General features: G+C 59.5%; 110 protein-coding genes, 1 tRNA gene and 1 pseudogene (1 of these 112 cut by a window edge). 62 read left to right on the top strand and 50 right to left on the bottom strand.

The genetic code is table 11. The annotated features are described in order from the left end of the window. Together MHY08_RS04680 and MHY08_RS04675 are read right to left on the bottom strand one after the other, a co-directional pair. Positions 1–474: the start of a Na+/H+ antiporter family protein gene (locus tag MHY08_RS04680; RefSeq protein WP_239194202.1), read on the bottom strand. 873 nt of this gene lie to the left of the window's left edge; only the first 474 of its 1347 coding nucleotides appear in the window; the start codon lies at positions 472–474; the stop codon falls past the left edge of the window. Positions 475–521: 47 nt separating this feature from the next. Continuing rightward, on the bottom strand, positions 522–845 hold the full coding sequence (locus MHY08_RS04675) for a chorismate mutase (RefSeq protein ID WP_005323805.1): 324 nt from the start codon (positions 843–845) through the stop codon (positions 522–524). Positions 846–942: 97 nt separating this feature from the next. Between MHY08_RS04675 and pcrA the strand changes: the two genes are divergently transcribed. Then, positions 943–3468 (top strand): DNA helicase PcrA, encoded by a 2526-nt coding sequence (gene pcrA / locus MHY08_RS04670; RefSeq protein ID WP_239235570.1) that lies wholly within the window; start codon positions 943–945, stop codon positions 3466–3468. On the opposite strand, the gene MHY08_RS04665 is transcribed toward pcrA, so the two are convergent. Both MHY08_RS04665 and MHY08_RS04660 read right to left on the bottom strand, forming a co-directional pair. Further along, positions 3465–4223 (bottom strand): M23 family metallopeptidase, encoded by a 759-nt coding sequence (locus MHY08_RS04665; protein ID WP_204609805.1) that lies wholly within the window; start codon positions 4221–4223, stop codon positions 3465–3467. The two genes, pcrA and MHY08_RS04665, sit on opposite strands and share 4 nt — an antisense overlap. A gap of 652 nt (positions 4224–4875) precedes the next feature. Beyond that, complete coding sequence (locus tag MHY08_RS04660; RefSeq protein WP_204609803.1) at positions 4876–5625, bottom strand: M23 family metallopeptidase; 750 nt, start codon at positions 5623–5625, stop codon at positions 4876–4878. 412 nt (positions 5626–6037) lie between these two features. Between MHY08_RS04660 and MHY08_RS04655 the strand changes: the two genes are divergently transcribed. The 5 genes from MHY08_RS04655 to MHY08_RS04635 are packed head-to-tail and all read left to right on the top strand — an operon-like array spanning position 6038 to position 11519. Continuing rightward, a complete protein-coding gene (locus MHY08_RS04655; protein WP_239235567.1) occupies positions 6038–7708 on the top strand; it encodes a DUF6350 family protein in 1671 nt (556 codons plus the stop codon). A 22-nt stretch (positions 7709–7730) separates the two neighbouring features. Continuing rightward, positions 7731–8339 carry a phosphoribosylglycinamide formyltransferase gene (gene purN / locus MHY08_RS04650; RefSeq protein WP_239194430.1) on the top strand — a complete coding sequence of 203 codons (609 nt, stop codon included), beginning with the start codon at positions 7731–7733 and terminating at the stop codon, positions 8337–8339. Between the two features lie 27 nt (positions 8340–8366). Beyond that, positions 8367–9899: a bifunctional phosphoribosylaminoimidazolecarboxamide formyltransferase/IMP cyclohydrolase gene (gene purH, locus MHY08_RS04645; protein ID WP_239235564.1), complete on the top strand. Its 1533-nt coding sequence runs from the start codon at positions 8367–8369 to the stop codon at positions 9897–9899. Positions 9900–9914: 15 nt separating this feature from the next. Beyond that, complete coding sequence (locus tag MHY08_RS04640) at positions 9915–10862, top strand: hypothetical protein (RefSeq protein WP_239194381.1); 948 nt, start codon at positions 9915–9917, stop codon at positions 10860–10862. A 24-nt stretch (positions 10863–10886) separates the two neighbouring features. Next, positions 10887–11519 (top strand): hypothetical protein, encoded by a 633-nt coding sequence (locus MHY08_RS04635; protein ID WP_204609797.1) that lies wholly within the window; start codon positions 10887–10889, stop codon positions 11517–11519. A gap of 16 nt (positions 11520–11535) precedes the next feature. Here MHY08_RS04635 and MHY08_RS04630 read toward each other — a convergent pair whose 3' ends face one another. The 6 genes from MHY08_RS04630 to rpmB form a co-directional block, all read right to left on the bottom strand. Next, complete coding sequence (locus tag MHY08_RS04630; RefSeq protein ID WP_204609795.1) at positions 11536–12252, bottom strand: TetR/AcrR family transcriptional regulator; 717 nt, start codon at positions 12250–12252, stop codon at positions 11536–11538. A 102-nt stretch (positions 12253–12354) separates the two neighbouring features. Continuing rightward, positions 12355–13134 carry a putative nucleotidyltransferase substrate binding domain-containing protein gene (locus MHY08_RS04625; protein WP_239235562.1) on the bottom strand — a complete coding sequence of 260 codons (780 nt, stop codon included), beginning with the start codon at positions 13132–13134 and terminating at the stop codon, positions 12355–12357. A 241-nt stretch (positions 13135–13375) separates the two neighbouring features. Further along, positions 13376–13630 (bottom strand): 30S ribosomal protein S18, encoded by a 255-nt coding sequence (gene rpsR / locus MHY08_RS04620; protein WP_005279904.1) that lies wholly within the window; start codon positions 13628–13630, stop codon positions 13376–13378. A 15-nt stretch (positions 13631–13645) separates the two neighbouring features. Further along, positions 13646–13951, bottom strand: a complete 306-nt coding sequence (rpsN, locus tag MHY08_RS04615) for a 30S ribosomal protein S14 (protein ID WP_005279906.1) — start codon at positions 13949–13951, stop codon at positions 13646–13648. Between the two features lie 3 nt (positions 13952–13954). Then, complete coding sequence (gene rpmG / locus MHY08_RS04610; protein WP_005279910.1) at positions 13955–14119, bottom strand: 50S ribosomal protein L33; 165 nt, start codon at positions 14117–14119, stop codon at positions 13955–13957. Between the two features lie 2 nt (positions 14120–14121). Then, positions 14122–14358, bottom strand: coding sequence for a 50S ribosomal protein L28 (gene rpmB, locus MHY08_RS04605; protein ID WP_005279911.1), 237 nt, complete (start codon positions 14356–14358; stop codon positions 14122–14124). 473 nt (positions 14359–14831) lie between these two features. On the opposite strand from rpmB, the gene MHY08_RS04600 reads away from it, so the two are divergent. From MHY08_RS04600 to MHY08_RS04570, 7 genes are all read left to right on the top strand, one after another. Continuing rightward, on the top strand, positions 14832–15101 hold the full coding sequence (locus MHY08_RS04600; RefSeq protein WP_005323793.1) for a type B 50S ribosomal protein L31: 270 nt from the start codon (positions 14832–14834) through the stop codon (positions 15099–15101). 15 nt (positions 15102–15116) lie between these two features. Beyond that, a complete protein-coding gene (gene rpmF / locus MHY08_RS04595; protein WP_005279913.1) occupies positions 15117–15290 on the top strand; it encodes a 50S ribosomal protein L32 in 174 nt (57 codons plus the stop codon). Positions 15291–15455: 165 nt separating this feature from the next. Beyond that, positions 15456–16154 carry a response regulator transcription factor gene (locus MHY08_RS04590; protein WP_239194385.1) on the top strand — a complete coding sequence of 233 codons (699 nt, stop codon included), beginning with the start codon at positions 15456–15458 and terminating at the stop codon, positions 16152–16154. A 140-nt stretch (positions 16155–16294) separates the two neighbouring features. After that, positions 16295–17710 (top strand): HAMP domain-containing sensor histidine kinase, encoded by a 1416-nt coding sequence (locus tag MHY08_RS04585; protein ID WP_239194387.1) that lies wholly within the window; start codon positions 16295–16297, stop codon positions 17708–17710. 109 nt (positions 17711–17819) lie between these two features. Then, positions 17820–19286 (top strand): S1C family serine protease, encoded by a 1467-nt coding sequence (locus tag MHY08_RS04580; RefSeq protein WP_239235560.1) that lies wholly within the window; start codon positions 17820–17822, stop codon positions 19284–19286. 85 nt (positions 19287–19371) lie between these two features. After that, the gene (locus MHY08_RS04575; RefSeq protein WP_204609787.1) at positions 19372–19980 is read left to right on the top strand and encodes a molybdenum cofactor biosynthesis protein B; all 609 of its coding nucleotides are present in this window, start codon (positions 19372–19374) and stop codon (positions 19978–19980) included. Positions 19981–19996: 16 nt separating this feature from the next. After that, entirely contained in the window at positions 19997–20215 is a 219-nt protein-coding gene (locus MHY08_RS04570) for a hypothetical protein (RefSeq protein WP_204609786.1), read from the top strand. A 110-nt stretch (positions 20216–20325) separates the two neighbouring features. Here the strand turns inward: MHY08_RS04570 and mscL are convergent, their stop codons facing one another. The 3 genes from mscL to MHY08_RS04555 all read right to left on the bottom strand — a co-directional run bounded on the left by mscL (position 20326) and on the right by MHY08_RS04555 (position 22253). Continuing rightward, positions 20326–20817 (bottom strand): large conductance mechanosensitive channel protein MscL, encoded by a 492-nt coding sequence (gene mscL, locus MHY08_RS04565; protein WP_239235586.1) that lies wholly within the window; start codon positions 20815–20817, stop codon positions 20326–20328. Between the two features lie 111 nt (positions 20818–20928). Next, the gene (locus tag MHY08_RS04560) at positions 20929–21615 is read right to left on the bottom strand and encodes an SAF domain-containing protein (protein ID WP_204611455.1); all 687 of its coding nucleotides are present in this window, start codon (positions 21613–21615) and stop codon (positions 20929–20931) included. Between the two features lie 62 nt (positions 21616–21677). Beyond that, on the bottom strand, positions 21678–22253 hold the full coding sequence (locus MHY08_RS04555) for a 5-formyltetrahydrofolate cyclo-ligase (RefSeq protein ID WP_204609784.1): 576 nt from the start codon (positions 22251–22253) through the stop codon (positions 21678–21680). A gap of 67 nt (positions 22254–22320) precedes the next feature. Between MHY08_RS04555 and MHY08_RS04550 the strand changes: the two genes are divergently transcribed. The 4 genes from MHY08_RS04550 to glpR all read left to right on the top strand — a co-directional run bounded on the left by MHY08_RS04550 (position 22321) and on the right by glpR (position 26843). Further along, the gene (locus MHY08_RS04550) at positions 22321–23247 is read left to right on the top strand and encodes a UTP--glucose-1-phosphate uridylyltransferase (RefSeq protein WP_204609782.1); all 927 of its coding nucleotides are present in this window, start codon (positions 22321–22323) and stop codon (positions 23245–23247) included. Between the two features lie 55 nt (positions 23248–23302). Beyond that, a complete protein-coding gene (glp, locus tag MHY08_RS04545) occupies positions 23303–24613 on the top strand; it encodes a gephyrin-like molybdotransferase Glp (RefSeq protein ID WP_239235558.1) in 1311 nt (436 codons plus the stop codon). Then, positions 24613–25323, top strand: coding sequence for a GNAT family N-acetyltransferase (locus MHY08_RS04540; protein WP_005323781.1), 711 nt, complete (start codon positions 24613–24615; stop codon positions 25321–25323). Before glp ends, MHY08_RS04540 begins: the two co-directional genes overlap by 1 nt. 143 nt (positions 25324–25466) lie before the next feature. Next, positions 25467–26843 carry a gephyrin-like molybdotransferase receptor GlpR gene (glpR, locus tag MHY08_RS04535; RefSeq protein ID WP_239235556.1) on the top strand — a complete coding sequence of 459 codons (1377 nt, stop codon included), beginning with the start codon at positions 25467–25469 and terminating at the stop codon, positions 26841–26843. Positions 26844–26857: 14 nt separating this feature from the next. On the opposite strand, the gene MHY08_RS04530 is transcribed toward glpR, so the two are convergent. After that, positions 26858–27574: a DNA-3-methyladenine glycosylase I gene (locus MHY08_RS04530; RefSeq protein WP_239235555.1), complete on the bottom strand. Its 717-nt coding sequence runs from the start codon at positions 27572–27574 to the stop codon at positions 26858–26860. 158 nt (positions 27575–27732) lie between these two features. Between MHY08_RS04530 and MHY08_RS04525 the strand changes: the two genes are divergently transcribed. Together MHY08_RS04525 and MHY08_RS04520 are read left to right on the top strand one after the other, a co-directional pair. Continuing rightward, positions 27733–28146, top strand: coding sequence for a DoxX family protein (locus MHY08_RS04525; protein WP_239235554.1), 414 nt, complete (start codon positions 27733–27735; stop codon positions 28144–28146). Next, positions 28133–28834 carry a zf-HC2 domain-containing protein gene (locus MHY08_RS04520; protein ID WP_239235553.1) on the top strand — a complete coding sequence of 234 codons (702 nt, stop codon included), beginning with the start codon at positions 28133–28135 and terminating at the stop codon, positions 28832–28834. The genes MHY08_RS04525 and MHY08_RS04520 overlap by 14 nt, the downstream gene beginning before the upstream one ends. A 17-nt stretch (positions 28835–28851) precedes the next feature. On the opposite strand, the gene MHY08_RS04515 is transcribed toward MHY08_RS04520, so the two are convergent. After that, positions 28852–30471: a dolichyl-phosphate-mannose--protein mannosyltransferase gene (locus tag MHY08_RS04515; protein ID WP_239235552.1), complete on the bottom strand. Its 1620-nt coding sequence runs from the start codon at positions 30469–30471 to the stop codon at positions 28852–28854. 24 nt (positions 30472–30495) lie between these two features. Between MHY08_RS04515 and rsmI the strand changes: the two genes are divergently transcribed. The 3 genes from rsmI (at position 30496) to metG (ending at position 35439) form a co-directional block, all read left to right on the top strand. Beyond that, a complete protein-coding gene (gene rsmI / locus MHY08_RS04510; RefSeq protein ID WP_239235550.1) occupies positions 30496–31350 on the top strand; it encodes a 16S rRNA (cytidine(1402)-2'-O)-methyltransferase in 855 nt (284 codons plus the stop codon). Between the two features lie 247 nt (positions 31351–31597). Continuing rightward, positions 31598–33454 carry a BCCT family transporter gene (locus MHY08_RS04505; RefSeq protein WP_034668575.1) on the top strand — a complete coding sequence of 619 codons (1857 nt, stop codon included), beginning with the start codon at positions 31598–31600 and terminating at the stop codon, positions 33452–33454. A gap of 152 nt (positions 33455–33606) precedes the next feature. Further along, positions 33607–35439 carry a methionine--tRNA ligase gene (gene metG / locus MHY08_RS04500; RefSeq protein ID WP_179386238.1) on the top strand — a complete coding sequence of 611 codons (1833 nt, stop codon included), beginning with the start codon at positions 33607–33609 and terminating at the stop codon, positions 35437–35439. 126 nt (positions 35440–35565) lie between these two features. Here metG and MHY08_RS04495 read toward each other — a convergent pair whose 3' ends face one another. Both MHY08_RS04495 and MHY08_RS04490 read right to left on the bottom strand, forming a co-directional pair. Then, the gene (locus MHY08_RS04495; RefSeq protein ID WP_239235547.1) at positions 35566–36066 is read right to left on the bottom strand and encodes a GNAT family N-acetyltransferase; all 501 of its coding nucleotides are present in this window, start codon (positions 36064–36066) and stop codon (positions 35566–35568) included. Between the two features lie 10 nt (positions 36067–36076). Further along, complete coding sequence (locus MHY08_RS04490) at positions 36077–36571, bottom strand: GNAT family N-acetyltransferase (protein WP_239227974.1); 495 nt, start codon at positions 36569–36571, stop codon at positions 36077–36079. On the opposite strand from MHY08_RS04490, the gene MHY08_RS04485 reads away from it, so the two are divergent. The 4 genes from MHY08_RS04485 to MHY08_RS04470 all read left to right on the top strand — a co-directional run bounded on the left by MHY08_RS04485 (position 36570) and on the right by MHY08_RS04470 (position 40805). Then, positions 36570–37424 carry a TatD family hydrolase gene (locus tag MHY08_RS04485; protein WP_239235544.1) on the top strand — a complete coding sequence of 285 codons (855 nt, stop codon included), beginning with the start codon at positions 36570–36572 and terminating at the stop codon, positions 37422–37424. The two genes, MHY08_RS04490 and MHY08_RS04485, sit on opposite strands and share 2 nt — an antisense overlap. A 285-nt stretch (positions 37425–37709) precedes the next feature. Continuing rightward, positions 37710–38891, top strand: coding sequence for a resuscitation-promoting factor (locus MHY08_RS04480; RefSeq protein ID WP_239235541.1), 1182 nt, complete (start codon positions 37710–37712; stop codon positions 38889–38891). Between the two features lie 72 nt (positions 38892–38963). Next, the gene (rsmA, locus tag MHY08_RS04475; protein WP_239235539.1) at positions 38964–39824 is read left to right on the top strand and encodes a 16S rRNA (adenine(1518)-N(6)/adenine(1519)-N(6))-dimethyltransferase RsmA; all 861 of its coding nucleotides are present in this window, start codon (positions 38964–38966) and stop codon (positions 39822–39824) included. Beyond that, positions 39825–40805, top strand: coding sequence for a 4-(cytidine 5'-diphospho)-2-C-methyl-D-erythritol kinase (locus MHY08_RS04470; protein ID WP_239235537.1), 981 nt, complete (start codon positions 39825–39827; stop codon positions 40803–40805). On the opposite strand, the gene MHY08_RS04465 is transcribed toward MHY08_RS04470, so the two are convergent. Continuing rightward, the gene (locus MHY08_RS04465; protein WP_239235535.1) at positions 40806–42149 is read right to left on the bottom strand and encodes a hypothetical protein; all 1344 of its coding nucleotides are present in this window, start codon (positions 42147–42149) and stop codon (positions 40806–40808) included. It abuts the gene before it with no gap. A gap of 92 nt (positions 42150–42241) precedes the next feature. On the opposite strand from MHY08_RS04465, the gene MHY08_RS04460 reads away from it, so the two are divergent. Next, positions 42242–44050, top strand: a complete 1809-nt coding sequence (locus tag MHY08_RS04460; protein ID WP_239235534.1) for an ABC-F family ATP-binding cassette domain-containing protein — start codon at positions 42242–42244, stop codon at positions 44048–44050. After that, on the top strand, positions 44017–45750 hold the full coding sequence (locus MHY08_RS04455) for an alpha/beta-hydrolase family protein (RefSeq protein ID WP_239235533.1): 1734 nt from the start codon (positions 44017–44019) through the stop codon (positions 45748–45750). The genes MHY08_RS04460 and MHY08_RS04455 overlap by 34 nt, the downstream gene beginning before the upstream one ends. Before the next feature lie 4 nt (positions 45751–45754). Here MHY08_RS04455 and MHY08_RS04450 read toward each other — a convergent pair whose 3' ends face one another. Further along, positions 45755–46669 (bottom strand): AEC family transporter, encoded by a 915-nt coding sequence (locus MHY08_RS04450; protein WP_204609741.1) that lies wholly within the window; start codon positions 46667–46669, stop codon positions 45755–45757. Between the two features lie 165 nt (positions 46670–46834). Between MHY08_RS04450 and MHY08_RS04445 the strand changes: the two genes are divergently transcribed. Both MHY08_RS04445 and MHY08_RS04440 read left to right on the top strand, forming a co-directional pair. Further along, on the top strand, positions 46835–47425 hold the full coding sequence (locus MHY08_RS04445) for a hypothetical protein (protein ID WP_239235532.1): 591 nt from the start codon (positions 46835–46837) through the stop codon (positions 47423–47425). Between the two features lie 88 nt (positions 47426–47513). Next, positions 47514–47837 carry a putative quinol monooxygenase gene (locus MHY08_RS04440; RefSeq protein ID WP_005323747.1) on the top strand — a complete coding sequence of 108 codons (324 nt, stop codon included), beginning with the start codon at positions 47514–47516 and terminating at the stop codon, positions 47835–47837. Between the two features lie 191 nt (positions 47838–48028). Here MHY08_RS04440 and MHY08_RS04435 read toward each other — a convergent pair whose 3' ends face one another. Further along, positions 48029–51763 carry an acyltransferase family protein gene (locus MHY08_RS04435; protein WP_239235531.1) on the bottom strand — a complete coding sequence of 1245 codons (3735 nt, stop codon included), beginning with the start codon at positions 51761–51763 and terminating at the stop codon, positions 48029–48031. Positions 51764–51883: 120 nt separating this feature from the next. Further along, positions 51884–52726, bottom strand: coding sequence for an HAD family hydrolase (locus MHY08_RS04430; protein WP_239235530.1), 843 nt, complete (start codon positions 52724–52726; stop codon positions 51884–51886). 24 nt (positions 52727–52750) lie between these two features. On the opposite strand from MHY08_RS04430, the gene MHY08_RS04425 reads away from it, so the two are divergent. Further along, positions 52751–53794: a 3-hydroxyisobutyryl-CoA hydrolase gene (locus tag MHY08_RS04425; RefSeq protein ID WP_239235529.1), complete on the top strand. Its 1044-nt coding sequence runs from the start codon at positions 52751–52753 to the stop codon at positions 53792–53794. On the opposite strand, the gene MHY08_RS04420 is transcribed toward MHY08_RS04425, so the two are convergent. The 3 genes from MHY08_RS04420 to MHY08_RS04410 are packed head-to-tail and all read right to left on the bottom strand — an operon-like array spanning position 53771 to position 57962. After that, entirely contained in the window at positions 53771–54949 is a 1179-nt protein-coding gene (locus tag MHY08_RS04420; RefSeq protein WP_239235528.1) for a DUF6882 domain-containing protein, read from the bottom strand. The two genes, MHY08_RS04425 and MHY08_RS04420, sit on opposite strands and share 24 nt — an antisense overlap. A gap of 42 nt (positions 54950–54991) precedes the next feature. Beyond that, positions 54992–55591 (bottom strand): TetR/AcrR family transcriptional regulator, encoded by a 600-nt coding sequence (locus MHY08_RS04415; protein ID WP_239192743.1) that lies wholly within the window; start codon positions 55589–55591, stop codon positions 54992–54994. Next, positions 55584–57962, bottom strand: a complete 2379-nt coding sequence (locus tag MHY08_RS04410; protein ID WP_239235527.1) for an MMPL family transporter — start codon at positions 57960–57962, stop codon at positions 55584–55586. The genes MHY08_RS04415 and MHY08_RS04410 overlap by 8 nt, the downstream gene beginning before the upstream one ends. A 231-nt stretch (positions 57963–58193) precedes the next feature. Between MHY08_RS04410 and MHY08_RS04405 the strand changes: the two genes are divergently transcribed. Then, the gene (locus MHY08_RS04405) at positions 58194–58847 is read left to right on the top strand and encodes a hypothetical protein (RefSeq protein WP_204609722.1); all 654 of its coding nucleotides are present in this window, start codon (positions 58194–58196) and stop codon (positions 58845–58847) included. On the opposite strand, the gene MHY08_RS04400 is transcribed toward MHY08_RS04405, so the two are convergent. Together MHY08_RS04400 and MHY08_RS04395 are read right to left on the bottom strand one after the other, a co-directional pair. Further along, positions 58844–59383, bottom strand: coding sequence for a gamma carbonic anhydrase family protein (locus MHY08_RS04400; protein ID WP_239192737.1), 540 nt, complete (start codon positions 59381–59383; stop codon positions 58844–58846). The genes MHY08_RS04405 and MHY08_RS04400 overlap by 4 nt on opposite strands. Positions 59384–59402: 19 nt before the next feature. Beyond that, positions 59403–59780: a hypothetical protein gene (locus tag MHY08_RS04395; protein WP_239192734.1), complete on the bottom strand. Its 378-nt coding sequence runs from the start codon at positions 59778–59780 to the stop codon at positions 59403–59405. 300 nt (positions 59781–60080) lie between these two features. Between MHY08_RS04395 and MHY08_RS04390 the strand changes: the two genes are divergently transcribed. The 3 genes and pseudogenes from MHY08_RS04390 (at position 60081) to MHY08_RS04380 (ending at position 62062) form a co-directional block, all read left to right on the top strand. Next, complete coding sequence (locus MHY08_RS04390) at positions 60081–60695, top strand: hypothetical protein (RefSeq protein ID WP_239235525.1); 615 nt, start codon at positions 60081–60083, stop codon at positions 60693–60695. A 395-nt stretch (positions 60696–61090) separates the two neighbouring features. Continuing rightward, the gene (locus MHY08_RS04385) at positions 61091–61477 is read left to right on the top strand and encodes a hypothetical protein (protein ID WP_239192727.1); all 387 of its coding nucleotides are present in this window, start codon (positions 61091–61093) and stop codon (positions 61475–61477) included. Positions 61478–61585: 108 nt separating this feature from the next. Next, positions 61586–62062: pseudogene (locus MHY08_RS04380) on the top strand (gluconokinase). A 197-nt stretch (positions 62063–62259) separates the two neighbouring features. Here the strand turns inward: MHY08_RS04380 and MHY08_RS04375 are convergent. Continuing rightward, positions 62260–62601, bottom strand: coding sequence for a hypothetical protein (locus tag MHY08_RS04375; RefSeq protein WP_239192724.1), 342 nt, complete (start codon positions 62599–62601; stop codon positions 62260–62262). A 25-nt stretch (positions 62602–62626) separates the two neighbouring features. Here MHY08_RS04375 and MHY08_RS04370 point away from each other — a divergent pair, with 25 nt between their 5' ends. Then, positions 62627–63496, top strand: coding sequence for a patatin family protein (locus tag MHY08_RS04370; protein WP_239235523.1), 870 nt, complete (start codon positions 62627–62629; stop codon positions 63494–63496). Between the two features lie 151 nt (positions 63497–63647). Next, the gene (locus MHY08_RS04365) at positions 63648–65213 is read left to right on the top strand and encodes a TrkA C-terminal domain-containing protein (RefSeq protein ID WP_239235521.1); all 1566 of its coding nucleotides are present in this window, start codon (positions 63648–63650) and stop codon (positions 65211–65213) included. Between the two features lie 72 nt (positions 65214–65285). Here the strand turns inward: MHY08_RS04365 and MHY08_RS04360 are convergent, their stop codons facing one another. After that, positions 65286–66920, bottom strand: coding sequence for a peptide chain release factor 3 (locus tag MHY08_RS04360; protein ID WP_239227990.1), 1635 nt, complete (start codon positions 66918–66920; stop codon positions 65286–65288). Positions 66921–66944: 24 nt separating this feature from the next. Then, positions 66945–67781: an SDR family NAD(P)-dependent oxidoreductase gene (locus MHY08_RS04355; protein WP_239227991.1), complete on the bottom strand. Its 837-nt coding sequence runs from the start codon at positions 67779–67781 to the stop codon at positions 66945–66947. Between the two features lie 80 nt (positions 67782–67861). Here MHY08_RS04355 and MHY08_RS04350 point away from each other — a divergent pair, with 80 nt between their 5' ends. Continuing rightward, complete coding sequence (locus MHY08_RS04350) at positions 67862–69214, top strand: TrkH family potassium uptake protein (RefSeq protein WP_239235519.1); 1353 nt, start codon at positions 67862–67864, stop codon at positions 69212–69214. After that, the gene (locus MHY08_RS04345; protein ID WP_239235517.1) at positions 69207–69899 is read left to right on the top strand and encodes a TrkA family potassium uptake protein; all 693 of its coding nucleotides are present in this window, start codon (positions 69207–69209) and stop codon (positions 69897–69899) included. Before MHY08_RS04350 ends, MHY08_RS04345 begins: the two co-directional genes overlap by 8 nt. On the opposite strand, the gene pth (MHY08_RS04340) is transcribed toward MHY08_RS04345, so the two are convergent. Next, entirely contained in the window at positions 69896–70543 is a 648-nt protein-coding gene (gene pth, locus MHY08_RS04340) for an aminoacyl-tRNA hydrolase (protein WP_239235515.1), read from the bottom strand. The two genes, MHY08_RS04345 and pth (MHY08_RS04340), sit on opposite strands and share 4 nt — an antisense overlap. Positions 70544–70578: 35 nt before the next feature. Here pth (MHY08_RS04340) and MHY08_RS04335 point away from each other — a divergent pair, with 35 nt between their 5' ends. Then, positions 70579–71562, top strand: a complete 984-nt coding sequence (locus tag MHY08_RS04335) for a nitronate monooxygenase (RefSeq protein WP_204609700.1) — start codon at positions 70579–70581, stop codon at positions 71560–71562. A 64-nt stretch (positions 71563–71626) separates the two neighbouring features. Continuing rightward, positions 71627–73081, top strand: a complete 1455-nt coding sequence (locus MHY08_RS04330; protein ID WP_370658785.1) for a glyceraldehyde-3-phosphate dehydrogenase — start codon at positions 71627–71629, stop codon at positions 73079–73081. A 137-nt stretch (positions 73082–73218) separates the two neighbouring features. Here MHY08_RS04330 and MHY08_RS04325 read toward each other — a convergent pair whose 3' ends face one another. From MHY08_RS04325 to MHY08_RS04275, 11 genes are all read right to left on the bottom strand, one after another. Continuing rightward, positions 73219–74709, bottom strand: coding sequence for a hypothetical protein (locus MHY08_RS04325; RefSeq protein ID WP_239235510.1), 1491 nt, complete (start codon positions 74707–74709; stop codon positions 73219–73221). Then, the gene (locus tag MHY08_RS04320; RefSeq protein ID WP_239235507.1) at positions 74702–75415 is read right to left on the bottom strand and encodes an ATP-binding cassette domain-containing protein; all 714 of its coding nucleotides are present in this window, start codon (positions 75413–75415) and stop codon (positions 74702–74704) included. The genes MHY08_RS04325 and MHY08_RS04320 overlap by 8 nt, the downstream gene beginning before the upstream one ends. An 86-nt stretch (positions 75416–75501) precedes the next feature. Then, positions 75502–76161, bottom strand: a complete 660-nt coding sequence (locus MHY08_RS04315; protein ID WP_239235504.1) for a response regulator transcription factor — start codon at positions 76159–76161, stop codon at positions 75502–75504. Then, positions 76154–77332 (bottom strand): sensor histidine kinase, encoded by a 1179-nt coding sequence (locus tag MHY08_RS04310; protein ID WP_239235501.1) that lies wholly within the window; start codon positions 77330–77332, stop codon positions 76154–76156. The genes MHY08_RS04315 and MHY08_RS04310 overlap by 8 nt, the downstream gene beginning before the upstream one ends. A gap of 29 nt (positions 77333–77361) precedes the next feature. After that, complete coding sequence (gene ppk2, locus MHY08_RS04305; RefSeq protein WP_239235499.1) at positions 77362–78249, bottom strand: polyphosphate kinase 2; 888 nt, start codon at positions 78247–78249, stop codon at positions 77362–77364. 76 nt (positions 78250–78325) lie between these two features. Further along, on the bottom strand, positions 78326–79186 hold the full coding sequence (locus MHY08_RS04300; protein WP_239235497.1) for a fumarylacetoacetate hydrolase family protein: 861 nt from the start codon (positions 79184–79186) through the stop codon (positions 78326–78328). 5 nt (positions 79187–79191) lie between these two features. Further along, positions 79192–79722 (bottom strand): aminoacyl-tRNA hydrolase, encoded by a 531-nt coding sequence (gene pth / locus MHY08_RS04295; protein WP_239235496.1) that lies wholly within the window; start codon positions 79720–79722, stop codon positions 79192–79194. A gap of 92 nt (positions 79723–79814) precedes the next feature. Then, entirely contained in the window at positions 79815–80465 is a 651-nt protein-coding gene (locus tag MHY08_RS04290; protein ID WP_239235495.1) for a 50S ribosomal protein L25/general stress protein Ctc, read from the bottom strand. Between the two features lie 242 nt (positions 80466–80707). Further along, positions 80708–81682, bottom strand: coding sequence for a ribose-phosphate diphosphokinase (locus MHY08_RS04285; protein WP_204609681.1), 975 nt, complete (start codon positions 81680–81682; stop codon positions 80708–80710). A gap of 15 nt (positions 81683–81697) precedes the next feature. Further along, positions 81698–83143, bottom strand: coding sequence for a bifunctional UDP-N-acetylglucosamine diphosphorylase/glucosamine-1-phosphate N-acetyltransferase GlmU (gene glmU / locus MHY08_RS04280; RefSeq protein WP_005329020.1), 1446 nt, complete (start codon positions 83141–83143; stop codon positions 81698–81700). Between the two features lie 67 nt (positions 83144–83210). Then, positions 83211–84407: an MFS transporter gene (locus MHY08_RS04275; protein ID WP_239235494.1), complete on the bottom strand. Its 1197-nt coding sequence runs from the start codon at positions 84405–84407 to the stop codon at positions 83211–83213. Positions 84408–84529: 122 nt separating this feature from the next. On the opposite strand from MHY08_RS04275, the gene MHY08_RS04270 reads away from it, so the two are divergent. The 3 genes from MHY08_RS04270 (at position 84530) to mfd (ending at position 89650) form a co-directional block, all read left to right on the top strand. Further along, the gene (locus MHY08_RS04270) at positions 84530–85246 is read left to right on the top strand and encodes a trimeric intracellular cation channel family protein (RefSeq protein ID WP_239235493.1); all 717 of its coding nucleotides are present in this window, start codon (positions 84530–84532) and stop codon (positions 85244–85246) included. Between the two features lie 159 nt (positions 85247–85405). Beyond that, positions 85406–86011, top strand: a complete 606-nt coding sequence (locus MHY08_RS04265; RefSeq protein WP_005329018.1) for a TetR/AcrR family transcriptional regulator — start codon at positions 85406–85408, stop codon at positions 86009–86011. 12 nt (positions 86012–86023) lie between these two features. Next, positions 86024–89650: a transcription-repair coupling factor gene (mfd, locus tag MHY08_RS04260; protein ID WP_239235584.1), complete on the top strand. Its 3627-nt coding sequence runs from the start codon at positions 86024–86026 to the stop codon at positions 89648–89650. Here mfd and MHY08_RS04255 read toward each other — a convergent pair whose 3' ends face one another. Next, positions 89651–91126, bottom strand: a complete 1476-nt coding sequence (locus MHY08_RS04255; protein WP_239235492.1) for an amino acid permease — start codon at positions 91124–91126, stop codon at positions 89651–89653. A gap of 57 nt (positions 91127–91183) precedes the next feature. Here MHY08_RS04255 and MHY08_RS04250 point away from each other — a divergent pair, with 57 nt between their 5' ends. The 3 genes from MHY08_RS04250 to eno all read left to right on the top strand — a co-directional run bounded on the left by MHY08_RS04250 (position 91184) and on the right by eno (position 93912). Next, the gene (locus tag MHY08_RS04250) at positions 91184–91771 is read left to right on the top strand and encodes a MazG nucleotide pyrophosphohydrolase domain-containing protein (RefSeq protein WP_204609668.1); all 588 of its coding nucleotides are present in this window, start codon (positions 91184–91186) and stop codon (positions 91769–91771) included. Between the two features lie 11 nt (positions 91772–91782). Further along, positions 91783–92544 (top strand): lytic transglycosylase domain-containing protein, encoded by a 762-nt coding sequence (locus tag MHY08_RS04245; protein WP_049379128.1) that lies wholly within the window; start codon positions 91783–91785, stop codon positions 92542–92544. Positions 92545–92634: 90 nt separating this feature from the next. Then, entirely contained in the window at positions 92635–93912 is a 1278-nt protein-coding gene (eno, locus tag MHY08_RS04240; protein ID WP_239192666.1) for a phosphopyruvate hydratase, read from the top strand. On the opposite strand, the gene MHY08_RS04235 is transcribed toward eno, so the two are convergent. The 3 genes from MHY08_RS04235 to MHY08_RS04225 form a co-directional block, all read right to left on the bottom strand. Then, positions 93902–95077: an HNH endonuclease signature motif containing protein gene (locus MHY08_RS04235; RefSeq protein WP_239235489.1), complete on the bottom strand. Its 1176-nt coding sequence runs from the start codon at positions 95075–95077 to the stop codon at positions 93902–93904. The two genes, eno and MHY08_RS04235, sit on opposite strands and share 11 nt — an antisense overlap. 116 nt (positions 95078–95193) lie before the next feature. Beyond that, positions 95194–95778: a hypothetical protein gene (locus tag MHY08_RS04230; protein WP_239235487.1), complete on the bottom strand. Its 585-nt coding sequence runs from the start codon at positions 95776–95778 to the stop codon at positions 95194–95196. A gap of 35 nt (positions 95779–95813) precedes the next feature. Then, complete coding sequence (locus MHY08_RS04225) at positions 95814–96344, bottom strand: ribonuclease (RefSeq protein WP_204609660.1); 531 nt, start codon at positions 96342–96344, stop codon at positions 95814–95816. A 98-nt stretch (positions 96345–96442) separates the two neighbouring features. Here MHY08_RS04225 and MHY08_RS04220 point away from each other — a divergent pair, with 98 nt between their 5' ends. From MHY08_RS04220 to MHY08_RS04195, 7 genes are all read left to right on the top strand, one after another. Next, positions 96443–97003 (top strand): septum formation initiator family protein, encoded by a 561-nt coding sequence (locus MHY08_RS04220; RefSeq protein WP_239192657.1) that lies wholly within the window; start codon positions 96443–96445, stop codon positions 97001–97003. A gap of 8 nt (positions 97004–97011) precedes the next feature. Then, complete coding sequence (locus MHY08_RS04215) at positions 97012–97560, top strand: DUF501 domain-containing protein (RefSeq protein WP_239192654.1); 549 nt, start codon at positions 97012–97014, stop codon at positions 97558–97560. Between the two features lie 10 nt (positions 97561–97570). Next, positions 97571–98536, top strand: a complete 966-nt coding sequence (locus MHY08_RS04210; RefSeq protein WP_049379137.1) for a Ppx/GppA phosphatase family protein — start codon at positions 97571–97573, stop codon at positions 98534–98536. A gap of 40 nt (positions 98537–98576) precedes the next feature. Then, positions 98577–98653: transfer RNA gene (locus tag MHY08_RS04205), tRNA-Leu, on the top strand. Positions 98654–98863: 210 nt separating this feature from the next. Then, positions 98864–99613 (top strand): Bax inhibitor-1/YccA family protein, encoded by a 750-nt coding sequence (locus MHY08_RS04200; RefSeq protein ID WP_239228006.1) that lies wholly within the window; start codon positions 98864–98866, stop codon positions 99611–99613. Positions 99614–100082: 469 nt separating this feature from the next. Continuing rightward, on the top strand, positions 100083–100697 hold the full coding sequence (locus MHY08_RS11735; protein WP_301438139.1) for a DUF3558 family protein: 615 nt from the start codon (positions 100083–100085) through the stop codon (positions 100695–100697). A 54-nt stretch (positions 100698–100751) separates the two neighbouring features. Further along, a complete protein-coding gene (locus MHY08_RS04195; RefSeq protein WP_239235485.1) occupies positions 100752–102587 on the top strand; it encodes a hypothetical protein in 1836 nt (611 codons plus the stop codon). 43 nt (positions 102588–102630) lie between these two features. Here the strand turns inward: MHY08_RS04195 and MHY08_RS04190 are convergent, their stop codons facing one another. The 3 genes from MHY08_RS04190 to MHY08_RS04180 all read right to left on the bottom strand — a co-directional run bounded on the left by MHY08_RS04190 (position 102631) and on the right by MHY08_RS04180 (position 104063). Further along, positions 102631–102909, bottom strand: coding sequence for a thiamine biosynthesis protein X (locus MHY08_RS04190; RefSeq protein WP_204609648.1), 279 nt, complete (start codon positions 102907–102909; stop codon positions 102631–102633). Positions 102910–102950: 41 nt separating this feature from the next. Next, positions 102951–103472: a transcription elongation factor GreA gene (gene greA, locus MHY08_RS04185; protein WP_239228009.1), complete on the bottom strand. Its 522-nt coding sequence runs from the start codon at positions 103470–103472 to the stop codon at positions 102951–102953. A 120-nt stretch (positions 103473–103592) separates the two neighbouring features. Further along, positions 103593–104063 (bottom strand): DUF4307 domain-containing protein, encoded by a 471-nt coding sequence (locus tag MHY08_RS04180; RefSeq protein WP_239228010.1) that lies wholly within the window; start codon positions 104061–104063, stop codon positions 103593–103595. A gap of 95 nt (positions 104064–104158) precedes the next feature. Here MHY08_RS04180 and mca point away from each other — a divergent pair, with 95 nt between their 5' ends. The 3 genes from mca to MHY08_RS04165 are packed head-to-tail and all read left to right on the top strand — an operon-like array spanning position 104159 to position 106153. Then, entirely contained in the window at positions 104159–105049 is an 891-nt protein-coding gene (mca, locus tag MHY08_RS04175) for a mycothiol conjugate amidase Mca (RefSeq protein ID WP_239235482.1), read from the top strand. 3 nt (positions 105050–105052) lie between these two features. Continuing rightward, positions 105053–105364, top strand: a complete 312-nt coding sequence (locus tag MHY08_RS04170) for a hypothetical protein (protein WP_204609642.1) — start codon at positions 105053–105055, stop codon at positions 105362–105364. Between the two features lie 12 nt (positions 105365–105376). Beyond that, positions 105377–106153: an isoprenyl transferase gene (locus MHY08_RS04165; protein ID WP_150850761.1), complete on the top strand. Its 777-nt coding sequence runs from the start codon at positions 105377–105379 to the stop codon at positions 106151–106153. A 3-nt stretch (positions 106154–106156) separates the two neighbouring features. Here MHY08_RS04165 and coaA read toward each other — a convergent pair whose 3' ends face one another. Beyond that, entirely contained in the window at positions 106157–107083 is a 927-nt protein-coding gene (gene coaA / locus MHY08_RS04160; RefSeq protein WP_239235480.1) for a type I pantothenate kinase, read from the bottom strand. A gap of 118 nt (positions 107084–107201) precedes the next feature. On the opposite strand from coaA, the gene glyA reads away from it, so the two are divergent. Next, a complete protein-coding gene (glyA, locus tag MHY08_RS04155) occupies positions 107202–108485 on the top strand; it encodes a serine hydroxymethyltransferase (protein ID WP_239235478.1) in 1284 nt (427 codons plus the stop codon). Here the strand turns inward: glyA and MHY08_RS04150 are convergent. Next, a complete protein-coding gene (locus tag MHY08_RS04150; protein ID WP_239235582.1) occupies positions 108482–108811 on the bottom strand; it encodes a DUF5997 family protein in 330 nt (109 codons plus the stop codon). The genes glyA and MHY08_RS04150 overlap by 4 nt on opposite strands. A gap of 71 nt (positions 108812–108882) precedes the next feature. Here MHY08_RS04150 and MHY08_RS04145 point away from each other — a divergent pair, with 71 nt between their 5' ends. The 4 genes from MHY08_RS04145 (at position 108883) to MHY08_RS04130 (ending at position 112530) form a co-directional block, all read left to right on the top strand. Next, positions 108883–109557, top strand: coding sequence for a LysR family transcriptional regulator substrate-binding protein (locus tag MHY08_RS04145; RefSeq protein ID WP_204609636.1), 675 nt, complete (start codon positions 108883–108885; stop codon positions 109555–109557). A gap of 146 nt (positions 109558–109703) precedes the next feature. After that, positions 109704–110333, top strand: a complete 630-nt coding sequence (locus tag MHY08_RS04140) for an LGFP repeat-containing protein (protein ID WP_239235476.1) — start codon at positions 109704–109706, stop codon at positions 110331–110333. A gap of 184 nt (positions 110334–110517) precedes the next feature. Continuing rightward, the gene (locus MHY08_RS04135) at positions 110518–111882 is read left to right on the top strand and encodes a PhoH family protein (protein WP_239235475.1); all 1365 of its coding nucleotides are present in this window, start codon (positions 110518–110520) and stop codon (positions 111880–111882) included. A gap of 78 nt (positions 111883–111960) precedes the next feature. Further along, complete coding sequence (locus MHY08_RS04130; protein ID WP_049378460.1) at positions 111961–112530, top strand: GNAT family N-acetyltransferase; 570 nt, start codon at positions 111961–111963, stop codon at positions 112528–112530. The last annotated feature ends 65 nt before the right edge of the window (positions 112531–112595 follow it).

The raw sequence follows: 112595 nt of genomic DNA, 5'->3' as shown, positions 1-112595 counted from the left end.
GATAAGGCCGAAGGTCAGGCAGGTAGTAATCAGCCGGCGGTCCAGGCGCAGCTTATTCATCACCGTAAGTAGCGGCGGGATGATGAGCGGAATGAAGGCAATGTGGACTGGGATGAGGTTCTGGCTCATCACGGACATGGCGATGAGCCCGAGGATGAGCATCCATTTGGTGGCCAGGGCGGTCTTAGGGTCTGCTTCGCCGCTGCCGCCGAGCCTGCGGATGAGGAAGTTAGCCAGGACCTGTGGCAGCCCGGCCGAGGCCACGCCCATGGCAAAAGCGCCCAAGAGGGCATAGCTTAGGGCAATCTTGGCGCCGCCGCCCAAGCCGTCTTGGAAGGCGACCATGGTGGCATCAAGCCCCATGCCCGACAGGAGCCCGCCGACGATGGCGCCTAGGAAGAGCGCTACCACCACATGCACGCGCAGGAGGGCGAGCACGAGCATGACAATGACGGCGACGAGAACTGCATTCATGCTAATTCAGGGTACTGCATAGTATCGGCTGGCCAGTAATTATTCGGCTAACCCAGCCGGCCGCGGCCCATGCGCAGCAGCGCCGAGGCGATGGTGGGTCCTTCCTCACCGAGTTCATCGCGGAACTGATTCAAAATGGCGATCTCGCGGGTGTGGACCAGGCGGGTGCCGCCGGAGTTCATGCGGGTGCGGCCAATGGCCTGGGAGACTTCCGTGCGGCGTTTAGCGGCATCCAAGATGATGCGGTCCATGCGGTTGATTTCTTCGCGATACTGTTGGATCTCCGCATCAGATAGGGGATCATCCGTGCCCGAAGGCGTGCGGATGTCCAGGCCGTTATCGACGATGTCCTTGTTATCTTCTGCGGTCATAAGACCATATTGTGCCACCCGCCCGCGCAAAAGGAAATAGCAGCTCGCACGGCGGATACGGGGCGTGTCCGGTGGGGCTAGTAGGTTGGAAGGCATTATGAACGAAAACTCTCCTTTTAGCCCTTCCCCGTCCACCGACGGTGCCTCGAACCCTAGCCCCTTTGGCGGCTTCGGCGCACCGCGTGAAGCGAGCCCGCAATCCGAATCCCCCGATGCCTTGACCGAGGGCCTCAACCCACAGCAGCTGGAGGCCGTTACCCACTCGGGCAGCCCGCTGCTCATCGTGGCCGGCGCCGGTTCCGGCAAGACCGCCGTGCTTACCCGCCGCATTGCCTATCTCATGCGCCATCGCGGGGTAAATCCGTGGGAGATCCTCGCCATTACCTTTACTAATAAGGCCGCCGCGGAAATGAAGGAGCGCGTGGGTGGGCTGGTAGGCCCCGTGGCAGAGCGCATGTGGGTATCTACCTTCCACTCCATCTGCGTGCGCATCCTGCGCCAAAATGCGCAGCTGGTGCCGGGTCTTAATACCAATTTCACTATTTATGATGGCGATGATGCCCGCCGGCTATTGTCCATGATTGCTAAGGACATGCAGCTGGATCTGAAGAAGTACACCCCGCGCGTGCTGGCTAATCAGATTTCTAATCACAAAAATGAGCTCATCGGTCCCGAATCCGCACTGGAAAAGGCGCAGCAGACCAAGAACCCATTTGAAACCCCCGTGGCCCAGGTCTATGCCGAATACCAGCGCCGCCTGCGCGCGGCCAATGCCGTGGACTTTGATGATCTCATCGGTGAGGTGGTGCGGATTTTCACCCAGCACCAGCAGGTGGTGGATTTTTATCGCCGGCGCTTCAAGCACGTGCTTATCGACGAGTACCAGGACACCAACCACGCCCAGTACGCGCTGGTTGCTGCGCTCGTGGGCAGGGGAGAGCTCGGTCCGGATGCGCCGGAGCTATGCGTCGTGGGCGATTCCGATCAGTCCATTTATGCCTTCCGCGGGGCCACCATCCGCAATATTCAGGAATTCGAGCGCGACTACCCGCAGGCGCACACCATCTTGCTGGAGCAGAACTACCGCTCCACGCAGACCATTCTCAACGCGGCCAATGCTGTTATTGCCAAGAATGAGAACCGCCGCGAGAAGAACCTGTGGACCGCCCACGGTGAGGGCGAGCAGATCGTAGGCTACGTTGCCGATAATGAGCACGACGAGGCGCGCTTCATCGCCTCTGAAATCGACTCCTTGGCGGATAGGGGCCGCAGCTATTCCGATATCGCGGTCATGTACCGCACCAACAACGCCTCCCGTGCGCTGGAAGATATCTTCATTCGCTCCGGAATTCCGTACAAGGTGGTGGGTGGCACGCGCTTTTATGAGCGGCGCGAAATCCGCGACATGGTGGCCTACCTGCGCATCTTGGATAACCCGGACGATACGGTAAGTCTGCGCCGCATCATCAACGTGCCCAAGCGTGCCATTGGTGACAAGGCGCAGGGGCATATTGCCCTCCATGCGGAAAACCACGGCATTAGCTTTGGCAAGGCGCTTGCCGATGTCCCTCGGGGCGACGTCCCTGGCCTTGGCACCCGGGCCATTAACGCAGTAACCAAATTCAACGACATGATGGAGGGTATCCGCAATCAGATCCCGTCCATGCGCGATGAGGTTACCGGCCAACCGGATTTGGGCGAGCTGCTTTCCGCCATTTTGGATGCCACGGGATACAAGGCGGAATTGGAAAATTCGAATGACCCGCAGGACGGTGCCCGCCTAGATAACTTGAACGAGTTGGTATCGGTGGCTCGCGAATTCACCTCGGAGGCGGCCAACCAGCTTGCCGCCTCCGGTGCGGATGCAGTGGACCCCTCCGAGCTAGTAGAGGAGGGCGAAGCCGCGCCCGGTTCGCTGCAGGCATTCCTGGAAAAGGTATCGCTGGTGGCTGATGCTGACCAGATCCCTGATTCCGAGACTGGTGTGGTCACCATGATGACTTTGCACACCGCAAAGGGTCTTGAGTTCCCCGTGGTCTTTTTGACCGGCTGGGAGGATGGCCAATTCCCGCATATGCGCTCACTGGGTGACCCGAAGGAATTAAGCGAGGAACGCCGCCTCGCCTATGTAGGTATTACCCGCGCTCGCGAGCAGTTGTATCTTACCCGCGCCATTTTGCGCTCGGCGTGGGGCAATCCGGTGACTAATCCCGCCAGCCGCTTCCTCGGCGAGGTCCCAGAAGACCTCATCAACTGGCGGCGCGAAGACTCCGATAGCTCCCTGACCGGAGCGTGGGGCGAGGACGACTACCAATATGGTCGCTCCTACGGCCGCGATTGGTCCGGGTGGGGCAGTGGTGGTTCCAGGTCTGGGGCGCGCGGTGCAGGGCGCGCTGCGTCTTCCCCATCGCAGCGCACCAGCAAGCCGGCGGCGACCTCGATGCCTAAGAACAATAACCTCAACCTAGCCGTGGGTGACCGCGTCAATCACGCTAAGTACGGGCTCGGAACTGTCATTGAGACGTCCGGCTCCGGCAAGCGCGCCACGGTCACCGTGGACTTTGGTTCTTCCGGTAAGGTCCGGCTGATGCTCATCGGCGGAGTGCCGATGGAAAAGCTTTAGACCGAAATGCCGCGCTCGTTGAACCAGGAAACTGGGTCAACGGGGGCGCCTCCGCCTGGGTGAATCTCAAAGTGGAGGTGCGGGCCAGTGGAGTGGCCCTCGTTGCCAATGCCGGCGATTTCCTGCCCCGCGGTCACGCGCTCGCCCACATTTACCTTGAGCTGGTCTGCCGGCATGTGGCCGTAGACGGAGATGGTTCCGTCATCGTGCTGGATGCGGATCCAGTTGCCAAAGCCCTGCGCTGGGCCGGAGTTGATGACGGTGCCGTCCATAACCGCGTGAATCGGGGTGCCCACCGGGTTAGCTACGTCGATTCCGTTGTGCATCGTGCCCCAACGCTGGCCAAAGCCAGAAGTAAGTGTGCCGGAGGTAGGAAAGACCACGGTATTGCCCGCGGAGTCCTTGCCGCGCTTCGTGGTGAGTCCGGAGTGATTTCCCTGTGGAGCGAATGCTTCCTTCAATCCCGGTACAGAACCAGGATCCAAGACGATATTTACTCCGCCGGATTCGTTTCCATCTACCTGCGGGGTAGCCTCGCCGTTGAGCAGGCCAACCGAGGTGGTGGCTAGGCCAACAAGGGCGTCGACCACTCCGGCGTTATCTACATTGGTAGCGGTGGGCTCGGAGGAGCCGTCCGATACGTCCACGCTAGCCACTGGCTCTGCAGCAAAAGCGGTGGTGCCGGTAGCAAGTACGGTGCCGAGTGTAACGATGCTCAGCGCCACGTTCTTGCGTGCGCGGTTCATGCGCTTCATATCTTAAGTCCTTTTCATGGCTGTGCATGGTCTCGGGACGCTTGTGCCCTAGTGAGGGCGGCGTCTTGCAACTGCCAACCGCGACACGCCGAAAGCTGAAATGCTTGCGTCCGAAATCGCTTGTGGCAACGAGTTAAAAGTTAGCCCGCCCGAACGGCCCGCGCAATCTTAAAAAACGCTGGTAGAGGTGGAAATAATTCGAAATTATTCGAACATGCCAGCTTGTTGCGCGTGTTACCAATGTGATTGGAGTGGCGTCTGTAAAGTACTGGTTTAGGGTCTGGGGGTGGACCTTGGGGGTGGCGCCCAAGGCTTGGGGCTGCCGTCTCGTGCGGTATCGGCGGCTGCAAGCTAAAAATATCCACTCACCTGCGACAAGTCTGCGCACTGGACTTGCCTGAATGTGCTTCTGGCGCCTTTATGGGGTCGTGGTGAGGGTCTAGCTGGTGCTGTGTTCGCTAGTGGCAGCGGAGTACTCAGGCGGCGCCAAGCGCGGTGTAGTGCGCCCTTGGGGCGGTCTGGAGCGCAGTTGATGCAATCCTATCTTCCGGGCGAGTGCACTAGGTGACGGGAGAGTATCTGTGGGCATGACAAAGCGCTGCAGAGAAGTTCTCTGCAGCGCTCAACAAGAAGGTAGTCGGTGTGCGGCTCTTTAGATATCGATGCCGCGCTCAGCCAGCCAAGGTTGCGGATCGATTGCCTCGCCACCGTTCGGGTGAACTTCGAAGTGGAGGTGGGAGCCGGTGGAAAAGCCCATCGAGCCCATGCCAGCGATCTTCTGGCCGGCGTGGACGTGCTCGCCCACGGCAACGTCAAGGGTCTGCATGTGGCCGTAGACGGTCATGGTGCCGTCATCGTGCATGATGCGGATCCACTGGCCAAAGCCGGAAGCTGGGCCGGAGTCGATGACGGTGCCGTCCATGACGGCAAGGATTGGGGTGCCGGGAGAGTTGGCGATGTCGATGCCCTTGTGGAAGGTGCCCCAGCGCATAGCGAATGGGGATGTGAATGCGCCCTCGGCCGGGCGAGCTACGGACGGTGCGCGAGCAGCTTCGTCGGCAGCGGCGCGCTCTTCAGAAGCCTGGATGGCCTTATTGAGCTGATCGGTTAGATCGGCAACTGGCTTTGCCTCGGCAACGTTGAGGATCTGCGGGGTGGTATCAACAGGATTCGCAGCGGCATCCTCAACTTGGGTGGAGTCAGAGGCGAGCTCGAAGTCAACGGACTGCGTCTTGGTGGTGGCTGCGTCATCGGACTGGATGTTTGCGGCGGCTGCGCCACCAACGCCGGCGGTGGAAACTGCACCTGCCGCAACCGTCATTACGGCAATGCGGCCCTTCGCGGTCTGCGAGGTGACAATCTTGCGATGGCGGCCGGCGCCACGCTGAACTTTGCTTCGCATTAGGTCTTCTTTCGTCATTTTCACAATCTGCGCAGAACGGGTGTTACGTCCCCGCCGAGTTAGTTACGAGATTGTGACCTTCTTGTTACCAACGAGATGTAACAGTAGCGTCTCGAAAAGATAACAGCAACCCAAATTAAGAAACTTTCAGGCCCCTCTCGGGGAAATTGTCCACGAGCAGGCAACATGTGGCCCCAGAATAATGTTAGTGCGATAAAGATCCCACGCGATCTCCGCGTGCGTCATGCAAAACTAGCGGCCTTTGCCTTCAATAGTATTACAGCCAGAGTTAAGGGTGTGAAACCAGGGTAGATTTTAAACTCCTTATATATTTGTGTAGCCCAGGTACAGGGGTTGCCGCCGGTGATTTTGCGAGCGCCTCGTCGCGCCACCCCGATTTCACTTCCGGAAGGTGGCAAAGTGGACGCCGATGAACAAAAACACCAGCCCCCAATCTCGGTCAACGCCCCGCCCGCGTAGCCAGGCGCGGGGCCGTATGGTGCGCGCGCAGCGCACCCCACGCGCGCCTCATCCCAGTGGCTCACGCCAGTCCTCTGGATCGGCGCAGCGCGTCGCTCGCAAGGCCGGCTCCAAGGCCAAGGCGCGCCGTACCCCCGCGCCGTTGACCAAAGCCGGGGGCATTCGCCGCATGCTCATTACGGCGGCAGTGCCCAATGTGGTTATTGTCCTTATCATTATGGCCATCGCGCTTGGCGGTCTCATGCTCACCGGCTCTCCCATGGCGTGGTGGTACACCATCGTGGCGGAGACCTGGATGGTCTTTAACCTCGCCCCGGTCTCTGCGGCTGATGTGCATATTTCCTTCTTGCCGGCCTTGCCAGCGCTTATCCTTGCCGCGGTGGTGGCGGTTCGGGTGCGCAGCGCGGTAAAACACAAGGTTAGCGTCAAGGACTTGCTTACTCTTTTGGCCTGCGTGCTTGGCGTGCCGGTGGTATTTACCATCATCGCGTGGCTGATGCTGTGGGATGCGGGCAAGGTCTATGACGTTTCTCCGCCTAATCTGGCGGAGGCGTTGCTGCGCGTTATTGTTCTGCATCTGGCCGCCATGGCGGCCGGCATGGGGTGGCGCTTGTGGCGGGCGTTGGCCAAGCGTTACGGAGTGCCGCGCCCGCTTGTCGACGCCACCCAGATCGCCCTTCGCTATCTCGCATACCTGGCCATTGGCGCAGCCGCAGTCTTCGCGGTGGTATTCCTTGCCAATGTCTCCCGCCAGGGCGAGATGATGAATGACTATCCTACGATCTCCGGCTTAGGCATTGCCGGACTCGTGCTGCTGAGCGTGCTCTACATTCCCAATGCCATCGTGAGCACCGCGGCGGTATTGGTGGGCTCGGAGTTTTCCGTAGGCGAAGGCTCGGCGAGCCTCTTTAGCGCCCACCTCGTGCCGCTGCCGCCGCTGCCGATTACCGGCGGCATTCCAGCATCCTCGCCCAGCTGGGCGGTGGCGCTATTGATCGTCCCCCTCGGCGCCGCAATTTACTCGTTGTACAAGAAGCGCCCGAGCTTTCAGGACGTACTAGTAGCTACGGTGGCTTCCGCAGTAATCATGCTGGTTGCCTGCTACCTCGTCAGCGGTGACCTTGGCTACTACGGCGCGACCGGCCCGCAGCTGTGGACCGCCGCAGGCCTCACCGCCCTGTGGATGGCCGTCGTTGGCTGCGCCGTTGCTGCTGGCTTCGCCTTCGTGGCCTGGCGTGCGGCCCGCACGGCACCCGGTGCGGCCCCCGCCGATGAATACGCCGACGAACCCGCTGCCGATGCCGACGAGGCTCCCACCGAACCGGAGCGAGAGCCCATCACCGATCCGGAAATCGTTGACGCCGAGGTAGTCGAGGACGAGCCCGAAGATACTGCACCTGACGCGGCCGCGGAGGAACCGGAAGAAGAGCAGAAAGAAGAGGGCACTCCAGCCGACGAAGTAGCGGAGCGGCCGGAAGAGGCTAAGGAGGGCGATGAAAGGGGCGTCGCCAAGCCGCTGAGCCAACAGCTCAAGGACCAAATGGGGGAGAGCGAGCAGGACTCCTCAAGCGAAGATTCCCCCGAGGAGGGGGAGAGGGGCTAGGCTATAGCGCGTGACTTCACCGATGCCTCCGCGCTATACCGCTGACTCTGAACGCCTCCGAGTGGTGGTGCTCGTTTCTGGAACGGGTTCCCTGCTGCAAGCCATCGTGGATGCCCAAGCCGGGCACTACCAGGTAATGAAGGTGGTGGCGGATAAGGAATGCCACGGTATTTCGCGCGCACAGGACCACGGGATTGATACCGAGGTCGTGGCGCTGGGGGCGGATCGCGCCGAATGGAATCAACGTCTGGTTGACGCAGTAGATGCTGCGCAGCCAGACGTTGTTGTTTCTGCGGGCTTTATGAAGATCCTGGGCCAGGAATTCCTGGACCGCTTCGAAGGCCGCACCATCAATACCCACCCGGCGCTTCTGCCTGCCTTCAAGGGAGCGCACGCGGTGCGCGACGCCCTAGATTATGGCGTGAAGATCACTGGCTCTACCGTCCACTTTGTGGACGCGGGCGTGGATACCGGCTCCATCATCGCGCAGCGCCCCGTTGCCATCAATGCGGACGATGACGAGTCCACCCTCCACGAGCGTATTAAACAAGTAGAGCGCGACCTCATCGTGGAGGTGCTGCGTGCAGCTAACGTCCACGACGAGAAACTATCTATTCAACTCGCAGACTAAGACTTTTCGAAAGGCTTAATCCTCCTCATGAGCGAAGACCGCAAGCAGGTAAAGCGCGCCCTTATCAGCGTGTACGACAAGACCGGGCTGGAGGATCTAGCCCGCGCCCTTGATAAGGCAGGCGTGGAAATCGTCTCCACCGGCTCCACCGCGAAGAAGATCGCGGACCTAGGCATCGAGGTCACTCCGGTAGAAAAGCTCACCGGCTTCCCGGAGTGCTTGGAAGGCCGCGTTAAGACGCTGCACCCGCGCGTGCACGCCGGCATCCTGGCCGATACCCGCAAGGAAGATCACCTCAACCAGCTCTCCGAGCTCGAGGTAGAGCCTTTCCAGCTCGTCGTGGTCAACCTGTATCCCTTCCGCGAGACCGTGGCTTCGGGCGCGGACTTTGATGGCTGTGTGGAACAGATTGATATCGGCGGCCCATCCATGGTGCGCGCAGCCGCCAAGAACCACCCGTCTGTCGCCGTTGTGGTAGATCCTTCCCGCTACGGTGAAGCCGTGGAGGCCGTGAACAACCGTGGCTTCACCCTAGAGCAGCGCCGTGGCCTGGCCCGCGATGCCTTCCTGCACACCGCGGATTATGATGCGGCCGTCTCCGCCTGGTTCGTGGATCAGCTCAGCGAGGAGGGCCAAACCACCCCGCTGCGCTACGGCGAGAACTCTCACCAGGCGGCTACCGTCACCCGCATCGGCTCCAAGGGCCTTGCCAATGCCACCCAGTTCAATGGCAAGGAGATGAGCTACAACAACTACCAGGATGCGGATGCCGCGTGGCGCGCCGCGTGGGACCACGAGCGCCCCTGCGTTGCGATTATCAAGCACACCAACCCATGCGGCATTGCCGTGTCCGAGGAGTCCATCGCCGCCGCCCACCGCGCCGCCCACGCGTGCGACCCAATGTCCGCTTTTGGCGGCGTGATTGCCGTCAACCGCGAGGTCACCGTAGAGATGGCCGAGCAGGTAAAGGAGATCTTTACCGAGGTCATCGTCGCGCCTTCCTATGAGGATGGTGCCATCGAGGTGCTTAAGGCCAAGAAGAACCTGCGCGTGCTGCAGGCAGAGCACGAAGACCAGCACGAGGAGCGCAAGTACATCTCCGGCGGCGTTCTCACCCAGGAGCCAGACACCTACCAGGCCGAGGGCGATAACCCGGCCAACTGGACCCTGGCTGCGGGCGAGGCCCTCAACGAGTCCGACTTGGCTGAGCTCGAGTTCGCCTGGCGCGCCGTGCGCGCGGTGAAGTCCAATGCCATCTTGCTGGCCAAGGACAATGCCACCGTGGGCGTGGGCATGGGACAGGTTAACCGCGTTGACTCCGCCAAGCTGGCCGTCGAGCGCGCCAACACCTTGGCCGATGGTGCCAACCGCACCGAGGGCTCCTTCGCCGCTTCTGACGCCTTCTTCCCGTTCGCCGATGGTTTGCAGGTGCTTCTCGACGCCGGCGTTAAGGCCGTTGTCCAGCCCGGCGGCTCCATCCGCGACGAAGAAGTCATCGCTGCTGCAAAGGAAGCCGGCGTCACCCTGTACCTGACCGGTACCCGCCACTTCGCGCACTAGCCTAAGCTAAATGCCATGACATTCCCTATCCGCCGGGCCTGGGGCCCGGCAGCCGCCCTTATCGCCTGCGCGCTCACCCTAAGCGCCTGCGGCGACGAGGACGCGGCGAATAATTCCCCTACCTTTGTCAATACCGAGGCCCGCGGCACGGCCGATCCCCTCTACGGAAAAGAGAGCACGTCCGCAGCGCCCGCGGCCTCATCCGCAGCGCCGGCCGCCTCGTCTGCGCCCGCCTCTTCCTCGGAGCCATCGGCCGCGGCCCCTTCCAGTGACGTCCAAGCCGTGCTTGACCGCATCGTGGCCGAACACGGCGATGTGGGCATCGCCGTATCCGATGGCACGACCACCATTGAAGCGGGGCGCACCGCTCCCGAGGCCGCGTGGTCAACCTCCAAGGTGCCTGTGCTCATCGCGGCGAATCGCATGGGTGCGGCCGATAGCCAGCTGGTTTCCTCTGCAATCACCTACTCCGATAACGAGGCCGCCAAGGCCGCGTGGGCGGGGCTAGGGGAGGGGACCGCTGGCGCGCAGGCCGCGCAAAGCGTCATCGCGGAGGCGGGCGATACCGCCACCCAGGTTCAATCCCAGGTCACCCGGCCGGAATTTACGGCCTTTGGCCAAACCATGTGGAGCGTGGGCAACCAAGCAAAGTTCATGGCCGGGGTGCGTTGCGTTGAGGGAGCCCAGCCGATTATCGACGCCATGGGGGTCGCCGATCCCGCCCAAGCCTACGGCCTGCGCACCTTGCCGGGCGCCTTGATGAAGGGCGGCTGGGGCCCGAGCCCCGCCGGCGCCTACGACGTGCGGCAGATGGGCATTGTGCAGCTGGGCGGGCACGACGTCGCCGTGGCACTAATCGCCTCGTCTCCTGATGGCCAGTACGCCTCCACCCAAACGGTGCTTACCTCCATGGCCGAAGCCCTAGCGCAGGCCGAAACCCAGTGGCCCAGCCCTGCCTGCTAAGCCTGTCAGTAGAAAGGAAAACTCATGACTTCTCGCTTAAGCCTCCGCCCGCTTATCGCCGCAGGCTTCTTCCCGCTCGTGGCCGCCAGCCTCGCGCTGAGCGGTTGCAGCGACTCCTCGGACGAATCCGCCCCGAGCTTCAAAGGTAAGGGCAGCGGAATGACCACGGTCAATAACTCCGACAAAGAAGAGGAGAACGCCGAGGAATCCACGCCCGCGCAAGAGACCGTAACCAAGGAAGAGGAAGCCCCGGAGGAACCGCCGGTAGTCACGGTCACGCAGACGGAAAAGCAGGAGGCCCCGTCTTCCACCGGTGGGGGTCAGAAGTCTGGTGAAGGAAACTATATTTCTGATTTCAATGGGCACGGATGGCTCGATGGTGGCTACGCAAGTTGCAACCGGTTTGAACGCGCCCTGTTTGCCGGTTCTGGTCCCGACGGCAGGGTTATCATTTGCGAGACCGGAGGTGGCTACAAGTTCTATCGCTCGTCGATGTTTGATGGCCAGTTTGAATCGGGTGACGTTACCCAAGACGGCAATAACTACTACGTCAATGCGGATCCGTCGATCATTGTGGTGACGCCGAGTGGCGTAAGCGTGCGCGAGGGCGGCGGATTGGCCGCCACGGGCGAATTCACGGAGTCGTGGCAGCGCTAACGCGGAAAACGAGGGGCTAGCGCGACTTCTTCTTGCGGTCGGCCGCTGCGGCGGCGGCCGCAGAGATGGAGTCGTTGCGATTCTTCAGCAACTCCAAAGTAGTTTCCTCGGCATTGTCGGGGACGGAGGCGCCGAGGACGGCCAAGGCGGCGTCGGCAAGCATGGCAGCAGTCTCCGGAACCGACTGGGAAGCGTCGAACGGCGGGGTGCCGTTATTGGGGCGCATTTCAATAACAGACAGCGCGATGTGGAAGGGCAGCTCCACGCGGGGGTCATCCTCGCCCACAATGGCTGCGGCGGTGGAGCGGAAATGATTCTGCAGGCGGTCGCGCGACTCGTGGTACTCGGAGAACTCTGAAGAATTAGCCACCGGCAGCTGATACAAGCGACCCACGTTCCAGCCACTGGTGAGCAGCAGACGCGACTCTGCGGCGACCAAAGACCACAGGCGCTGTGCCGGGGCCGCGTCGGTGCCCGCCAACTCATCGGCCAACTCCAAGGAAGGCTCGATGGTGGAATTGAGCAGCGTCAGGAAGATTTCCGTCTTGGACGGAAAGTGATAGTACAGCGACGCCTGACGGATGCCTACCGCGTCTGCAATCTGGTGCGTGGACGTGGTAGCAAAACCCTGAGTAGTGAAAAGCTCGGAGGAGGCGTCCAAAATCTCCTCACGGGCGCTATTGCCCCTGCGCCGCGGACTGTGTTTGCGCGGCCTACCGACATTGCCTGCCATGCGGTGGGACGACTCCTTTCACAAAAGAGAATTCACTTTTAATAACCAACTGTACAATCTTATGCCCGACTAGGTACTGCTTCCGAATCCGCACCGTAGAGACTATTTATATTCTTCCGCCCGACGGGCAATAGACTCAAACGCCGCCGAGACAATGCGGCACGCAGAACCATAAGCGGTGCGGTCCAGCGGCGGAAGATCGCGCAGCGTGGCCGGGCGATCGCTAACGCCCTCGTACCAACGGCGCAACTCTAACGCATAACCGGTGCGCCACGCTAGGTCCAACGACTCTGCGTCTGCGCCGCTGAGGAGATCGCGTTCCACGCCAATCGCCAGCCGATCCACCGTCGGGCGCGGCCCCGGTGCCGCCCAGCGCGCGATAGCTGCAATGGGGGAGAGCAGTGTGGCCTTGATATCCACCGCGGCATCGCGGTCCGGCAGGCCATCGACCATCTTGAGGGCAGGAGGGCGCTGGCCCAAGGCTTCTTCCAGTAGCGCTTGTTCCCCGCCGTTTCCAAGGGGCAGGCCGGCGTCGACGCGCGCGGCGATGGAATCGGCGGCTCCGTGAGCTTGGAGACCGACATCGGCGAAGACCTCTTGGAGGTCGTCATCCTGGCCCATCCACTCCACAGGCATGGACGGCAGCTGGTCGCCGCGGGAGGCAGCGCCGGTAAGGCGGACCGGGGAGTTGACCCCAGGAGAGCGAACAATATCCGTAATCAGCCGGGAATACCAGTAGGCCAATTCAATCTCATTGTCCTGGTGGGCGACCGCATTGCGCAAAATATCTTGGGCCTCTTCGAGCAGTCCGCGGGCCGTAGCGCGGGACTGGCAGTGCGGGGCGAGCTCGGAAAGATCGAGTAGGGATTGGTGCAGGGCCATTGCTCACTGCCTTTCACTAGTGCGGGGCCGATGCCTCCCCGCCGGCTGCGGGGTGCACGAATGCTTTCAATCTAACACTTCGGTTCTGTGATCCGGGCATGTGGGTCGAGTGGAAGGGATGGGAGGGCTAAAACGACTTTCGCCGCCTGCCCTCGAGGAGGGAGGCGGCGAAAGCTTATGGTTCTTTTACCGTGTCACACTTGCCAGCGGCAAAAGTGCGCTGTTGATACCCAGCTACTGTTTAGCGGGTGGTGAACGGCAGGAGAGCCATTTCGCGTGCGTTCTTGACTGCGGTAGCAACCTGACGCTGCTGCTGCGGGGTCAGACCGGTGACGCGACGGGAACGGATCTTGTGACGATCCGAGATGAACAGACGCAGAGTCTTGGTGTCCTTGTAGTCCACCTTCTCGATGCCCTCAGCCTTCAAAGGGTTCTTCTTTGGGCGACGGCTCTGCTCCATACGGAACTTCTTTTGGTTATTGCGCTTATTAGCCATTGTGCAATTACCCCTTTACCAGCTGGACTTACGAACGCCCGGCAGCTCACCACGGTGAGCCATGCCGCGCATACGGACACGGGACAGGCCGAACTTGCGGAGGTAACCGCGTGGGCGGCCATCGGCAGCGTCACGGTTACGTACGCGGGCTGGGGAAGCGTCACGAGGCTGGCGGTTCAGCTCGAACTGAGCCTCTAGACGCTCCTCATCCGGGGTGTTCGGGTTCTTGATGATCTTCTTGAGCTCAGCGCGACGCTCCGCGTAGCGGGCGACGATTTCCTTGCGCTGCTCGTTCTTGGCGATCTTGGACTTCTTAGCCATTGATTATCGCTCCTCGCGGAATTCGACGTGCTTGCGGGCAATCGGATCGAACTTCTTCAAGGTGATGCGATCCGGGTTGTTGCGCTTGTTCTTACGGGTCACGTAGGTGTAACCGGTGCCCGCAGTGGACTTAAGCTTGATGATTGGGCGGATATCGTTACGTGCCATACTTAAATCTTCTCCCCACGTGCGCGAATCTTAGCCACAACGGACTCGATGCCATCGCGGTCGATGATCTTCATGCCCTTGGTGGAAACATTCAGGGTGATGGTACGGCCCTCAGAGGGCAGGTAGTAGCGACGACGCTGCACGTTGGGGTTCCAACGGCGCGAAGTGCGGCGGTGCGAGTGCGAGACCTGCTTGCCGAATTCCGGCTTGCGGCCCGTTACCTGGCAAATAGCCGACATGGGTCTTCTTTCTCCTAGCCGCCCACATCATGGCTATAGACAATGAAGCGCCGACTGCCGTGTGAGGGTGGCAGTGCTCAAAAGTGAGGTGTGAGCGGGTGCGGCGCCATCGTCAAACACCAGTAGACGGGGCGTAAAACGTATATTTTGACAACAGCAAGGGGAAATCTTACAGCCTCGGACGCGAATTACCTAATCGCTGCCTTGCTGCGGCAAGTGGGCCATTTGCCGTGCTGGGGTGGTGTTTGCCTGTGGGGCGTCGCTTAGCGTGGCGCAAGAAACGTGAGTGAAATGAGTGGTCGCTGCTGGTCGGGGATTTCGTATATGGGTCAGTTGACTGTAGGATAATTCAGGTTGTTGACCCGTGCCACGCGGCGCGCGGTTAACAGAGTGAAATTTGTACGTCCCAACTCGGGCACGATCCACGCTAGGGGCGTGGAACCGACCCGTAGTCCAACCCTGAGGGAATATATATGAAGAAAGATATTCACCCGGATTACCACCCGGTAGTCTTCCGTGATGCTGGTACCGGTCACTCCTTTTTGACCAAGTCCACCGCTTCCTCCGACCGCACCGTTGAGTGGGAAGACGGCAACGAGTACCCACTGATCGTCGTTGACGTTACCGCTGAGTCCCACCCGTTCTGGACTGGTGCACAGCGCGTTATGGATACCGCCGGCCGCGTCGAGCGCTTCAACCAGCGCTTCGGTGGCATGGCTCGCCGCAAGAAGAAGAACGCGTAAGGAGGAGAGTAGAAAATGGCAACTCCTAAGTTTAAGAAGTCCCGTGCGAACACCCACGCACGCCGTTCCCAGTGGAAGGCTGACAATGTGGCCCTCCAGGAAGTCACCATCGACGGCCAGACCGTCCGCATCCCGCGCCGCCTGGTTAAGGCTGCCAAGCTGGGTCTGGTTGACGTAGAGCAGTTCTAAGCTCGCTCTTTAATCTCCCCGTCCGCTCTCGATTAGAGGGCTGGGCGGGGATTTTTAGCTTTAGAAGCGTCCTATAAGCATGTTTTAACCGTATTTGGGGGACTGTGGGGGTAAATATTTCCCTTAACTTCATGAAGTTGACTGCCATAAGTAATAATTAGGACTATGAAAATCCTTGTGGTGGATGATGAACAAGCCGTCCGCGAATCGCTACGCCGTTCCTTACGCTTTAACGGCTACGAAGTGCTGACCGCTAACGACGGCTTGGAGGCCGTGGAGACGGTGCGCGCTGAGAATCCCGAATTGCTTATTTTGGACGTCATGATGCCCAACATGGATGGCCTTGAGGTGTGCCGCACCCTGCGCAGTGAGGGCTGGGACCGTCCGATCCTCGTTCTGACTGCGCGCGATGGTGTTTCGGACCGAGTGGCTGGCCTTGATGCCGGCGCAGATGACTACCTGCCGAAGCCGTTCGCATTGGAGGAGCTCTTGGCCCGTGTGCGCTCCTTGGTGCGCCGCGCCTCCGCAGATTCCATCGCAGCTGAAGCCCCAGTGGAAAGCAAGCTGAGCTTCGAGGACCTTGAACTTGATGCCGATACCCGCGAAGTCAGCCGCGGTGGCCGGGCCATTTCCTTGACGCGTACCGAGTTCGCGCTGCTGCAACTGCTGATGGAAAATCCCCGCAAGGTTCTCTCTCGCAGCAAGATCCTGGAAGAAGTCTGGGGCTACGATTTCCCTACCTCCGGCAATGCTCTCGAGGTCTATATCGGCTACCTGCGTAAGAAGACGGAGGGCGAGGGCGATGCTCGCCTCATCCACACCGTCCGTGGCGTGGGGTATGTCTTGAGGGGGTCTAATCCGTGATTTTAAGGAAGCCCGCTTCCCCTGCGGTGGCTTCCGGGAAAGTACAGTCCACCCCTCTTACCGAGTTCTCTGAGCCTCAGGGGAGTTGGGCTTCACGGGCGCCACTGCGGTGGCGCCTTGCTACTGTTACGGGCCTTGTGGTGGCCGTAGCCGTTGCCTTGATGACGTTGGCAACGTATTGGGTAGTTTCTCTGTCCCTTACTGCCTCCGTCGACGACCGCCTGGAGGCCAAGGCCGATGTCTTGTTGCGGCAAAGCCAGGATCCACGGTTCATGGATAACGTGGACCAGGAGATCGAGGACTTTAAGTCCTATAACCCTGGCACCCGCGTAGCCCTATCACCGCCCTCCATGAGCTTTTCCTACGGCGACACCATTCCTGTGGGCGGGGACTTCCATCGGACGGAGGATTACACGGAAACTTCCGTGCGTACCGTGGGCGGCGAGCGAGTGCTGGCCAAGCGTCATGATCTTGGTTCTACCGTGGTCGTCGCTCAGTCTCTCGCTCCTACGCAAGAGCTCATCGCCATCTTGGGCACGGTGCTACTGATTATCGTTGCCCTTGGCATCGTGCTCGCCATTTTTGCAGGCCTCATCGTGTCCAAAACCGGTATGCAACCCATCGCCCGGCTGAAGCGAGCGGTGGATTACGTGACGCAGACCAACGACCTGCGCCCTATTGAGGTCTCTAATAACGACGAGATGGCGCAGTTGACCACCTCCTTTAACCAGATGCTGGAGGCGCTGCAGGAATCCCGTTCGCAGCAGTCTCAGTTCGTAGCCGATGCCGGGCACGAGCTGAAAACCCCGCTGACCTCTATGCGTACCAATATTGAGCTTTTGATGATGCTCAATCGGGCCGGTGGTGGCTTTGGTATGAGCGATGAAGACCGCAGGGACCTCGAAGATGACGTCATGTCCCAGATGAATGAGCTCTCCACCTTGATTGGAGACCTCGTTGATTTGGCGCGTGAGGACGGCAATGAGCGCGAACCGGAGCCGGTGGACCTGTGTGAAGTCATGATGGCTTCGCTGGAGCGTGCGCGCCGCCGCCGTCCCGATGTGGAGTTCTTGGTGCGCTTTATCCCGTGGGAGCTGGACGGCGACCCCTTCGCATTGGGCCGTGCCACGCTTAATCTTATGGATAATGCGGCTAAGTGGTCGCCGGCTACTGGCACGGTGCGCGTGTCTATGGAGCAGCTATCCACCCACGAGGTGCGCCTGCGCTTTGATGACTCCGGGCCTGGCATTGCACCGGAGGAAAGGGAGAAGGTCTTTGAGCGCTTCTATCGTTCGGCAGAAGCGCGCTCCATGCCGGGCTCGGGCTTGGGCTTGGCCATTGTGAAATCGGTGATTGAACGTCACGATGGCACCATCAAGATCCGCGAGTCTAATGATGGTGGTACCCGCATGGAAATCATCTTGCCGGGCAAGCCTGTGACGGGGGAGATTTTCGTGGACGGTTTGGCAGAGCCGCAAGAGGGGCTGCCGGGTGGTAAGGAAGACTCGATCGACCGCGGTGAAATCTTTGCGCAGCGCTGGTTTAATCAGAGCTAGCGTACAAGCGTTTATACTGGTGAGGTAATACAGCAACCTTTCAGGAATTCCTAGTAGGTTGGCAGATCAGTATCAGTCTTGACCAAGCGAAGTGAGGCATAGTTTTCTCATGAACATGAGGAATGACGATTACCGAGGCTTTGATGGGAACTCCCCGGAGGGAGCGTCCCAGGAAGGCCCGGGTAGGGCCGATCCGGTTCAGGGTGGTCCGAACTTTGGAGAAACCAACCAGCAAGATGCCGTGGCTGGCAACGCTGGCCCCTACAGTGACGGATTTGGTCTTCACAGCGACGCTGGCGCGCAGGCACAAGAGACCGGCTCCTATTCGCAAGGCTGGAATCAACCGCGCGGCGGTGCTGAAGGCAATGACCAGCGAACGCTAGGTTCGCTGGGGCCCTATCCGAATGCCCCACAGGCCCAAAACTTTAGCGGTCAGGGACAGGAAGGCCCGATGGTCACCCCGCTGCCTCCGCAGCCGGAGCAAAAGAAGAAAATTGGCTTGGGCGCCGCCACCGCTCTGGCGGCCGTCGCTGCCATCGCCGCAGGCTCGATCGCCGGCGCTGTGGTCGGCATGAGTTCCGGGGGAGGCAATAACGATACCTCCGTGGTCAATGAAGCCCTTAAGGCTGAGCCGGCGAACAATAGCACCGGTAAGGAACCGGAGCAGGGTTCCGTTGAAGAAGTTGCCTCCAAGGTTTTGCCCTCGGTGGTTTCTATCCAGACGATGACTCGTACTGGTGGCGCTGAAGGCTCTGGTTCTGTCATCTCCCCAGACGGCTATGTTTTGACCAACCACCACGTGGTTGCCGGTGCTGAGCACGGTGGCATGATGCAGGTGACCATGAATGACGGCAGTAAGCATGATGCTGAGGTGGTGGCCTCGGATGCGAATACGGACGTGGCCATCGTGAAAATCAAGGACGTCAAAGACCTGCCCTTCTTGCAATTCGGTGACTCCGATTCCGTTGCTGTGGGCCAAGAGGTAGTGGCCGTGGGCTCTCCTTTGGGGCTAAACGCGACCGTGACCTCCGGTATCGTATCGGCAAAGAACCGTCCCGTTCGCGCTTCCCAGGAAGGCGGCGAATCTTCATTGATTGACGCCATTCAGACCGATGCCGCAGTAAACCCTGGCAACTCGGGCGGTCCGTTGGTGGATCGAGACGGCAATATCGTGGGCATGAACTCCATGATTGCTTCGCTGTCTAATAGTTCCTCCGGCGAGGGCGGCTCCATTGGCTTGGGCTTTGCCATTCCATCCAACTTTGCCAAGCGAATGGCAGATGAGCTCATCAATGACGGCAAAGTTTCTCACCCGACCCTTGGCGTGAAGGTGCTAGCGCGCGACGACGGCAATGGTGCCCGCATCGCCGAGGTAGAGTCGGGCGGCCCGGCAGATAAGGCGGGCTTAAAGGATGGCGACATTGTCACCCGCGTCAACGATCGCCTGATTGAAAACGCCGATGCGCTTATTGCGGCGGCGCGATCGCAAGACTTTGGTGCGACGGTGACCTTGGAGGTTACCCGCGAAGACTCGGAAGAAACCCGTCAGGTAGAGGTAACCCTCTCAGGCGAGTAAATTACTGTGCAAGACCTCATTAGGTGCTGAATGCGCCGTACCTCACCCCGCCACAAGGCCGTATTGCCTTAACTTAAGGAGAAAAATGCCAGATTCGCAGCACGATGTGACCGACTCCGCGCAGCCCGACGGCGCGAATAAGCGCGATTCCTTGATGGATCTAGCCGAACCCGATGATGCCTTCTTGTTAGCAAGCGAGCAGGAGGATAGCCTTGCTGCCCCGCGCCGCGGGCTCATCGTTATTGTCACCGATCATCCCGGTGAGCAATCCGATAGCACTTCGCAGCTGGTAAGCGAGCTGCTCGCGGAGGCTAATTTCCGCGTTGATGGCGCCATCGTGGTGCGTTCCAAGAAATCCAAGATCCGCCAGGCCATTGAGACCGCTGTGGTCGGTGGCGTGGATTTGGTCCTCACCGTCGGCGGCACCGGCGTGGGCCCGCGCGATAAGACTCCGGAGGCTACCCGCTCCGTGATCGATAAGATGGTTCCGGGTGTGGCCCAGGCGCTGCGTTCTTCTGGCCAAGCTTGTGGCGCGGTGGATGCCTGCACGTCCCGCGGCCTATCGGGCGTTTCGGGCTCTACCGTCGTGGTCAACCTTGCCTCGTCGCGCGCTGCCGTCCGCGATGGCATGGCTACCTTGGCGCCTCTGGTGCACCACCTCATTGACCAGCTGCAGCAGTCTAGCGTCCAGTAAACGCAGGGTATTTTCTATGACGTCGCGGAGAAATCGCCGGCGAGTATTCCGCCAATCTGCTGCTGTCGATTATGACCGTAGTGCTGATAAGCCCGGCGCACACGCTGCCGATGGTGCCGATGAGGAGAGAATCGTTACCGTTGATGACGCGGATTCGGCGGCGACAGAGGGGGAGTCCGGCCAGCGCGATGAACAGTTCTACCGAGAGAATCAGCCCCCACACTACGGCGGCTAGCGCCTAAAGCAGGATGCAGGTCTGCAGCCACAGAGGTACCTAAAAGCCTGCGGTTTCGCTTCCGAGGAAGTGAAACCGCGGGCTCTGTGCTGTATATGCAGGGTAGGAACCTAGGCCTGGTGGCGACCGCCGCCGGTAGAACCGTGATCGGCGTCGGCAGCGCCGCGGGCGGAACCGTCAATGCCGGTACCCGGGATGTCCTTATCGGAGACATTCTGGGCCTCGAGCAGGTCGCGGATTTCCGCGAGCAATTCCTCGGAGGTTGGGGCAGGGGCCTCAGGGTCTACACCGTGGCGGCGCTTAGCGGCCTCGGTGAGCCTATTGAGTGGCATGACGATGAGGAAGTAAACCACCGCGGCGATGATGAGGAAGTTAATCGCTGCAGTGATTACTGCGCCGAAGTCAACAAACGTGTTCTTGTTGTCGGTGATCTGGAAGCCTAGGCCGTCCACCTCAGCAGAGCCAAGGGAATTGATGATCGGCTGGATGATGGAGTCAGTAACGGCGGTGACGATCGCGGTGAAGGCGGAGCCGATGATGACTGCGGTGGCAAGTTCGATGACGTTGCCGCGCATAATGAAGTCTTTAAAACCCTTGAGCATGGTGATATGCACGAACCTTTCTGGGAAAAACTAAGGGTTGGTATAAACCATGGACACCGCGAAACTTTAGTGCAGCTGTTAACCAACCACAACTGTTGTGGCTGAAAGGGTCTAGCGTTGCTGTGGGTGAGCGCGGTCACCCACGATAACTACAGTGAGTGGCTGGCTTAGCGACGCAGCGGCTACATCATTGGCGTGGTCATGGGGCAGCGCGAGCAAAACAGTAGAGGAAGAGGCCTCGCCTTCGGCGCTGGAGGTCGACACCACGCGCCCGCCGGTGGCGATAACGCGCGCGGTGGGCGTTGCGGGAGCCGACCCCTCTGCGGCTGGGGCGGATGCGGCGTCGACGGCGGTTACCACGTCCACGGTATCGCCATGGTGCAGGTGGGGGATGATGTCTGGCTCGGCGAGCTTCACCGGGATCATCCGCGCAGCCGCGGCGTCGGAGCCACCGACCAAGCTGGAGACGAGGTCTTCTCCTAGAAGGCGCGCATCGGTGACCACCTCACCCTTGCCGGCTGCGGCGGTAATAACGCGGCCGGTGAGTTCTTCTGGCTTTGCCGCTACTGCGGAATCGGGGATGGAGGAGGCAGGAAGGCGGGCCAAGTCGACGTCGGCAAGCGCCAGCTCCGCGCCCGCAGGCAGATCGCGGCTAAAGACGGGAACGCGCGGCAGCTCCTTGGCCGCAGATAAGGCCGAAGCCAGCGCGGCAATAAGAAGGGCCACCGCAATGGCGCGGCGCACTACAACGCCGCGGCGGTGGCCAGGAGTGCGAAGGGTGGAAATGAGGCGGGGCATACGCGAAGTGGACATACTTTTTTAGACTGCCCGAAACCGCGCATGGTTCCCGCACCCTAAAACTAGAAGCGTGTGATGCCCTCTGCGGTGACGACGGCATCAACCTTGCGGTCATGGTCCTCGGTAGGCAGCTCGTCTAGGAATTCGGAAGGGTAGACCATGGCGAAAACCGGCGGCTTGCCGTGGGGAAGCGGCTCTAGCGCGCGGTCATAGTAGCCACCGCCCTTGCCCATGCGGTTGCCCTTGGCATCTACCGCCATGGCGGGGGCGAGCACCAGATCGCACTCGGCCAGCACGCTGCTATCAAAGCTTGGGCCCTGAGGCTCATTCAAACCCAATGGGCTAGTGTGCATGGCTTCCTTGCCGCGGTATTCGGCAAAGGTCAACGTGCCATTCTCACCGGAAATCGGCAGGAGGACGCGGGAGACATGCTCCTTGAGCCACGGCACAAAGTCCGCACCACCGGGCTCAGAGCCCAAAGGCCAGTAGGCGGCCACCGTCATGGACTCGGTGAGCTCGGATTCGAGATGCTTGCGCACGGCGGCGGTAAAAGCATCGTGGTCCTCGGAGGAAAGTTCGCGGCGGGCTTGGACCAAGCGGGCGCGCAGCTCGTTTTTGGCGGTGATGGAAGAGGTCATGAATAAATCATAACCCCGCGGCGTAGCGGTGCACGGGAAAATAATGTGGCGTTGTACGCTATTGTGCATGGCTATAGAACGCGAAGATTCCGCCCGCGGAATCACCACGGTTGTAGTTCCAGCGGCAGGTATGGGCACCCGATTTTTGCCCGCCACCAAGACGGTTCCAAAGGAACTGCTGCCCGTTGTTGATACTCCCGGCATCGAACTCATCGCAGAGGAGGCGGCCTCTGTCGGCGCGCGCCGCCTTGCGGTGATTACCGCGCCCGATAAACAAGAAGTCATGCGCCATTTCGAGGCTTTCCCCGAGCTGGTAGAGACCCTTGAATCCCGCGGCAAGGACGAGCAGGTGGCCAAGGTCAAGCGCGCCAACCAGATCATTCACCCCGTCGCGGTGGAGCAGGAAAAGCCGCTGGGCTTGGGCCATGCGGTGGGCCTTGCTGAAGAGGTGCTTGGGGAAGACGAGGACTCCTTCGCCGTCATGCTCCCTGATGACATTGTCTTGCCCGCCACCGTCATGGCGGATATGGCGCGCGTGCGCGCGGCATTGGGCGGCAGCGTGCTGTGCGCCTTCGAGGTCCCGCGCGAGCAGACCTACAACTACGGCGTCTTCGACGTGGAAGATACCGATGCCCCTGGCGTGAAGAAGGTCGTGGGCATGGTGGAAAAGCCGGCAGTAGAGGAAGCCCCTTCTAACCTCGTGGCCACCGGCCGCTACCTTTTGGATCGCAAGATCTTTGATGCCCTGCGCCGCATTAAGCCGGGCAAGGGCGGCGAGCTGCAGCTTACTGACGCCATCGAGCTCCTCATTGAGGAAGGCGAGCCCGTCCACGTGGTAGTTCACCAAGGAAAGCGCCATGATTTGGGCAATCCCGGCGGCTATATCCCCGCCAACGTGGACTTTGGCCTGCGCGATGAAAAGTATGGTCCCACGCTGTATAAAGCGATTAAGAAAATCATGGCCGAGTATGAGGACGAGCACGGCCTAGCCTAGGGATTTTCCCAGTGGCCAAGGACGTGGAAGCGAAGAAAGGGCGGGCATAGACCTTATGCGTTCAGTTGATGACCAGTTGGCGCTGGTAACGGATGCGGCGACGACGCCGGAGCCGGTGCGCATCGGTATTTCCAACGCGCTGGGTTTGATGTGCGCCGAGCAGGTACAGGCTAACCAGCCATTACCAGGCTTCCCGCAAGCGGCCATCGATGGCTACGCGGTGCGCGCCGTGGATATTGGCGGCGAGCGGGGCTTGCGGGTGCGCCGCCACAAGGACCAAGAAGAACAGTCCGCAGAGAGCGAAGAGGATGCGGATTCCCCGCAGCCGGAGGTAGAGCGTTCCTTGCCCGTGGTGGGTGAGGTTCCGGCCGGCTCCAAGCAGCCGCTGCGCTTGCAACCTAAGCAAGCGGTGCGCGTATATACGGGTGCGCCTTTGCCCACGCTTGCCGACGCCGTCCTTCCCCTCGAGTGGACCGACCGCGGCCGCAAGCGCGTTACCGCCCACCGCCCGGTGCGCTCTGGTGATTTTGTGCGCCGGGTAGGCGACGATATCCAGCCTGGCGATGTCGCCGTATCCTCCGGCACCGTCTTGGGCCCAGCTCAGATTGGCCTTCTAGCCGCGGTAGGCCGCTCAAAGGTGCTGGTGTATCCGCGCCCGCGCATCACCATCATCTCCTTTGGCCGCGAGTTGGTTGACTTGGATCAAGAACCGGCACTGGGCCAGGTTTTTGACGTGAACTCTTATTCCTTGGCTGCCGCGGCCCGTGAAGCCGGGGCGGAGGTGCACCGCGTGGGCATTGCGGAGGGCGAGCCACGCCGCATCCGCGAAGCATTGGAAAAGCACATTGCCCGCAGCGAGGTGCTGGTCATCTCCGGCGCAGTAGGCGGCGCTGGAGCCGAGGCCATCCGCGAGATCCTCGACGATCTTGGTGATGTCGATACCTCCCGCGTGGCCATGCATCCCGGCTCCGTCCAAGGCTTTGGACTGGTGGGAGAGGAGCGCATTCCTACCTTCTTACTGCCGTCCAATCCGGTGTCCGCGCTAGTGGTCTTTGAGGTATATATCCGCCCGCTCATCCGCTTGGCGCTGGGCAAGCGCAATGCGCACCGCCGCGTGGTGCGTGCGCGCGCGTTGAACCACATCGATTCCCGCCCCGGCCGGCGCGGCTTCATCCGTGCTCGCCTGATGCGCGATGCCGAAACCGCGGATTACTTGGTGGAAGGCCTCGGCGGTGCCGCGGGTGCCCCGGCACACCTCTTGGCCGGCCTCTCCGAGGCCAACGCCATGATTCGCGTGCCGGAAGAGGTCACGGAAATCCGCCCAGGCGATGTGGTTGATGTGTTGTTTTTGACCCAGCGCAGCTAATGCTCGATCCTTTCGGCAACGCGGCGGATAGGTTCCGCCATCCTGCTACCGGCCCCACCGATGACATGCACCCGGGGTGGCCGGAATCTACTCCTATTGTCCAGCTTCCCTCCTCTTCTGTCTTTCCCTCGGGGGCGCGGATGCGCTTGCGCCCTCTGCTGCGTTCCGACGGCCATGAGTGGCGGCGTCAGCGCATCGACGATGAAAGCTTCCTCCGCCCGGTTGAGCCGACCCAAGCCGCACCGTGGGCGGCGGCGCATAGCCAGCAGGCGTGGTGGAATCACCTGATGTACCTGCGCACTGCCGCGCGTGAGGCGCTGGTAGTCCCGCTCGTCATCGAGGTGGAGGGGAAATTCGCCGGGCAGGTGACCCTGGGAAATATTCAGCATGGCAGCATTCGCGATTGCTGGATTGGCTACTGGGTCTATTCTGCGGTTCACGGCGCCGGGGTGGCTACGGCCGCGACCGCCTTGGGTGTGGACCATGCCTTTGGGCGGGTGGGTTTGCACCGCGTGACCGCCACCTATCTGGAGCACAACCCGGCCTCGGGTCGCGTCTTGGCCGCCAACGGATTCCGGCATGAGGGGTATTTGCGGCGCAATCTGCATATCGACGGCGCGTGGCAGGACCACCACTACGTGGCGTTGGTGAAAGAAGACTTTGCCTCTACGGCGGTGGAGCGCCTGCGCCAGGCTGGACGACTGGCGTGAAATAGCGTCCCAATTACTGGGAATCCGACCTCAATTTTCACATAAGTCACAACATTGTAATTTGTGTGAATTTGGGGTGCTACGGTGCGGTTTCACCGTTTAAGGTGGAGTAATCATCTGTATTCAAGGGGAAGGTCCTTTTCGTGTCGACAGCTGTGCCGATTATCGCGATCATCGTGGTGTGGCTCTTCGTGCTCGCACCGTGGCTATTGGGTAGGAATAACCGCCCAATGAGCCATACCGGTGAGGCCTTTGAAGATACCCGTGTCCTCTTTGAAGGAGATTCCGGCAAGGTCGCCGGCCGACGTCGTCCGCGCCTGCGCGCCGACGACGTCCACCGCCGTGACGATGAGGACGAGGCGGACTACGAAGTCGTCGAGGCTGCAGACGTTGCCGACAGTGAAACCGATACCGAGGCCACCAAGCCCTCGTCGCGCTCCGTAACTATTGCCGGTGCCGCACGCCGGGCCAAGTCCCAGCCCTTCGGTAGCGGTAGCCGTGCGTTTACTGCTGCATCTGCCTCCACCGCCGGTGAAGAATCCACGCAACAGGCAGAAACCATCGACGGCGAATTGGTGGAAGAAGCGATTGCAGATGAAAACGAGTCTGCAGTCGAGCCACAGGCAGCTGCGGTTCCTGCCTCCCAGCAGGCTGATGCGGACAAGGAAGCCAACACCGCAGAGGCGGACGACGTCGACGACGTGCTGCTGGAGGACGAGGACGACGCCGTGGACGAGTCCACTGAGGACAAAGCCTCCGATGTTGCTGCGTCCGAGGCTGAGGTATTTAGCGCCCCAGCTGTCTCTAGCGTGGCGAACGATGCCTATGCCTACGACGAAACCTTTACCTCGCCGGTAGACCTCATGTATCCGGGAGCCGTTGACAAGGCCGAGGTCAATGAGGATGACTCCGTAGATCCTGCCAGCGCGGACGAGGTAGACGAGGCCGAGGGATCCGAGGAGCTCGCGGCGGCCAAGGAAGCAGACGAAACCGGCATGGATACCGACCTGTCCGAGGACGAGGTTGAATTCGCCCAGCGTCGTTTGGGCCGCGGTGGCTGGGACCCGGTTGCGGAAAAGGAAAAGTCTGCAACGCGATACCAGCGACGTCAGCGCACCCTGCTGGGGCTTGCCGTGGCCGTGGTGCTCACGGTAGCCCTCGGAATCGTGGTCGGTGGTTGGACGTGGTGGTTGGCTGCCGTCGCCGGCGTGCTCACCGTGGCTTACTTGATCGCCCTTCGCTCTCAGGTACGCCAGGAACAGGCACTGATGCGCCGCCGTGTGCGCCACCTGCGCCGCGCCCGTTTGGGCGTGCGCAACGCCGAGGACGAAGAGCTAAAGATTCCGCGCAATCTGCGCCGCCCAGGCGCCGTGGTTGTGGAAATCGACGATGAGAGCCCGGACTTCGTGCACCTTCCGCTGAGCTTTAGCGATGGTGAGGACGGCGACTTTGACGGCCCGCACGCCGGGCCCGATGGTTATGGCCGTCGCGATGACCTAGCGGCCCGCCGCGCTGGATAAGCGCGCGTGGCGGACTAGCTAGCAGCGTCGTGAAGCTCGTCAGCGCCCGCTGTCTGCGAGTTCGCCAGCGCGTTGTATTCCTGCGCTAGGCCATAATTCGGCACGCCGCTCTCCAGCCACACCCCGGAGGTACCGCGGCGATGGGAGCCGATAAGGTGCGTATCAATCATGCCGATGGCCTCCATGAGGGCGAAACAGGTAACCGGTCCAACGAAGCGAAAACCCTTCTTCTTGAGTTCGCGGGACATGAGCTTGGACTCGTAGCTCTTTTTCGGAATATCTTCCATCACGGTGGGGTAGAGGTTCTCCGGAGGCTGGTAGGCCCAAATGAACTCCGCCAGCCCGCCTTCCTCGCGCAAAGCGATGGTCGCCTTTGCGTTATTAATTGCGGCGCGGATTTTGGTTTCGTTGCGGATAATAGAGGCGTCGCCAAGCAAACGCTCCACGTCCGCCTCATCGAATTGGGCGACCTTGTCCGGATCGAAGTTGCAAAAGGCCGCACGGAAGGCCTCGCGCTTCTTGAGCACCACTGCCCAGGACAGGCCGGACTGGAAAGACTCGAGACTCAAACGCTCGTAAAGTCCAGCTTCATCGAAAATGGGCAGGCCCCATTCGGTGTCGTAATACTCCTTTAACATCGGCGAGGACATCGCCCAAGGCGGGCGGCCCAGGCCATCATCGTCATAGACCAAGGTGGTGCGCTCTTCGGACTGCGTGGTTGGTTCGCTCATGGTGTGTTCTCCTTTTATCTTTTGTGCGTGGTTCCCATTGAAACAGCCCGCGCCGCTGTGTTCTTTTCCTTCCCCCGCCAAAGGGCGAATTTCCCAGGAGTATGGGTGTAGTCCATTGCCTTCGCATCGGGTGAGGGGTTCAGGGTAATCTGTTCAGCATGAATAGACCTGCCGTACGCGATGCCGCACTGCTTATTTTTCGAGCGGTCCTCGGATTAATCTTTATCGCACACGGCGTGGACAAGATGTTTATGACCGGCATGGATGAAACCGTGGGGCAATTTTCCGCCCTGGGGGTGCCGCAGCCACAGCTTTCCGGCTATATCGCCGCCATAGGAGAGATGGCCGGCGGTGCATTCCTCGTCGTTGGTCTGCTCACCACCTTTGTCGCCGGGGCACTCGCATTGCTCATGGGGTGTGCCCTGTATTTCGTGCATTTGGGGCACGGGTTATTTGCTGCCGATGGGGGAATCGAATACCCACTGGTATTGCTGGTATCCCTGCTGATGATCGTAATTTTTGGCTCCGGTAGAGCCAGCATGGACGGGGTGCTCAGCAATGTTGACGCATAGCCAGGTCCAAGCGGCCATCTCCGCACACATGGATGGAGAGCACTCCGATCTGTCCCAGGACGTCATTGATACTCATCTGGAAAGCTGCGCCGAATGCCGCGCTTTCCGCGACAAGGCGGCCGCGCTATCGCGTTCATTGAGCTTTGTGGAGCCTGCGGATTCCGGTATGGCGCCGCCCACGGACCTTTCCGATGTCATCTTGGCCGGCGTGGAGCCGGAATGGCGGCGTACCGCGAGCGCGCGCCAAGCCAACCTCACGGTTGCGCGCGCCGCCATGGTTCTTATGGGTGCCATCTTTGCGATCTGGGCAGTGGTGCTCATCGTGCACGCCTCCGGGCTCGTACCGTTGGGCGCGGAAGGAAAGGTTCTGGACCCCACCGCGGATCCGGAGCGAGCCAACCTGCTGATGGAGGGCGCGGCAGTGCGCTTTGGCATGGCCTGTGGTCTTTTCTTCAGCGCCTGGCGCCCCGCGGCGGTCACCGGATTGCTTCCGGTATCGGCCACGATGTTTGCCTTCCTCTTCGGCTTTGGCATGCGCGATATAGCGCTGGGTACCGTAACCATTGAGCAGGTGTATTTCCTTATCGCCACCGCGCTGGCGACCCTCAGCCTGGCGTGGGCCTGGGCGGCGGAAAAGGGCTACCTGGTGCGCGCGTGGTGGAAGTCCCTCAACGCACAGCCGCAATAAGCTTCGTTCAGTCGCGGTTAGGTCCAGCTCGGCAGCCACATCATGGAGTGGTACCAGGAATCTGGAATCTTGTAGCCGTACAAAATGGGGGAGAAGTAGAAGAACATCGCCACTACCATGGCTAGGTAGAACACGGCGGCGATGGTGCCCCAACGTACGGGGCCGCCGGCCAAGCTCTTCAGCCATCCCCACCGCACAGGCCTGCCATGCCCGATGAGCTGGCCTAAAGCTAACGCAATAAGCACGATGACAAAAGGAATGAAGGCCGTGGCGTAGAAGAAGTACATTTGGCGGTCAAAGGCCGCGAGCCAGGGTAAGAAGCCTGCCGCAAAGCCGACCAGGGGGATAAGGAAGGCGCGGTTGCGGCGAATAATGAGCGACCACAGGCCCCACAGCACGGCCGGGATGACTAGCCACCAGATGGCCGGGGTGCCAAAGAGGTAGAGCATCTTGCGGCATTCGCTACTGCCATCGCCGCACTGCAGGTCGGTGGAGGAGTAGTACAGGATCGGGCGGGCGGCAACGAGCCAGGCCCAGGGCTTGGAATCCCACGGGTGATGATGGCCGCCGGAAGAGGTCAGGCTGGCATGGAATTCCAAGACAGAGGAGTGGTAGTAAAACCAGCCGGCCAAAGAATCGGGCAAGTTCATTAGCCACGATCCATCCTCGATGGTGCCATCCACCTTGGCATGGCGGTACACGGCGGTTTCGGAGGCAAACCAAGCCCGCCAGGTCCAGGCGTAGAGCAGTACCGGCACGAGCACAAGGGAGGCCAGGGCAGCAGGGGTATCGCGCACCAGGGTGCCGAGGATATAGCGGCGTACCCCATAGCGCTTGCGCAAGGCAAGGTCGCTAAAGACGGACATCAGGCCAAAGAACATGATGAAGTACAGGCCGGACCACTTGACGCCCAGGGAAAGTCCCAGGCAGACACCTGCAAGGAGGCGCCACCAGCGGAATCCAAAGCGCGGTCCGAAGGCGGAAGAGCCCATCCGGTCCTTCACAAACGCGTTGTGGAGGCGCTCGCGCATCTGATTATGATCGCGGGCGAGCGCCCAGGCGGCGGCTACCACGAAGAAGACTTGGAAGATATCCAGCATGCCGAACTTGGAGGAGACCAAGAGCACGCCATCAAATACGGCGATGAGGCCAGCTAGGGTTGCTACCTGCCAGGATGAAGAGACCCGGCGGGCCAGGGACATCGTCAAGAGCACGGTGGCTGCTCCGAAAAGCGCCGTCATAAAACGCCAGCCCAGAGGGGAATAACCAAAGACCCATTCGGCAAGTGCCACGATCTGCTTGCCCAGCGGTGGGTGTACCACCAGCCCATAGCCGGGGTTGGTTTCAATACCGCCGATAAAAAGGTTATCCCAGCTTCGCACCATGTCCCAGGCTTGGGGAACGTAGTGCTTTTCATCAAAGACGGGCGTGCCCTTGGAAACGGGCGCGGTAAGGCCGACAAAGCGGGTAATGAGTGCAAGGACGCCGACGACGCTAGTGCTTATCCAGTCAGCCTTGCCCCACTGATAGGCGCGGGGTGCTGGCGGAGCCACGGTGTCGTGCGTGGTGCGCGATGGGGCAGCGGTAGCAATAGTCACTTGGTTGAGTCTAGGCGACAACGTAGCGCAACCGCGCATTAGAGAGTATGGAATGCTAGAGGCATGTCTGTTTTAGGTCTGGATCCACTACCGCGCGGGGTAATCCTCGCCGCCACTCCGCTGGGAAACGTAGGAGATGCCTCCGCGCGTTTAATGCATGCCTTGCAGTATGCGGACGTCATCGCGGCCGAAGATACGCGGCGCGTGCGCAATCTGGCCCAGGCCTTAGGGATCGAGATTTCCGGGCGGGTGGTGTCCAATTTTGACCACAATGAAAAGGACCGGGCCCAGCAGCTTATCGATGCCGCCGCGTCAGGCACCGTCCTCGTCGTCACCGATGCCGGAATGCCGATTATTTCTGATCCGGGCCTGTCCCTTGTGTCCGCGGCGGCCGAGCGCGATATTCCCGTGACCTGTTTTCCCGGCCCCTCCGCAGTGCCGACGGCCCTGGCGCTTTCGGGCCTGGGCGTGGGGCACTTTCTTTTCGACGCCTTTCCTCCTCGCAAGCCCGGTCCCCGCAAGGCGTGGCTGGAGTCACTGCGCAACGAAAAGCGAGCCATCGTCTTCTTCGAATCTCCTCATCGCGTCGCCGAAACCCTGGCCGAGGCAGCGGAAATTCTCGGCGCCGACCGCCCGGCCGCGGTGTGCCGGGAGCTGACCAAGACCTATGAGGAAATCCGCCGCGGCAATTTGGGTGAGCTTGCCGAGTGGGCAGTAGACGGTGCTCGGGGAGAGATCACCGTGGTGATCGAGGGCGGTACAGCCGCTGCCGCTACCGCCGCAGACTTGGTGCCCCAGGCGCTCGAGCTAGCGGAGGCGGGGATGCGGCTGAAGGACGCGTGCAAGCAGGTAGCCAAAGGTACTGAGGTTTCCAACCGCGAGCTTTACGACGCCGCCTTGGACGCCCGCAAGGCCTAGCCTCACCGATGGTTTCGATTACGTCACACCCCGCATCGTTCCTAGACGGTTTCACTAACGGGGTCTTTGTAATTGAATTGTTATAGTGTTCGGGCGTGTGGGCGGCTTAAAGCGGTATTTACATGGGGAAATGAAGCGTAAAAACCTTTCAAATTATCGTGGAAAATCCCTGGGAAACGGCGTTGAGCAGCGAGGTTTCTCTGTGCTTCGTTTGATAATTGAGTAGTTCCGCACCACTGTATAGCTCATGACAAACTCGGAAAATATGGGCACAGGCGTGCCAGAAGAAGGAAAGGAACCGGTCGGCGCACAGGCGCAGCCGGCTTCTGCTTCTTCGAGCGGGCAGCCTATTGAGAATTATCAGACTGTAGACGAACAGCTGGACGCACAATCTGCCACCGGCCAGCTTCAGGATATGATTCACTCCGATGGTTTCCACCCGGAGCGCTATGACGATCCTGAGGTGGAAATCGCGGCCGATCGTGACAATATGCCAATCGATTGGTCCATCGTCGGCATTGCCGGCGTGCTGATTGCCGCGATCGTTGTGTGGGGCCTGGCTGCCCCGGATAACTTTGCCAACTTCTCCTCTTCGGCCCTGACCTGGGTCGTGGACAACTTCGGTTGGGCCTATATCCTCTTCGGCACCGTCTTCGTGGTGTTCGTTGTCTTTATTGCCGCCTCCAAGTTCGGCTCCATCAAGTTGGGCCACATTAATGAGGAGCCGGAATTTTCCACGCCATCGTGGATTGCCATGATGTTCGCCGCCGGTATGGGCATTGGCCTGATGTTCTACGGCGCTTCCGAGCCGCTGGCTAACTACCGTGACGGCACCCCAGGCCAGGGCACTGGCAACGTGGGTTCGTCCATGGCCTATGCCATGTTCCACTGGACGCTGCATCCCTGGGCGGTCTACGCCATCGTTGGCTTGGCCATCGCGTACTCCACCTTCCGCATTGGCCGCAAGCAGCTATTAAGCCAGGCCTTCGTGCCGCTTATCGGCGAGCGTAACGCCAACGGTGCGGTGGGCAAGTTCATCGATGTCCTGTCCATCTTCGCCACCGTCTTCGGTACCGCCTGCTCCCTGGGCCTGGGCGCCCTGCAGATTCAGGCCGGCTTGAAGGCATCCGGAATCATCGATAACCCCACCAATTCCGTGGTTATTGGCATCGTTCTGGTCCTTACCCTCGCATTCCTCCTGTCTGCGATGTCCGGCGTGGGCAAGGGCATTCAGTACATTTCCAATGCGAATATGGTCCTCGCCGCAGTGCTGGCCATCTTCGTGTTCATCTTGGGTCCGACCGTTACCATCCTGAACCAGATTCCTGGCTCCATCGGTAACTACCTTAACTACTTCACCGAGATGATCGGCCGCACGGCCGAGTCCGAAAACGGCGCCGCCGGTGAGTGGCTGTCTGGCTACACCATCTTCTACTGGGCATGGTGGGTTTCTTGGTCCCCATTCGTGGGCATGTTCTTGGCACGCATCTCCCGTGGCCGTTCCGTCCGCGAGTTCTGCCTGGGTGTCCTGCTTATTCCAGCCGGCGTATCCACCCTGTGGTTCGCTATCTTCGGCGGCACCGCTATCCACATGGAGCAAAACGGCGAATCCATTACCGGCGAGTCTGCTGAGGAAGAGCTGTTCAACCTCCTGCAGTCCATGCCGGGCGGCTTCGTTGCCGGTATTGTTGCAGCGGTCCTTCTGGCTACCTTCTTCGTCACCTCTGCGGACTCCGCATCCACGGTGATGGGCTCCATGTCTCAAAACGGTGCTTCTACCGCTAAGCCGTGGCTATCCGCGGCATGGGGCGCACTGACTGCCTTGGTAGGCCTGACCCTGCTTCTGGCTAATGAGGACGCACTGTCTAACCTGCAGAACGTCACCATCGTTGCTGCACTGCCATTCTTGTTCATTGTCGTTGGCCTGATGTTCGCCATCTACAAGGCGCTGAGCGAGGATGTCATTTACCTCGAGTACCGCGAGGCACAGCAGTTCCAGCGCAAGATGGCCCGCGAGCGCCGCTTGCACCGTGAGTACCAGCGCACGCAGGTACTTAAGAAGCGCCGCAACGAGCGCCTCAAGCACCCAATGAAGCGCAAGTAATTCGCACCCTTTGCGGTTGCTTTCATAGCGCCCATCGTTTCCTCAGCAATGGGGAAGCGGTGGGCGCTTTGTTCTGAAAAAGCGGTTCACCTGCGAAGTAAATGTCTGCCCTGATCGTGTGGACAAGAGCCGGCTTCGATACAGTAGAACCCATGACTGAGTCTGTAGTAGTAAATGTTGCCTGGCCCTATGCCAACGGCCCGCGCCACATCGGCCATGTGGCCGGCTTTGGTGTTCCTTCTGACGTCTTTGCACGTTTCCAGCGAATGCGTGGCCGCAACGTACTCATGGTCTCCGGTACGGACGAGCACGGCACTCCGCTATTGGTTCAAGCGGACAAAGAAGGCGTATCCGTTCGCGAGCTCGCAGACCGCTACAACCGCCAGATCGTCACTGACCTAGCCAACCTCGGCCTGTCCTACGATCTCTTTACTCGTACCACCACCCGTAACCACTACTCCGTGGTACAGGAACTCTTCAAGGGTCTGTATGCCAATGGCTACATGCTCAAAGAGACCACCCAGGGCGCTATTTCGCCGTCTACCGGACGCACCCTGCCGGACCGCTATATTGAGGGCACCTGCCCCATCTGCGGTGCGGATGGGGCCCGCGGTGACCAGTGTGATGAGTGTGGCAACCAGCTCGACCCGGTGGACCTGATTAACCCGGTCTCCAAGATCAACGGCGAGACCCCGAAGTTCATTGAAACTGAGCACTTCCTGCTGGATCTGCCCGCCATCAAGGAGGAGCTGCAAAAGTGGCTTTCCACCCGTGAGGACTGGCGCCCAAACGTCCTGAAGTTCTCCCTGAACTTGCTAGAGGATATGCGCCCGCGCACCATGACGCGCGATATTGACTGGGGCATTCCCATCCCCGTTGAGGGCTGGCAGGACAATAACGCCAAGAAACTCTACGTGTGGTTCGATGCGGTCATCGGTTACCTGTCTTCCTCTATCGAGTGGGCATACCGCACTGGTCAGCCTGAAGCCTGGAAGGACTTCTGGCAGAACCCGGAGGCCCGCCACTATTACTTCCAAGGCAAGGACAACATCACCTTCCACTCCCAGATCTGGCCGGCCGAGCTTTTGGGCTATGCCGGCAAGGGCAACAAGGGCGGTGAGCTTCACCAGTACGGCGAGCTGAATTTGCCTACGGAAATTGTCTCCTCTGAGTACTTGACCATGTCTGGTTCTAAGTTCTCCTCCTCCAAGGGCGTTGTCATCTATGTCAAGGATTTCTTGGCGGAGTTTGGCCCAGATGCCCTGCGCTACTTCATCGCCGTGGCCGGTCCGGAAAACAACGACACGGACTTCACCTGGGATGAATTTGTCCGCCGCATCAATAATGAACTCGCCAATGGCTGGGGCAACTTGGTCAACCGCACCGTTTCTATGGCGTTTAAGAACTTCGGTGAGGTTCCGGCACCAGCAGCGCTGGAAGAAAAGGATAAGGAAATCCTGCAGCTGGCGGAAGAGACCTTCGAGACCGCCGGTTCTTTGCTGGAACAGTCCAAGTTCAAGCAGGCGATTACCGCCATCATGCACGTCGTCGGCGAAGCCAACGCTTATATCGCAGACCAAGAGCCATGGAAGTTGGCCAAGGATGAGACCCAGCGCGAGCGTCTAGCCACCGTGCTGTGGACTGCTCTTCAGGTGGTCTCTGACTGCAATGTCATGCTCACGCCGTACCTGCCGTTTACCGCACAGAAGGTTCATGAAACCTTGGGCCGCGAGGGCGTGTGGGCGGCCCAGCCAGAGGTCCATGATGTCAAGGACGATATCCCGGTAGAGCTCGTCGGTGCTGGCTTGCCGCCAGAGGGCCACGAGTATCCGGTCATCATGGGTGACTACACCCAGCAGCAGGCAAAGTGGGAGCGCATTCAGGTAGAGCCGGGCACCGCCTTGGCCAAGCCGAAGCCGCTCATCTCTAAGCTCGACCCGGAGCTGGGCGAGACTGGCCCGGAGTGGGCGCCTGTTACTAAGTAATAGCACCTAAAACGGCCGCGTTATTGCTCTTTTCCAACAAAGAAGAGGGCGTAACGCGGCCGTTTCTATATTCCGGTGTGGAAGGAAGGAGTTCGAAATACCCGAATCCTTGCCCGGAAGGGTGGTTTAGCGCTCGAAATCGCGCTGGAGGTGTACCAAGCCGAGGCGGACGCCATCCTTGGTATGGATATTCGGCATGCGGCCGGTCTCGGTAAAGCCGAACTTCTTGTGTAGGGCGATGGAACCCTCGTTGGTATCGACGATATAGGTAATAATCGTCTGTACGTAGGTGTCGTCGGCGGCGACGTCCATGAGGGCGTCGAGAAGCTCGGAGCCCACGCCCTTGCCCTGAGCGGAGGGGGCAATGTAGACGGAGTCTTCCACGGTGCCGTAATAGATGGCGGGGGTTACGAACTGGAAGTAGGCCGCCCAGCCAATGACCTCATCATCGTCCACGGCTACAAAGACCGGGGAGCCGGCCTTAAACATTTCCTTGAGCCACTCTTCGCGGTCAGAGACATCTTCTTGCCACGTGACCAGGTTAGCGGCGGGTTTCGCTGCGGAGCCGGCGTTGTAGATGACGGTGAGCGCGGGGGCGTCGGCAAGCTCAGCAGGACGGATATGCATAGAAATTCCTTTACACCAGAAGTTGTAGGTGGGTGAGGCTCAACCAGTGATCGAACTTGTAGCAAACCTCTTTAAGAGTACCCACGTTTTCAAACCCGAACTTTTCATGCAACTTTAGCGATGCAACATTGGTGGAAACGATGAGCGCGAGCAGGGAATGGACCTTATCATCGGCGCGGGCCGCATCCACCAAGGCGCCAAGCAACGTGGTGCCTACGCCCTGGCCCTGAGCGGCGGGGGAGAGATAGATGGTGGTCTCATAACAGCCCGTCCACACCTGCGGATCGCGGTAAGGATGGTAGAGCGCCCACCCCAGGTAGGCACCAGAATCGGACTCCGCGATGAGGCACGGGCAGCCCTCTTCCCAGATGTGGCACAGGTAGTCCTCGCGCTCTGCGATGCTGGCCGGGGTAGTGCGGAAGATAACGTCGGTGTGCTCGATGGCCCAGTTGAGGGTCTCGGTCATGGCGGGCACATCCGCAAAGCCAGCGGGTCTGATCAACATGGCAGCCAATATTACAATTGCCTACATGGCTAAAAAGAAGCGACGTCCCACTCCCGTTCCGGCACCAGGCCTAAGCGGCCTCATCGATGCGCACACGCACCTGTTTTCCCACAAGGACACCGATGAGGTGCTGGTCAATCGCGCGCGCACCGCCGGTATTAGCCGTATGGTGACGGTGGGCGATGACCGCCGTGAATCGGCCGCGGCGCTGGCTACTGCACATTCCTTTCCGGATGTCTATGCCGCCTGCGCCATTCACCCGGTGTGCGCCAATGAGTTGGATGCGCCAACCAAGGTGGCGCTGGAGGAGATGGTGGTGGATCCGCGCTGCGTAGCGGTGGGAGAGACTGGCCTCGATGCCTACTGGGTGCAGCACGAGCCGGAGACCACCGCGACTATGGCCCAGCAGGAGGAATCCCTGCGCTGGCATATTGACCTTGCGGTACGCCATGGCAAGACTTTGATGATCCACAACCGCGAGGCGGATGCGGACTTAATGCGCATTCTTGCCGACGCCCCCTCACCCGACACCGTCATGCTGCACTGCTTTTCCTCGCCGCTGAAGGTGGCCGAGGAAGCCTTGGAGCGCGGCTACGTATTGTCCTTTGCTGGCAACGTCACCTTCAAGCGCAACGCCGAGCTGCGGCAGGCGGCGGCGAAGGCACCGGCTGGTCAGCTTCTGGTGGAAACCGATGCGCCATATATGACGCCAGAGCCCTACCGGGGCCAGCGCAATGAACCGGCTCTTATCGGGCACACATATGAATGCATCGCTCGCGTGCGCCACCAGACGGTGCAGGCGCTAGCCGCGGAGGTAAACGACACTTTTGATCACGTTTACGGCCTGGGCTAACGCCTAGGTGACGGTTTTCACAAAAATAAAACCCGCAGGTCAACGGTGGCGGGGGTGTTTGGTGTGGCGATTGTGCGCCCAGTGAGGCGTGTGGTGGATTAGTCCTCGACTTTGTGGTGCTGTTATCGTATCGTTATTAATCGTTCGTTTAGGTTTTAGGGTCCTGCAGCGCCACCCTCGGTGCGGCAGCAGCGGATCTCAGTAGAGCAAACGCCTGCGTGGACAACTCTGCTGGCCTAAACTCTTGTAATTGTTGAAACCTGCACAACCGGAGATTTATTCAGCATGTCACCTCATCAGATCAAGCGCCTCAATAACTCCCGCTCGCTGCCACTGCGCCTGGCAACGGGTGGCGTATTGGGCACCCTGGCCGTCGGCGGCGTGGTAGCCGTTGCGGCACAAAAGGACGTCACCGTGGACATCAACGGTGACAAGGTGGAGTTGGCTACCTTTGCCAAGGATGTCGACGGCGCGCTGGAGGCAGCCGGCGTGCAGGTGAGCGAGGAGGACATCGTCTCACCAGCCCCGTCCGAATCCGTGGGCGACGGCGATGAGATTTCCGTGCGCACCGCCAAGCCAGTAGCCGTGACCATCGATGGTGTGCAGCAGCAGCTGTCCACCACCAACCTGACCGTATCTGACCTGCTGGGTAACCTCGACGGCGTAGTCAAGGGTGCTTCTGTGAAGTCCGGTGATGCTGACGTGGACGAGGACGCCCAGCTGGAAGAGGGCATGGACCTTGAGGTTGTGTCCCCGAAGATCGTCAAGATTAATGATGGCGGCAAGGTAACCTACACCAAGATTGCCGCTAAGACCGTTGAGGACGTCCTCAAGGCTCGCAATATCGACGTTGATGACGATGACCGCGTCTTCCCGTCCAAGGACACCAAGGTTACCGAGGGCATGTCCATCAAGGTGGACCAGGTGTCCACCACTACCTATGACTCGGAAGAAGAGTTTGACGCTGAGCCCAACTTTGTCGATGACCCGGAGCTGGAAGAGGGTACCGAAGAGGTCCGCGAGGAAGGCGTTAAGGGCAAGCGCGTTATTACCCACAAGCTGGTAATGAAGGACGGCGCTAAGGAATCCAATGACGTCATCAAGGAAAAGGTGACCGTCGAGCCTAAGGCTGCCACCATTGCCCGCGGCACCAAGAAGGCCGAGGAAGAAAAGCCGGAGGAGGGCGGCAACTCCGGTGCTGCTGCCCCAGCGGTAGCCGATGGCTCCGTCTGGGATTCCATCGCGCAGTGCGAGGCCACCGGTAACTGGGCTATTAATACCGGCAACGGCTTCTCCGGTGGTCTGCAGTTCACCCCATCCACCTGGGCCGCGTTCGGTGGCACCGAGTACGCACCGGAGGCATGGCAGGCTTCCCGCGAGCAGCAGATTGCCGTGGCAGAAAAGGTGCAGGCAGCGCAGGGTTGGGGCGCATGGCCGGCATGTACTTCCAAGCTGGGCCTGCGCTAAACCGCAGCGCTTCTTGGCCGCACACCCACTGTGGTGTGCGGCTTTTTTGTCTCTTCTACTAAGTTAGAAGGCATGACTGATTCCACCGGCGCCGCGCTTTTGGGTCCCGTAGAGATCCGCGCCCTCGCGGAGAAGCTCGACATCGTGCCCACCAAGAAGCTGGGGCAGAACTTTCTGCATGACCCGAATACCATCCGGCGCATCGTCGCCGCGGCGGAGTTGGATCCCACAGATCGCGTCCTCGAGGTAGGCCCCGGACTGGGATCGCTGACCCTTGGCCTCGTAGAGGCTGTGGGGGACGTGACCGCGGTAGAGATCGATTCCCGCCTGGCAGCGCAGCTGCCCGATACCGTGGCCGAGCGCGCCCCTGAGTATGCGCAGCGCCTGCGTGTAGTGGAAAAGGACGCGTTGCGCGTGACGGATTCTGACGTCACGGAGCCGACTGCCCTCGTGGCCAACCTGCCGTATAACGTCGCTGTGCCGGTTCTACTGCATTTGTTGGAGACCTTCCCCTCCATCCGCCGCGTGCTGGTGATGGTCCAGCTGGAGGTGGCGGACCGTCTCGCCGCCCAGCCCGGCAGCAAGGTTTATGGCGTGCCCTCGGTCAAGGCGGGCTTCTATGGCAAGGTCTCCAAGGCCGGCACGATTGGCAAGAACGTCTTTTGGCCCGCGCCCAATATTGAATCCGGGCTGGTGCGCATAGACGTCTTTGCGGACGCCCCCTGGCCGGTCACCGATGAGTCGCGGGCTAAGGTCTGGCCGGTTATCGACGCCGCCTTTGCCCAACGCCGCAAGACCCTGCGCGCGGCATTGTCCGGCCATTTTGGTTCGGGTGCCGCCGCCGAGGAAGCCCTGCGAGCGGCGGATATCGATCCGAAGCAGCGCGGCGAAAAGCTCGCCGTGGAGGACTTCGTACGATTGGCGGGAATCTAAATGAGTGCACCGCTAGATAACGAACCGTTCGTCTATACCGCGCGCGCTCACTCCAAGGTCAATATTCACCTCGGTGTGGAGGAGCCGCGCGAGGATGGGTTCCATGAGCTTGCCAGTGTCTTTCAGTCTTTGGAGCTGCATGACACCGTGGCGCTCACGGACTTGGGTAATCCCGAGGTGGATAAGCCGCGCATTCAAGGCTTAAAGGTTACGGGCCCTCATGCACAGGGTGTGCCAGAGGACTATACAAACTTGGCGTGGACCGCGGTTAACCGCATCATGCAGTACCTATACACCACCCATGGGCCGAAGGCGCTGCCGGAGGTAGCGCTGGAAATCCACAAAGCCATCCCTACCGCCGGCGGCATGGCGGGCGGCTCTGCTGATGCGGCAGCCGCGCTGCGCTTAGCCGAACGCTGCTATGGCGGCTACTACAACATCGACTCGGTGGGTGAGCCGATTCTGGACGCGCTAGGCGCGGCGCTGGGGTCTGATGTTCCCTTTACTCTGTTGGGTGGCACCGCGCTCGGTACGGGGCGCGGCGAGCAGCTTACCCCGATGATGGCGCGCGGTACCTACCATTGGGCGCTTATTGCCTCGGACCGCGGGCTATCTACCCCGCAGGTCTTTCACAAGCTGGATGAAATGCGAGAAAAGGGTCGCGGCGGCGAGCCGCACATGGATACCGCGGCGGTATCGCAGGCACTGATCTCGGGCGACCCGCACCGGGTGGCAGAGCACTTGCACAATGACCTGCAGCCGGCGGCGCTTTCCCTGCGCCCGGACCTGCGCAAGACGCTGGAGGCGGGTGTGGCCGCCGGAGCCCTCGCGGGCATCGTCTCCGGCAGTGGTCCGACCTGTGCCTTCCTCTGCGCCGGGGCAGAGGAGGCTAGGGAAGTGGTCTCCCAGGTGACGGTGGAAATTTCCGGAACCAAAGGTGTGGCTACCCATGGACCCGCTAGCGGTGCTGTGGCGCTGTAGCTAGAGCACCGTCATCTCGGTGGGCTCGATGTCGAGGTCAAAGCGGTTGACTTCCTTTTCTTGGAGGAGGTCGATGACCACGAGCTGCTTCTTTTGGGCGTCGGTAATAAAGGCGTAGCCATCGGCAGCTTGCAGGATTGGCCCCGGCTGCTGCCATTCCTTATTTTCCTTCCACTTGGAGATGGCATCGATCTGCGAGGTGATTTCCCCGGATTCGGGGTCGATGATGTTGAGTTTGCCGTCGGTAGTGAGCACCAGTGCCTCGCCTAGCGGGCCGCGGGCCAGGGAACGGAACCAATAGGAAGCATCGAGGTCAACCTTCTTCGCGGAAAAGTCCTTGGTATTCACCAGGGTTACGGAGGTGGGGCGTTCGAGCTCTGCAACCTTGTCGATCTTATTCTCGGCCAAGATGACATCGGATTCCTCCGAACCGGCAGCATTGCCCGAGCGCTGGTAGCCGCCTGCACCGGCATAGGCGGAGGCATCTACCTTGTGGAACTTGGTGCCGTCGAAGACTACAGGGCCGTCCTCGCAGCCGAAGAAGATATTGCCGTTACCAGCGGCGGCCTCGCCGTGTACGCCAGGGCACTCGGTGGTTTCAGTAAGGACCTTGCCCTCCTTGTCCAGGTGCTGGATGGTGTGGCGCTCGTCCTCGGTTCCCTTGGTGATAACTACCGAGCCATCCTTCAGCGGTACGGCCACGCCGTGGTGTGCAGCCCCCGTCTCTACGGTATTGACCGGCTGGGCATCGTCTTTGCCCATGTCTTCGGTCTTGTAAATTTTCGCTACGCCATCGCCATCAGAAAACAGTGCGGTAAAGCCGTCGTGGTGGACCACATGGCCGGCGTGCGGGGCCTTGATAGGGGCGTCGCCAAGCGAAGGCTCAGCGGTGTAGTAGTGGTTGTGATCGCCGTGGCCCTTGGTGATGCGCCCGGTGTCGTAGGTAAGGAAGCTATCGCCTTTGGTGACCACGACGTGGCGGTCATCGCCGGCATCGCTCAAGCGCAGGAAGGCATTCATTTTGTCCTCGCCGATTACCTTGCCGGTCTTGGCGTCATAAGTACGCAGTCCGTCCGCGTGGGAAATGACAATGCGGGTGGGCAGCTGGGCTACCTCGGTCTCGCCCTCCTCGGCTTCGAAACCTTCGTGCGAGTGCCCGGCGTGGTCATGGCCGTGCTCATGCTCATGCTCATGGGCGTGCTCGTGAGCGTGGTCCTCCTCGCTGTGCGCGTGGTCGTGGGAGTGCAGGGAATCCTTTTCCTCTTCGGTGGGGGCGGAACAGGAGGCAATGGCTACTGCCGCGGCAGAGAGCACCGCGCAGAGGGAAAGTGTGTAATGCTTCATACATAGGCACACTATTGGACGTGAAAATCAATAGCAATAGTTTGGAGAAATGCGGGGGTATGTGCAGGGAGGTATTAAGATGGACACTCGTTATGGCAAACCTGATTAACCTCGAGCAAGTCAGCAAAACTTATGGATTAAAAACCCTCCTAGACGGGGTATCCCTAGGTGTGCAAAGCGGCGATCGCATCGGCATCGTCGGCGTTAATGGCGGTGGCAAAACCACCCTGCTGGAGGTGCTCACCGGCATCGAGCCACCCGACGCCGGCCGTGTATCCCATACCTCTGATTTGCGCATGGCTGTGGTTACGCAGCGCTTTGACCTGCCCGATGAGCTGACCATCGCGCAAGTGATCATCGAGCCGCTGGAATTGGAGACCTATGAGTGGGCCTCCAATGCCAAGGTGCGCGATGTTTTGGGCGGACTGGGCATCGTAGATCTTGGGCTCGATACTCCGGTGGGTTCGCTCTCCGGTGGCGAGCGCCGCCGCGTGAACCTGGCCGCCGCGCTGGTGCAAGATTTGGACCTCGTGGTGCTCGATGAGCCAACCAACCACCTCGACGTGGAAGGCGTGCAATGGCTCGCGGACCACCTGCTCAAGCGCAACCTGGCCGTGGTCGTGGTTACTCACGATCGCTGGTTCCTCGATACCGTGGCCACGTGGACCTGGGAGGTGCACGATGGCGTGGTCGATACCTACGAGGGCGGCTACAACGATTGGACCTTTGCCCGCGCCGAGCGTGCCCGCCAGGCCGATGCCATGGAGCAGCGCCGCAAGAACCTCGCCCGCAAGGAACTGGCCTGGCTGCGCCGCGGCGCACCGGCGCGTACCTCCAAGCCGCGCTACCGCATCGAGGCCGCCGAGGCGCTGATTTCTGACGTCCCGGAGCCGCGCAATAAGGTCGAGCTCATGGCCTTTTCTAAGCAGCGCCAAGGCCGCGTGGTCATCGAGCTAGAGGATGCCACCGTGCAGTCCCCGGACGGTCGCACCTTGGTGGATCACTTCACTTGGCGCCTAGCCCCCGGCGAGCGCATCGGTTTGGTGGGCGTTAATGGCTCCGGCAAGACCACCCTGCTGCGCACCCTGGCCGGCGAGTACGAGCTGGCGGCCGGCAAACGCATCGAGGGCCAAACCGTGCGCCTCGGTTGGTTGCGCCAGGAACTCGATGACCTAGACCCGCAGCGCCGGCTTATCGACGCCGTCGAGGACGTCGCCACCTACGTTCAGCTCGGCAAAAAGGAGCTTTCCGCCTCCCAGCTGGCCGAGCGCCTGGGATTTTCCGCCAAGCGTCAGCGCACCCCGGTAGGAGATCTTTCCGGCGGCGAGCGCCGCCGCTTGCAGCTCACCCGCGTACTGATGGCCGAGCCCAATGTGTTGCTGCTGGACGAGCCCACCAATGACCTCGACATCGACACCCTGCAGGAGCTGGAGTCCCTCCTGGACTCTTGGCCGGGCACCCTGGTGGTCATTTCCCACGATCGCTACCTCATTGAGCGAATCGCGGATAACACTTACGCGCTCTTTGGCGATGGCAAGCTCACCAACCTTCCCGGCGGCATCGACGAGTACCTGCGCAAGCGTGCCGCACTTGAGGCCCAGCAGAGCTCCGGCGTGCTCAACCTGGGAGAAAAGAAGGCAGATAGCGCTGCACCGAAGCCAGAAAAGAAGCTCTCGTCCCAGCAAGAGCGCGAAATCACCAAGAGGATGAACGCGCTCGAGCGCAAGATGCAGAAGCTGGAAAAGTCAGCCGCGCAGATCAATGAGAAGATGGCCACCGCCGCGGAAAAGGTTGATACCCAGGCCTTGACCGAATTGGATGGAGAACTAAAGGAAAACCGCAGCGCCTACGAGGAATTGGAGATGGAATGGCTGGAGTTGGGGGAGAAGCTCGAAGGGTAGAAGCCCGCATCGCCGATATTGTCAGCCACCTCGACCTGTGGGGCATTATCGGCGCCGCAGCGCTTTTTACCCTGGGGCTTACCCCATCTATCCTGCCGCGCGATTGGCTCTACCAAGGGCTCGTTTCCGGCATTGCCGCAGGGGTCGGCTATACGCTGGGCATCGCCCTCAAGCTCGTGTGGTACCGGCTCGTGGTGCGCTATGTGGCGCCTCGGCATGCCTGGCTTGATGCCACCACGTGGCCAGCTCGGCGCTACCGCCTAGCCTCCCGCATCGCCACCGGCGCTTTTGTGGTGTGGATGATAGGTTTTGCGATCTTCGCCGTGCGGTGGCAACGCCAACTCGCAGATGCCCTGTCCGCGCCAGCACCCACCATTGCCAGCTATGTGCTGGTGGTTCCGTTGGCGCTTGCGGTATTTACCGCCTTCCTTTTCATTTTGCGCCTGCTGCGCTTTTGCGTGCGCTGGCTTACCAGCCACTTTCCCCAACGCTTCCGCGCCGCCTACCGCGTTGTGGGTGCGGTACTCATCGTGGCCTTGGTGGGCACGTATACCGTGGAAAACCTCATCCCCGGCGCCATTGTGGGCGTGGGCGAGAGGATCTTTACCGCCCAAAACGCCGAACCCGATCCCGCAACGCAGCGTCCCACGTCTGCTGAGCGCAGTGGCTCCCCAGACTCCCGCGTGGACTGGAATGGGGTGGGACTGCAAGGCTCGCGTTTCCTCTCCTCCGGTGCGCACCGCGCGGAATTGGAAGAGGTTACCGGAAAGCCCGCTAAAGAACCCATTCGCGCCTATGCCGGCCTGGGCAATCGCGCCTCCAACGAGGAGCGAGCGCAGCTGCTTATCGACGAACTCGAGCGCACCCACGCCCAAGACCGCAAGGCCCTGCTTCTCATTATGACCACCGGAACGGGATGGGTGTCGTCCTATTCCGCCCAGGCCTTCGAGCTGCTCTACGGCGGCGACACCGCCATCGCGGCCGCCCAATACTCCGCCATGCCCTCGGCCCTGCATTTCCTGTCCGGCGGTGGTCAGGTAGAACGCGCCGGGCAGGAGTTCATCAACCCCATCGTGGACTGGTGGAACGGCCTGCCGGAGGAGAAGCGCCCGAAGCTCTACCTGTACGGCGAATCCTTAGGCACCACGGGCATTGAAGCGGCCTTTTCCGGGGTGCGCGATATCGCCAATTCCGTCGACGGCATCCTATTGACTGGGCCGCCGCACTTTAATCGCTTGCGCACTCAGTTTGTGGAGCGCCGCGACCCTGGCTCTTCTGAAATTTCCCCTGAATACGCCGGCGGCCTCGTCGTGCGCTTTGCCAACGATGACGCGCAGGTGCGCCAATGGGGCACGGTGCCAGAAGAGGAGTGGGGGCGCACCCGCATGCTTTATATCCAACACCCCTCGGACCCGGTGGCCTGGTGGTCGCCACAGATGGCTTTTAAGGAGCCGGATTGGATGCGCGAGCGGACCCCGTACTCTGCCGAGCGCGTGATGCAGTGGATGCCCATCATCTCGTCCCTCCAAGTAGCCGCCGATCTGCCCGGCGCAAAGGACGTACCCGATGGTCGCGGTCATAACTACGGGGCATCTGTGCTCGACGGCTTTGCCGCCATCGCTGGTCCGGACGTGGCGGGAGCCATTGACCCCGATGAGCTGCAGCGCGAATTTGCCGCGCTCGACGTCGGCATCTACTAGGTGTTTAGCCAAATAAGGCAGCGATGACCAGCATCGCAGGCAGCGACAGGAAGGTAGTGAGAAAGACCGTATCTCGGGCCACGGTTTCTCCTACCTCATAGGTGGCGGTATAGTTATACACATTCTGCGCCGTGGGCAACGCCGCCAAAATCAACGCCGCGTATAGCTCCGCGCCGTCGAGGCCCAGCGCTGCGCCCACGGCCAGCGCAAAAGCGGGCATGCCCACCAACTTCAACACCGTCGCGGTAATGGTGGCCAGACGGTCTTCTTCCAATAGCCCGTCGCCCTTTAACGAGGCACCAAAGCTCATCAGGATCATAGGAATAGAGGCGCCACCCAAAATCTCCAGCGGCTTCATCACCACATCCGGTACTTGCCACTGCGCCGCGGAGACAATAAATCCGGCCACCGCAGCCAACACCACCGGCGCGGTAACCCCCGAGACCACGGAACTCCAAATCGATCGCAGGCTCGTCCCCTGCGCATTAAGCCCCGCAATGATAAACGGGGAGAGCACCGCCATCTGGAGAACCAATGCCGGGATGACGTAGGTGGCATCACCAATGACATAGGTGGCAATGGGCAGGCCAATATTGACCGAGTTGTAATAGCTCGCCGCCGCGGCACCCGCCATGGTTTCGGCGCCGCTGCGTGGAAAGAGTAGCCGGCTGCACAGCCAATACAACAGCATGGTGGCGACGGACGCAGCGGCGATCACGGCCACCACTGGGGACGCAAACGCGGAGGTATCGGATGTAGCCACGCTGGAGAAGATAAGTGCCGGCGTGGCCGCCCAGAAGGCCGTGCGATTGAATTGCAAGCGCGCCTCGCCCTTGCCAATAACACCCCTGTGGGCTAGCACAAACCCGACGCCGATGACTACGAAAATAATCGCAAACCCGGTCAATACGTCCAGCAACAGTCAACAACCTTTCGCAGTACTCCAAAAATGCGCGGTGAGGATATTGTCCCACCATCCGTATTTGCTCAAGAACACAGGGACCATAACAAAGTTGTATCGAATTGCCTGCGCAGCCCGGAAACTCCTTCCGAACTGCCGGCCACTTATGGCACGGTGGAGGGCATGAAGCTTTCTCACCGTGCAACCGTAGCCGCCCTGTCCACCGCTCTTGTCCTTACTGGTACTTCCACCGTGGCCTCTGCTCAGCCGGCCTTGCCGCCGCAGATTCAGCAAGCTTCTTCGCAGGCTCAGCAGCTTTCTTCTGATCCTCTCGCTGCTGTGAAGGATTTCCGCGTCACCTTGCCACCGCAGGCCTATGAGCTGGCCGAGAAGTACAATATCTCGCTGCCAGAATTCCTGGCCAAGCCGGCGGGCCACGCGCCCAAGGTCGCTGGCGAGTTGGGGGCCGCCACCACCGCCCACCTCGAGAAAGCTGGTCACCGCAAGGACGCCCACGCCACCGCCATCGCCCAAGAATGGGCCAACCAGGGTGCCGCCGGCAAGCTCGACTACAAGGGCGGGGTAGCCCACGGCCTGAATCACAAGGACGAAGGACAAGGTTCTGTTCACCGCCTTACCGAGCAGCAAGCGCAAGACCGCCTGAACTGGTTCAACCGCGATGTTCCAGTCAATGCTGGTTCCCCGCACGGCTTCGGCGTAGCAACTGCTTATGACGGAACCTACATCTACGTTGCGGAGTTCTTCCTCAACTAAGCCTTTTTCTACTAGCCCCGATTTCGCCGCATTCGTGGCCTTCATCTGCAACGATGATGAAGCCGTACGGTGCCGGTAGAATCGGGGCATGATTTTGATCAACGTACAGTTCCACGTTAAGCCCGAATACGCAGAGACCTTCCTCGATGAAATCAATTGGTACACCGAGGCCTGCAATGCAGAGCCGGGCTGCATCGACTTCAAGTGGTTCCGCGATCCAGAAGACCGCCAGCGCTTCCTGCTGCTGGAGTCTTACGCAGACGGCAAGGACGTAGAGCACGTCCAGAGCGAGCACTTCCAGCGCTCCTGCGAGGAATTCCCGAAGTACCTCGTGGAAACCCCGGACATCATTAACGTTCACATCGAAGGCCGCACCGGCTGGGACAAGATGGGCGAATTTTCCGTCGACTAATCCCAACGAATAAAGCTCGCCCTCTACCGCAATGTAGAAGGCGAGCTTTTTCTATGCCTAAGCGCACCAGCACCCTTCGCGCTCACCGGAAAGTTTGCTCCGCTAGCAGCAGCATCCGCAGTGAGCGCGAAGGGCGGGGAGGGGAGGGAGCTAGGCGCTTTCCGACGCCCCTCCTCGCGCCTTCCATTGCTTTACTGCGGCACGCACTGAGAGGACACAGTCTTGTCGCCATTCGAGTACTGCTTTAGAGCGTCGTAGAAGGCATCCGAGTACTCGCCGGTGCGTTCTGGCATTGGATGGACGCCATCGGAGTAGAGGATCTCCGGGTTGCTCTGTGCATGTCCGCACCAGTCCGCGACATATACGTTGTCGTATTCCTTGGCTGCGTCGAGGACATCCTGTTGGGATTGGGCCATCCATTCGCGGTCACCATAGGGAACAGCCATGACAATAGTGTGGTCTTCGCCGATGATATCTAGCGCTTCCTTGATCTGGTCCGGGAAGGCAGGGCCGTTAGTACCAAACCCGAGGAAGACGGTATCGCGCAGCTGGCCGGAGTCCTTGAGCTGCTGCAGAATCTGGATACCCGCAGTGTAGTGGCGGGATACGTCTGCATCGACGTAAATCTGCGGGAAACGTTGCTTGAGGGCGCCACTAGAAGCCAGCATCACTGAGTCGCCGACAGCAGTGATGTCTTTGCCCTGCGGCATCGGGCGGGTCTTCTTATCCTTCGCGGCAGCCTTATCATCGTTGTCCTCAGCAGGCGGCTGTGGGGCAGTGTTGTTCGGTTGCGCCGGGGCATTGTTGCTGCTCTGGTTCTGCTGCTGAAGCTGCTCCAGCTGCTGCTCCAACTCGGTCTTATCGCTGGAATTAATAACGCCGTAGACTACGCCGGCTACAGAGGCAATGACCAGGAATGGGACTACCGGCCACATGGTTTTGCCAAAGCCATCGCGCAGTTCGCTAAATCCTGGGCGGGAGGACCAGTAGGTCTTCCACGTCTTCTTATAGCCGCCGCGGCGGAAAGGATTCTCAATGAACTGATAGGAAATCTCGGACAGGAGCAGCGATATAGGCACGGCTACAAGGCCTAGGATCCACGACTTATCGGAGTTCTGGTTGCCCTCGAAAAGCGCCTTGAGCATCATGATGACCGGCCAGTGCCAGAGATACAGCGAGAAGGAACGCTGGCCAAACCAGCGCATGACCTTGGTCCTAAAGAGCGGGGTCATCGGACCGTATTCGCGAACCACGCCCCACACCATTAGGACACCAAGCACGCTAGTGAGGAAGAGTCCACCCCGGTAGGTGATCTCTGCGTCATCCGGCATGAGGAATAGCTGGGCACCGTAGCCGATGAGCGCCAAAGTGCCGATGATTCCGGCGATGCGCGATTCGGCTTTGCCTGCTGCTGCCCACGAATCCGCCTGTGGGTCGGACTTGGTAGAGGTCATCAGCAAAGACAGCACGGCGCCAGTGAGCAGGCCGAAAGCATGGGTATCAGTGCCGTAGTAAACGCGCGTCGGGTCTTCACCCGGCACGTAAATGAGCGCCATGGCCACGGCGGAACCGATAGCTAAGACTGCGGCTACGAGGATAGGAAGCCGGCGCGGCTTACGGCGAGAAATCAGGAAAACGCCGGTGATAAGAAGCGGCCAGATGACATAGAACTGCTCCTCCACGGCCAACGACCAATAGTGGGCAAAGACCTGAATCTCATTGTCCGCAAAGTAGGACTGGGAGGTGGCGATCTGGGTCCAGTTATTGACAAAGAATAGAGTTCCCAAGAACTGCTGGCGCAAGCCGACCGCTAGGTCTCCGCCTATCCATGCCACCAAAGCGGTACACATGACTAGGACAGATACTGCAGCCGGGAGGATGCGTCGGAATCGGCGCACCCAGAAGTCCTTCAAGCTGATTGTGCCGGAGGTACGGAATTCGCGCACCAGCAACGAAGTGATGAGGAATCCCGAGAGGACGAAAAAGAGGTCAACGCCCAAGTAACCACCGGGAAGCAGGGAAGGGAAGAAGTGGTACAGCACTACGGCAATAACCGCGAGGCCGCGCAGTCCATCCAGCCCCTTGACCTGGCGCAGGCGGGCGTGGCGCTTCTTCTTAACGACCTTGCTCTCTGGCGGCGTAGCCAGCACTTCAGGGTCCTTGGCCTGCTTTTGTAGCGGATACTTAGACTTAGTATCTTTCTGCGATGCTGGCTTCTGCGCAGCTTGTTGTGGCTGGCGCGGTGCCGTCTTTGCCTGTGGCTTTTCAGGGGCTGGATGTTGCTCCTTCGACGGCTGTGCCTTCTCCCGCTTCTTCTCAGCGGCGGCAGCGGCGGCGGCCGTACCCGCTTCAGCTGCTGCAGCGCCTGTCGCTGCGGACTTGCCTGCCTTTGCAGGCTTCGTGTTCGGAGCGGCTTGAGGCTCGGCCTTCTTCGGCTGGGACGGATCAGGCTGTTGCTTTGCCTTAGGCTTTTGGGCAGCTCGCGACGGCTTTTGCTGAGCCGGGGTAGGAGTGCCCACCTGCTGCGATTTGCGAGCCAATCCGCGACTGATATCGGAGGGCTTAACCTCCGGGCGGCGCTTGGTTACCTTCTTGGCCTCGTTCTGAGGCGTCGCCTCCTTTGCCTTCGGCTGCGGCTGTTGCTTCTGTGCCTGTTGCTTGGGCAGTTTGTCCTTAGAGGGTGCGCCTTGCTGCGATTTCGGCTGGACTACCTTGTTTCCATTGTCGGCAGTCTGGTTCTGCGCCGCCCCAGCTTTCTGCTGGGATGCATCGGCTGCAGTCTTTGGCGCAGCTACCTTCGGCTTGGGGGCAGTGGTGCCTTTCTTTGGCGCTGGAGTGCTAGGAGCCGAGGCCTGTGGGGCAGCCTTTTGCTTTGTAGTGCTGGGAGTACGCGCTGGTCCTTGGCCCTTGGACGGTTGCGAGGGCTTCGACGGCTGCGCATCCTTCTTCGGTGCTGGTTGCGGCTGCGGTTGCTGCTTTGTCGAGTTTGCCGGCACGCGCTTGGGGGAGCGTGGCTTCTGCGCTTGCTGCTGGTCTGTGGCCGGCTTGGCATTAGCCGGCTGGGATTTCTGTGGCTTTGCCGGTTGCGGGGAAGCCTTCTTCGCGCTGGAAGAAGAGGATGGCTTGGGTGCCTGCTTCGGTTTATCGGCGCTGGGGCGAGCCTGCTGTGCTGGCTTTACCGTGCCTTTCTGAGGGGGTTGGGTGACAGGCTTCGCGGCCGGCTTCGGGGAAGTACTGCGGGTAGAAGGAGTCTTTGGGGAATTCTTAGACGGGGTGGTGCTAAAGCTTGCGCCGCGGCGTGGTCGCTGAACCGGTTCGTGCGCTTTGCGCTGTGGCTTCTTGTCTTGAGCGGGGGAGTTTTGTTGCTTTTTAACAGCCGCTTTGGGGGAGGATTCTGCCTTGTTTTGTTGTGCAGCGGATGGCTTGGCGGCAGAACCTTGGGCTGCAGGCTTGGCCTTTGGCGCCTTGGCTGCAGGAGATGGCGAGGTGGACTTAGCCTGCTGCTGTTTTGCGGAAGTGGTCTTGCTTGCCTGGGATTTTTCGGTGCTGGGCCGAGTAGTGCCTTTAGCTGCGGGCTTGGCGGCAGGCTTCGCATCTTTCGGCTTGGCAGCAGCAGGCTTGGATTCGGATGCCTGTGCAGGCTTCGTCGGAGTGGGCTTGCGCGCGGGTGTTTGTTTGGCTTGGTTCTTGGACTCGCTGTCCTTATCGGTGCGGTCCTGGGGCTTGCCCTTCGGCTCGGTGGATTGTGCGCCTGTGGCGGATTCGGTGTTGGTCGATTTCTGGGGCGCAGAATCCTTGTTTTTAGGGGCCTGGGGCGCACTGGTAGAGCCAGCTTTGGGCGGTACTGGCTGATAGACCGGTGTGCGTGGTTCGTTCGAACGCCCAGGTTTCTTCTTCCCCAGCAGTGAGCGCAAAATTTGCTTCACAAAAACTCCCAAAGCACTACGTATATTTTCTAAACGGACTATTTTAGCCTGCGCACCAGCACTTCTCTCCTTGCGGGGGAGTAAAGGTGCGGCGCGCGGGGCGGAGGCGAAAATTCGAGTCTAAGACTCTTCGCTGTCAAAAAGCTGACGCAGAACTGTCATGACCCCATATTCGGTATTGGGTGGGGCAATGCGATCGGCGATTTCCTTTAACTTTGGGTGCGCATTTTCCATGGCGATGGCGGTGCCTGCCTCACGGAGGAGCTCGTAGTCATTGAGGAAATCGCCAAAAGCGGCGGTACGAGGCATAGGAACCGAGAGGAGCTCGGCCATGGTTTGTAGTGCTACGCCCTTATTGACGCCAGCGGCCATGACATCGAGCCATACGGCACCAGAGATGGCGATATTGTGTTCCGGTACGGCCGCAAGAAGGGGCTGGTGGAGGTGCTTTTCGCTGCCGTCGGCGCAGTAAGCGGCGATTTTGATGATGTCTGCATCCAATAGCGCATCGAGGTCATCTACCCATTCCACTGACCTGTAGTACTTGGCTATCTCAGCACGGGCCTGTTCATCGGCGCCTTTGTGCACATAGGCGGTATCCGGCGTGCACAGCACTACGGTATGCGGGGTCTCGACGGACTGGAGTGCGGCCATGGCGGCGCGCACAGCTGCGCTGGGCAGGGTAGTGGCGCTGATGACGCGGTTATCGTGGACGACCACGGAGCCATTTTCTGCAATGAAGGTGTCTTCGTGCGGAAACATCTCTTGCAGGGTGGCGAGCTGGCGGCCCGAGGCGGGTACTAGGGTGACGCCGAGCTGGTGGGCACGGGTGCTGATCGCAGCGAAATCTGGTGGAAGCTGGCCGTTGCCGTCCAGTAGGGTGCCGTCCATATCCAGGGCGATGAGCTGTGGGAGCAAAATTCCGAACCTATCTGTGAATTGGCTGATGGTGGATAGGTGCATGCGTTCTGTGTCACACTAGGGGTTATGACTAATACTGCACCTATCATTTCCTCAATCCGTAACCATACCGGAGTCATTGAGCTCAACCGCCCCAAGGCTCTCAATTCCCTCACCCCGGAAATGATCCACCTCATTGCGGAGTCGCTGGCGCAGTGGCGCGACAATGATGAGGTGGAACAGGTGCTGTTTACCTCGACTAGTTCCAAGGCATATTGCGCCGGCGGCGATGTTCGCTACGCCCGCGAAGGGGTCAAGGAGGGCAAAGTGGATGAGGTCGATGCTTTCTTCGCCACCGAATACACGTTGAATGGTGATATTGCGGAGTATCCCAAGCCCGTCGTGGCGCTCATTGATGGCATTGCTATGGGAGGTGGTCTGGGCATTTCCGCCCATGGGTCCCACCGCGTGGTTACGGAGAAAGCCTTTGCCTCCATGCCAGAGATGAATATTGGCTATGTCACGGACGTGGGCATGGCCTATGCCGCCCAGCGGGCGGTGGGAACGCGCGGGAAGGCTTCGGCCGAGTTGGCGAAGTTCTGGGGGATTACCGGCTACCGCCTGTATGCCGCAGACCTTCTGTGGAGCGGGCTGGCCACCCACTATGTGGCGGACGGCGAGGCCTTTGCTAGTGCGGTTATCGAGCATGGACTAGCCACTGCGCTATCCCAGCACGCCACCGCACCTAGCGGCGAGGCCCCCTTGGCCGAGCTTATCGACGCCATCGAGGACGCCTTTTCCCACGACACCTGGCAAGACATCACCACGGCCCTGGAAAAGTACCCAGAGCTTAAACAGCAGGTAGACAAGCTGACCGCGCAGGCCTGCCCGACCTCCATCGTGGCGGCCATGGAGCTATTCCGCGCCGAGCAGGAGTGCAGCAGCATCCGCGAAGCGCTAGATATGGAGACCAACCTGGGCGCCTATATGTACCGGCGCGGGGACTTTGCCGAGGGCGTGCGAGCGGTCTTGGTGGATAAAACCAACGATGCGGCATTTGAGCCTGCCGCGCTTGCCGACGTCGACGTGGACGCCCTCCGCAGCGCCCTACACCTCCACCCCGCGAAATGATCCATAGGCGGCGCGGGCGCGATCGGCGTTGATCCATGAGGGAGGGGGCACCGCCAAAGTAGCTTCGGTCGCGGCTGGCGTCGGCTCAGGTAGGTGCAGCTGTGGGGCGTCGAGGAGGACGAGGCCCACGCGGGCGTCGGCAAGCGTAGTGCCCGCCAGCGTCCAGATCCCCAAAATGGGCAAAGCTAGGTGCGGCAGCTGGTGCCCGCGCGCCAGCTGAAGCGGAAGGTGCGGGCGCGCCAGTTCGGGCACGGCCTCGTCGATACCAAAGCGCGCTAGGTTTCCTGCCAACCGCGCCGCCGCGGTGTCCTTGAGCTGCGGATCCGCCCAAGCCCACGTGAATTCCTCGTCAGAAATGGTCGCGATAAGCACCGCATTGGTCGCAATCTGCCCGCCACGATAGGACACCGTGGCGGTGGCCTTATCCACATCGAGTTCTACCGTGGCATCTGGGAAGCTGCCTTGGAAAAACATTTGGCTTTCGGTGCTTAAATAAAAAGCATCCTCCAAGACACGCGCGGCCGCCATGCCCGGGGTGATGCCGGAAATCTTGTGTACCCCGGGGCTTGGCTGTTCAAAACGCACCGTGGTGCCATCAGAAAAATGCAGGTAGGGCTCTTCCTCGGTGGACTCCATGTCTAGGTAGCGGGCGAGTGCGAGGGCCGGCCCCTTCTCGTCCATCTCCGCACTGCTGTGTTGGAGACCGTGCAGCAAGGTCTGGCGAAAGTCCAGGTAGGGGTGGAAATCTACCGCAACGATGGCCACGTGATCGCCCTGCTGGGCGCGCAGCACCGGCATAGTGCCCACGATGAGGGAGGCATAAGCAACCATGCGGTCAATGTCTGCGCTGGCCGTACCTGACTGCGGAAGGTCAGCAAAATGCTCGGTCGCAGAGGTAGTCCAGTGCCAGGTGTCTGCGGCGATGACGGCTAGGCGCACGCCACGAAAATCCGCCACGTGCTGCGCGGAGCTTACCCGTACCTCCACGAGTTGGTCGGTGGCATAGCTTCCTTCGCTATCGCCATCCGAGGGCCCGAGGAAATTAAATTCCACATCGGTCGCCTCCCCGATGCGGTCTTGAAATGCGGCATTAACGCCCGCTTGAATGAAGCGGGCGTCTTGCGCGGTGCTCGATATAGGGGCTGTCTTATCCATAACTATTGCCGAGCATACGGATTAAAGCGCCCATTAGGCTAGCTAGTCGATGGCACGCACGGTGGCAAAGGCTGTGCGAACTATCTCATGCTTTGTGTGAGCGTCCAGTGATTCTTCGGCCTGGGAGAGGCGGTGGATTTCTTTCATGCTCATCGCACTGGCACCCGCACACGCTTGGAGAATGACCGCGATTTCAAAGCGCGACTTATCCGGGGCGCGTTGGTGGAAAGCTTCCAAAACTTGGTCATCTACGACTTGGAATTGTTGGCGCTCTTTCGAGGTATGGCTCAAGTTTTCTAAAGCCTCGCCAATGGTGAAAAGAGAGGTAAAAGAATGTAGCTCTTTGCCCTCGTTTTCGGCGGCATCGAGCGTTACTTGTTCGAGGAATTCAGAAATGGATGAATTAGGAAAGACAGTGGGTACTTCCTTGGAAAACTTGGCAAGCACATCGGTGCTAAAGGACAGTAGCGCATCAGCCACCGAGGAGAAGTAGTTGTGAAAGGTGCGCGGGGAGACCCCGACGGTCGCGGTGATGCCGGAGACCGTGGCGGCTTCGGTACCGCCGTCGAGGACGAGGCGCGCTGCCGCATCGGCCATGGCCTGACGCGTAGCTCGCTTCTTTTCTTCGCGCAGACTAGTCACGGTGTGTCTCGCCTACTTTCTCTCGTTGGGCGCGCAGGAGTTCCTCGCGGTCAGAGTGCAAGGCCTCGCCTTCGATGTCCATGTTAGGGGTGATCTTATCCAACCAGTGCGGGAACCACCATGCCTTCTTATCCAGCACAAACATGGTGGCTGGGATGATCATCATGCGGACCACGAAGGCGTCGATAAGCACGCCCGCAGCCAGCGCAAAGCCCATGGTCTTAATGAACGGCTCGTCCATCAAGATGAAGGCGGCGAAGACGGAAATCATAATGAGGGCCGCGGCCGTGACCACGCGGGCGCCGTGCTTGAAGCCATTCGAGGTGGCGTTGCCGGCCGTCTTGCCATTGACAAATCCCTCACGCATGCGGGTCACCAAGAAGACCTGGTAGTCCATGGCTAGGCCGAAGGTAAGGCCGATGAGCATGATGGGCAGGAAGGAAAGCAGCGGCTGTGGGTCGTCGACGATGCCGAACATGCCTTCTTGCCAAATGGCCACGGTGATGCCGAAGGTCGCGGCCATCGACAAAGCGAAGCCGGCCGCGGCGATGAGCGGCACCCAGATGGAGCGGAAGACCAGCATTAAGACGATGAAGGCCAGGCCCAGCACGATGGCTACGTATGGGATAAGCACGTTATTGAGGCGCTCAGAAATGTCATCGAAGATCGGGGTGATACCGGTAATGCCGTAGGAACCGCCGGTCTTTTCAAACTCACCCTGGTAATCGCGCAGGTGGTTAAGGGTTTCGGTGGTTTCCTCATCGGTTGCACCGGTGGTAGGCGTGATCATGATCTGCGCAGCATCACCGTTGTCCGTGGTCTGCACGATCTGGGCGTTTTCTACGCCGTCGTTGCCATTGATCTCCTGCAGGAGGTCCTGGAAGGCCGGCATGCGGTCCTGCTCAGGGACATCGGCCACATCAACGAACGCGATCATCGGGGCATTGCGGCCAGGGCCAAAGGCGTCTGCCGTGATCTCATAGGCCTCGCGCTGCGGGGTGCCGGGCTTTGCGGTGCCATCGGTAGGCATGGCCAGGCGCAGCTGGGCAAATGGTACGGCCAGGATGCCTAGCAAGACGACGCCCGCGATAAGGTGCAGCCACGGGTGGGCACGCACGCGGCGTACCCAGCGCAGGCCCATGGTGGGCTTTTCGTCCTCTGGGTCTGGAACCTTGGGGCCAGGTACGCGGCCGGCGAAGATCTTGGTGCCCAAGAGTCCCAGCAGGGCAGGGATGAAGGTATTGGCAACCAGTACGGCGATGATGACCGTAGCCGCAGCAGCGATGGCCATGGTGCCCAGGAACGGGATGCCGATAATGGTCAGCGCGGCCAAGGCGATGACCACGGTGGTGCCGGCGAAGACAACGGAACCGCCCGCGGTGCCCAGCGCCATGCCCATGGCGTGGGCACGGGTGGCCTTATCCATCTTCTTGAGCTCTTGGGCCAGTTCCTTTGGCGAAAGATCGTTGAGGCCAGAGGAAGTGATGAGCTCGTTGCGGAAGCGGTTGACAATAAACAGCGCGTAATCGATGCCGACGGCCAGGCCAATCATGGAGGCCAACGTCGGGGTCATATCGGAGATGGTATCCGTAAAGACCGTGGATACCTGCACGCCGAGGATGCCGATGCCTACGCCGATGATGGCGGAAATTAGCGGCATACCAGCGGCCACGAAGGAACCGAAAGTAATCAGCAGCACGATTGCGGCGACGATGAGGCCGATAATCTCGGCGCTGCCACCCATCTCTTGACCGGCGGAGCTAAAGGCATTGCCCTGGTATTTCACGGTGAGGTCACCCTCGTCGTACTTATTGAGTACGTCCGTGACCTTGGTCATGTCCTCTTCTGGGATGTCCATGACGGTTTCCGCATCAAAAGTGATGGTGACGGTGCCGGTGGACTTATCCTCGCTCAGAGGGGAGAGCTGCTGCAGGTTCTTGTGAATCTGCTCGTCTGGAATGCGCTGGACCTTCATCTTTTCGCCCATTTGCTTTTCCATACCGGCTGCAGCCATCACCGGGCTGACCAGTTTGTCCTGGTCCTTGAGCGCGCCAGTGTCCTTGAGCTCGCCAAGGAGGTCATCTACCTCGCCGGCTACCTGCTTATCGGTGAGGTTCTTCCCCTCTGGCGCTTGGATGACCACGGTGCCTTCGGGTGCACTCATGGCATCGGTATCTTGGCCGAAGCGCTCCATCATCTTGTCCTGGGTGGTGGTGGAGTCCATCTCCGGCATGGAGAAATTAGGGTTCGGGGCCTTGGCAAAGCCGGCGGTAAGTCCCGCCATGGCCACCAAGACGATGAGCCAAAAGGCTAGGAAGGGCCACACCTTGCGGTAGGACCAGCTACCTAGCCGGTAGAGGAATTTAGACATAAATATGCTTTCTTGTGCAGTATGCGTGCAATTCTGTGCGCGCGAAGATGTATAAGGAATCCGTGGGGAGGAGGAATGTGCACCCCGTGCGGAACATTGCATAGTGTACGCAAAATTACGGAATGTGCGCAAAGACCTGTGCGGTGGACCATAGGAAGCTGCTCGTGAGATATAGGTCTTGTACCCTCAGGCGTATCGGCGATGGCGGCATGGGGCGGTAGACTGACCGGCATGCTCCACGCCGTTAGTTTTGCCCTCCTGGATTCCGTCAATGCCTTACTCATCGGAATCCTCGTGGCCATTGGCATCATCTTGCCCCGCGGCAAGTACCGGCGCATTGCCTCCTTAGTGGTGATAGGAGACTGGATGGGAGTCCTCGCCGCGGCGGCCGTGGTGATGTTTGTGCTGCTGGGAGTAAAAGACCAGATCGAGGCCATTTTGAGCTCGCCCGTTGCCGGCTGGGTACTTGTCGCAGTCGGCATCGCGGTGGGGTTTGGCTCGTGGCGCTCTCAAGGCCAGCCCAATGCCTTGGTAAATCGGCTGCTCGAGCCGTTGCGTACTCCATCGCTGCTTACCGCGATCATCGGTTTCATTATGGGCGTGGTGCAATCGCTGACCTCGGTGCCGTTTTATTACGGACTCATGCACCTGGCTACCGAAGACATCGCTCCGGCCGCTCAGTACGGCGGCTTGGTGTGGTACGCCAGCCTGGCTTTGTCCCTGCCCACTATCTGTGGTCTTTTTATTGCGGTGGTGCGCGCGCATCCCGAATCGGCCGCCGGCCGTCTTTTTGCCGCGGCGCGCGCCAATAGCACCCAGGTGGCGCTCTTCGGCGGCTACCTCGTGGCGGTCTTCCTCATCCTTATGGGCGTGCTTTCCCTTTAATCAAAGGTGACCTCATCCAGGCTCAACGCCACATCGGATTGGCTGCGCGCGCACTCCACGTAGCGGGCAGCATGCGCAATGAAGGCCTGTGATTCCTCCGGGCTGAGCTCGCGGCGCACCTTGGCCGGCACGCCGGCGGCAAGGCTCCGCGGCGCAATGGTGGTTCCTTCCAGTACCACGGCGCCTGCCGCGATGAGCGAGCCGGCACCAATAGTGCAGCGCGAGAGCAGCGAAGAGGACATTCCCACCAGGGAACCGGCCTCCACATACGCGGCATGGACCATTGCCATGTGTCCCACCGTGACATCATCTTCTAGTACGCATGGCGTGTCTTCTTCTACGTGGAAGACGCAATTGTCCTGAATATTGCACCTAGCGCCAATGCGAATCGCGCCCACGTCGCCGCGCAGTACGCTGCCATAAAAGACGGAGGAATCCGGGCCGATTTCTACATCGCCAATGATGGTGGCATTGGGCGCAATCCACGCACTGCGGTGGATGCGTGGCTTCTTTCCCGCACAAGGCAAAAGCAGCATGTCAGTCCTTTCGAGGAAACTATTCCACCACCACGGCGACGGCGGGGGAAAGCTCGTAGTCGCCGGGGTAGGGGAGGTGGTCTACGAGGGCGTCGGCAAGCGCGGGCGTAAGCGGAATGACCCAGCCGCGCCGGGGATCTTTGATGGGCAGGGCTTCCTTGTTTGTGGCGGCAAAATGAACCGTGGCAGCGGGAGAGACCAAGGTAGCGGATTCACGGGCGCGGGCTACCTTCAGCAGTACCTCCGCGCCGGGCTGATTAGTGACCACAATGATAAGTGGGCCAGCGGTGTGGATTTCCAGTTTTTCTACCCGTGCGGTGGGGGCGGTGAAATCGGGGTGAGCTAAGCGCGGGCTCTGCGCGCCGGTAAGTCGGGCGAGGGCGTCTTTTAATCCCATAAGCCCTTAGTCTAACCTGACTTAGGTCATGGGCGGGTGAGTAACGTCACTCTTGACACTGTTACCTGGTGGTTTTGTTTGTGGGGTGGGATTTTCCGCACTAAGTGGGTAGTTCTGGGGTGTTCAGTATTCTGATTTTGGTGAGTCCTTATATTCGCACCGTCAAGACCGCCTCAGGAGCGATAGCGGTGCACGTGGTGTTCTCTGAACGCAAAAGTGCGAAAAGAATGAAGCATATCGGCTCAGCGCATTCAGAGTCTGAGCTTGTGCTTTTGCGGGCTGAGGCTCAACGCATCGTCGATGGTGACCAACTCGCAATGGACTTCGGCGAGGTTACACACCCCACCGGCAACAGGCAGTGTTTCCAACCCGCTGCCGGTAGCCGGTCAGCGGGCTGGATACTTGCTGGACTGTATTGATGCGTGTTTCAACGAGCTAGGCCTTGCAGCAGCAAGCGGCGATGATCCGGTGCTTCGTGTTCTGGTGCGTGCCCGGATCATCCATCCCAGCTCAAAGCTGGATTTCATCGAGACTCTTGTCGAGGTTGGCATCACCAGCGCAAGCTACCGCACCATCCAGAGGCGTCGTTCCTCCTTCGCCACCGAATCGTTCGGGGAGATACAAACCCAAGCGTTGGCCCATCATGTAGGTATTGGGCCAGGCGCATTTATCTTGTACGACGTGACCATCTTGTACTTTGAAGCCGGTACTCCTGATGAGCTTCGCAAACCCCTATTTTCCAAAGAACGCCGTGTGGAGCCACAAAACCTTGTCGGGCTGCTTACTGATGCCACCGGTTTTCCACTGCATGTGGGGCGCGTTTGCTGGCAACTCGGCATAAACCCACACGATGCTACCGATGATCACACGGTTCCAAGATGCCGACCGGCTCGACGAGGTTTCCGTCGTTGCTGATGCGGGCATGGTTTCAGCGGCGAACAAGCAAGCACCCATCGATGCAGGTCTGCACTACATTTTGTCGGTGAAACCTCCACCGTGCCTGAGGTGATTGAAACCTGGCGGCGGGAAAACCCCGGTGAAGACTACGCCCACGGTCAGATCTGGACACAAGCCTCGGCTGGGACAACGGCGCTCATGATTGGCGGCCAGCCCCCGTTGGCGCGGCGAGCCTGGCTGAGGCCGTAACGGATCTCGTGGCTGCCGGTGCTAGCCTGCTGGGGGGTGCTGCCGCGTGGGGCCACTGAGATACGCCAGCTGCGCGCTTCCATCCTTCGCGCAACAAGCGGTTCCTCTGGACAATAGCGAAGGAATACCAGGACAACCCCAATGCACGGGGATACAATATTGCTATGAAAAAGTCTTCTTTCCTCGCAGCATGCGCTGCGCTCCTCGTCGCATCTCTGTCCGTACCCGCCGCCAACGCCGAGTTGACCCAGACTGAGCGGGACCAATTCCGTACCGACCCCGTTGGCGCGATTGCCTGGCAGGCCATCAAGGGCTCTTCCGAGTATGTGCGTGCCGATGGTGACACCATGATGGCCGCGTCCTTCTTCTCCATGACTTCGCCGGGCGACGACATCGGCCTGCCGGCCTTGCAGAACTGCGCCGAGCGGGTCGGCTCCTCTGCTCCGGTGGGTGGCGTGCGCTACGTGGCGGCTGCCCTGTGCGCGACCTTTGACCCGACCACACGTGGCGAGGTGCAGCGCGCGAACCTCATGTACGCGCCGCTGGGTTAAACCGCGCTTTATCGAGCCGCACGGTGGTTGCGTCAGGGTGCGTTGAATCGCGCTGCGTCAGGCAGTGCGCAGCGCGTTCGATTTGGTGGAATGCTGCAAGGAGGGATGATGCGCAAGCACGTGGTGATCAAGGGAGTCTCGAGCTGCGGTAAGTCCACGGTCGGGGAGTTGCTGGCGCAGCGCACCGGCCTGCCTTTTCGGGATGGGGGCGATATGCATCCGGCGGCGAACATCTAGAAAATGGCCTCGGTGCAGGCCCTTGACGACGTCGACCGCAAGCCCTGGCTCGAGTCCTTAGGCCGCTTTCTCGCGGACCAGGACGCCGGTGCCATTGTGGGCTGCTCCGCGCTCAAGCGCTCCCACCGCGACTTTATCGATACGATCTTTGTGGGCCTGCACGGCTCTTATGAGCTGCTCAAGGAGCGCATGAGTCAGCACTCTGGGCACTTCATGCCGGTCGTCCTTCTGGACTCGCAATTCGAGACACTCGAGGAACTGCAGCCGGGGGAAGCGGGCATCGTGCTGGATGTCAGCGAGTCCCCAGAGGAACTTGCCACCGCGGCGGCCGAATACTTACGGGGTTAGCTGGCGCTTCCCGACTTAGGTCATGTGTGGGTGAGAAACGTTTCTCTCGACACTGCTACCTGGTGGTATTTGGCGGTGGGGTGGGATTGTTCCGCACTAAAGTGGCCTAAGTCAGGTGGAATCGGGGCGCGCTAAGCGCGGGGACTGCGTGCCGGTTAGCCGGGCAAGTGCATCTTTTGATCCCATGGGAGCCCAGTCTAGTGAGCGCTCACGGTGATGGTGCGGCAGCGCTCCAAGTCGAAGTACGCACGCTGCCCGGTGGCGGCAACGTGCTCGCGGGCCACAGATTCATCGTGGGTTACGGCCGCGGCGAGGAAGACGAGTGGACCATCGGGCTGGCGCCATGTGCCGAGATACCGCGCGCCGTGTTCCTTGGCTAAGGCCAAGGCCTTGCTCACCGCGGCTGGGGTAGGCTCCGTCACCCGCAGGAGCGCCTTCCCGGTGGGGTTATAGGCGAACCCGGTGCGGGGCTGCTGGCCGGTTTCGATATCGAAGGTGCCTTCTTCGTCCGCGAGCAATTGCCGGAAAATGCGCTTCATTGGGCCCAGCGTAGTATGGGGCACCATGATTGACGCCAGCAACACCGCACTCGTTATTGAAGGCGGCGGCATGCGCAATTCCTATACGGCCGCCTGTTTGGTCAAACTCATCGAAGAGGGCGTGGACTTTGGTTGGGTAGGCGGCGTCTCCGCCGGGGCATCGCACACCGTTAATTACTTGTCGCGCGATGCCCGGCGCGCGGAGGAGTCCTTTACGGACTTTGCCAAAAATCCCAGCTTCGGTGGCGTGGGTTCGCTGGTGCGTGGCACCGGGTATTTCAATGCCGAGTACATCTATGAGCGCGCAGCAGACAGGGATTTGCCCTTTGATTGGCAGTCCTATTGCGAGCATCCGGCCGATATGGTGCTTGCTGCAGCGCGCGCCGATACCGGCGAGTCTGTTTACTGGACTCGCCAGGACATCCACACCCCGGAAGACCTCTTCGTGCGCGTGCGCGCTTCCTCCACGCTGCCGCTGATTATGCCGATGCGATTTATCGACGGCGCGCCGTACGTGGACGGTGCTTTGGGCTCGTCCGGTGGCATTACTATTGCGCAAGCAGAAAAGGCCGGATACGAAAAGTTCCTGTTTATTGGTACTAAGCCGCGTGGGTATGTGCGCCCGGAGGTCGCGCGCCCAGCCTTCGTCCGCCGCATCTTCCGCAGGTACCCCGCTATTGCCGACGCCCTTATAGCCCGCCCCGCCCTCTATAACGCAGCCAAAGATCGGCTTTTGGAGTTGGAGCGCCAAGGGAAGGCGCAATTATTTTTCCCGGAAGATATGCAGGTAGCCTCTACCGAACGCAACGTACACAAGCTGCGGGCGAACTATCAGGCAGGGAAAGCCCAGACCTACACGGAGTGGCCACGGTGGAAGGAATTCCTCCTCGATTAGTTCACTATGGGCGTTTCCTGTGAGATGTACCGCCGCTGGGGGTGGGGTCTCGGCTGGGAAAGTGGTGTGCCCAGTGTAAATGCCAGAAGGCCAGGGCTTGGAAAAGCCTTTCACGTGGCGCTTTCTTGAGAAATGCCTAAACTATTCCAGCGTGTTAGCAATTTTTGATGGAAATATATGGCTGAGCATCTTTTTCATAGTGCTGCTCGGCACGCTATTTGGCATGATCCCCTTCGGTCCGCTGCGCTTTGGCGCGGCAGGCACGCTGTTTGTGGGCTTGGCCTTCGGCTCGTTTATTGACCTAGATAAAGACATCTTAAGCTCCCTGCAAGAGCTGGGCTTGGGACTCTTTATTTATATGCAAGGCCTGTCCGCCGGTGAGCGCTTCTTCAAGGGCTTTTCCAAGCAGATGAAGCACATGCTCACGGCGACCATTGCGATTGTGGTGGCCGCGGGCGCAGCCCTCCTCTTTGGTGGCATGCTGGGGCTGGATACCTTGGCTTCCGTTGGTGTATTTGCCGGCGCCACGACTTCGACGCCGTCGCTGGCAGTTGCCCAGCAACAAACCGGTGAAGAGCTACCCGCCGTGGGCTACTCGCTGGGCTATCCCGTGGGTGTGGCGGTGGCCATTTTGGTCGTGGCATTCCTGCTCAAGCAGAATTGGCCCGCCAAGCACGATAAGGACAATTCTGCCTCCAAGATCTTCCGCTCCCGCACCATTCGCGTTACCAAAGACGTGCACTACGATGATTTGGAAGAAGAGTTCAAGGATCACTTTGTTATCGCTACCATTCGCCGCGGTAATAAAGTGCGCGTGGCAGGTGACCGCCCCGAACTGCGCAAAGGTGATATTCTGCGCGTGATGGTCACCAAGGCCAAGGCCCGTGAACTGACCCAAATGCTGGGCAAGCGTCAGCCGCAAACTCCGTTCGTGGATAAGCGCCTGGTCATCGAAACCGTGGCTATTTCTAACCAAGATATTGCCGGCCGCACCGTTGAGGAGCTCAACCTGTTCTCCCGCTATGGCGGTCGCATCGTGCGCGTGCAGCGCGGCGATGAGGAATTCTTGGCCAATAATGAAACTCACCTGGCTTCCGGCGATATCCTCGAGCTCATCGTGAAGTTTGACCGCTTGGGCGACATCAAGGATTACTTCGGTGACTCAATTAAGTCCTACTCCGAGCTGAACTGGGTAGCGTTGGGCGGTGGCCTCTTCCTGGGTTACCTGCTGGGCCAGGTCGTGGTTCCGATGCCGGGTGGCGCTTCCTTCGAGCTGGGCTTTGCGCTTGGCCCGCTGATTACCGGCCTTATCCTCGGTGCGCTGCACCGGACCCGCCGCATCCCATGGCAGGTGCCGGCCTCCATCAATACTGCGTTCCAGCAGTGGGGTCTAGTCATCTTCCTTGCTTCTGTCGGCCTATCTTCCGGCGAGGCATTCTTGTCCACTGCCTTCTCCTGGATGGGCCTGAAGTGCATGATCCTCGCCGCCATTGTCACCGTGGTGGTTGCGGTCCTATTCGCTGTAGCGAATCGCTTCATGGGTCAGTCCGAAACTCGTACCGCCGGCGGACACTCTGGCATCTTTGCTCAGCCGGCCGTGGTCAATTACGCCACGGGGCTGAGCTCCGACTCGCGCATCATGACCGGTTATGCGGCCACCATTGTGGTGGCGCAGGTGGTCAAAATTGCCGTTGTCCCTGTGATGTTGATGGTTTAACACTCAACGGAAAAGGCCGCTTCCCAGAACGGGAAGCGGCCTTTTTCTCTGCTATGTGGACCTGTGTGGTTTCTAATCCGCCACGAGGGTTTCCATGGTGAGCTCTGGGTGTTCCTTCTCAATGAAGGCGAGCTTCCACTTATCACCAAAGAGCGCGATGAGCTCGCCATCTTGGCGGGTAAAGATTTCCACGCCGCGCTGACGGCCGAGCTCTGGGGCGGATTCGGCATCGGTGCGGCGAGCCACGGAATAGGGGATAGGCTCGGTGACGGTTTCCACGTTGTATTCGAACTCCATGCGAGCCTGCATGACCTCGAACTGCATGGGGCCCACCGCCGCCATGACAGGGGAGGCATCGCCACGCGCCTCGTTCTTGAGAATCTGGACCACGCCCTCGGCCGCCAGCTGCTCCAGACCCTTACGGAAAGCCTTGTACTTGCCCAACGACTTCGCGCGCAGAATGCGGAAGGCCTCCGGCGCGAACTGCGGCATGGGCTTGAATTGCACCTTCTTGCCGGAATAAATGGTGTCACCAGGGGCAAGCGAGCCAGCGTTGACCAAACCCACGATATCGCCCGGATAGGCGGTATCCACGGTATCGCGCGTGCGACCAAAGACAGTCAGGGCGTACTTGGTGGAAAAGCTGCGGCCAGATTGGGCGTGGTTGACCTGCATGCCGCGCTCGAATTCACCGGAAACCACGCGCATAAAGGCCAAGTTATCGCGGTGCTTTTGGTCCATGCCTGCTTGGACCTTGAAGACGACGCCCGAGAAGTCATCGCTAACCTCGCGGACCTCATCAATGGCGCTGGTGGCAGCCTCAACCGCCTTCGGATCGGAGTCGCGCGAGTGCGGAGCCGGGGCAATAGCGCACAGGGTGTCCAAAATCTGGTGCACACCAAAGTTCAGCATCGCAGAAGCGAAGATGAGTGGGGAGGTCACGCACTGCTCAAAAAGTTCCTGGTCATGTAGGGCACCGTCGGCGGCAAGCAGCTCGGCTTCCTCGACTGCGGTCTCCCACACGTCTTCTTCCTTCTCACCGGCGGCATCCGGATCGAAGTGTTCTTCCGGGGCGATAGTGGAACCACCAGCGGTGCGGATGAAGTGAATGTACTCATCGGCCTCGCCATCATCGTTGATGTGTGCCAGGCCGCGGAAGTCACCGGCAATGCCTACCGGCCAGTACAGGGGCGTGGGCTGCAACTGGATTTCGTTGACGATTTCGTCAACAAGCTCCAAGGGCTCGCGGCCCACGCGGTCCCACTTATTGATCACGGTAACGATAGGCAGGCCGCGGGCCTTGCACACGCGGAAGAGCTTAAGGGTCTGGGGCTCGAGGCCCTTGGCGGCGTCGATAAGCATGACTGCCGCATCCACCGCGGTGAGCACGCGGTAGGTATCCTCTGAGAAGTCCGCGTGGCCCGGGGTATCGACCAGGTTAATCATGTAGGGTTCGCCCTCGTGGCCCTCCGGTGCATACTCGAACTGCAGCGCCGAGGACGCCACGGAAATGCCGCGGTCCTTTTCCATATCCATCCAGTCAGACACGGTGGACTTGCGGTTGCCCTTGCCGTGGACCGCGCCGGCCTCATTAATAACGTGTGCGTGCAGCGCCAGCGCCTCCGTCAGCGTGGACTTACCAGCATCCGGGTGGGCGATAACGGCAAACGTGCGGCGGCGCGAGGCCTCAGAAACGACAGAACTCATGCGCCATAGTCTAGTGGTTTCGCGCTACCACTCCACATTGAGGCGGCGCCCCAAATCATCAAAGACGCGACGAGCCACCGACAGCTTCTTCGCAATGGGGCGCTGGAGACCAGGTTTGCGCTTGTCGTTGTAGTATTCGCCGGATTCAAAGTGGATTCCCTCGGTGCCGGTCAAAAAGTAGGCGAGGTTTTCGCCGCCGTCGGCAGGCTTGCCAAAGGTCTTGCCAATCAGCCCGGAATACATCTTGGACATTATGCCGGTAGAGGACTTGGAAAAGTCAGTGGCAAGCACGCCAGGGTGGAAGGACACCGCGGAAAGCCCGTGGGCATCAAAATAACGGGTGAGCAGGATATCGCCCAGCTTGGCGTTGCCGTAGGCGCGCTCGGGGCTGAAGTGATCCAGGGTATTGGGATCACTGGGGTCGAATTGAGACATGAGGAAATTAGCTAGGGAAGCCGTTTGAACTACGTTCGCGTTATCCGCGCGCAGCTTGTCGCGTAGCAGCGAGGTCAACAGGAAAGGCGCCACCACGTTGACCTGCCAGGTGCGCTCAAAGCCATCGGCGGTGGTAGACGGGCCGTCGAAAATGCCGCCAGCGTTATTGCCTAGGGCGTGGATATGCTCCAGGCCCTCCAAGTCCTGTGCCAAGCGGCGAACTTGGCCCAAGGATTCGAAGTCCGCCAGGAAGTACTGGCCTTCGACTTCCTCAGCCACCGCGCGGGTCTTTTCCGGATTGCGGCCGATGATAACCAGGTTGTCTTGTGGCCGGGTGCGGTGCAACTGACGAGCTGCCGCGGCGCCCAATCCGCCCGATGCGCCGGTAATCACAATGGTCTTGGCAGTGCTATTTGGCGAAGTCATAGCACCAATCCTAACCGCCCACCGAGGGCACCGCCGGCTAGCAGTTTCCCTGGGCCGAAAGCAGGTCTATACTTCCGCTCGTGAAACATCTGCTTTCCATACGGCAGTGGGGACCGGCGCGCTTAACCGCCGCCGGCTTTCTTTTGCTCATTTTACTGGGAACGGTTTTGCTCATGCTGCCGTTCGCCGAGGCCGGCACCGCCCGCGCTTCTTTTTTGTCTGCGCTTTTTACCGCTACGTCTGCGGTATCGCTCACCGGACTTATCGTGGTGGATACCGGTAGTTTTTGGAGCCCGGCCGGCCAAGTGGTCATCTTGGCACTCATCCAACTGGGCGGCTTGGGCATCATGTCCCTGGCCTCGCTATCCGGCCTGCTTTTTACCGGCCGGATTAGCTTCAAAGCACGCAAGACGGGTGCCTATGAGGGGCGCCCCATTGCTCCTGGCGGAATCCGCAAGACGCTGATTTTTACCTTTGCCTTTACCGCGGTGGCAGAGATCATCATCGCTGTCATCGTGGCTGCGCGGTTGATGATTGGCTATGGGCACTCCTTTCCGCGCGCGGTATGGGAAGGCATCTTTCACGCCATTTCTGCATTCAATAACGCGGGATTTAGCACCAATAGCGATAACCTAGTGCCCTTTGTTGCCGATGCCTGGATTCTGCTGCCCTTAGCCGCCGCGCTGATCGGTGGCGGTTTAGGTTTTCCGGTGTGGGCGGAGCTGGTGCGCTTGGTACGCCGCGATCGTCACGTGGTTCATCGCATTTCCATTACCGCGCGCATGACGCTGGCGGCCACGACCGTGCTTTTGCTCGCCGGCAGCGTCTTTTTCGCGTGCATGGAATGGTCCGGGCTTTTATCCTCCATGTCGCTGGGGGATAAGCTGCTCAACTCCTTCTTTGCCAGTGCATCTCCGCGCACGGCGGGCTTTAATGCCATCGATTATGGGCAGGCACACCCCATTACGCTGATGGGTACCGACATTTTAATGTTCATCGGTGGTGGCTCGGCCGGTACGGCCGGCGGCATCAAGGTCACCACCGCCTGCGTGCTCTTGGCTGCCATGACCGCGGAGTTTTCGGGCCGGGAAACCACCACCATTGGCCACCGCAGCCTTCCACGTTCGGTGACTCGCCAGGCGCTGGCGCTGAGCTTTGCCGGGGTTCTGGTCGTCACACTGGGTGTGGCGGCGCTGCGCTTTTTTGATCCGGAGTTTAGCGGTGATCAAGTTTCTTTCGAAGTGCTCTCCGCATTCGCTACGGTGGGCTTGTCCACCGGAATTACTGCAAGCCTGTCTGCACCCTCGCAGATTGTGCTATGCCTCATCATGTACTTGGGCCGCGTTGGCCCAACCACCTTGGTAGCAGCGCTGGCGGCGAAATCCGTCAGCCGGCGCTATAGCTATCCCGAAGAAAGGCCGTTCCTTGGCTAATATTCTCAAGGCGTTGGGACGCTCCCGCGCCGGCATCGATATTCCACCCGTCGTCGTTATTGGACTAGGCCGATTTGGCTCCTCGCTAGCCCATGAGTTGATGGCCAATGGCGTTGAGGTCCTCGGCATCGACTCCAGCGAGAAGCGCGTGCGCGAAGAAGCGCCCTACCTCACCGAGACCATTGCGGCCGATACCACCGACCCAGAGGCTTTGCGTCAGCTGGGCGTGGAGGAGGTCGAGCGCGTCATTGTCGCCATCGGCTCCCATTTGGAAGATTCCATCCTCACCGCGTCCAATCTGGTGGAGTTGGGGGTCAAAGACATCTGGGCCAAGGCTGATTCGGAAGCACACGCGCGTATTCTCAGCCAGATTGGTACCCACCATGTCATCCGGCCAGAGCGTGATACCGGCCGCCGCGTGGCTTACCTTTTGGGCGGGCGTTTCCGTGATTTTGCAGAGATTGCCACCGATTATGGCGTGACCCAAATGGCCGTTCCTAGTTCATTGGTGGGCCGGCCGCTCGACCTTTCTGCCATCTGGCGCACGCACCGCGTGCAATTGGTTTCCGTGCGCCGCGCGGAAGGGGAGTGGGCCCCGCTTGCCGACGCCATCGAGCTCAACCCCACCGATTTCATCGTCGCCGCCGGCAGCCCCAAGGCCCTAGAAAAATTCTCCCAGTGCTAGCGAGAGTGGATCTGGTTCTGGGCCTTGCCTAGCCCGTCCGCCACGATGAGGCGGGCGGCCTCGGCCGCGGAGGCGATGGCGTCATCAAAGCCAGCGCCCGCATCCACGGGGCCCAATACGTAATCCGGAATGGACGAACCCTTGGGCGGCCGGGCAATACCAATGCGCACGCGCAGATAGTCGCGGGTGCCCAAGCGCTCGGTGAGCGACTTGAGGCCGTTATGCCCATTTTCATTTCCGCCCTGCTTGATCCGGATCCTATTGGCCGGAAGGTCCAGCTCATCGTGGAGAACAATGACGTGATCCGCGGCGATGCCAAGTTGTTGTGCCAGCGGCGCTACTGGATCGCCAGAAAGGTTCATAAACGTGCCCGAACGCACGGCAAGTACTTTCTGTCCCGCCCAGCTAAGCGGTGCCACCTGCACATCCATCCCGCGTACCGGCTCGAGTACGTCTCCCCCTGCGGCTAACAGATCATCGATGGCCATATAGCCCACATTGTGGCGGGTAGCGGCATACTTCGCGCCGGGATTGCCCAAGCCCACAATAAGCCACTCCGCCTCTAGCTCGTCCGGATTGAGGCCTGGTGTGGGTTTATTCTTCGAGCCAAAGAACCGCGCGAAAAAATCTCCTAAAGGTGCCACTGCACTAGCTTCCTCTCTCGGTAGGGTGGGGTGCTATGAGTCAGGTTATAAGCTCCCTTTCCCGTAGCGTAATCCCCGCGCCCATGGCCGGCGGTCCCACGACCCCGGAACTAGTGCGTGCCGCTCATGCCGCCGGTTCTTTTGGCACCTTAGGTGTGGGCTCTGCCAGCCTAGACGCTGCCCGCACACAGATTGACCAGTGTGCCGGCATTCCGTTTGGAGTAAACCTCTTTTGCCCACAACAGCCGCTTTCCGGGGCGCAACATGCCGCCGCACGCGAGCTGGCGCAGGCAGAAAACCGGCCACTGCCTGAGCCCGATTACTCTTTTGGTTTCGAAGAGAAGCTGGATTTAGCACTGCGCGGCGGTGCCCGCGTGGTGTGGTCCATGTTTGGAACCTTCACACCCGAACAGATAGAGCGAATCCACGCCGCGGGCGCAGAGGCCTGGACCACCGTCACCACCCCTGCGGAGGGAACCGTGGCCGCACGTCGGGGCGTCGACGTGCTTTGCGTCCAAGGCCCGGCCGCCGGCGGCCATCGTGGAACCTGGGACTTAGCCGCGACTCCCGATTCCCGGGATCTGGAAGAGCTAGTGTCCGACGTGCATACCGCAGCCCCTGATCTGCCTCTGATCGCTGCTGGCGGCCTGCGCACTGCAGAAGATATAGCCACCGCTATGTCCTGGGATGGCGTCGCCGCATGTTCCTGCGGTTCCGCATTTTTGCTCACCGAAGAGGCGGGAACGAGTGACTACAACCGGCAGCTACTGCGCCGTGGTGGGCAGACCGTGTCTACCCGTGCTTTCTCGGGCCGCTTTGCCCGTGGACTAGAAACTCAGTACACCCGCAGCCACCCCAACCTTCCACCGGTTTATCCGCTCTTGAACCCTGTACTTAAGGAACGCCGTGCGCAGCACGATGATGCCGTAGCCTACTGCCTCGTAGGAACCGAAGTGGAGAAAATAAACGGGGGTACTGTGGCCAACATCCTGAACCAACTATGCCAAAACCCACAGTAGTAGGCGCTAATATTTATGTTTGAAGATTTAATGCCACCCCCGTGACAGAAAAGGAATGAATTACGTGACTGCGAACGCACATGTTGGCCATGATGATTGGAACGAGCGCCTCGAGCTGGCGCAGCAGATGATTCCGCTCATCCACCAGCTGCACCGCAACAATAACGTTGTCACCACCATCTTCGGCCGCCCACTGGTGGGCCAGACCGATATCGACATCATCAAGTCTCACCGCTATGGCCGCCGCATCGCGCAGCGCCACCTGTCCACGGCGGAGACCTTGCCTATCCTGGTGGAATTGGCAGACATGAACCTGGGCGCCGCAAGCGTCGACCTCGGCCGCTTGGTCCTCGGGTGGGAGGAATCCAACGAGGAAAACCTCCGCATGTACTTGGAAGGCGAGCTGTGCGAGATCGTCGGTGCTGGCGTTGACCTAGAGACCACCGACGTCGTCCTCTACGGCTTCGGCCGCATCGGCCGCCTGTTGGCCCGCCTGCTCGTCGCCCGCGAGGCAGCTTACGGTGGCGTTCGCCTGCGTGGCATTGTCCTGCGCAAGAAGGGCGACGGTGACATCCTCAAGCGCGCTTCCTTGCTGCGCCGCGATTCCGTCCACGGTGCTTTCAACGGCACCATCTCTGTAGATGAGGAAAACGAGGTTATCTGGGCTAACGGCACCAAGATCCAGATGATCTACGCCAACGATCCCGCCGAGATTGACTACACCTCTTATGGCATCAATAACGCCATCTTGGTGGACAACACCGGCGCATGGCGCGACCGCGAGGGCCTGTCTCAGCACCTCAAGGCCAAGGGCATCTCCCGCGTGCTGCTGACCGCACCGGGCAAGGGCGATATCAAGAACATCGTCTACGGCATCAACAACGACAACATCAGCGATGAGGATCAGATTCTCTCCGCTGCATCCTGCACCACCAACGGCATTACCCCGGTTCTTAAGGTCATCAATGACCGCTACGGTGTAACCCACGGCCACGTGGAGACCGCGCACTCCTTCACCAATGACCAGAACCTCATCGATAACTACCACAAGGGCGATCGCCGCGGCCGCGCCGCAGGCCTGAACATGGTGCTTACCGCCACCGGCGCAGCCAAGGCTGTTGCTAAGGCTCTGCCGGAATTTGAGGGCAAGCTCACCGGCAACGCCATCCGCGTTCCTACCCCGGACGTGTCCATGGCTGTGCTCAACCTCGAGCTGTCCAAGGAAGTAGAGCGCGATGAGGTCAACGACTTCCTGCGCAATGTCTCTTTGCACTCCGACCTGCGCCAGCAGATTTCCTACATTGCCTCCCCAGAGGTTGTTTCCTCTGACTTCATCGGCAATACCCACGCCGGCATTGTCGACGGCGTTGCTACCATCGTCTCCGGCAAGCACCTGGTGCTGTACGTGTGGTACGACAACGAGTATGGCTACTCCAACCAGGTAGTACGCATCGTAGAAGAGCTCGCACACACCCGCCCGGTTGTTCTGCCGAAGCGCGTATCTCCGTCTGAGCTTTAAGCTCACCTAGCTCTAGCCCGCGGTTTCCGCGGGCTTTTGCCGTTTTCTCCCGGCTCCAACCACCCCACCCCGAAAAGCAGCCACACTATCGGCCTGGAAGCACGCCAATGGACTTGAAACGTGTCTGCATTATGCGGTTAATCCATTGGCTGCAGTGCTTTTGTCTGCAGCAGCCGTTTCGCGGTCCATGAACCAACGGCGGCGATGAGCAATGTTAAGAATGCCGCGACAGCGTAGCGTGCAGGAGTGTTGGCATTTATCGGCCACGCCGAAAAGGCAATTAGCCACAGGTAAGTCTTGGCGAGGACATCACCGCCGAGAGTTGCAGAAACAATGGTGCCCATGATGGTGAGGGCGAGTGCACTAATAATCCCGAAGCGCACCACGATGCACAGGGAAATCACCGCAATACTGAAACCTACACCTACGGCCAGCGGCAGTCGTCCCAATACAGCAGGAGCAGAAGTACCGGCGCAGATTGAAGCGAGCGAAGCAGCCGTGCACACGAATACTATTGCCCCAAAGATCCAGATGAGAAGGGCGTTAGGGCTATGACGTGATTCGCTGTAGCTTAGCGGCCACGCCGCCGCTAGCAGTGGCCACACTATGCAAGGGAGGACTCCCGCGCCCACAGGCAGTAGCGCAAAGACGAAGAAGCCGTGGACATAATCGGCAGGGTAGGTGAGGGCAATGACGGCTAAAGCCACGATGCTCAGTACTAGACACCCAATGAGCAAGGGGCTCGACGCCGCACGGTGCAGCCCGATCAGCGCGCCAGGTAGCTTGGAGCGAGCGGCAGCTCTCGGTGTAGCAGTTGGGGTCCACACCTCACCAGTGGTGATTGCGGCCGTATCTTCAGCGGTACCGCCCTGGCGCAGACGCAACCTAAGAGGTCGTATGCGGCGAGGAGTAAAGATTGCCGCGCACGTACCTACAGCCGCTAGAACCAGACATAGTACCGCGGCGGGCAGTGGACCTTCTTGCAGTAGCGGATCACCTGGATCGAGAGGAACAGAGTTCTGATGAATCCGCAGAGCAGGAAGCAATAACCTCATCGGCCACGCAGGTGGGAACGCCCACCACGCGTTGCCCTCGACAGTGCTCGGTAAAATTCCAATTTCTTGCCAGGCAATGCTTCCAGCTAAGGCGGCGACGAGGCCGCAGCGGCGCGCGCACCCTGCAGCGATCCCGGCGATCCCTATAGCCCCTAGGAAGGAATAGAGCCCAGCCACCACTAATAGCTGATGGTTGGCTCGGCCCTGAAGAGCCACGATTGCCCAAGAAAGACCGAAATTGAGGACATGAAAGATCGCCAAGCTAGAAAGGACGGCAAGATAGCGCGAGGCCTGTTCATAGTGGGCGTTGATCCGGCGCCACAGGGTACCGCCGCCGCGCGTACGGACTTCTCGGCGCTCGGGAATGGCGGCAAAAAGCGCAATGAGAGGTGCATACATGCCCGTGATGAACATGGACTGCCATCCCAAAACGCCGGTGGCGTCTTGTGTGGGAGAAGCCAGCGCGGAAAACAACGCTGTCATCACCACTAATGGTACGGCCAGTAGAGGGAGCCATTGCAGCGCGCTCCCGCGGCTGCGAAGGACCTCGGCGGAAAGGTAGCGATTAAACATGAGCCTCACCATCCGGGGAGGTCAGGCGGAAAAATTCGGGTTCCAGCTGACCGCTGGGAGCCAAGTTCTTAAGCGAACCGGAATAGCGGATGGTGCCCTGGGAGAGGATGGTGATGTCCTGGGCTAAGTGGACAATCTCACCGAGCTGGTGGGAGCTGACGATTACGGTATGACCGGCGTCAGCCAGCTTCTGCAGGAGCTCACGAAGCTCTACGATGCCCTGCGGATCAAGGCCATTTTGTGGTTCATCGAGAACGAGGATTTCGGGATCGCCAAGCAGTGCTTGGGCTAGGGCGAGCCGTGCCTTCATGCCAGTAGAAAATGACTTAGCCTTTTTCTTCCCAGCCCCGTTGAGGCCCACGATGGCAAGCGCTCGCTCTATCTCGGATTCTGGTAGACCGAGCAAGCGCGTATGGACGCGAAGATTGGCTGCTGCAGAAAGGTGCCCATAAAAAGCTGGACCGTTGACGGAAGCCCCCACGTGGTCGAGAACCCCGCGTGACCAGGGCGCACCAGCCACGCGAATAGTCCCGGAATCGGCGGTAAGCAGGCCTAGAAAGATGGAAAAGAGCGTAGATTTGCCGGCACCGTTTCGCCCTAAAAGAGCATGGACGCGACCAGGGGTGATGCGAAAATCTACGTCCCGCAAGACTGTGTGGGGGCCAAAAGACTTCGAGACGTGCTCAAAAGAGATGTCATAGTTCATACTGTGAAGTCTCGCGTGCCGGGGCGCGAAAATCTTCCGCCTACAAGACGGACTTCGCAGTGAATATCTCCTACTGCAGTAGGAGACTAGGCAATTCCAGCGCGCTGGGCGAACAGCACCAGCGCTACGCGGTCGCGAGCCGCAAGCTTAGACATGAGCGAAGAGACGTGCGTCTTTACCGTCGTTTCCGCAATGACCATCTCGGCGGCGATCTCGGAATTTGTAGCACCGCGTGCGATGAGCGAAAGAACTTCCATCTCGCGCCGGGTTACCAGGCTAAGCCCTTGGCGCTCCTGCGCGCTCAACTGGCCGCGGGTAAGGGCGGTGCGATAGGCCTCCAAAACTGGTCCGGTGACCTGAGAGGCCAGCACCGATTCGCCCTTGGCGACGTCCCGGACTGCCCCCGCTAACACCTCCGGATCCGCATCTTTGAGGAGGAACCCATGCGCGCCAGCGGCGATAGATTGAGCCACCAATTCTTCTTCATTAAACGTGGTGAGCATGATGATTCGGCATTCGGGGATGCGGGAAAGGATCGCTTGGGCCGCAGCGATGCCGTCCATGCCGGGCATTCGGATATCCAGGATGGCTACGTCAGTGCGGTGGCTCAACGCTGCGGTGACGGCTTCGGAGCCGGTATTGGCGGTGGTCACGACCTCAATATCATCTTGTGCGTTAAGGATGGTAGACAATGCGGCAATAAGCATCGCTTGGTCATCGGCGAGTAGGACACGAATCTTAGACACGGTTTTCCTTCTGCAAGGGTAGTTCGGCGCGCAGGATGAACTTTGTTGCATCACCCGAGCTCTCTAGTTTTCCACCTAACGTGTGAGCACGCTCTTCGACGCCAATGAGGCCGACTCCGCTGCCAGTAACTTCGCTGGGAGTAGGGGAGGGATTGGTAGAGGTAAGGGTGATCTGAGCGGCGTCGGCAAGCGCGAGCTCTACTTCTACGTGCGTGCCAGGGCCCTGGTGACGCAGCGCATTGGTCAGGCCTTCAGAAATGATGCGTACCAAGGCCAATTGCGTAAGTGCAGGCGCCTCATAGGTCTCTGGTAAGTCCGCTGCAATTTCTAAGCCCGCCGCGCGGAAACCGTCGATGATGCCCTCGATGTGCTCAAGCTGCTCTGTCGGCTTGAGAGCGGAAGGACCGGTGCTCCGCAGTGCCGTGACAATGCCGCGGACCTCTTCCAACGCAGAATCCGCGCCCTCACGAATAGTGGCAAGAGCATCCTGGGCAGCGTCACTATTTACACGCCCGGCAATGATCCCGGCATTCGCCTGAACCTTGATCAAAGTTAGGGAATGCGCGAGTACATCGTGCAATTCCCTAGCAATGAGCAGGCGCTCTTCTTCTTGGGCTTGGTGGAAACGCTCCTGGGCTAGCCGCTCGCGCTGGCGTGCCAGGTCGAAGTAGCGTGCGGCGATGAAGTAGGTGCTGCCCAAAACCGCCCAATGCACCACCACCATGGCCAAATAACGGAGGTCTAACTGGTAGTGCAGCAGGAATGACTCCGGATCTATGCGCCACATGAAGGGCGAGATGAAGGAGCCAAGAATCGTCAGCGCCAGCACCGTGCGGGGAATGGCACGGCGCGTGACATAGCGGGAGGTGGCATACACCGCCATGGGTGCAGTCAGGGCCCAAGGGGTAAGCCCTAGATTGGTGGGCAGCTGGCTCATCCAGGCCACGGCCCATGCCGCGAGCAGCACAATAAAGCCCGTGGCGCTGAGCACGGGACGGCTCCGCCAGATCCACATAAATGGCAGGAATAGCAACGATAGACCTGCCTGAATAATCTCAATTATGCTGGGATTCTTCGCAGCAGAAATCACATAAAACAGCGCAATGAGCACCGCCACCGCGGTGAGGATTTTATCTCCCAAACGCGCTCGCGCGGCGGTGTCAGTGCTCATAAAGGAAGATAGTAATACAGCCCTGAGTGCTACTTCTTCTTATCCTTCTTCTTGCCCTTCTTGGACGTCTTCTTCGCTGTCTTTTGCGCGGACTTGCGCTCAAGCTTGGCGGCGACGTCCGGCACGTAGCGGAACTCTTCGCGGGCAGGGCGTTCATAGGTTTCGCCATCGGAATCTGGGCGCTGCGGGATCTCCGGCATCTCGCGCTCGAGCTTCTCGTACGGAATGGTGCTCAGAAGGTGCGAAATGACATTGATGCGCGAGCGCTTCTTGTCTTCTGATTCCACGGTGTACCACGGCGCGGTTGGGGTATCGGTGTGGATGAACATCGCATCCTTGGCACGGGAGTAGTCCTCCCAGCGGGTAATGGACTGCAGATCCATAGGGGAGAGCTTCCAACGGCGCAGCGGATCGTTGCGGCGGGATTCAAAGCGCTTAATCTGCTCTTCATCAGAAACAGAGAACCAGTACTTGCGCAGCATGATGCCGTCTTCGACCAACATCTGCTCAAAGGTGGGTGCTTGGTGCAGGAAGCGGACGTATTCCTGATCGGTACAAAAGCCCATGACGCGCTCGACACCGGCGCGGTTGTACCAGGAGCGGTCAAAGATGACGATTTCGCCCTTGGTGGGCAGCTTTTCCACGTAGCGCTGGAAGTACCACTGGCCCTGTTCGCGAGAGTTCGGTGCGGGCAGTGCCTCGATGCGGCAGGTGCGCGGGTTGAGGTACTGGGTGATGCGCTTGATCGCGGAGCCCTTGCCGGCGGCGTCGCGGCCCTCCATGATGATGACTACGCGGGCGCCGGTTTCAACGACCCATTGCTGCATGTCCACGAGCTCCGCTTGGAGGCGCTCGAGCTCCTTTTCGTAGGCCTTCTTGTTGAGTTTCTTAGGGGCTTTACTGCTTTTTGTGCTCATTAGTCCAGCTTAACCGGCACTAGCGGCTGGGATGAAAACGGGACCGCCCACTTTGGAGTGAGAACCTGGGCACAGCCTAGGAGCAGGTACAGCTGGGGCCGCAGCCGGGCTCGCCATAGCGGGTGGTATTGGAAATATGCCCCAAGCCTTCGATGGCGATGGTGACGTTTTGGCCGTCCTCGATAAATTGCTGCGGGGTGCGGGCAAAGCCCACGCCCTCCGGTGTGCCGGTAATGATGACGTCGCCCGGATTGAGTGGATAGAGCTGCGAGCAGAACTCGATGAGCTCGGCAACGGAAAAGATGAGGTCATCGGTATTATCTCGTTGCCTTTCCTCACCGTCTACGGTAGTGGTAAGCACAGCTCCGGACCCCGGTGACCATTCATCCGCGGTGGTAAGCCAAGGGCCGAAGCCGGCGGTGCGATAAAAGGATTTACCAGCATGGAACTGGCTAGTCTGGCGTTGGAAGTCACGCAGTGTGTAGTCATTCATGATGGCGTAGCCAGCCACATAATCCAGTGCCTCGTCGCGGCTGACACGGTGGGCGCGCTCGCCGATGATGACCGCCAACTCTCCCTCATAATCCAGCCTTTGTGTGCCATATTCGGGAATGAACACATCATCATAGGGGCCGGTGAGGGCATCGGCGAACTTGATGAACAAGGTGGGATATTCGGGGAATTCGCGTCCCATCTCGCGAATGTGCTTGGCGTAATTGAGCCCCACGCAGATGACTTTGCCGGGAGTTGGTACGACAGCCTCCAAGTCGGCGTGGTCAAAGACCACGGGCTCGCCGGAAAGCTGGGCGGCCTTGCGCCAATCCTCGCTGCGCAGCAGCTGGCCCACGTCTTCATAATCCAATTCAACACCCACGTAATCGCCGTCAATGCGGATAGCGGAAGTGCCAAAGCCAGTGCGTAGGGTAGCCAATTTCATGGCGACTATCCTACGCGCAAGATTTCCTCGACCGCGTCGGCGCAAAGGATGGGGATTTCTGCCTTTTCTTGCTTTGCCCAAGGCTTAAGCACAAACGACGCCGGGTCCATGCGCCCCGGTGGGCGACCGATTCCTATCGAAAGACGCTGATAGTCTTTGGTGCCCAGGGACTTTGTGGTTGAACGCAACCCATTGTGGCCATGGTCGCCGCCGCCTGTGCGGAGCTTAATGGTGCCGAAATCGAGTTCTAGCTCATCGTGAACAACGATGATGTCGGCGGCGGAGAGATGAAAGTATTGGGCCAAAGCTTTGACCGGCCCGCCGGAAAGGTTCATATAGGACCGTGGCTTTGCGCAGATAATCTTGCGGCCGCCAGCCATGCCCTCAGCGACTTCGGTGTTGGTCTTTTTGTGCACTGAAAAGCTGCTCATGAGCTCTCCTGCGAGTTCATCTGCCACATCGAAGCCGATATTGTGCCGGGTGCCTGCGTACTTGGGGCCGGGGTTGCCAAGGCCTACTACGAGAAGTGGAGTCACGCGCTCAATTGTCTCATAGGCAGAGAGTAAAACGGCAAGGCCGCCGCGAGAAGCGAATCTCACGGCGGCCTATGCGTGTGAAGGGGAGGGGATTACTCCTCGGAGTCGGAGGACTCTTCGCCCTCATCGACGGACTCGGCGCCAGCGTCAGCGCCGCCTTCCTCAGCAGCTTCGGCTGCTTCCTCGAGCTCTTCATCAACCTCAGGCAGGGAGATGGAGACGATAACGGTGTCTTCCTCTGCCACCAGGGTGGTGTCTTCCGGCATGGTGACGTCGGCTGCGGTAACAACCGCGCCGTCCTCGAGACCCTCGATGGAAACCTCGAGCTCTTCCGGAATGTTCAGTACGTCTGCTTCAACCATCAGTACGTCAGCATCCTGGATGTGCATGGTGCCTGGGGCCGGCTCGCCGGTCAGGGTGACCGGAACCTCAACCTCAACCTTCTCGCCACGCTTAATGGCAAGGAGGTCAACGTGATCGATGTCTAGGGTCAGGACATTCTGGTCAACGTGCTTAACCATGGTCAGGTACTGCTCGCCGTCGATCTCCAGCTCCAGAACGGCGTTGACACCGTTGTTGCGGACGAGGGACTGGATGTCCAGCAGCGGAACTGCGAAGTGAACCGGCTCCTGGTGGCTACCGTAGATAACGCCTGGGACCTTCCAGTCGCGGCGCAGGCGGCGTGCGACACCCTTGCCAAACTCGGTACGTGCTTCAGCCTTGATTACTGGGCGCTGTGCCATGCTTCATTCTCCTTAGTCAAAGTAGTGCGGCGCGGCCAACGCGATAAAAACGACGAAAGCCTGCCGATGGACGTCTTGGACGAGTCATCGCAGGCGTATATAAAAAGCAACATGCTCTAACTTCAATCGCGTCGATAACGGCTTCCTCATCCTGAGGTCGCCCTCGCCGAGACTGAGTTAGATTAGCACGCGCACCAGAAGCAAATCAAAAGCCGCCGAGGGAAATCTCGGCGGCCCTGCGCTTAGGCGCGATCGAAAAGGGTGGTCACGGAACCATTCTCAAAGATCTCGTGGATGGTCTGTGCCAACAGCGGTGCAATGGATAGCACCGTGAGGTTGGACCAGCCCTCGGTGGACTGCGGGAGGGTATCGGTGGTGATAACTTCCTCCGCGCCGCACTCGGACAGGCGCTCGCGGGCTGGATCGGAAAAGACGCCGTGGGTGCAGGCGATGATGACCTTCTTCGCACCGGCGTCCTTCAGAACGCGCACGGCGCCGGCGATGGTGCCACCGGTGTCAATCATGTCGTCGAGAAGCACGCAGTCCTTGCCGTCAACATCGCCTACCACGCGGTTGGACACCGTCTTATTGGCCTCGGTATTGGAGCGGGTCTTGTGTACGAAGGCCAGTGGGGCATCGCCCAAGTCGTGGGCCCACTTTTCCGCAACCTTCACGCGGCCGGCGTCCGGGGAAACCACGGTGATGTTATCGGTGGCGTACTTGGACTTGATGTAATCGGTCAGGATGGGCTGAGCGTGCATGTGATCGACCGGGCCGTCGAAGAAGCCCTGGATCTGATCGGTGTGCAGGTCCACGGACACGATGCGGTCCGCACCAGCAGCCTGCAGAAGGTCTGCTACCAGGCGGGCAGAAATCGGCTCGCGGCCCAGGTGCTTCTTATCCTGGCGTGCATATGGGTAGAAGGGCAGGATGGCGGTGATGCGCTTAGCGGAGCCGCGCTTCAAAGCATCGATCATGATGAGCTGCTCTACCAGCCACTTATTGAGCGGCTGGGTATGAGACTGCATTACGAAGCAGTCGGCACCACGCACGGACTCTTCAAAGCGGATGAAGATTTCGCCGTTGGCGAAGTCGCGGGCGGTGGTAGGAACCAGATCGGTCTTGAGCTCCTTAGCCACAGCCTCTGCCAACTCTGGATGTGCACGCCCAGAGAAGAGCTTCATGTTCTTGCTGCTACCAGTTACCTTGCCAGTCATGGGAGAATATGCCCCTTACTTTTCGTTGTCCTGCGCACGGGCTGCGGCCTCAGCCGCGGGAGTACCCGGACGCTTCTTTTGAACCCAGCCCTCGATGTTGCGCTGTTTGCCACCGGAGACTGCGAGTGCTCCCGCAGGAACATCGTCTTTAATTACTGTACCCGCACCGGAGTATGCGCCATCACCGACATTGACCGGAGCGATAAACATTGTGTCAGAACCGGTGCGCACGTGGCTGCCGATGGTGGTGTGGTGCTTGTTTACGCCGTCGTAGTTGACGAAGACCGAGGAGGCACCGATATTGGACTGCTCGCCCACGGTGGCATCGCCGATATAGGTCAGGTGCGGCACCTTGGAGCCGCGGCCAATCTGGGCGTTCTTTGCCTCTACGAAGCCGCCGAGCTTTCCGTCCTCGCCCACGACGGTCTTCGGGCGGATATAGGTAAACGGGCCGACCTTAGCGTTGGTACCAATGACGGAATCGCTGCCATGGGTGCGCACGACGGAAGCGCCCTCGCCCACCTGCATATTGGTCAAGGTGGTGTCGGGGCCAATCTCGGCGTTATCGGCGATGCTGGTAGCGCCCCACAGCTGGGTGCCCGGGTGAATAATGACATCGGAGCCCACGGTGACGTTGACGCCAATCCAGGTGGTCTCTGGATCCACGATGGTGGCACCGCCGCGCATCGCCTTTTCTACCATCCGGCGGTTGAGCTCACGGCCGGCAGCGGCGAGCTGCACGCGGTCATTGACGCCCGCGAGTTCGGCCGGATCCGCTGCTACGTGCGCGCCGACGCCGTGTCCTGCGGTGCGGGCAATCTCGAGCACATCAGTGATATACAGCTCGCCTTGGGCGTTATTGGAGTCGAGCTTCTGGAGGGCGTCGGCAAGCACGCGCCCATCAAAGGCAAAGACGCCGGAGTTGACCTCATCGACCTGGCGCTGCTCTTCGGTGGCATCCTTTTGCTCCACGATGGCAGACACGCTGCCGTCCTCAGCGCGAATGATGCGGCCGTAACCGGTCGGGTCATCGAGGCGCATCGAGAGCACGGTGACCGCATTGCCCTGCTCGGTGTGCGTGGCGCGCAGGCCCTCGATGGTCTCTGGGGTAAGCAGCGGGACATCGCCGTTGGTGACAATGACGGTGCCCTCGAAGTCCGGAATCGGTTCCAAGCCGCAGGCCACGGCATGACCGGTACCCAGCTGCTCCTCCTGCACCGCCTGCAGTACCTCGCAGTCCAGCTCCTGGGCGATGGCATCCACGGCGGGGGAGACCTGATCGCGCTGGTGGCCCACCACCGTCACGATGCGCTCCGGGTTGATCCCGGCCGCAGCATGCAGAGCGTGGCCGAGCAAAGTGCGCCCGCCAATCTCATGCAAGGTCTTCTGCTTGGTGGACTTCATGCGGGTGCCGGCGCCAGCCGCAAGGACGACGACAGCACACGAGGTTGTTGCTACCACGGGTTATTGAACTCCTGGGGTCGAGTCTGATTCTTATCCGGACTACATCCTATAGCCCGAGTGCGATTTATGTGTGAGAAACCTCTTTCAGGCCGCGGGCGCGCCACACACCGAGGAAACCAATGAGGGCAAGGAAGAGCAGCGCCGCCTCAGGTCCGGCCAGTGCCACCACGGAGGAGATGCCACCGACGATAAGCAAGATAATGCCCATCATCGTATTGGCCGCACCTACGTACTGGGTGCGCTTATCGCCGCCGGCCATATCCACCACGTAAGTCTTACGCGCCACGCGAATGGCCGTGTGCGCCAGGTTCACGGCGAAGAAGCCAATCGGCATGACCCAGGCATTGACCGCATCCGGTGCCCAGTGCGAGCTGGCGACCAAAAGCACCAGCACGACGGAGGCCACGGCCGCGCCCACGGCCATGGTGTTCTTAGAGGACTTATCCGAATACACACCGGAGATGCGCCCGCCCACCAGAGAGGCTAGGCCGGAAGCTAGCACGAATCCGTAGAGCCCAGAAAGGTTGCTGCTGAGCAGCACAATAAAAGAGGTCGATAGCGCCGAAACGAGCAGGAGCGCGCGGACGATGACGAAGTTACGAAATTGGCCGTCGCTGGTAAAAAGCTGCCAGGTATCTTGCCACCAGCGCTTATCGATGCCCCCTTCGGCTTCCTCTGGCACCGGCTCATCCACGTGCGAAAAGACCCACGCGGCAATGGCCCAGGTGGACGCACCAATGGCGAGGACCGTGCCCATCATGGGAATGCTGAGCTCGCCCAAAAAGTAGAGGATAATGCCGGTCAGCAAAGTAGCACCGCCACCGAGGGCTGCCGCGCTACCGGTCACCCGGCCGCGTGCGCCCTTAGAAATCGTGCGCGCCTGCACGTCCTTGCCCGCAATCGAGCACAGCGCGCGGAAGAGGGAAAGTGACGCCAAGGCCACCAGCACCACCACGCCCAATACAGCCCCGCGGGTAAAAAATGCCGCGAGCGCGATGACCGCGGCGGATACCGCTTGGCCCAAAGAGCCGATAATCCACAAGCGCTTGCGGGCCCTATATGTAGTCACCCACGGGGTCAGCGCCGCCTGCGGCAGCATCGAACCGGACTCGCGGATGGGGGTGAGCAGACCGGTAAAGAACGCAGGCACTCCGGCCGCACTAAAGAGCGCGGGCAGCACCGTCTTGGCGGCAACAATCTGATCGCCCAAATTTTGCAGACCATTGGACCAGATGAAATACCGGGCATTGGAATTAGACATGAGAAATGCGATCTTTCAGAGAAACGAGTTGGTTAAATAAGAGCCATGCTGACACGCCGGAGAGTAAAACACGGCCGCAGTCACGCCGAAATTCTACCCGCGCGGCAGGAGGCCTAAGAATCATGCACGATGTTGATCCCCTCATCAATTCGCTGTATCAAGCCTTCGATCTTCTCGGCGTGGTTTTGAACGGCATCATTGGCGGCACCCTTGCCCGCCGCCGTGAATTCGACATCGTGGGCTTCGTGTTCCTCGCCCTCTTTTCTGGGCTGGCCGGTGGCATGATCCGTGACATGCTCATCGGGGATGGAGCAGCGGCAGCGATCTCAGACCCGTGGTACCTCGGCCTTGCTTGCTGTGGTGCGCTTATTGCGTTTCTTATCGATCTCAAGGGCAAGGCGTGGGAGCTTTTCCGCGAACACGGCGATGCCATCATTCTCGGCGTGTGGTCCACCACCGGCTGCGTTAAAGCGCTCACCCACGGCATGCCCCTTATTCCCTGTGTCTTTCTGGGCGTGCTTACCGCGGTGGGCGGAGGAATGGTCCGCGATATAGCTTCGGGGGAAATCCCGTCCATCTTTGGCGGCAGCCCCCTGTATGCCGTGCCGTCTATCCTCACCGGCATCGTCATGGTTACCTTTGCTGATTACGGACAGTTTGCACTCGGCATGGTGGTCGCGCCAATCGTCGGCAGTGGCATGGCGATTTTGTCCTATTGGCGCGGCTGGGTCCTGCCCCGCGCCGGTGTAGCTCCCGTTAACTACTCCGCGGCCCAAGTGGCGGCGATTGCGAAGAAAGCCGAGCTCAAAGGCTTTCGCCGCGGCAGGAAGAAAAACTAAAAAAGCTTCCCCACCAGGACTCGAACCTAGAATGACGGTACCAAAAACCGTAGTGTTGCCGATTACACCATGGGGAAACACAGCAAAAGCTGTAGGCATAGCGTACCTGACACCCCCGGGTAAATCACAAATTGCGGGGCAAAGGATAGGGTGGAGGGCATGGCTCGACAAAGGATGACCGGCCGGGAACGCCGCGAACAACTCATTTCCATCGGACGCGCTGCATTCGCGGAACTAGGCTTTGAAGGAACCAGCGTCGAAGAGATCGCGGCACGCGCCGGGGTATCCAAACCCGTTGTCTATGAGCACTTCGGGGGCAAGGAAGGCCTTTATGCGGTGGTTGTTGACCGCGAGATGCTGGCCCTGGAAAAGGTCATTACTGATTCCTTGAAGACCGGCAGCTGGCGCGAGCGCATCGAGCAGGCCGTCATGGCCATTTTGACCTATGTTGAGGAAGAAACTGATGGCTTTCTCATCCTGGTGCGCGATGCCAAGCCCGGTGACGAGCGCAGCTTCTCCACGTTGTTGAATTCCGCGGTGGGCCAGGTTTCCTATATTTTGAGCGAAGCATTTGAGCACCGTGGCATCGACCCGGATTTGGCGGATATTTACGGTCAAGCGCTGGTGGGAATGGTATCGACCACCGCGCAATGGTGGCTGGATGAGCGCAATCCGGACAAGGAAGTCGTCGCCACGCATATTGTCAATCTATGCTGGAATGGTTTGTCCGGTATGGAAGTAAAGCCCAAGCTAGGAGGCAAATAATTGGCGACCCCAATGCTGGCCGGCCTGCTCAAGGTAGCGGCCTCGGATCCCAAGCTCAAGGGCATGATTTCTCATGTGGGCGAAGACCTCCACATCACAGGCTTGGATCAGTCCCGGCCGTGGGCCTTGGGCACCTTGGCTCATCATGCCCCAGTGCTCGTGGTAACCGCTACGAGCCGCGAGGCCGAGGACCTCACGGCGGAGCTTACGGCGATGCTGGGGCAGAAGGTGGCCATGTTCCCCGCCTGGGAGACCCTGCCACACGAGCGCCTGAGCCCCGGCGTAGACATCATCGGCCGCCGCGCTGAAGTTCTGCACAATCTCGATAGCCTGCAGGTCATCGTCACCGCCGCCCGCGGCCTGTCCCAGCCCATCCTGCAGGAGGTGGAGGGCCGCGCTCCCGTCCACCTCGAAGAAGATCAAGAATATGACTTCGATGAGGTAGTCCGCGAGCTCGAGTTCCGCGCCTATAAGCACGTAGACATGGTGGCTAAGCGCGGCGAGTACGCTACGCGCGGCGGCATCATCGATATTTTCCCCACCACGCTGGATTATCCGGTCCGCGTGGAGTTTTGGGGCGATGAGATTACCGATATCCGCCAATTTTCCGTAGCTGACCAGCGCACCATCCCTGAAATCGAGGTGGGCCGCGTAGACATTTTCCCGGCCCGCGAGCTGCCTATTACGGACGCCATTGCCAAGCGTGCGGCCGATCTCGCCGTTAAGCACCCCGGCAATCCCGCCTTGGTGGAGCTTTTGACCAAGGTAAGCGAGCACATTCCGGCCGAAGGTATGGAAGCGCTCCTGCCCGCGCTTTCCGACGCCCCCATGATCACCCTCCCCGAATTCCTGCGCCCCACCACCCACGTGGTGATGGTCGGCCCGGAAAAGATTCGCCGCCGCGTGGCGGATCTAGAAAAGACCGATGCGGAATTCCTCGCTGCCGGTTGGGAAGCCGCGGCCATGGGTGCCGATGGCCCGCTGGCAACCGAAGGGCTCGATACCGAGGCATCCAGCTACCGCTCCTATGAATCCCTCGAGGTCTCCATAAGCGAGGCCGGCCTGCCCCTGTGGACTTTCTCCCCACCGGGAATGCTCGCCGCCCCGGAAGAGGAGACCCTCCCGCTCGAATTCGAACCAGGGCCCACCCCGCGCGGCAATATCGAAGAAATCGATGCCATGATGGCCCAACTCCTCGCGCACACCAACGCCGGCGGCCGGGCAGCCTTCATCGCGCCGGCGCAAGGCGCCATCAAGCGTATGGTGGATCGCTTTGCAGAAAAGGGCATCCGCACCAAGGTAGCCACCCCTGGCTGGGAACCCACCGCCGGTGAAGTCACCCTCTACCAAGCACTAAGCCACGCCGGCCTGGTATTTCCTAAGGTGAAAAAGCCCAAGGACGCTGAGCCCCTCCCACTGGTCGTTGTCACCGAGACGGATCTGACCGGTAACCGCGTAGGCGATATCGCCGAAGCAAAGCGCCGGCCCGCCAAACGCCGCAATAAGGTTGACCCGCTGGCCCTCAAGCAGGGCGATTTTGTGGTGCACGAGACCCACGGCATTGGCAAGTTCCTCAAGATGGCCGAGCGCACCATCCAGTCCGGCGATGAAACCAGCCGCCGCGAATACATCGTGCTCGAGTACGCGCCCTCCAAGCGTGGTCAACCCGCCGATCAGCTCTGGGTTCCCATGGACTCGCTGGATCTGCTCAGCAAGTACACCGGTGGCGAATCGCCTCACCTGTCCAAGATGGGCGGTTCCGACTGGAAGAACACCAAGAAGAAGGCGCGCGCGGCCGTGCGCGAAATCGCCGGCGAGCTGGTTGAGCTCTACGCCAAGCGCCAGGCCGCGCCGGGGCACCAATTCTCCCCGGATAATCCGTGGCAGGCGGAGATGGAGGATAATTTCCCCTTCGTCGAAACCGAAGACCAGATGCTGGCTATCGACGCCGTCAAGCACGATATGGAGTCCACAGTGCCGATGGACCGCGTCGTCGTCGGCGATGTGGGTTACGGCAAGACCGAGGTGGCCATCCGGGCCGCCTTCAAGGCCGTGCAGGACGGCATGCAGGTGGCCGTCCTCGTGCCCACCACGCTGCTGGCGCAGCAGCATTTTGATACCTTCAGCGAGCGTATGACCGGCTTCCCCGTCAAGATTGAGGTGCTTTCGCGCTTTACCTCAAAGAAGGAAGCGAAGGACATCTTCAAGGGCCTAGCCGATGGCAGCGTCGATATCGTCGTCGGCACCCACCGCCTCCTCCAGACCGGTGTGCACTGGAAGAACCTCGGCCTCATCGTCGTGGACGAGGAGCAGCGCTTTGGCGTGGAGCACAAGGAACACATCAAGGCGCTCAAGGCCAGCGTGGATGTGCTCACCATGTCCGCGACACCTATTCCGCGCACCTTGGAGATGTCTATGGCGGGCATCCGCGAGATGTCCACCATCTTGACCCCGCCGGAAGACCGCCACCCGGTGCTGACCTACGTCGGCGCTTACGAGGACAAGCAGGTAGCCGCGGCCATCCGCCGCGAGCTGCTGCGCGATGGTCAGACCTTTTTCATCCACAACAAAGTCTCTGATATCGAAAAGAAGGCCCGCGAGCTGCGCGACCTGGTACCGGAGGCCCGCGTCGTCGTCGCGCATGGCCAGATGAACGAGGAGGTGCTCGAGCAGACCGTCCAGGGTTTCTGGGACCGCGAGTACGACGTCTTGGTGTGTACCACCATCGTGGAAACCGGCCTGGATATCGCCAATGCGAATACCCTCATTGTGGAAAACGCCCACCATATGGGCCTGTCCCAGCTGCACCAGCTGCGCGGGCGCGTGGGCCGCTCCCGCGAGCGCGGCTATGCCTACTTCCTGTACCCCAAGGGAGCTACGCTCACGGAAACTTCCTATGACCGCCTGGCAACTATCGCGCAAAACAATGACCTTGGTGCTGGCATGGCCGTAGCCATGAAGGACTTGGAGATGCGCGGTGCCGGCAACGTCCTTGGCGCCCAACAGTCCGGCCACATTGCCGGTGTGGGCTTCGATCTCTACGTGCGCCTCGTTGGCGAGGCGGTCGAGACCTTCAAATCGCTCGCCCGCGGCGAGGCCCCCACCGTTACCGATGAGGGCCCGAAGGAAATCCGCATCGATCTCCCCGTGGACGCGCATATTCCGGAAGGATATATCGACTCCGAGCGCCTGCGCCTAGAGGTCTATCGCAAGCTTGCGGCCTCGCAGAATGACGATGATCTCAAGGCCGTCATCGAGGAAATGAAAGACCGCTTCGGCCCGCTGCCGCAGGAGGTCCTGCGCCTGCTTTCCGTTGCTCGCCTGCGCCACCAGGCGCGCCGCGCCGGCATCTCCGATATCACCGTTCAGGGCACCCGCGTCAAGTTCCACCCCGTGGAGCTGCCGGATTCCAAGCAGGTGCGTCTCAAGCGCCTATATCCGGGCTCCAGCTTCCGTGCGGCGGCGAAGGCAATCAACGTGCCGTTCCCCAAAGCTGGGCGCAATGTCACCTCGCCGAAGCTGCGCGATACCGAGCTCATTCAGTGGGCGGCGGACTTCCTAAGCGCGCTTTTCGACGTCGACGCCATCAACGTCAGCGGCGCCCAGCCGACCTCGAACGTGGTCAGCGTAGGGGAGTAGCTAGAGGGTGAGCCAGCCGGTGCTCAAGCCCCAGATGGCGGTGGCGGCACCGGCCAAGACAATGGCCACCACGCACCACTCGAAGGTGTTGAAGATGCGTTCCTTCTTCCACAACCGGGTGCCGACATACGGGATAAGTCCCGGTACCACGGCCAATGCGCCGAGCAGGACGTAGACGAGGTCGGCCGCATAAATCAGCCACAGGGAATAGATAAACGCGAGCAAAGAAATGACCAAATGCTTGCGGTTATCCTTGCGGCTGACCTCTGGTCCGGAAAGATCGAACTTGATACCCGCCTGCGGGTGAGACAGCCCCTTGCCCCGCAGCGCCAAGAGCAATAGGTACAGCGAAGAAAAGATATAGGGCAGCAAGTACATGATGGTTGCCAGCTGCACCATGGCGTTATAAGACGCCTCGTTGAGGTAGAAGACGATGATGAACAACTGGATGGCCATCGTGGAAATCAGCTGCGCTACCCACGGCGCACCCGCCACGTTAATGGTGCCAATGCGGCGGGGAATGAGGCCGTCGATGGCCATCATCACGATGGGCTCGGCGCACAACATCTGCCAGGAGACGTAGGCACCCAAAACCGACAAGCACAGTCCAATAGACACCAGCGCGCCGCCCCAAGGTCCGATGACCTCGGTGAGCACGGAGGCCATGGAATTATCCGGCAGCGCGGCCAATTCTTCCTTGGTCATCACGCCAAAACTCAGGGTAGACACGGAAACCAGCAGCGCCAGCACGGAGAAGAAGCCGATGACGGTCGCGCGGCCGACGTCGGTGCGCTTAGAAGCCTGCTTGGAATAAACGGATGCGCCCTCCACACCAATGAAGACCCACACGGTAAAGAGCATGATTCCCTGGACCTGCTCAAAGACGCTGGCCTCAGACGCGCGTCCCCAGAAATCCAAGGTGAATTTATCCCAGCTGAACCCGAGGAATGCAATGAGCACCACAAAGGCCAGGATGGGCACAATCTTGGCAATTGTGGTGATGAGGTTCATGAACGCGGCCTGCTTGATGCCGCGAGCAAGGACCGCAAAAATGCCCCAAGATAGGAGGGAGACGGCGATGGCGGAGGTCCAGTAATGGTCGGCGTCGAAAAGCGGCAGGTAATGGCCCAAGGTATTGAAAAAGAGGGTGGCATAACCCACCTGCGCCATAACGGAGCCCAGCCAGTAGCCCCAGCCGGAGGTAAAACCAATAAAATCGCCGAGGCCGGCACGCACGTAGGAATAAACGCCAGAATCAAGGTGCGGCTTGCGGCGGGCCAGAATCTGAAAAACAAACGCCACAGAGAGCATGCCGATGCCCGCTACCAGCCAGCCAATGAGCATCGCGCCTGGGCCGGCAACGGAAGCAATGTTTTGGGGCAGCGAGAAAATGCCCGCGCCCACGGTGGAACCGATAATCAGCGCGACGAGGGTCCACAACGTCACGGAGTGGGATCTATTCTGGCTGGAGGTCATTGGCCTAAAATACCTTGAATAGCCCCATAATGGGAACTCGGGCTAGACTTTGTGCACATGACTGTGCTGTTGCTCGATGAACGCTGGCCCACCATGATCCCCATGCAGGCGCACGGGAAGCTGCGTGGCCCTGTCCACTTCACGGGTGAAGTACCCGTGTCCGTACGGTGGAATTTCTCCGATCTGCTGGTAGGCGAGGACGCCACCGGCACCTTGGTAAGCACCGACGAACACGATCCGGAAACTCGCGCCCGCCTCGCTAGCGGCGAGTCCGTCATTCGCGCCGAATCCCTTGCGGATCCCATCATGCAGGCGCGCCAGACCATGGCCACGGCGCGGCGCATTGGGGAGTGGGAGCGCGAGCAAACCCATACCTCACTCTTGCCTTATCTTGAGGAGGAATCCGCCGAATTCGCCGCGGCCGTGCGCAATCGCGAACCGGAAAGCGAGATGCTCAAGGAATTGGGGGATGTCTTCCTCCAGGTGCTCTTCCATGCGGAAATCTCCACCTTTTCGCTTGACGACGTCGCCCAGAGCTTCCTCACCAAAATGCGCGCCCGCGCCCCATACCTATTTGATGGCACCACGGAGATTGTCGACGTTGACACGCAAGAGAGGCTGTGGCGCGAAGGCAAGGGAATGTAGGATGGCTTCTCATGAAGAGGCTCCTGCAGATATTCGGGGGCTGCGGGGTGGCCGTAGCCGTGATCATCGCGTTGGTGGCATGGCTGTTGACGGGGCACGGCACTTCACAGGAGCCCGTACCGGAGAACATTCCGCCCGTTGAAGGCAAAGAGGTCGCGCATATTGACGTCAACGCCCCCGGCCGCACCGCGGATAAGCTTACCTACTGGGCCTCTGACCTAGCTGAGCAGACGGGCATCCCGCCGGCCGCCCTGCGCGCTTATGGCAACGCCGAACTCATCGCTCAGCAAAAATGGCCGAATTGTCATCTGCGCTGGAATACCCTTGCCGGGCTGGGCTACGTGGAGACCCGCCATGGCACCTACAACGGCAATTGGTTTAAGCCCTCCAAGCTTGACGACGCCGGCTACCCCCAACCACCCATCAACGGCATCGCCCTCGATGGCCTGAACAATACGGCGCACACCCCAGATACCGATAATGGCGACATCGATGGGGACTCCGAATATGACCGCGCCGTCGGCCCGATGCAATTTATCCCGACCACGTGGGAGTCGGTGGGCGCTGATGCCAACGGCGATGGGAAGGCGGACCCCAACCAAATCGACGACGCCGCAGTTGGCGCCGCCGGACTTTTATGTTTTGGTGATAGAGATCTCTCTAACCCAGAACAGTGGGAGGAAGCAGTCCTAAATTACAATCAGTCCAGCGAGTATTTGCATAAAGTTGCACACGCCGCCAATGCTTACTCGGTTCCGCAAAGTGCCAAGTAGCGTCACACAGTAAAGTTTTCTGCAACAATTGACAACGTAGCTGGGCCGGCTGGTCCAGAGCGAACTTTTTTATGAGGAGTGAAAAACAGCATGGCTGATATCATCCACACTTTCGCCCGCGAAATTCTTGATTCCCGTGGCAACCCAACCATTGAGGCCGAGGTCTTCCTTGATGACGGCGCCCGCGGTGTTGCCGGCGTTCCTTCCGGTGCTTCTACCGGTGTGCACGAGGCTCACGAGCTGCGCGACGGCGGCGAGCGCTACCAGGGTAAGGGTGTTCTGAAGGCTGTTGAGAACATCAACGAGAAGATTGCCGATGAGATCGCCGGCTTCGAAGCCGACGACCAGCGCCTCATTGACCAGGCACTGATTAAGCTGGACGGTACCGATAACAAGTCCGAGCTCGGCGCAAACGCCATCCTGGGCGTTTCCATCGCCGCAGCCAAGGCCGCTGCAGAGTCCGCTGCACTGCCTCTGTACCGCTACATCGGCGGCCCAAATGCTCACGTGCTGCCAGTGCCAATGATGAACATCCTCAACGGCGGCGCACACGCTGACTCCGGCGTTGACGTTCAGGAATTCATGATCGCTCCGATTGGTGCGGAGTCCTTCGCCGAGGCTCTGCGCATGGGCGCCGAGGTCTACCACGCACTGAAGGCAGTGCTGAAGGACAAGGGCTTGTCCACTGGTCTGGGCGACGAGGGTGGCTTCGCTCCGTCCGTTGACTCCACCAAGGCTGCTCTCGACGTCATCGTTGACGCCATCAAGAAGGCCGGCTTCGAGCCAGGCAAGGACGTAGCCCTGGCACTTGACGTTGCTTCCTCCGAGTTCTTCAAGGACGGCAAGTACCACTTCGAGGGTGGCGAGCACACCGCTGAAGAAATGTCCAAGGTCTACGAGGACCTCATCGACCAGTACCCGATCGTCTCCATCGAGGATCCGCTGCAGGAAGATGACTGGGATGGCTACACCGCCCTGACCGCCGCAATTGGCGAGAAGGTACAGATCGTCGGCGATGACTTCTTCGTCACCAACCCTGCCCGCCTGCAGGAGGGTATTGAGAAGAAGGCTGCTAACGCCCTGCTGGTTAAGGTCAACCAGATTGGTACCCTGACCGAGACCTTCGACGCTGTCGAGCTGGCTCACCGAAATGGTTACCGCACCATGATGTCCCACCGCTCCGGTGAGACCGAGGACACCACCATCGCAGACTTGGCTGTTGCTCTGAACTGTGGCCAGATCAAGACCGGTGCACCGGCTCGTTCCGAGCGAGTAGCTAAGTACAACCAGCTGCTGCGTATCGAGCAGGAGCTTGGCGACGGCGCAGTCTACGCCGGCCGCTCCGCATTCCCGCGCTTTAAGGCTTAATCGCCTCCTTTCGTAGCGCCCTCGCATTGCCGCGGGGGCGCTTTCGCATGTCTAGGTATTGTTGCCAGGTTTGCTTCCAATTCATGGTCCGCGGTGCTAAAGGCCCTTGGGCACGGCCAATTTCGAAGGTGCCGTCCGAAAAGAGCCAGGCAACGTCCCCAGTGATGGGATCCATGATGTAGCGTGCCCTACCATCGGTCTTTACGTTGTGGTGGTGTTGACAGAGAGTGACAAGATTATCGACGCTCGTCGGTCCGCCGTCGGCATACTCCACTCGATGATCAAGCTGGCAGTAATGCGCCGGCATGGAGCACCCCGGCCAACGGCACGTGGCATCGCGACCGTGAACCCATGTCCTGATTTGTTCGGTGGGAACGTAGGAGGATGTTTCTTCTGGGCACAGCTCGCGAGTCATCGAGTAATTGCTTAAATGTTCTGTAAGAACGCACCATCCCGCCGAAGGTATGTATACGCGAGAAGCATCGTCACCCGCTGCGTAGGTATTGATTACTACTTTTGTCTGGGTGCGATTAAAGATCAGCGTCTCCAAAGCCTCTGACTTAGTGATGTTCTTCTTTCGCGCTGCTTTATCGATGTGCCGTGAAATAGCACTGGCGGTTGCTTTATCCGTCTTCAGAGTGATGGTGGCTTGGCCTTTGGAATAAGAAATGGAAACAGACCGCTCAATTTCCTTCTCAATATCTGGTTTGAGAATGCCGTCGATGTAGTCGCGCAAGAATCTACGGATTTCAGATTCCGTGGGCACATGCTGAGCAGGTTCCTTCGGGGTGAGGAAGTCTGCAAGGGCGGCATCGACTAGTTGGATGCCCTCGGCGTCGTCGCCAAGCGGGGCAAGCTCGGCATCAATAACGTGCAGCCGCGGGAGGTCAAGAATCCAATGTTCGGTCTGTACCGCCGTGGTTAACGGCAATTCTCGCATGCGCAGGTGAGAGCGCAGCGCGGATAAGACGCGCCAGTAGCTCAAGCCCACCCGCTTAGCTAAAGCGGAGGTAGTGCATTCGACATCGTCTTCTAATCGCGGAAGCACGGATTGGTATAGCTGCCAGGATTGAATGCGTTGGAGCATGCCCAAAACGCAAACCGTATCGTCGAGGTTATTGGTAGAAAAATAAGCTTTCTTTGGTGGTGCGTCGCTGGCTGTCACGGTAAATTCCCCCTCTGGAATAAATCGCACACCCAATCGAATTTCTGCCCCTAGTATAAGCCGCCTTTCCGGCGTGCGCAAGGGGTAAAACGAAAGAGTGTGCGAAATTCCGGGGGTTAGTAACTGAAAACGTTGTCAGCTACTGCTTCGAGTTCCTTATCGTCATATTTGTCACCGCAGGTGGCTAGGGAACCCACGCCAGCCATGTACATGGTAAAAAGCTTGTCTAGGACGGGAGAAGCCGCTGATATTTCAAGCTTTTCGTAGACGGGAGCGTATTTCCTATCGAACTCCTCAAGGCTAGGGACGAGTTCTTCAAACGCGCTGTCGCCATGGGTTAGCAAATACTTGGCGTCGTCCAGGATTTGCTCATTCTCGCAGGCAACAGATCCAGCCTTCTTCAGTGTCGTGGCATTGACCTCGTAGCTTGTAGGTCCGTCTTCCTCTTCGGAAGCCCCAGCGCCGAACACATCCAAGTAAAAGTCCGGGATAGTGCCGTGTTCTTTTATATGGTAAATGAAGCCGCTTTTGGTATTGAGGTCGTGTTTTCTGCTTGTGGTGGTGGGGGTTTCGCTGCTGGTAGGGCTTTCGCTAGTGGGGGATTCAGCTTCGGTGGCTACTTCTTCTTTGTGGTCGGTCGAGCTGCACCCGGTAAGTAGGGTGCCTACGGCGGCTAGGAGGAGGAGACGCTTGAGGGGCATAGCTATTCCTTAAGTAGGGAATCTGGTTCGAGGTTTTAGCTGGAATGGATGGCCTCAGCGACCTCTTCCAGTTCCTCATCGCTGAATTCATCGCCGCAAGCCATCACGGCACCGAGTGAGGTCATCGCTGCAGCCATGATCTTGTCATTGTCTGGTGCGTCATCGGGGATGTTCAGTGCCTCAAAAACATCACTGTATTTATCATCAGAGCCGCTGACTGATGACATAACAGCTTCCCCAAATTTGTCGGTGTTTCCTCGGAAATATTCCTTTGAAATGTCGAGCAACTCGTCATTCTTGCAGGTAGCTTCGCCGGCCTTCTTGACGGAATCCGCGTTGGTTTCAAAGGTCTCGGGCTGATCGTCGCCCTCGAGCTGGTCAGCATCGTGGTTGATGTAATCATCCGGCAGGGTTTTGTACTCCTTGAGATAGTCGGCCATGCCGTCTTTGGTGTTCAGGTCGTAGCCGTCTCCGTAGACGGGGTATTCGCCGTCTTGGGCGGAAGGGCTGCAGCTGGCAAGGAATAGGGTTGCGGTGAGAACGGGGAGGAGGCGCTTGAGGGACATGAAACTTCCTTCCTGGGAGGGAGAATTTCTTTTAGTGTATCCAAATTGCGCGTGCCACGTCCCTGTTACAGGAGTGACGGCGCTAGGATTAGAGGCCTATGGCACGCGAAAAGAAGAGGCAGCGAAACCGGAGCCGCACTAAGGTTCCGGTGGCCTCGCGTGCTGCGGATATCCGCAAAGCTCAGCGTGCACAGCTGAAGCAGAAACAGAAGCCGGACCGGATGAGTATTGCCGGAGTAGGCGTAATCGTAGCTATCGTGCTCGTGGTTTTGTTTGCTATCGCCATTCCGCTGCGCAATTACTACCACGGCCGGTCCGAAATTGCCCGCCTCAATGAGTCAATCGCTGCCAAGCAGGATGAGAAAGCTGCTTTGCTGGAGAAGATTGATAGATATAAATCCGATGAGTACATCAAGCAGGAGGCGCGGCGCCGATTCGGGGTCGTCGATGAGGGCGAGACCGCCTACCGCATCATTGACCCGCAGATTAAGCCGGATGACCAGCTCACCACAGATGGTCAGAAGGAAGAAGATTCCCGCGAATGGTACGAAGTTTTGTGGGATTCCGTAGCCGAGCCGCCTGAGGAAGAAGCTCCGTCCGAGCAGGTAAATCATCTTCCGATTGAGCCGGCGCCGGAAGAGAATCCAGATGTGCGATAATTGTCCGCATGACCGTCACTGATGCAGATATCGCTGTAGTAACTGAGCAATTGGGCCGCACCCCGCGCGGGGTCCTGGAGGTTTCTTATCGCACGCCGGATGGGCAGCCCGCGGTAATTAAGACGGCGCCCAAGCTTGCCGACGGCACCCCATTCCCCACCCTCTACTACCTCACCGACCCACGGCTTACTGCCGAAGCCTCACGCTTGGAGGTTGCCCACGTTATGAAGTGGATGGAAGCCCGCTTGGGTGAGGACGAGGATTTGGCTGCCGACTATCAGCGCGCCCACGAATACTTCCTGGCCAAGCGCAATGACATCGAAGACCTTGGCACCGATTTCTCCGGTGGCGGGATGCCCGATCGGGTGAAGTGTCTGCATGTGCTCATCGCGTACTCGCTTGCTGAGGGCCCACAGCATTTCCGGTTGGGAACTGAAGCGGTGGCCATGGCCGCTGACCACGGCAAGCTACGAGGCGCTGCCATCCCGCAGGACTGGCCCAGCGTCGAGGATCTGGGGATTGACCTGGCCCAGTTCGATTTCTCTAACGCGGAATAGGAGGGCTGCTATGACTCGCGTTGCTGCGATTGATTGCGGTACGAATTCGATTCGCTTGCTCATCTCTGAGATTCAGGATGACGGCAAGGTCCGCGATATTACCCGCACCATGGAAATCATCCGCCTGGGAGAGGGAGTCGATGCCACTGGCGAAATTGCCCCTGCGGCCCTAGACCGCGCCCGCGTGGCCTTGGAAGGCTACGTACGCCAGATGAAGTTTGAGAAGGTCACCCGCGTGCGGATGGTCGCTACCTCCGCTACTCGCGATGCCAAGAATCAACAGGAATTCTTCGACATGACCGCTGAGTTGCTCGGCCAAATTCAGCCTGGCGCACAGGCCGAGGTCGTCTCGGGCGAGGAAGAGGCTCTGTTGTCCTTTAATGGCGCCGTGGCCGATGTGGAGCCAGACCGCGGGCCATTCTGTGTCATCGACCTGGGCGGCGGATCGACCGAGTTCGTCGTCGGCACGGCCGATGGCGATATCTTGGGCACCCACTCTGCCCGCATGGGGTGCGTCAGGCTAACCGAGCGCATTATGCGTACCGATCCGCCTACCGAGTCGGAGATTGAGATTGCTTCCGAGTACGTCGGCGAGCGCACGGCGGAAGTGGAGAAGATAGTACCTATTTCTAAGGCCCGTACCATCGTCGGTTGCGCAGGCACCTTCACCACTCTTTCCGCATTGGCTCAGGGCCTTGAGCGCTACGACGCCGATGCCATTCACGGGTCTGAGCTCCGCTTCGATGCCCTGCGCGTGCTTTTGCAGCAGCTAATTAGCCTGCCTTCCGACGTCCGCGCCCTCAACCCCGTCATTCACCCCGGCCGTGCCGACGTCATTGGCGGTGGGGCGGTAGCCGTCGAAGGCATCATGCAGCTTATCGAGCGCAATTGCGATGCGCGCAGCTTTTTCATCAGTGAAAAGGACATTCTCGACGGCATTATCGCTGGTCTGGCTGCTGAGGGTACCCCTCGTTAACTCCCGTAGGGTGGGGTGGCCTAAAATATTCCTTGCCCTTGCCCCCATAGCCCAATCGGCAGAGGCAGTCGACTTAAAATCGATTCAGTGTGGGTTCGAGTCCCACTGGGGGCACCATGTGAAGTCTCGAGACATCGTTCCGGTCGGTGTCTCGAGACTTTTCTAGTCAACAGGTCTCCACAGACTTTATGCGGAAGTTGCACACAAAACTTCTAGCTAAATGGAAAGAATGTGGAACTTTATGGGGTGGTGTCTCGTTGAATGGGGTGAGATAGCTAATTTGCACCTCTCTTAGAAAGGACAACCGTGCGTTCAAGCAATCCGGTAATGAGTTCTCTGACCGAAAATAGTAGCCGCCAAAACTCTGGTTATGAGGACGTATCTACTCGTCCCATGACCGTGGATGACGTAGTGACCAAGACGGGTATTACCCTCGGCGTTATCATCGTCGCCGCGGCCATCAACTTCGCCCTGGGAATGCTAGTAAGCCCGGGTATCGCTATGGCCTTGACTCTGGTCGGTGGTATCGGTGGCTTCATTACCGTGCTCGTTGCCTCTTTTGGCAAGAAGTGGGGTTCTGCTGCAGTCACCCTGATTTATGCCGTATTTGAAGGCCTATTTGTCGGTGGCTTCTCCTTGATGTTCGCCAACGTTAACTTCCAGGGCGAAGGCGGCATGGCCATCATTGGCCAAGCAATTGTCGGCACGATTGGTGTATTCATTGGCATGCTGATTGTGTACAAGACTGGCGCAGTGAAGGTGACTCCGAAGTTCACCAAGATCCTTTTCGGCCTGATTGCTGGCGTTGCTGTCATGGCTCTTGTTAACTTCTTGGGCGCGATTTTCTTTGACTTCAACCCACTGCGTGATGGTGGCCCGATTGCCATCATCTTCTCGCTTGTCTGCATCGTTCTTGGCGCCCTGTCCTTCCTGACCGACTTTGATCAGGCTGACCGCATGATCCGCGCTGGTGCTCCCGCTAAGAACGCGTGGGGCGTTGCTCTGGGCCTCGCTGTGACCCTGGTCTGGCTCTACACTGAAATTCTCCGTCTGCTGAGCTACTTCCAGCGTGACTAACTGACTCTTTTGTATTGGCCCGCACTTCGGTGTGGGCCTTTTTGTTGCCGAAAATTCGCTTACAAACGTGTAATTTCTGGGGTAGTGCTGGGGGATAAAGTGAGGGTTTAACCTTCATTTGGTCTACCAAACCACTCCAAGAGATGATACAGCTCATGAGCAGGAAATTTCGCCCTTTAGACGTGATGGGTGTGACATATGGGACAAATAATTTTGTTAAATTGCCGTTAACCTTTGCGATTGCGTAGAAAATTCTGGGTGCCTCATGCATGCTGTGTACCGGAACGGGAAATACGAAGTGAAAAGTTCTCTTTTTCACTTCTCCTGTTCCTCTCGTCAGGAAGTGAGTGCGCGAAGGATTGTTGTGAAGCGTCAGGTCACCGTAGCAACGTTGATGGTCAGCACCGTTATGCTGAGTAGCTGCGTTGCGGACATCGGTACGAGGAGCGCGTCAGAGGAGACCACCAAGGTGGACGAGGCTGGCGGCATTAGTTCGACCGACGGTGCAGGGGGAACCAACGGGGACGCGGGGGATGACGCGGAAGGCAATCAGGGGGAAACGGCACACACCAATGACGGGGAGAATGCGGACGGCGCCGGCCAACCGGGGGAGGCCGGCGCCACGGGGTCGGGAGACACTTCCGGCGTCCTACCGCCACTGGGGGAATTCGATCCGGCAGACCCGAGCTTCGAGCTTTTTGATCCGTGTACGGAGATTCCGTACGGCAGATTAGAAGCTTCTGGGATACATCCTGAGCCTATTTCGGTTCATCGGGAGTCAGGATGGAGTTTCTGTGGATTTCGTGGCTCTGGGTCGAGGTATGGAGAAGCCTCTATCACTTTGGCGTCAAAGAATTTGGGGATCGATCAAGAAACAATCAAATTTACCGGTGAACCAATTTTGACTGGCGAGAATCTACCTCTCGTAGCTTATCCAGAAGATGGTCCTTTGGGCCGATACTGTTCGGCATTTCTAGAGACTACAGGTGGAACAGTGAAAGTTAGCTTTTCCAATCTTCAAGAAGGTTCTGTAGAGACTACCTGCGAAAATGCCGAGCAAATATTTGAAGACCTTACAATGTAAATAAAAATCGGGGGAGCAATGAAGCTGAATAGTCAGAATCTTGAGTTGAATTCTATGGCAATTAATGAATTTCAATCAAGAATTAGTGAAGTAGGAGCGGGGATAAATTCTCCACTTAATGCAGGATTTTCTTCAGTTAATGGAATTGATCATGTAGGTGCGGTTCACCAGAGGGTTCTTGAGACTGACCCGGGATCTGCGTGTGAATCAATCAAGAACTTTTCAGAGCAATTAGAATGGTTGTACGACAGTCTCGGGCGTGAGGCTCGAGGGTTTCAGTCGCAGGAGGACGCGAATAGTCGGGGAATGGAGATCGCGGATGCGGGTGGAGATATCGGCATTGAGTCGATGCCGATTATGAACCAGCCGGAGCCGGGGTACAGCCCATTTGGGTTTTCCATGCCGGTGGTGAATGTCGGTACGGACATTGTGAAGCTTGCTACCGACCTGATGTCGACGCAGATTTGGAATGTGTCGGAGGCGAATGCGCGGTGGAGCTCGTTGGCGTCGGAAGTCGACGATATCGTTAGCGGGTTGCAGGAAGCAGCCGGGTCTTTGGAAGGCGAGAACGACAGTGAGGCAACGTCGAGGGCGGCGGCAAAGATTAGGGAAGTGGCGGCGTCGGGAAGCCACTTTGTAGCAAATGCCAAGGTCATGGGGGAGAAACTGACCGGATTCCACGCCAAGCTGATGGGCATGCAGCCGACTGCGATGGCCATGGCGATGGAAGTGATGGCCATTCCAGAACCGGTCGAGCGCGAAATTGCGGAAAAGGCCGCATTGGCCGCATTGCAACCTGACCTGCAGCGCTTCGCGGTAGAAGCAATGCCGTACCAGCACGCTCTGATGGAACAATCGCCGGCGTCGGGAGGCGGCGGTGTCGACGCCGGCCTCGCCGGAGTTGATGGTGATGGGCAGCGCTACACCACCGATGCCGTGGTGTGGCCAAAGAAGATTGCGGAAGCGATTGCGCGAGGTGAGTTGGGGCCGGGGAACTTCGACGTCGTCAATGGCAATGTGGACGGGCTGGAAGCGGTGGGGATGAGCCCACAGGAAATTAATGATTTTCACCAGCAGATGCATACTAGCGGCAGGAATGCGCTGGAAAGGCTTGGTCTGGGAGACCAAGTAGCCATCGGTGGGAATGAGGTGTCCACCCAAGGGGCGTCCGTGCCGAGTGTCGCTTCGGCTAACGGGGCGATGGGGCAGGTTCCTGGTGGTACAGCGCATCCGGTTGCCGCAGGAGCACATGCAGGCGCACTTAATAGCAGCGGTGCGATGGCACCGGTAGCTACAGCGCAATCCGCCAATTCTGGGATGGCGCCGATGATGGCAGCCGGACGGCCTGCGGACGCGGGCCGCGGCGTACTCGGCGGTCAGTCGCTACGAGGCGGAATTGGATCCGCTGCAGGAAATGTAGGTGGCGGCGCCGATGTGGTGCGCGCCGGAAGAGGAGCGCAGTCGGGCCTGCACCTTGGACGCGGAGCCGGGGCGCCCTACGCCGGTGTCGGTTCAGGCGTGCGCGCTGGCCATGGCAATGCACTCGGCGGCGGTTCTAGCATGCGTGCTGGTCTTGGCAGCGGTGCAGGAAACGGGGCTGGTGCGGGCATGCGGCCCGGCGTAGGTGGCAGCCTTGGTCATGGAACAGGCGGCGGTGAAAGTGCCGCGGCAGCGCGCGGTGGCAATGCAGGCCGCTCCACCGGAGGGGCGCGAGCCTATGGTCCAATGATGGGGATGCGCGGAGGTAAAGACAGTGAGAAAAAGCGCGTAAAGTCCGTCACCACGCAGGTCGAAAGGGACCCGAATAAGCGCGACCTCTTGGGGGAGCCGCCCGCTGTCGTACCCGGTGTCATCGGGGATTGGGTGCGGGAAGTGGACCCAGAAAAATAGCATGAAAAAGGGCCGAGGATATCCCTCGGCCCTTCAAGCATTATTACTGCTGTGGCAGTTCGGTGGCGGTACCGTTAACGTGCGGCTGCGCTGGCTCTTCTGGAACACCGGACTCGACTACAGGTGCTTCCTCTTCAATAACGGTTTCGGGTGCGGAAGAGCTGGTCTCAGCGTCCTTCTGCATCGGGGCCTCACCGGTGAAGGTGGAGGCATTTTCTACCTTGGAATCAGAATCCTGCTGGTTCGGTGGGTGGCAAGCAGCGAGGGAGAGGCCAGCAGTGAAGACCAGGCCAGCGGCGGCGAAACGGGAGAACTTCTTCATGGGGATGTGCTCTTTCTCCAGAGTGGTAAGTGGTTAAAAGTTTAGGACTCGCGTGGTGCAGCGGCCTTAGCAGAATCATACGGCGCTGCGGATTCGATGGTGACCGAAATGGTCTTGCCATTCGGAGCGGTGTACTCGCGGGTCTCGCCCTCTTGTGCGCCAATGATGGCAGCGCCCAGCGGGGACTGCTCGGAATAGGTTTCTAGGTCCTTGTTATCGGAAGCAGCGGCGCGGGTACCGATGAGGAAGGTCTCCTTATCGTCCTTGTCACCGTTGTAGTAAACGTGAACTACGGAACCGGTGTGGGCAACGCCCTCCTGAACAGCACCGCGCTCGGTGGTGGCATTCGCAAGAACCTCAGAAATCTGCTTAATGCGGGCCTCTTCCTGGTCCTGCATCTCACGTGCGGCGTCGTAACCGGCGTTCTCTTTGAGGTCGCCTTCCTCACGGCGCTCGTTGATTTCAGCCGCGACTACTGGGCGGTGGTCGATGAGCTCTTGCAGCTCGGCCTCGAGCTTCGCCTTGGTCTCTGGGGTGATGTACTGCTTTTGCTGCTCAGCCATTCTGCAACCTTCCGTAGATAGGAATTGTGGTCAAAGCCCCTGCTAATCCCTGGGGCTATAGGTAAAAGTGGAACTGGGCATATATCCAGTTCTAGGCGCTACAAATCCTAGCACACGCGGCTAGCGGCTTTCCGCGTAGTCAGGGTTATCCATATCCAAGTATTCGGGGATATTGCCGGAACAACCATAGGCCCCGCCAGCTACGGCACGAGCGTTGGTTGGGACGTCGACAGCGATGCGCTGGGTTTCGTTTCCGCCCGCGGGAACAGGGAATTCACGGCGGCCTACTTCGGCCTTGGAATAGTCATAGGCTTGGACAATGCAGTAGGCATCTTCATCGGTGTGATTGCGGGTGACATCGACCCAAACGCGGGTGGAATCATCGCTCAAAACCTCCTGGGTCACGATGGACACCTGTGCGTTCACCCGCTCCTTTTCCTGGAAATACCGGAATCCGAAGAAAATAAGTGCAATAAAAATGGCGACAAAGATAAGCACCAGCGCCTTATTAGTCCAGCTACCAGAGTTCTTTTCAGAGGAGCCGCGGGAGCCGTAGCGGGCGGCTGAGCGAGAGTTTCCGGCGGAAGTCATGGCTTCCACTCTAGTCGAGGACCATGGTTTTCCAATTATCTACTAGGATAATCATCTGTTCAAAGAACCTAGATTAATAAGGGGATGGATTTTCAGTGAGCGATTTTCGCCTACTAGCTATCCACGCGCACCCAGACGATGAATCTTCCAAGGGTGCCGCAACCACCGCGCGCTATGCCGCAGAAGGCAATGAGGTTTTGGTGCTGACCTGTACCGGTGGTGAGCGCGGCGATGTGATTAACCCTGCCATGGACCGTCCGGAAATCAAGGAAAAGATGGGCGAGGTCCGCCGGGAAGAAATGGCTAACGCTGCGCGGGCACTGGGCGTACAACATCGCTGGCTGGGCCACGTTGATTCCGGATTGCCGGACCCGGTTGAAGGCAAGACTATGGAGGAATTGCTGCCGGAGGGCTGTTTCGCGTTGCTGGGAGATGACACCGTCGCGCAGGAATACGTCCAGGTTATCCGTGAATTTCGACCACACGTCATTGTCACCTATGACGAAAATGGTGGCTACCCGCACCCAGACCATTTGATGGTGCACCGGGCTTCTATGATCGCGTGGGAGAAGGCAGGCGATGCCGCGTACCACCCAGAGCGGGGTAAGCCGTGGGAGCCGCTGAAGCTGTACTATTCGCACGGCTTTGTTTATCAGCGCATGAAGATGTTCCATGATCTGCTTCTGGAAGAGGGTAATACCAGTCCTTATGGGCCAATGTTGGCGCGTTGGGACACCGCTTTTGGCGATATCATGGCGCGTGTAACCACCCAGGTGGAATGCGCGGATTACTTCAGCAATCGCGAGGAGGCCTTGCGGGCGCACGCCACGCAGATCGATCCGGCGGGTGCCTTCTTGGCGACGTCGGTGGAGGTACAGCAGCGCCTTTGGCCCACCGAGGAGTTTGAACTGGCGAAGACCCGCGTTTCTACCTCCCTGCCAGAAAATGACCTTTTTGCCGGCATCGAAGAGAAAGAGGAGGCCTAAGACATGAGCATGTATGGCTCTTTCGTTCTGGCCGCACATGACGTATTTGTACTAGCCCAGGGAACCGAGGGCGCCGAAGGTGGCCCAATGGGCCCTGAATTTGGCAAAGCTTCGCCCATTGGCCTGCTGATCCTGGCGCTTATGGGAGTTGCGGTGCTGTTTGCAGGCTGGAATTTCCATCGCCGTTACTCACGCTTTCGTCGTCGCATGATGTTTGCGGAGGATCACGGAATCGATCCGTTCGATGAGGAAGCCGTGGATGAGGCGATGAAGGAAGCCGGCATTTACGATAACCGCAAGAAGTCCATTTTCTAGGCGGATAGACTGATGAGCGTGAGTTCTCTCAAGCAGCTGGCTTACCCAGCTTATGAAGCGCGGCTGGCGCGCCTGATCAAGGGCAAGCCGCAGCCTAAGCACATCGCCATCATGGCCGATGGCAATCGTCGGTGGGCGCGTGAGGCTGGTTTCACCGATATCAGCCATGGTCACCGCCAAGGTGCGAAGAAAATCGGAGAGATGATTTCGTGGTGCCGCGATACCGATATCGAAGTGGTCACCATTTATTTGCTGTCCACGGAGAATCTGAAGCGCAGCGAGCAGGAAGTAGAGCTGCTCTTTGACATCATCTCGGATGTGGTCACGCACCTATCCCATAGCGACGTCGGCTGTCAGGTGCGCTTGGTCGGCCACCTCGATCTACTCCCGGATGATATTCGCCAGCGCATGGTGACGGCGGCAGCGGAAACCAAGGACAATACGGGTGTCATCGTCAATGTGGCGGTGGGCTATGGCGGGCGCCAAGAAATTGTGGACGCCGTGCAGAACTTGGTGCGCGCGGAAGCAGAGAAGGGAACTACCGCAGCTGAGATGGCGGACCGCGTCACCGCAGAATCCATTGGGGAGCACCTGTACACCAAGGGTCTTCCGGACCCAGATTTGGTTATCCGCACCTCTGGTGAACAACGCCTGTCGGGCTTCCTCCTGTGGCAGGCCGCGTACTCCGAAATCTGGTTCACGGATACTTACTGGCCAGCATTCCGCAAGGTGGACTTTCTTCGCGCCTTGCGGGATTACTCCCAACGTTCGCGCCGCTTTGGTAAGTAGGCGCTAGAGCTTGCGCATCCGCACCTGTTCTACCAGGTGATGCGAGCCCTTTTTCAGCACGAGGGAGGCTCGCACACGGGTGGGTAGGATATTTTCCACCAAGTTCGGCAGGTTAATGGACTGCCAAATTTCGCGGGCTTGGGCGCGGGCTTCCTCATCGTTCATGTCTGCGAAGGAAGAGAAGTGGGCGTTGGGCTCGCGGAAAGCGGTGTGGCGCAGAGTAAGGAAGCGGTCGATATACCACTGCTCGATATCGTCGGTGCGGGCATCAACGTAGACCGAGAAATCAAAGAGGTCCGCCACGGTCAACGTGGGGCTCGTTTGTAGCACGTTGAGCCCTTCCAGGATGAGGATGTCGGGCTGGTGAACTTCTTGGTATTCCCCGTCCACAATGTCATAGGTGATGTGGGAATAAAGCGGTGCCTTGACAAATGGCTTTCCTGATTTTACGTCCGTGACAAAGCGGAGGAGTGCGCGCCGGTCATAGGATTCCGGAAAACCCTTGCGCTGCATGAGGCCGCGTTCCTTGAGAGTCTTGGTGGGGAAGAGGAAGCCGTCGGTTGTCACGAGCGCCACCTGGGGGTGGGATTCCCAGCGTTGCAGCAGCACCTGCAGGAGACGGGCGGTGGTGGATTTTCCCACTGCCACGGAGCCGGCCACACCGATGACAAAGGGAACGTGCGTCGGAGGATTGCCCAAAAAGGATTCGGTAGCCGTGGTGAGCTGCTGGCGTGCCATGACCTGCATATGGATGAGGCGAGAGAGGGGAAGGTAGACATCAGCTACCTCGTCTAGGTCGATGCGGTCTCCTAGGCCGCGAAGCTTTTCTACCTCGGTTTCCGTGAGCACCTGAGGCATGGATTTACGCAGTTCACGCCAGGTCTCGCGGTCAAAATCTAGGTAAGGACTCGAATCCAATGTGCGCGCCATGGCTCTATTGTCGCACTTGCATAATCCGTGGGTAAAAGTATGCCCCCTAAGGGTGCATGGCACGATAAGATATGCAGCATCCCATACCGCTTGATTTTGAGAAGGGGACCACACTTTTATGGCTTCTTTTACCTCTGACCTCCGCGACCTCGATCCGGACGTATTCGGCGCAATTCAGGGAGAGATTTCCCGCCAGCGCGAAACCCTGGAAATGATCGCTTCTGAGAACTTTGTGCCTCGCGCTGTGCTCCAGGCACAGGGCTCCGTGCTCACTAACAAGTACGCCGAGGGCTACCCGGGTCGCCGCTACTACGGCGGCTGCGAGCATGTCGACGTCGTGGAGGACCTAGCCCGCAACCGCGCTAAGGAACTCTTTGGTGCGGAATTCGCCAACGTTCAGCCGCACTCCGGTGCGCAGGCGAACGCAGCGGTGCTTTCCACCATCGCTGAGCCGGGCGACAAGATTTTGGGCCTGTCCCTGGCACACGGCGGTCACCTCACCCACGGCATGAAGCTGAACTTCTCTGGCAAGCTTTATGATGTCGCCGCCTACGAGGTGGATCCAGAGACCATGCGCGTGGACATGGATAAGCTGCGCGAGCAGGCGCTGAAGGAAAAGCCGAAGGTCATTATCGGCGGCTGGTCTGCCTACCCGCGCACCATGGATTTCGCGGCCTTCCGTGAAATCGCTGATGAGGTCGGCGCTTACCTGTGGGTAGATATGGCCCACTTTGCGGGTCTTGTGGCGGCGGGCCTGCACCCGAGCCCAGTTCCTCACGCGGATATCGTGTCCACCACCGTGCATAAGACCCTGGGTGGCCCGCGCTCCGGCATGATTTTGGGCAAGCAGGATTATGCCAAGAAGATCAATTCCAACGTCTTCCCGGGCCAGCAGGGCGGACCGCTGATGCACGTGGTCGCTGCCAAGGCCATTGCTATGAAGATTGCTGCTACCGAGGAATTCAAGGAGCGCCAGGAGCGCACCTTGGAGGGTGCTCGCATTCTGGCAGAGCGCCTTACCGCAGATGATGCCAAGGCGGCTGGCGTGGACGTGCTGACCGGCGGCACCGATGTGCACTTGGTCTTGGCGGACCTGCGCAATTCCGAATTGGATGGACAGCAGGCAGAGGATCTGCTGCATGAGGTGGGCATTACCGTTAACCGCAATGCCGTACCGAATGACCCGCGTCCACCGATGGTCACCTCCGGCCTGCGCATTGGTACCTCTGCGCTGGCAACCCGCGGCCTCGACGCCGAGGCCTTCACCGAGGTTGCAGATATTATCGGCACCGCCCTGGTCCAGGGCAAGAATGCCGATGTGGAGGCCCTGCGTGCTCGCGTGGACAAGATTGCCCAGCACTACCCGCTGTATGAGGGCCTCGAGGACTGGAAGCTGGTTTAGTCCTTCACCTCATGGCCACGGGCCTGCGCCATGGTAGCGCGGGCCTGCTGGAGCCATTCCGGCTGCTCTTTGAGGAGCTGATTGATTTCCGCTGTGGTCAGCGGCTTATCCATATCGTTCTTCTTGAGCGCGGTAACAGAGATTCCCAGCTTATGGGCAACCTCGGGGCGGGGATGGGGGCCTTCGCGGCGCAAGGTTTGCAGCCACTCGGGTGGGTTGTGCTGCAGTTCGCGCAGCTCTTCGTGGCTAATGGCACTATTTTGGAACTCGTCCGGCGCGGCGGGCAGGTAGATGCCTAGCTTCTTCGCCGCGGTTTGGGCACGCATGGCGGTGCCGGATGGTTGCTTTTGTTCTTCAGTCACGCTTTTACCGTAGCACTTTCAGTAGACTGTCCTCTATGCTGCGCTTAGCTTTTGCCACCGGTACAGAACCCGGAAAGTGGTTCCGCCGATTCGAGGAAAATACTGCTCATGGTGGCTTGTACACCGTTGATGCGGACGATGCGCTTGCCCCGCTGGTAGCCGGCGAGGTGGACCTAGCTCTTGCGCGCTTGCCGGATGCGCGGGTGGATGACACCTTTCATGTGGTGCGACTTTATAAAGAGGCCCCTGGCATTGCCGTACCCAAAGACTCGGTCTATGCGGAGGTGGGCGAGGAGCTTGCGCTTGCCGACGTCGCCGATGAACACCTCAACTACCGCCTCGCCGATTCCGGGCTTGTCGATGTCCCCGCCGTCCGCGACGCCTTGCAGGTAGTGGCGGCCAATGTGGGTATCGCGATTGCGCCGCGGCCCCTGCTGAAGGTCCTGAGTAAAAAGCAGGTGGTGCCGTTGGGCCTTAAGGACGAGTCCGTACCGGTGACGGAGATTGCATTGGTGTGGCGCAAGGACGATGACGGGGAGGCAATTCAGGACTTCGTGGGCGTCGCTAAGGGCCGTACGGCGCGCTCCTCCCGCCAAGAGAAGCCGAAACGCAGCGCCAGGGAAAAGGCGAAGGCGAAGCAAGCGCGGAGAAACGTTAACAATTCGTTACAAAAGAAGAAGAAGGCCCCTAAGCAGCGCAAACGTAGGTAGGCCTTTACTGTTTGCTGTCTACTTCCTGTCCGAGTGGGTGGCGCCAGCTGGGAGTCGTCGTTACGGTGGGCTTTGTTCGTCATAAAGGACGATTTAACAATAATTTTAGAATTAACTTACTTTCTCGATGAAAGGATGATGCAGTAATGCAGAAGATGACCCGTCGTATCGCAGGTGGCTTTGCAGCCGCAACCCTGTCCGTAGCTCTCGTAGCATGCTCCGATGCTGAGGATGCAGCTAACGACGCTAAGGATTCCGCCGGCTCCGTAGCGGCAGACGCTACCGACGCTGCTGCTGAGGCTACTTCCAACGATGACGCTGATGACGCGGACGATTCCGAGGATGCAGAAGCATCTGACTCTGAAGATGCCGACGACAAGGATGACGCTGACGACAAGGGCGGCGCTACCAAGTCCATCGCTACCGCTAACGGTGACGTAGATGTTCCGGCTGATTTCGCTTCCGCTATTGAAGAGAAGAAGGCTGAGTGGGGCGACGTAAAGAGCATCGAGCAGGGTGACGACGATGAGTTCCTCGCTAACTTCGATAACGGCAACCTGCTGACCTTCGGCGACGATGAGGGCGCTCAGCCTATCGTCGGCAAGATTGCTGAAACCTGGAAGGAGCAGGGCGGCTTGGACTCTGAGGTAGGCCTGCCTAAGGCTGCTGAGGAAAAGGCTGCTCAGGGCAAGGGCTGGACCCAGCAGTTCGACGATGGCGTTATCTCCTGGATCCAGGACGAGAGCGGCAAGTTCACCTCTTCCGTAGAGAAGTAAAAAGCTACTTTAGAGCTTTTCCCTCTGCAGCATGTGCTGCGGAGGGATTTCTCGTTTTCTTAATGTTCATCTTGCACCCATGTAATTTCAACCTTCGGTGCCTACTTTGGGTGGCAACCCCGGGGATTCGGGGTGATTCGGAAGAAGTCTGATCTACCGCACACTAAGGGAGAACCCTGCCATCATGTCTCGTCCCTCTGTACTTTCTACTCCGCTTGCCACTACTGATAACACCGTCGCTACCAAGACCTATGTAGTGGATACCTCGGTCTTGCTGTCTGACCCTTGGGCCCTGCGCAAATTTGCAGAACACGATGTGGTCCTTCCCGTTGTAGTTATTTCTGAACTGGAAGGAAAACGTCATCACCCGGAGCTTGGCTGGTTCGCCCGCCAAGCTCTTCGCTTTTTGGAGGAGCTGCGCGCTACCTATGAGGCCCTTGACCAGCCGGTGCCCGTCAATGTGGATGGCGGCACCCTGCGCGTGGAATTGAACCATCAAGACCAATCCTTGCTGCCTACCGCGTTCCGCGGGCCAGAAGGCGACCACCGCATCTTGGCGTGCGCTCTTAACCTTGCGCACGAAGGGAAGGACACCGTGTTGGTCACGAAGGACGTGCCGCTGCGCGTGAAGGCCGGTGCAGTTGGCGTGCAGGCGGATGAGTATCACGCCCAGGACGTAGTCTTGACCGGTTATACCGGAATGGCGACGGTACAAACCAGCTCTGATGTCATCGATGCCCTCTATCGTGATGGGGAAGTCATGCTAGACGGCGTCGAAACGGAAAAGGGTACCGCCGTGGAGGAGCTGCCAGTGCACTGCGGCTTGACCTTGGCGGCAGGTGCGCAATCCGCGCTGGGGCGCATGAGTGCTGATGGCGTGGTCGAGCTCGTACGTGGTGATATCAATGCCTTTGGCCTCCAGGGACGCTCCGCGGAGCAGCGTATTGCTTTGGACCTGCTGATGGACCCAAACGTAGGAATTGTCTCCATCGGTGGCCGCGCCGGCACCGGCAAGTCGGCACTTGCGCTGTGCGCCGGTTTGGAGGCGGTGCTCGAGCGCGGCGAGCACCGGCGCATTGTGGTCTTCCGCCCAATGTATGCGGTTGGCGGGCAGTCGCTGGGATACCTACCGGGCACGGAATCGGACAAGATGAACCCGTGGGCGCAGGCGGTCTATGACACCTTGGAGGGCTTGGTGTCTGACAACGTCATGGAAGAGGTGCACGAACGCGGCCTCATCGAGGTCTTGCCGCTAACGCATATTCGCGGTCGCTCGCTGCATGATGCTTTTGTCATCGTGGATGAGGCGCAGTCCTTGGAACGAAACGTCCTGCTTACTGTGCTTTCCCGGTTGGGGAAGGGTTCGCGAGTAGTTCTTACTCACGATGTGGCACAACGCGATAACCTTCGCGTGGGCCGGCACGACGGAGTCCAGGCAGTGATTGAAAAGCTCAAGGGGCACGAGCTTTTTGCACATATTACTCTGCAACGTTCTGAGCGCTCGGCCATTGCGGAGCTCGTTACTGACCTATTGGAAGGCGGCAACTAGGCCAAGTTCGTTCGCGTTGGGTGATCTTTATGTGTACAGCGTGGCGAAGCTGGGCATGTCCCAGTAATAATGTTGTATATGAGCGAGAACGCCAAGCAGACGTCTTCGGACGACAAGAAGAAAGATTTCCGCATTCGCCCCTTTACCGCGGCGGATTACCCGCAGATGCGAGAGATCTATGAACAGGGGCTCAATACTGGGCACGCTACCTATGAGACCCGATCCCTGACCTTTGAAGAATTCAAAGCCGGCAAGATCATGCCTTCGGTGCATGTGGCCGTTGAAGCAGATGATGATTCTAAGGTTTTGGGGTGGGTTTCTGCAGCCCCTGTATCTACCCGCACCGTCTTCCACGGAGTGGTGGAGGACTCCATCTACCTAGGTGCCGAGGCACAGGGCCGTGGTATCGGCGGCGCACTTCTGGATCGCCTGATCGAGGTGTGTCAAGACCTGCACAAGTGGGCCATCCACTCGTGGATTTTCCCTGAAAATGCAGGTTCTGCGGGGCTGCATAAGTCGCGCGGCTTCGTGAAAGTGGGTACCTACTCGCACATGGCAAAGATGACCTACGGCGAGCTTGCGGGCCAGTGGCGCGACACCGACGTATATGAGCTGCTTTTGCCCAAGCCGGAGGAAAAGAAGCGGTAGCTTCTCCGGCGCATACTAGCCCCTGCTCGTACCACACTCGTGGTAACGATGGCAGGGGCTTTTTG

It is taken from the genome of Corynebacterium sp. ACRPJ (genome assembly GCF_022347345.1).
GTDB lineage: Bacteria > Actinomycetota > Actinomycetes > Mycobacteriales > Mycobacteriaceae > Corynebacterium > Corynebacterium tuberculostearicum_D.
This window is presented reverse-complemented; position numbering and strand designations above follow the sequence as displayed.

Excerpts from the sequence above, each read along its gene's own strand:
- MHY08_RS04675 (WP_005323805.1), bottom strand. The coding sequence starts at position 845 with ATGACCGCAGAAGATAACAAGGACATCGTCGATAACGGCCTGGACATC.
- pcrA (WP_239235570.1), top strand. The coding sequence starts at position 943 with ATGAACGAAAACTCTCCTTTTAGCCCTTCCCCGTCCACCGACGGTGCC.
- MHY08_RS04665 (WP_204609805.1), bottom strand. The coding sequence starts at position 4,223 with ATGAAGCGCATGAACCGCGCACGCAAGAACGTGGCGCTGAGCATCGTT.
- MHY08_RS04660 (WP_204609803.1), bottom strand. The coding sequence starts at position 5,625 with ATGCGAAGCAAAGTTCAGCGTGGCGCCGGCCGCCATCGCAAGATTGTC.
- purN (WP_239194430.1), top strand. The coding sequence starts at position 7,731 with ATGCCTCCGCGCTATACCGCTGACTCTGAACGCCTCCGAGTGGTGGTG.
- purH (WP_239235564.1), top strand. The coding sequence starts at position 8,367 with ATGAGCGAAGACCGCAAGCAGGTAAAGCGCGCCCTTATCAGCGTGTAC.
- MHY08_RS04640 (WP_239194381.1), top strand. The coding sequence starts at position 9,915 with ATGACATTCCCTATCCGCCGGGCCTGGGGCCCGGCAGCCGCCCTTATC.
- MHY08_RS04635 (WP_204609797.1), top strand. The coding sequence starts at position 10,887 with ATGACTTCTCGCTTAAGCCTCCGCCCGCTTATCGCCGCAGGCTTCTTC.
- MHY08_RS04630 (WP_204609795.1), bottom strand. The coding sequence starts at position 12,252 with ATGGCAGGCAATGTCGGTAGGCCGCGCAAACACAGTCCGCGGCGCAGG.
- MHY08_RS04625 (WP_239235562.1), bottom strand. The coding sequence starts at position 13,134 with ATGGCCCTGCACCAATCCCTACTCGATCTTTCCGAGCTCGCCCCGCAC.
- rpsR (WP_005279904.1), bottom strand. The coding sequence starts at position 13,630 with ATGGCTAATAAGCGCAATAACCAAAAGAAGTTCCGTATGGAGCAGAGC.
- rpsN (WP_005279906.1), bottom strand. The coding sequence starts at position 13,951 with ATGGCTAAGAAGTCCAAGATCGCCAAGAACGAGCAGCGCAAGGAAATC.
- rpmG (WP_005279910.1), bottom strand. The coding sequence starts at position 14,119 with ATGGCACGTAACGATATCCGCCCAATCATCAAGCTTAAGTCCACTGCG.
- rpmB (WP_005279911.1), bottom strand. The coding sequence starts at position 14,358 with ATGTCGGCTATTTGCCAGGTAACGGGCCGCAAGCCGGAATTCGGCAAG.
- MHY08_RS04600 (WP_005323793.1), top strand. The coding sequence starts at position 14,832 with ATGAAGAAAGATATTCACCCGGATTACCACCCGGTAGTCTTCCGTGAT.
- rpmF (WP_005279913.1), top strand. The coding sequence starts at position 15,117 with ATGGCAACTCCTAAGTTTAAGAAGTCCCGTGCGAACACCCACGCACGC.
- MHY08_RS04590 (WP_239194385.1), top strand. The coding sequence starts at position 15,456 with ATGAAAATCCTTGTGGTGGATGATGAACAAGCCGTCCGCGAATCGCTA.
- MHY08_RS04580 (WP_239235560.1), top strand. The coding sequence starts at position 17,820 with ATGAACATGAGGAATGACGATTACCGAGGCTTTGATGGGAACTCCCCG.
- MHY08_RS04575 (WP_204609787.1), top strand. The coding sequence starts at position 19,372 with ATGCCAGATTCGCAGCACGATGTGACCGACTCCGCGCAGCCCGACGGC.
- MHY08_RS04570 (WP_204609786.1), top strand. The coding sequence starts at position 19,997 with ATGACGTCGCGGAGAAATCGCCGGCGAGTATTCCGCCAATCTGCTGCT.
- mscL (WP_239235586.1), bottom strand. The coding sequence starts at position 20,817 with ATGCTCAAGGGTTTTAAAGACTTCATTATGCGCGGCAACGTCATCGAA.
- MHY08_RS04560 (WP_204611455.1), bottom strand. The coding sequence starts at position 21,615 with ATGCCCCGCCTCATTTCCACCCTTCGCACTCCTGGCCACCGCCGCGGC.
- MHY08_RS04555 (WP_204609784.1), bottom strand. The coding sequence starts at position 22,253 with ATGACCTCTTCCATCACCGCCAAAAACGAGCTGCGCGCCCGCTTGGTC.
- MHY08_RS04550 (WP_204609782.1), top strand. The coding sequence starts at position 22,321 with ATGGCTATAGAACGCGAAGATTCCGCCCGCGGAATCACCACGGTTGTA.
- glp (WP_239235558.1), top strand. The coding sequence starts at position 23,303 with ATGCGTTCAGTTGATGACCAGTTGGCGCTGGTAACGGATGCGGCGACG.
- MHY08_RS04540 (WP_005323781.1), top strand. The coding sequence starts at position 24,613 with ATGCTCGATCCTTTCGGCAACGCGGCGGATAGGTTCCGCCATCCTGCT.
- MHY08_RS04530 (WP_239235555.1), bottom strand. The coding sequence starts at position 27,574 with ATGAGCGAACCAACCACGCAGTCCGAAGAGCGCACCACCTTGGTCTAT.
- MHY08_RS04525 (WP_239235554.1), top strand. The coding sequence starts at position 27,733 with ATGAATAGACCTGCCGTACGCGATGCCGCACTGCTTATTTTTCGAGCG.
- MHY08_RS04520 (WP_239235553.1), top strand. The coding sequence starts at position 28,133 with ATGTTGACGCATAGCCAGGTCCAAGCGGCCATCTCCGCACACATGGAT.
- MHY08_RS04515 (WP_239235552.1), bottom strand. The coding sequence starts at position 30,471 with ATGCGCGGTTGCGCTACGTTGTCGCCTAGACTCAACCAAGTGACTATT.
- rsmI (WP_239235550.1), top strand. The coding sequence starts at position 30,496 with ATGTCTGTTTTAGGTCTGGATCCACTACCGCGCGGGGTAATCCTCGCC.
- MHY08_RS04505 (WP_034668575.1), top strand. The coding sequence starts at position 31,598 with ATGACAAACTCGGAAAATATGGGCACAGGCGTGCCAGAAGAAGGAAAG.
- metG (WP_179386238.1), top strand. The coding sequence starts at position 33,607 with ATGACTGAGTCTGTAGTAGTAAATGTTGCCTGGCCCTATGCCAACGGC.
- MHY08_RS04495 (WP_239235547.1), bottom strand. The coding sequence starts at position 36,066 with ATGCATATCCGTCCTGCTGAGCTTGCCGACGCCCCCGCGCTCACCGTC.
- MHY08_RS04485 (WP_239235544.1), top strand. The coding sequence starts at position 36,570 with ATGGCAGCCAATATTACAATTGCCTACATGGCTAAAAAGAAGCGACGT.
- MHY08_RS04490 (WP_239227974.1), bottom strand. The coding sequence starts at position 36,571 with ATGTTGATCAGACCCGCTGGCTTTGCGGATGTGCCCGCCATGACCGAG.
- MHY08_RS04480 (WP_239235541.1), top strand. The coding sequence starts at position 37,710 with ATGTCACCTCATCAGATCAAGCGCCTCAATAACTCCCGCTCGCTGCCA.
- rsmA (WP_239235539.1), top strand. The coding sequence starts at position 38,964 with ATGACTGATTCCACCGGCGCCGCGCTTTTGGGTCCCGTAGAGATCCGC.
- MHY08_RS04470 (WP_239235537.1), top strand. The coding sequence starts at position 39,825 with ATGAGTGCACCGCTAGATAACGAACCGTTCGTCTATACCGCGCGCGCT.
- MHY08_RS04465 (WP_239235535.1), bottom strand. The coding sequence starts at position 42,149 with ATGAAGCATTACACACTTTCCCTCTGCGCGGTGCTCTCTGCCGCGGCA.
- MHY08_RS04460 (WP_239235534.1), top strand. The coding sequence starts at position 42,242 with ATGGCAAACCTGATTAACCTCGAGCAAGTCAGCAAAACTTATGGATTA.
- MHY08_RS04455 (WP_239235533.1), top strand. The coding sequence starts at position 44,017 with ATGGCTGGAGTTGGGGGAGAAGCTCGAAGGGTAGAAGCCCGCATCGCC.
- MHY08_RS04445 (WP_239235532.1), top strand. The coding sequence starts at position 46,835 with ATGAAGCTTTCTCACCGTGCAACCGTAGCCGCCCTGTCCACCGCTCTT.
- MHY08_RS04440 (WP_005323747.1), top strand. The coding sequence starts at position 47,514 with ATGATTTTGATCAACGTACAGTTCCACGTTAAGCCCGAATACGCAGAG.
- MHY08_RS04430 (WP_239235530.1), bottom strand. The coding sequence starts at position 52,726 with ATGCACCTATCCACCATCAGCCAATTCACAGATAGGTTCGGAATTTTG.
- MHY08_RS04425 (WP_239235529.1), top strand. The coding sequence starts at position 52,751 with ATGACTAATACTGCACCTATCATTTCCTCAATCCGTAACCATACCGGA.
- MHY08_RS04420 (WP_239235528.1), bottom strand. The coding sequence starts at position 54,949 with ATGGATAAGACAGCCCCTATATCGAGCACCGCGCAAGACGCCCGCTTC.
- MHY08_RS04410 (WP_239235527.1), bottom strand. The coding sequence starts at position 57,962 with ATGTCTAAATTCCTCTACCGGCTAGGTAGCTGGTCCTACCGCAAGGTG.
- MHY08_RS04405 (WP_204609722.1), top strand. The coding sequence starts at position 58,194 with ATGCTCCACGCCGTTAGTTTTGCCCTCCTGGATTCCGTCAATGCCTTA.
- MHY08_RS04400 (WP_239192737.1), bottom strand. The coding sequence starts at position 59,383 with ATGCTGCTTTTGCCTTGTGCGGGAAAGAAGCCACGCATCCACCGCAGT.
- MHY08_RS04395 (WP_239192734.1), bottom strand. The coding sequence starts at position 59,780 with ATGGGATTAAAAGACGCCCTCGCCCGACTTACCGGCGCGCAGAGCCCG.
- MHY08_RS04390 (WP_239235525.1), top strand. The coding sequence starts at position 60,081 with ATGGTGACCAACTCGCAATGGACTTCGGCGAGGTTACACACCCCACCG.
- MHY08_RS04385 (WP_239192727.1), top strand. The coding sequence starts at position 61,091 with ATGAAAAAGTCTTCTTTCCTCGCAGCATGCGCTGCGCTCCTCGTCGCA.
- MHY08_RS04375 (WP_239192724.1), bottom strand. The coding sequence starts at position 62,601 with ATGAAGCGCATTTTCCGGCAATTGCTCGCGGACGAAGAAGGCACCTTC.
- MHY08_RS04370 (WP_239235523.1), top strand. The coding sequence starts at position 62,627 with ATGATTGACGCCAGCAACACCGCACTCGTTATTGAAGGCGGCGGCATG.
- MHY08_RS04360 (WP_239227990.1), bottom strand. The coding sequence starts at position 66,920 with ATGAGTTCTGTCGTTTCTGAGGCCTCGCGCCGCCGCACGTTTGCCGTT.
- MHY08_RS04355 (WP_239227991.1), bottom strand. The coding sequence starts at position 67,781 with ATGACTTCGCCAAATAGCACTGCCAAGACCATTGTGATTACCGGCGCA.
- MHY08_RS04335 (WP_204609700.1), top strand. The coding sequence starts at position 70,579 with ATGAGTCAGGTTATAAGCTCCCTTTCCCGTAGCGTAATCCCCGCGCCC.
- MHY08_RS04325 (WP_239235510.1), bottom strand. The coding sequence starts at position 74,709 with ATGTTTAATCGCTACCTTTCCGCCGAGGTCCTTCGCAGCCGCGGGAGC.
- MHY08_RS04320 (WP_239235507.1), bottom strand. The coding sequence starts at position 75,415 with ATGAACTATGACATCTCTTTTGAGCACGTCTCGAAGTCTTTTGGCCCC.
- MHY08_RS04310 (WP_239235501.1), bottom strand. The coding sequence starts at position 77,332 with ATGAGCACTGACACCGCCGCGCGAGCGCGTTTGGGAGATAAAATCCTC.
- ppk2 (WP_239235499.1), bottom strand. The coding sequence starts at position 78,249 with ATGAGCACAAAAAGCAGTAAAGCCCCTAAGAAACTCAACAAGAAGGCC.
- MHY08_RS04300 (WP_239235497.1), bottom strand. The coding sequence starts at position 79,186 with ATGAAATTGGCTACCCTACGCACTGGCTTTGGCACTTCCGCTATCCGC.
- MHY08_RS04290 (WP_239235495.1), bottom strand. The coding sequence starts at position 80,465 with ATGGCACAGCGCCCAGTAATCAAGGCTGAAGCACGTACCGAGTTTGGC.
- MHY08_RS04285 (WP_204609681.1), bottom strand. The coding sequence starts at position 81,682 with ATGACTGGCAAGGTAACTGGTAGCAGCAAGAACATGAAGCTCTTCTCT.
- MHY08_RS04275 (WP_239235494.1), bottom strand. The coding sequence starts at position 84,407 with ATGTCTAATTCCAATGCCCGGTATTTCATCTGGTCCAATGGTCTGCAA.
- MHY08_RS04270 (WP_239235493.1), top strand. The coding sequence starts at position 84,530 with ATGCACGATGTTGATCCCCTCATCAATTCGCTGTATCAAGCCTTCGAT.
- MHY08_RS04265 (WP_005329018.1), top strand. The coding sequence starts at position 85,406 with ATGGCTCGACAAAGGATGACCGGCCGGGAACGCCGCGAACAACTCATT.
- mfd (WP_239235584.1), top strand. The coding sequence starts at position 86,024 with ATGCTGGCCGGCCTGCTCAAGGTAGCGGCCTCGGATCCCAAGCTCAAG.
- MHY08_RS04255 (WP_239235492.1), bottom strand. The coding sequence starts at position 91,126 with ATGACCTCCAGCCAGAATAGATCCCACTCCGTGACGTTGTGGACCCTC.
- MHY08_RS04250 (WP_204609668.1), top strand. The coding sequence starts at position 91,184 with ATGACTGTGCTGTTGCTCGATGAACGCTGGCCCACCATGATCCCCATG.
- MHY08_RS04245 (WP_049379128.1), top strand. The coding sequence starts at position 91,783 with ATGAAGAGGCTCCTGCAGATATTCGGGGGCTGCGGGGTGGCCGTAGCC.
- eno (WP_239192666.1), top strand. The coding sequence starts at position 92,635 with ATGGCTGATATCATCCACACTTTCGCCCGCGAAATTCTTGATTCCCGT.
- MHY08_RS04230 (WP_239235487.1), bottom strand. The coding sequence starts at position 95,778 with ATGCCCCTCAAGCGTCTCCTCCTCCTAGCCGCCGTAGGCACCCTACTT.
- MHY08_RS04225 (WP_204609660.1), bottom strand. The coding sequence starts at position 96,344 with ATGTCCCTCAAGCGCCTCCTCCCCGTTCTCACCGCAACCCTATTCCTT.
- MHY08_RS04220 (WP_239192657.1), top strand. The coding sequence starts at position 96,443 with ATGGCACGCGAAAAGAAGAGGCAGCGAAACCGGAGCCGCACTAAGGTT.
- MHY08_RS04215 (WP_239192654.1), top strand. The coding sequence starts at position 97,012 with ATGACCGTCACTGATGCAGATATCGCTGTAGTAACTGAGCAATTGGGC.
- MHY08_RS04210 (WP_049379137.1), top strand. The coding sequence starts at position 97,571 with ATGACTCGCGTTGCTGCGATTGATTGCGGTACGAATTCGATTCGCTTG.
- MHY08_RS04200 (WP_239228006.1), top strand. The coding sequence starts at position 98,864 with ATGAGTTCTCTGACCGAAAATAGTAGCCGCCAAAACTCTGGTTATGAG.
- MHY08_RS04195 (WP_239235485.1), top strand. The coding sequence starts at position 100,752 with ATGGCAATTAATGAATTTCAATCAAGAATTAGTGAAGTAGGAGCGGGG.
- MHY08_RS04190 (WP_204609648.1), bottom strand. The coding sequence starts at position 102,909 with ATGAAGAAGTTCTCCCGTTTCGCCGCCGCTGGCCTGGTCTTCACTGCT.
- greA (WP_239228009.1), bottom strand. The coding sequence starts at position 103,472 with ATGGCTGAGCAGCAAAAGCAGTACATCACCCCAGAGACCAAGGCGAAG.
- MHY08_RS04180 (WP_239228010.1), bottom strand. The coding sequence starts at position 104,063 with ATGACTTCCGCCGGAAACTCTCGCTCAGCCGCCCGCTACGGCTCCCGC.
- MHY08_RS04170 (WP_204609642.1), top strand. The coding sequence starts at position 105,053 with ATGAGCATGTATGGCTCTTTCGTTCTGGCCGCACATGACGTATTTGTA.
- MHY08_RS04165 (WP_150850761.1), top strand. The coding sequence starts at position 105,377 with ATGAGCGTGAGTTCTCTCAAGCAGCTGGCTTACCCAGCTTATGAAGCG.
- coaA (WP_239235480.1), bottom strand. The coding sequence starts at position 107,083 with ATGGCGCGCACATTGGATTCGAGTCCTTACCTAGATTTTGACCGCGAG.
- glyA (WP_239235478.1), top strand. The coding sequence starts at position 107,202 with ATGGCTTCTTTTACCTCTGACCTCCGCGACCTCGATCCGGACGTATTC.
- MHY08_RS04150 (WP_239235582.1), bottom strand. The coding sequence starts at position 108,811 with ATGCGTGCCCAAACCGCGGCGAAGAAGCTAGGCATCTACCTGCCCGCC.
- MHY08_RS04145 (WP_204609636.1), top strand. The coding sequence starts at position 108,883 with ATGCTGCGCTTAGCTTTTGCCACCGGTACAGAACCCGGAAAGTGGTTC.
- MHY08_RS04140 (WP_239235476.1), top strand. The coding sequence starts at position 109,704 with ATGCAGAAGATGACCCGTCGTATCGCAGGTGGCTTTGCAGCCGCAACC.
- MHY08_RS04135 (WP_239235475.1), top strand. The coding sequence starts at position 110,518 with ATGTCTCGTCCCTCTGTACTTTCTACTCCGCTTGCCACTACTGATAAC.
- MHY08_RS04130 (WP_049378460.1), top strand. The coding sequence starts at position 111,961 with ATGAGCGAGAACGCCAAGCAGACGTCTTCGGACGACAAGAAGAAAGAT.